The sequence below is a fragment of the Blastococcus saxobsidens DD2 genome (assembly GCF_000284015.1).
In the GTDB taxonomy this organism is placed as follows: Bacteria; Actinomycetota; Actinomycetes; order Mycobacteriales; family Geodermatophilaceae; genus Blastococcus; species Blastococcus saxobsidens_A.
Genome location: NC_016943.1, coordinates 1939547 through 2054193, shown reverse-complemented (window position 1 = coordinate 2054193; position 114647 = coordinate 1939547). Strand labels below are relative to the sequence as shown.

Annotated in this window: 107 protein-coding genes, 2 pseudogenes and 1 riboswitch (2 of these 110 running past the window's edge); of the genes and pseudogenes, 52 read left to right on the top strand and 57 right to left on the bottom strand. The window is 73.1% G+C overall.

Annotated elements, in window-relative coordinates; all coding sequences use genetic code 11:
• Positions 1 to 456 carry the 3' end of a phytoene/squalene synthase family protein gene (locus BLASA_RS09680; protein WP_014375943.1) on the top strand. The gene continues 498 nt to the left of window position 1, outside the view, so the window shows 456 of its 954 coding nt (coding positions 499–954); its start codon lies off the left edge, out of view; the stop codon is at positions 454 to 456.
• Here the strand turns inward: BLASA_RS09680 and BLASA_RS25925 are convergent.
• The 3 genes and pseudogenes from BLASA_RS25925 to BLASA_RS09670 all read right to left on the bottom strand — a co-directional run.
• Positions 453 to 632, bottom strand: a pseudogene (locus BLASA_RS25925) (lycopene cyclase domain-containing protein); the annotation flags it as partial. The gene BLASA_RS09680 and the pseudogene BLASA_RS25925 sit on opposite strands and share 4 nt — an antisense overlap.
• Positions 633 to 658: 26 nt before the next feature.
• Positions 659 to 1006: a lycopene cyclase domain-containing protein gene (locus BLASA_RS09675; RefSeq protein WP_014375942.1), complete on the bottom strand. Its 348-nt coding sequence runs from the start codon at positions 1004 to 1006 to the stop codon at positions 659 to 661.
• 43 nt (positions 1007 to 1049) lie between these two features.
• Positions 1050 to 1373: an Rv2175c family DNA-binding protein gene (locus tag BLASA_RS09670; RefSeq protein ID WP_014375941.1), complete on the bottom strand. Its 324-nt coding sequence runs from the start codon at positions 1371 to 1373 to the stop codon at positions 1050 to 1052.
• 13 nt (positions 1374 to 1386) lie between these two features.
• Here BLASA_RS09670 and BLASA_RS09665 point away from each other — a divergent pair, with 13 nt between their 5' ends.
• The 4 genes from BLASA_RS09665 to BLASA_RS09650 all read left to right on the top strand — a co-directional run bounded on the left by BLASA_RS09665 (position 1387) and on the right by BLASA_RS09650 (position 6283).
• Entirely contained in the window at positions 1387 to 2523 is a 1137-nt protein-coding gene (locus BLASA_RS09665; RefSeq protein ID WP_166486527.1) for an alpha-hydroxy acid oxidase, read from the top strand.
• A gap of 245 nt (positions 2524 to 2768) precedes the next feature.
• Positions 2769 to 3215 carry a hypothetical protein gene (locus tag BLASA_RS09660; protein ID WP_014375939.1) on the top strand — a complete coding sequence of 149 codons (447 nt, stop codon included), beginning with the start codon at positions 2769 to 2771 and terminating at the stop codon, positions 3213 to 3215.
• A gap of 145 nt (positions 3216 to 3360) precedes the next feature.
• Positions 3361 to 5352: a Stk1 family PASTA domain-containing Ser/Thr kinase gene (gene pknB, locus BLASA_RS09655; protein ID WP_014375938.1), complete on the top strand. Its 1992-nt coding sequence runs from the start codon at positions 3361 to 3363 to the stop codon at positions 5350 to 5352.
• A 13-nt stretch (positions 5353 to 5365) separates the two neighbouring features.
• On the top strand, positions 5366 to 6283 hold the full coding sequence (locus tag BLASA_RS09650; protein WP_231839597.1) for a deoxyribonuclease IV: 918 nt from the start codon (positions 5366 to 5368) through the stop codon (positions 6281 to 6283).
• Positions 6284 to 6335: 52 nt separating this feature from the next.
• Here BLASA_RS09650 and BLASA_RS09645 read toward each other — a convergent pair whose 3' ends face one another.
• The 4 genes from BLASA_RS09645 to BLASA_RS09630 form a co-directional block, all read right to left on the bottom strand.
• Positions 6336 to 7256, bottom strand: coding sequence for a DUF559 domain-containing protein (locus BLASA_RS09645; RefSeq protein WP_014375936.1), 921 nt, complete (start codon positions 7254 to 7256; stop codon positions 6336 to 6338).
• Between the two features lie 121 nt (positions 7257 to 7377).
• Complete coding sequence (locus BLASA_RS09640; RefSeq protein WP_014375935.1) at positions 7378 to 8433, bottom strand: threonine aldolase family protein; 1056 nt, start codon at positions 8431 to 8433, stop codon at positions 7378 to 7380.
• The gene (locus BLASA_RS09635; RefSeq protein WP_014375934.1) at positions 8426 to 9763 is read right to left on the bottom strand and encodes a class II 3-deoxy-7-phosphoheptulonate synthase; all 1338 of its coding nucleotides are present in this window, start codon (positions 9761 to 9763) and stop codon (positions 8426 to 8428) included. Before BLASA_RS09635 ends, BLASA_RS09640 begins: the two co-directional genes overlap by 8 nt.
• A 137-nt stretch (positions 9764 to 9900) precedes the next feature.
• Positions 9901 to 10926 carry a 6-phosphofructokinase gene (locus BLASA_RS09630; RefSeq protein ID WP_014375933.1) on the bottom strand — a complete coding sequence of 342 codons (1026 nt, stop codon included), beginning with the start codon at positions 10924 to 10926 and terminating at the stop codon, positions 9901 to 9903.
• A 191-nt stretch (positions 10927 to 11117) separates the two neighbouring features.
• Between BLASA_RS09630 and BLASA_RS09625 the strand changes: the two genes are divergently transcribed.
• Positions 11118 to 13370, top strand: coding sequence for a methyl-accepting chemotaxis protein (locus BLASA_RS09625; protein ID WP_231839596.1), 2253 nt, complete (start codon positions 11118 to 11120; stop codon positions 13368 to 13370).
• Here BLASA_RS09625 and BLASA_RS09620 read toward each other — a convergent pair.
• On the bottom strand, positions 13325 to 13810 hold the full coding sequence (locus BLASA_RS09620; protein WP_014375931.1) for a polyadenylate-specific 3'-exoribonuclease AS: 486 nt from the start codon (positions 13808 to 13810) through the stop codon (positions 13325 to 13327). The two genes, BLASA_RS09625 and BLASA_RS09620, sit on opposite strands and share 46 nt — an antisense overlap.
• Positions 13811 to 13916: 106 nt before the next feature.
• Complete coding sequence (locus tag BLASA_RS09615) at positions 13917 to 14831, bottom strand: SDR family oxidoreductase (RefSeq protein WP_014375930.1); 915 nt, start codon at positions 14829 to 14831, stop codon at positions 13917 to 13919.
• A gap of 106 nt (positions 14832 to 14937) precedes the next feature.
• Between BLASA_RS09615 and BLASA_RS09610 the strand changes: the two genes are divergently transcribed.
• Genes BLASA_RS09610 through BLASA_RS09600 form a run of 3 tightly spaced genes read left to right on the top strand, consistent with a single transcriptional unit; the run spans position 14938 to position 18042 of the window.
• The gene (locus tag BLASA_RS09610; RefSeq protein WP_014375929.1) at positions 14938 to 16476 is read left to right on the top strand and encodes a flavin-containing monooxygenase; all 1539 of its coding nucleotides are present in this window, start codon (positions 14938 to 14940) and stop codon (positions 16474 to 16476) included.
• Positions 16473 to 17438, top strand: a complete 966-nt coding sequence (locus BLASA_RS09605) for an alpha/beta fold hydrolase (protein ID WP_014375928.1) — start codon at positions 16473 to 16475, stop codon at positions 17436 to 17438. The genes BLASA_RS09610 and BLASA_RS09605 overlap by 4 nt, the downstream gene beginning before the upstream one ends.
• A 16-nt stretch (positions 17439 to 17454) precedes the next feature.
• Positions 17455 to 18042, top strand: a complete 588-nt coding sequence (locus BLASA_RS09600; protein ID WP_014375927.1) for a TetR/AcrR family transcriptional regulator — start codon at positions 17455 to 17457, stop codon at positions 18040 to 18042.
• Between the two features lie 967 nt (positions 18043 to 19009).
• Here BLASA_RS09600 and BLASA_RS09595 read toward each other — a convergent pair.
• From BLASA_RS09595 to BLASA_RS09585, 3 genes are all read right to left on the bottom strand, one after another.
• The gene (locus BLASA_RS09595) at positions 19010 to 19654 is read right to left on the bottom strand and encodes a response regulator transcription factor (protein WP_014375925.1); all 645 of its coding nucleotides are present in this window, start codon (positions 19652 to 19654) and stop codon (positions 19010 to 19012) included.
• A complete protein-coding gene (locus BLASA_RS09590; RefSeq protein WP_014375924.1) occupies positions 19651 to 21702 on the bottom strand; it encodes a sensor histidine kinase in 2052 nt (683 codons plus the stop codon). Before BLASA_RS09590 ends, BLASA_RS09595 begins: the two co-directional genes overlap by 4 nt.
• 116 nt (positions 21703 to 21818) lie before the next feature.
• The gene (locus tag BLASA_RS09585) at positions 21819 to 22580 is read right to left on the bottom strand and encodes a lysophospholipid acyltransferase family protein (protein WP_231839595.1); all 762 of its coding nucleotides are present in this window, start codon (positions 22578 to 22580) and stop codon (positions 21819 to 21821) included.
• A gap of 110 nt (positions 22581 to 22690) precedes the next feature.
• Here BLASA_RS09585 and BLASA_RS09580 point away from each other — a divergent pair, with 110 nt between their 5' ends.
• From BLASA_RS09580 to BLASA_RS09570, 3 genes are all read left to right on the top strand, one after another.
• Positions 22691 to 23509 (top strand): alpha/beta hydrolase, encoded by an 819-nt coding sequence (locus tag BLASA_RS09580; protein WP_014375922.1) that lies wholly within the window; start codon positions 22691 to 22693, stop codon positions 23507 to 23509.
• Positions 23506 to 24186, top strand: a complete 681-nt coding sequence (locus BLASA_RS09575; protein WP_014375921.1) for a hypothetical protein — start codon at positions 23506 to 23508, stop codon at positions 24184 to 24186. Before BLASA_RS09580 ends, BLASA_RS09575 begins: the two co-directional genes overlap by 4 nt.
• A gap of 80 nt (positions 24187 to 24266) precedes the next feature.
• Positions 24267 to 25520 carry a TIGR00300 family protein gene (locus BLASA_RS09570; RefSeq protein ID WP_014375920.1) on the top strand — a complete coding sequence of 418 codons (1254 nt, stop codon included), beginning with the start codon at positions 24267 to 24269 and terminating at the stop codon, positions 25518 to 25520.
• 140 nt (positions 25521 to 25660) lie between these two features.
• On the opposite strand, the gene BLASA_RS09565 is transcribed toward BLASA_RS09570, so the two are convergent.
• Genes BLASA_RS09565 through BLASA_RS09550 form a run of 4 tightly spaced genes read right to left on the bottom strand, consistent with a single transcriptional unit; the run spans position 25661 to position 28549 of the window.
• A complete protein-coding gene (locus BLASA_RS09565) occupies positions 25661 to 26650 on the bottom strand; it encodes an ROK family glucokinase (protein WP_014375919.1) in 990 nt (329 codons plus the stop codon).
• Positions 26647 to 26967 carry a hypothetical protein gene (locus tag BLASA_RS09560; RefSeq protein ID WP_014375918.1) on the bottom strand — a complete coding sequence of 107 codons (321 nt, stop codon included), beginning with the start codon at positions 26965 to 26967 and terminating at the stop codon, positions 26647 to 26649. Before BLASA_RS09560 ends, BLASA_RS09565 begins: the two co-directional genes overlap by 4 nt.
• Complete coding sequence (locus BLASA_RS09555) at positions 26964 to 28112, bottom strand: ion transporter (protein WP_014375917.1); 1149 nt, start codon at positions 28110 to 28112, stop codon at positions 26964 to 26966. Before BLASA_RS09555 ends, BLASA_RS09560 begins: the two co-directional genes overlap by 4 nt.
• 5 nt (positions 28113 to 28117) lie before the next feature.
• Positions 28118 to 28549 carry an SRPBCC family protein gene (locus BLASA_RS09550; RefSeq protein ID WP_014375916.1) on the bottom strand — a complete coding sequence of 144 codons (432 nt, stop codon included), beginning with the start codon at positions 28547 to 28549 and terminating at the stop codon, positions 28118 to 28120.
• 156 nt (positions 28550 to 28705) lie between these two features.
• Here BLASA_RS09550 and BLASA_RS09545 point away from each other — a divergent pair, with 156 nt between their 5' ends.
• Positions 28706 to 30499, top strand: coding sequence for an AMP-dependent synthetase/ligase (locus tag BLASA_RS09545; protein ID WP_014375915.1), 1794 nt, complete (start codon positions 28706 to 28708; stop codon positions 30497 to 30499).
• Between the two features lie 73 nt (positions 30500 to 30572).
• On the opposite strand, the gene BLASA_RS09540 is transcribed toward BLASA_RS09545, so the two are convergent.
• The 6 genes and pseudogenes from BLASA_RS09540 to BLASA_RS26575 form a co-directional block, all read right to left on the bottom strand.
• The gene (locus BLASA_RS09540; RefSeq protein WP_014375914.1) at positions 30573 to 31709 is read right to left on the bottom strand and encodes a glycosyltransferase family 4 protein; all 1137 of its coding nucleotides are present in this window, start codon (positions 31707 to 31709) and stop codon (positions 30573 to 30575) included.
• Complete coding sequence (locus BLASA_RS09535; RefSeq protein WP_014375913.1) at positions 31706 to 32971, bottom strand: M48 family metallopeptidase; 1266 nt, start codon at positions 32969 to 32971, stop codon at positions 31706 to 31708. The genes BLASA_RS09540 and BLASA_RS09535 overlap by 4 nt, the downstream gene beginning before the upstream one ends.
• 99 nt (positions 32972 to 33070) lie before the next feature.
• Positions 33071 to 34027 carry a C40 family peptidase gene (locus tag BLASA_RS09530; protein WP_231839594.1) on the bottom strand — a complete coding sequence of 319 codons (957 nt, stop codon included), beginning with the start codon at positions 34025 to 34027 and terminating at the stop codon, positions 33071 to 33073.
• A gap of 145 nt (positions 34028 to 34172) precedes the next feature.
• Positions 34173 to 34352, bottom strand: a riboswitch (cyclic di-AMP (ydaO/yuaA leader).
• A gap of 185 nt (positions 34353 to 34537) precedes the next feature.
• Positions 34538 to 34855, bottom strand: coding sequence for a hypothetical protein (locus BLASA_RS09525; RefSeq protein WP_014375911.1), 318 nt, complete (start codon positions 34853 to 34855; stop codon positions 34538 to 34540).
• Between the two features lie 32 nt (positions 34856 to 34887).
• Entirely contained in the window at positions 34888 to 35298 is a 411-nt protein-coding gene (locus tag BLASA_RS25920) for a M15 family metallopeptidase (RefSeq protein ID WP_231839593.1), read from the bottom strand.
• A 240-nt stretch (positions 35299 to 35538) separates the two neighbouring features.
• Positions 35539 to 35670 (bottom strand): annotated as a pseudogene (locus BLASA_RS26575) (hypothetical protein); the annotation flags it as partial.
• A 1207-nt stretch (positions 35671 to 36877) separates the two neighbouring features.
• Between BLASA_RS26575 and BLASA_RS09510 the strand changes: the two are divergent.
• Both BLASA_RS09510 and BLASA_RS09505 read left to right on the top strand, forming a co-directional pair.
• Positions 36878 to 38659 carry a DEDD exonuclease domain-containing protein gene (locus BLASA_RS09510; RefSeq protein ID WP_014375908.1) on the top strand — a complete coding sequence of 594 codons (1782 nt, stop codon included), beginning with the start codon at positions 36878 to 36880 and terminating at the stop codon, positions 38657 to 38659.
• Entirely contained in the window at positions 38656 to 38943 is a 288-nt protein-coding gene (locus BLASA_RS09505; protein WP_014375907.1) for an Lrp/AsnC family transcriptional regulator, read from the top strand. Before BLASA_RS09510 ends, BLASA_RS09505 begins: the two co-directional genes overlap by 4 nt.
• 19 nt (positions 38944 to 38962) lie before the next feature.
• Here BLASA_RS09505 and trpD read toward each other — a convergent pair whose 3' ends face one another.
• The gene (gene trpD / locus BLASA_RS09500; RefSeq protein ID WP_014375906.1) at positions 38963 to 40021 is read right to left on the bottom strand and encodes an anthranilate phosphoribosyltransferase; all 1059 of its coding nucleotides are present in this window, start codon (positions 40019 to 40021) and stop codon (positions 38963 to 38965) included.
• Complete coding sequence (locus BLASA_RS09495) at positions 40018 to 40446, bottom strand: hypothetical protein (RefSeq protein ID WP_014375905.1); 429 nt, start codon at positions 40444 to 40446, stop codon at positions 40018 to 40020. Before BLASA_RS09495 ends, trpD begins: the two co-directional genes overlap by 4 nt.
• Positions 40447 to 40570: 124 nt before the next feature.
• On the opposite strand from BLASA_RS09495, the gene BLASA_RS09490 reads away from it, so the two are divergent.
• The 4 genes from BLASA_RS09490 (at position 40571) to BLASA_RS09475 (ending at position 44918) form a co-directional block, all read left to right on the top strand.
• A complete protein-coding gene (locus tag BLASA_RS09490) occupies positions 40571 to 41197 on the top strand; it encodes a cytochrome c oxidase subunit 3 (RefSeq protein WP_197536281.1) in 627 nt (208 codons plus the stop codon).
• Positions 41198 to 41204: 7 nt separating this feature from the next.
• Positions 41205 to 42047, top strand: a complete 843-nt coding sequence (locus BLASA_RS26260) for a cytochrome c (protein WP_014375903.1) — start codon at positions 41205 to 41207, stop codon at positions 42045 to 42047.
• Positions 42048 to 42120: 73 nt separating this feature from the next.
• Positions 42121 to 43233: a ubiquinol-cytochrome c reductase iron-sulfur subunit gene (locus tag BLASA_RS09480; RefSeq protein WP_014375902.1), complete on the top strand. Its 1113-nt coding sequence runs from the start codon at positions 42121 to 42123 to the stop codon at positions 43231 to 43233.
• Positions 43233 to 44918 (top strand): cytochrome b, encoded by a 1686-nt coding sequence (locus tag BLASA_RS09475; protein WP_014375901.1) that lies wholly within the window; start codon positions 43233 to 43235, stop codon positions 44916 to 44918. The genes BLASA_RS09480 and BLASA_RS09475 overlap by 1 nt, the downstream gene beginning before the upstream one ends.
• 746 nt (positions 44919 to 45664) lie before the next feature.
• Here BLASA_RS09475 and BLASA_RS09470 read toward each other — a convergent pair.
• Both BLASA_RS09470 and coxB read right to left on the bottom strand, forming a co-directional pair.
• Positions 45665 to 46069, bottom strand: coding sequence for a cytochrome c oxidase subunit 4 (locus BLASA_RS09470; protein ID WP_014375900.1), 405 nt, complete (start codon positions 46067 to 46069; stop codon positions 45665 to 45667).
• A gap of 51 nt (positions 46070 to 46120) precedes the next feature.
• Positions 46121 to 47023, bottom strand: coding sequence for a cytochrome c oxidase subunit II (gene coxB / locus BLASA_RS09465; protein ID WP_014375899.1), 903 nt, complete (start codon positions 47021 to 47023; stop codon positions 46121 to 46123).
• 255 nt (positions 47024 to 47278) lie between these two features.
• On the opposite strand from coxB, the gene BLASA_RS09460 reads away from it, so the two are divergent.
• The 3 genes from BLASA_RS09460 to asnB are packed head-to-tail and all read left to right on the top strand — an operon-like array spanning position 47279 to position 49969.
• Positions 47279 to 47647 carry a metalloprotease gene (locus BLASA_RS09460; protein ID WP_014375898.1) on the top strand — a complete coding sequence of 123 codons (369 nt, stop codon included), beginning with the start codon at positions 47279 to 47281 and terminating at the stop codon, positions 47645 to 47647.
• On the top strand, positions 47637 to 47987 hold the full coding sequence (locus BLASA_RS09455; protein ID WP_014375897.1) for a DUF3817 domain-containing protein: 351 nt from the start codon (positions 47637 to 47639) through the stop codon (positions 47985 to 47987). Before BLASA_RS09460 ends, BLASA_RS09455 begins: the two co-directional genes overlap by 11 nt.
• Positions 47988 to 48037: 50 nt before the next feature.
• A complete protein-coding gene (gene asnB / locus BLASA_RS09450; protein WP_014375896.1) occupies positions 48038 to 49969 on the top strand; it encodes an asparagine synthase (glutamine-hydrolyzing) in 1932 nt (643 codons plus the stop codon).
• A 170-nt stretch (positions 49970 to 50139) separates the two neighbouring features.
• Here asnB and BLASA_RS09445 read toward each other — a convergent pair whose 3' ends face one another.
• Positions 50140 to 50487: a HesB/IscA family protein gene (locus tag BLASA_RS09445; protein WP_041775699.1), complete on the bottom strand. Its 348-nt coding sequence runs from the start codon at positions 50485 to 50487 to the stop codon at positions 50140 to 50142.
• Between the two features lie 152 nt (positions 50488 to 50639).
• Here BLASA_RS09445 and BLASA_RS09440 point away from each other — a divergent pair, with 152 nt between their 5' ends.
• From BLASA_RS09440 to BLASA_RS09430, 3 genes are read left to right on the top strand one after another with little or no spacing between them, the layout of a single operon-like run.
• The gene (locus tag BLASA_RS09440; RefSeq protein WP_014375894.1) at positions 50640 to 51251 is read left to right on the top strand and encodes a DUF3043 domain-containing protein; all 612 of its coding nucleotides are present in this window, start codon (positions 50640 to 50642) and stop codon (positions 51249 to 51251) included.
• Between the two features lie 43 nt (positions 51252 to 51294).
• Complete coding sequence (locus BLASA_RS09435; protein ID WP_014375893.1) at positions 51295 to 52104, top strand: MBL fold metallo-hydrolase; 810 nt, start codon at positions 51295 to 51297, stop codon at positions 52102 to 52104.
• A gap of 11 nt (positions 52105 to 52115) precedes the next feature.
• Entirely contained in the window at positions 52116 to 53099 is a 984-nt protein-coding gene (locus BLASA_RS09430) for an aldo/keto reductase family protein (RefSeq protein ID WP_014375892.1), read from the top strand.
• Between the two features lie 35 nt (positions 53100 to 53134).
• Here the strand turns inward: BLASA_RS09430 and BLASA_RS09425 are convergent, their stop codons facing one another.
• Entirely contained in the window at positions 53135 to 53347 is a 213-nt protein-coding gene (locus BLASA_RS09425; protein WP_014375891.1) for a hypothetical protein, read from the bottom strand.
• A 128-nt stretch (positions 53348 to 53475) separates the two neighbouring features.
• On the opposite strand from BLASA_RS09425, the gene BLASA_RS09420 reads away from it, so the two are divergent.
• From BLASA_RS09420 to BLASA_RS09405, 4 genes are all read left to right on the top strand, one after another.
• Entirely contained in the window at positions 53476 to 53925 is a 450-nt protein-coding gene (locus BLASA_RS09420; protein WP_014375890.1) for a phage holin family protein, read from the top strand.
• Positions 53922 to 54419, top strand: coding sequence for a DUF3618 domain-containing protein (locus tag BLASA_RS23425; protein WP_014375889.1), 498 nt, complete (start codon positions 53922 to 53924; stop codon positions 54417 to 54419). Before BLASA_RS09420 ends, BLASA_RS23425 begins: the two co-directional genes overlap by 4 nt.
• Positions 54416 to 54688 carry a DUF4235 domain-containing protein gene (locus BLASA_RS09410; RefSeq protein ID WP_014375888.1) on the top strand — a complete coding sequence of 91 codons (273 nt, stop codon included), beginning with the start codon at positions 54416 to 54418 and terminating at the stop codon, positions 54686 to 54688. Before BLASA_RS23425 ends, BLASA_RS09410 begins: the two co-directional genes overlap by 4 nt.
• Before the next feature lie 91 nt (positions 54689 to 54779).
• Positions 54780 to 55925, top strand: coding sequence for a YihY/virulence factor BrkB family protein (locus tag BLASA_RS09405; RefSeq protein WP_014375887.1), 1146 nt, complete (start codon positions 54780 to 54782; stop codon positions 55923 to 55925).
• A gap of 15 nt (positions 55926 to 55940) precedes the next feature.
• Here BLASA_RS09405 and gcvT read toward each other — a convergent pair whose 3' ends face one another.
• A complete protein-coding gene (gene gcvT / locus BLASA_RS09400; protein WP_014375886.1) occupies positions 55941 to 57059 on the bottom strand; it encodes a glycine cleavage system aminomethyltransferase GcvT in 1119 nt (372 codons plus the stop codon).
• Between the two features lie 35 nt (positions 57060 to 57094).
• Here gcvT and BLASA_RS09395 point away from each other — a divergent pair, with 35 nt between their 5' ends.
• Positions 57095 to 58606, top strand: a complete 1512-nt coding sequence (locus tag BLASA_RS09395) for a leucyl aminopeptidase (RefSeq protein ID WP_014375885.1) — start codon at positions 57095 to 57097, stop codon at positions 58604 to 58606.
• 87 nt (positions 58607 to 58693) lie between these two features.
• Here BLASA_RS09395 and BLASA_RS09390 read toward each other — a convergent pair whose 3' ends face one another.
• A complete protein-coding gene (locus BLASA_RS09390) occupies positions 58694 to 59032 on the bottom strand; it encodes a hypothetical protein (RefSeq protein ID WP_014375884.1) in 339 nt (112 codons plus the stop codon).
• A 155-nt stretch (positions 59033 to 59187) separates the two neighbouring features.
• Between BLASA_RS09390 and lpdA the strand changes: the two genes are divergently transcribed.
• From lpdA to BLASA_RS09375, 3 genes are all read left to right on the top strand, one after another.
• Positions 59188 to 60567 (top strand): dihydrolipoyl dehydrogenase, encoded by a 1380-nt coding sequence (gene lpdA, locus BLASA_RS09385; RefSeq protein ID WP_014375883.1) that lies wholly within the window; start codon positions 59188 to 59190, stop codon positions 60565 to 60567.
• A 48-nt stretch (positions 60568 to 60615) separates the two neighbouring features.
• Positions 60616 to 62484, top strand: coding sequence for a 2-oxoglutarate dehydrogenase, E2 component, dihydrolipoamide succinyltransferase (gene sucB / locus BLASA_RS09380; RefSeq protein ID WP_014375882.1), 1869 nt, complete (start codon positions 60616 to 60618; stop codon positions 62482 to 62484).
• Positions 62485 to 62554: 70 nt separating this feature from the next.
• Positions 62555 to 63463, top strand: a complete 909-nt coding sequence (locus tag BLASA_RS09375; protein WP_014375881.1) for a TIGR01777 family oxidoreductase — start codon at positions 62555 to 62557, stop codon at positions 63461 to 63463.
• Positions 63464 to 63470: 7 nt separating this feature from the next.
• Here the strand turns inward: BLASA_RS09375 and BLASA_RS26255 are convergent, their stop codons facing one another.
• The gene (locus BLASA_RS26255) at positions 63471 to 65084 is read right to left on the bottom strand and encodes a serine/threonine-protein kinase (RefSeq protein WP_014375880.1); all 1614 of its coding nucleotides are present in this window, start codon (positions 65082 to 65084) and stop codon (positions 63471 to 63473) included.
• 124 nt (positions 65085 to 65208) lie between these two features.
• Here BLASA_RS26255 and BLASA_RS09365 point away from each other — a divergent pair, with 124 nt between their 5' ends.
• Together BLASA_RS09365 and lipB are read left to right on the top strand one after the other, a co-directional pair.
• Positions 65209 to 66459 (top strand): protoporphyrinogen/coproporphyrinogen oxidase, encoded by a 1251-nt coding sequence (locus tag BLASA_RS09365; protein ID WP_014375879.1) that lies wholly within the window; start codon positions 65209 to 65211, stop codon positions 66457 to 66459.
• 159 nt (positions 66460 to 66618) lie between these two features.
• Complete coding sequence (lipB, locus tag BLASA_RS09360) at positions 66619 to 67272, top strand: lipoyl(octanoyl) transferase LipB (RefSeq protein WP_014375878.1); 654 nt, start codon at positions 66619 to 66621, stop codon at positions 67270 to 67272.
• A 75-nt stretch (positions 67273 to 67347) separates the two neighbouring features.
• Here the strand turns inward: lipB and leuS are convergent, their stop codons facing one another.
• Positions 67348 to 70254 carry a leucine--tRNA ligase gene (leuS, locus tag BLASA_RS09355; protein ID WP_014375877.1) on the bottom strand — a complete coding sequence of 969 codons (2907 nt, stop codon included), beginning with the start codon at positions 70252 to 70254 and terminating at the stop codon, positions 67348 to 67350.
• Positions 70255 to 70514: 260 nt separating this feature from the next.
• Between leuS and BLASA_RS24985 the strand changes: the two genes are divergently transcribed.
• Positions 70515 to 70658 (top strand): hypothetical protein, encoded by a 144-nt coding sequence (locus BLASA_RS24985; protein WP_014375876.1) that lies wholly within the window; start codon positions 70515 to 70517, stop codon positions 70656 to 70658.
• Between the two features lie 10 nt (positions 70659 to 70668).
• On the opposite strand, the gene BLASA_RS09345 is transcribed toward BLASA_RS24985, so the two are convergent.
• A complete protein-coding gene (locus BLASA_RS09345) occupies positions 70669 to 71598 on the bottom strand; it encodes an LLM class F420-dependent oxidoreductase (RefSeq protein ID WP_014375875.1) in 930 nt (309 codons plus the stop codon).
• A gap of 56 nt (positions 71599 to 71654) precedes the next feature.
• Here BLASA_RS09345 and BLASA_RS09340 point away from each other — a divergent pair, with 56 nt between their 5' ends.
• The 3 genes from BLASA_RS09340 to BLASA_RS09330 all read left to right on the top strand — a co-directional run bounded on the left by BLASA_RS09340 (position 71655) and on the right by BLASA_RS09330 (position 74740).
• Positions 71655 to 72737, top strand: coding sequence for a hypothetical protein (locus tag BLASA_RS09340; protein ID WP_014375874.1), 1083 nt, complete (start codon positions 71655 to 71657; stop codon positions 72735 to 72737).
• Positions 72738 to 72816: 79 nt separating this feature from the next.
• Complete coding sequence (gene lipA, locus BLASA_RS09335; RefSeq protein ID WP_014375873.1) at positions 72817 to 73803, top strand: lipoyl synthase; 987 nt, start codon at positions 72817 to 72819, stop codon at positions 73801 to 73803.
• A gap of 61 nt (positions 73804 to 73864) precedes the next feature.
• Positions 73865 to 74740, top strand: coding sequence for a DUF4191 domain-containing protein (locus BLASA_RS09330; protein ID WP_014375872.1), 876 nt, complete (start codon positions 73865 to 73867; stop codon positions 74738 to 74740).
• A gap of 378 nt (positions 74741 to 75118) precedes the next feature.
• Here BLASA_RS09330 and BLASA_RS09325 read toward each other — a convergent pair whose 3' ends face one another.
• On the bottom strand, positions 75119 to 75538 hold the full coding sequence (locus tag BLASA_RS09325; protein WP_014375870.1) for an RDD family protein: 420 nt from the start codon (positions 75536 to 75538) through the stop codon (positions 75119 to 75121).
• A 168-nt stretch (positions 75539 to 75706) separates the two neighbouring features.
• Between BLASA_RS09325 and glnA the strand changes: the two genes are divergently transcribed.
• Positions 75707 to 77143, top strand: coding sequence for a type I glutamate--ammonia ligase (gene glnA / locus BLASA_RS09320; RefSeq protein WP_014375869.1), 1437 nt, complete (start codon positions 75707 to 75709; stop codon positions 77141 to 77143).
• A 26-nt stretch (positions 77144 to 77169) separates the two neighbouring features.
• Here the strand turns inward: glnA and BLASA_RS09315 are convergent, their stop codons facing one another.
• The 5 genes from BLASA_RS09315 to mobF form a co-directional block, all read right to left on the bottom strand.
• Positions 77170 to 78315, bottom strand: a complete 1146-nt coding sequence (locus BLASA_RS09315; RefSeq protein WP_014375868.1) for a site-specific integrase — start codon at positions 78313 to 78315, stop codon at positions 77170 to 77172.
• A 46-nt stretch (positions 78316 to 78361) separates the two neighbouring features.
• Complete coding sequence (locus BLASA_RS09310; protein ID WP_014375867.1) at positions 78362 to 78685, bottom strand: hypothetical protein; 324 nt, start codon at positions 78683 to 78685, stop codon at positions 78362 to 78364.
• Positions 78682 to 78936 (bottom strand): hypothetical protein, encoded by a 255-nt coding sequence (locus tag BLASA_RS09305; protein ID WP_041775697.1) that lies wholly within the window; start codon positions 78934 to 78936, stop codon positions 78682 to 78684. Before BLASA_RS09305 ends, BLASA_RS09310 begins: the two co-directional genes overlap by 4 nt.
• Positions 78937 to 78968: 32 nt before the next feature.
• Entirely contained in the window at positions 78969 to 79202 is a 234-nt protein-coding gene (locus BLASA_RS09300; RefSeq protein ID WP_041776323.1) for a helix-turn-helix transcriptional regulator, read from the bottom strand.
• Between the two features lie 306 nt (positions 79203 to 79508).
• Positions 79509 to 83132, bottom strand: a complete 3624-nt coding sequence (mobF, locus tag BLASA_RS09295) for a MobF family relaxase (protein WP_014375864.1) — start codon at positions 83130 to 83132, stop codon at positions 79509 to 79511.
• Positions 83133 to 84093: 961 nt separating this feature from the next.
• On the opposite strand from mobF, the gene BLASA_RS09285 reads away from it, so the two are divergent.
• The 5 genes from BLASA_RS09285 to BLASA_RS24980 all read left to right on the top strand — a co-directional run bounded on the left by BLASA_RS09285 (position 84094) and on the right by BLASA_RS24980 (position 88874).
• Positions 84094 to 84939, top strand: coding sequence for a hypothetical protein (locus BLASA_RS09285; RefSeq protein WP_014375862.1), 846 nt, complete (start codon positions 84094 to 84096; stop codon positions 84937 to 84939).
• A gap of 748 nt (positions 84940 to 85687) precedes the next feature.
• Positions 85688 to 86137: a hypothetical protein gene (locus tag BLASA_RS09275; protein WP_014375860.1), complete on the top strand. Its 450-nt coding sequence runs from the start codon at positions 85688 to 85690 to the stop codon at positions 86135 to 86137.
• Positions 86138 to 86317: 180 nt separating this feature from the next.
• Positions 86318 to 87241: a hypothetical protein gene (locus BLASA_RS09270; RefSeq protein ID WP_014375858.1), complete on the top strand. Its 924-nt coding sequence runs from the start codon at positions 86318 to 86320 to the stop codon at positions 87239 to 87241.
• Positions 87238 to 87996 carry an HIRAN domain-containing protein gene (locus BLASA_RS24195; protein ID WP_014375857.1) on the top strand — a complete coding sequence of 253 codons (759 nt, stop codon included), beginning with the start codon at positions 87238 to 87240 and terminating at the stop codon, positions 87994 to 87996. Before BLASA_RS09270 ends, BLASA_RS24195 begins: the two co-directional genes overlap by 4 nt.
• Positions 87997 to 88418: 422 nt before the next feature.
• The gene (locus BLASA_RS24980; RefSeq protein WP_014375855.1) at positions 88419 to 88874 is read left to right on the top strand and encodes a hypothetical protein; all 456 of its coding nucleotides are present in this window, start codon (positions 88419 to 88421) and stop codon (positions 88872 to 88874) included.
• Positions 88875 to 89277: 403 nt separating this feature from the next.
• On the opposite strand, the gene BLASA_RS25560 is transcribed toward BLASA_RS24980, so the two are convergent.
• The 6 genes from BLASA_RS25560 to BLASA_RS09230 all read right to left on the bottom strand — a co-directional run bounded on the left by BLASA_RS25560 (position 89278) and on the right by BLASA_RS09230 (position 95397).
• On the bottom strand, positions 89278 to 89685 hold the full coding sequence (locus BLASA_RS25560) for a GntR family transcriptional regulator (RefSeq protein ID WP_014375854.1): 408 nt from the start codon (positions 89683 to 89685) through the stop codon (positions 89278 to 89280).
• Positions 89682 to 90644, bottom strand: coding sequence for a hypothetical protein (locus BLASA_RS24190; RefSeq protein ID WP_014375853.1), 963 nt, complete (start codon positions 90642 to 90644; stop codon positions 89682 to 89684). The genes BLASA_RS25560 and BLASA_RS24190 overlap by 4 nt, the downstream gene beginning before the upstream one ends.
• A 970-nt stretch (positions 90645 to 91614) precedes the next feature.
• Positions 91615 to 93174, bottom strand: coding sequence for an alpha/beta hydrolase fold domain-containing protein (locus BLASA_RS09245; protein ID WP_014375851.1), 1560 nt, complete (start codon positions 93172 to 93174; stop codon positions 91615 to 91617).
• An 89-nt stretch (positions 93175 to 93263) separates the two neighbouring features.
• Entirely contained in the window at positions 93264 to 93803 is a 540-nt protein-coding gene (locus BLASA_RS09240) for a DUF1353 domain-containing protein (protein ID WP_014375850.1), read from the bottom strand.
• Positions 93804 to 93863: 60 nt separating this feature from the next.
• Positions 93864 to 94448: a hypothetical protein gene (locus BLASA_RS09235; protein ID WP_014375849.1), complete on the bottom strand. Its 585-nt coding sequence runs from the start codon at positions 94446 to 94448 to the stop codon at positions 93864 to 93866.
• Positions 94449 to 94551: 103 nt separating this feature from the next.
• Complete coding sequence (locus BLASA_RS09230) at positions 94552 to 95397, bottom strand: SDR family NAD(P)-dependent oxidoreductase (protein WP_014375848.1); 846 nt, start codon at positions 95395 to 95397, stop codon at positions 94552 to 94554.
• Between the two features lie 75 nt (positions 95398 to 95472).
• On the opposite strand from BLASA_RS09230, the gene BLASA_RS09225 reads away from it, so the two are divergent.
• The gene (locus tag BLASA_RS09225; RefSeq protein WP_041776320.1) at positions 95473 to 96486 is read left to right on the top strand and encodes an iron-containing redox enzyme family protein; all 1014 of its coding nucleotides are present in this window, start codon (positions 95473 to 95475) and stop codon (positions 96484 to 96486) included.
• Between the two features lie 95 nt (positions 96487 to 96581).
• Here the strand turns inward: BLASA_RS09225 and BLASA_RS09220 are convergent, their stop codons facing one another.
• From BLASA_RS09220 to BLASA_RS09190, 7 genes are all read right to left on the bottom strand, one after another.
• Positions 96582 to 97475: a bile acid:sodium symporter family protein gene (locus BLASA_RS09220; RefSeq protein ID WP_014375846.1), complete on the bottom strand. Its 894-nt coding sequence runs from the start codon at positions 97473 to 97475 to the stop codon at positions 96582 to 96584.
• 123 nt (positions 97476 to 97598) lie between these two features.
• Positions 97599 to 97925, bottom strand: a complete 327-nt coding sequence (locus tag BLASA_RS09215; RefSeq protein ID WP_014375845.1) for a CDGSH iron-sulfur domain-containing protein — start codon at positions 97923 to 97925, stop codon at positions 97599 to 97601.
• Between the two features lie 50 nt (positions 97926 to 97975).
• Positions 97976 to 99094 (bottom strand): AMIN-like domain-containing (lipo)protein, encoded by a 1119-nt coding sequence (locus tag BLASA_RS09210; protein WP_014375844.1) that lies wholly within the window; start codon positions 99092 to 99094, stop codon positions 97976 to 97978.
• Between the two features lie 114 nt (positions 99095 to 99208).
• Positions 99209 to 102349, bottom strand: a complete 3141-nt coding sequence (locus tag BLASA_RS09205; protein WP_014375843.1) for a bifunctional [glutamine synthetase] adenylyltransferase/[glutamine synthetase]-adenylyl-L-tyrosine phosphorylase — start codon at positions 102347 to 102349, stop codon at positions 99209 to 99211.
• A complete protein-coding gene (locus BLASA_RS09200) occupies positions 102346 to 103074 on the bottom strand; it encodes a type 1 glutamine amidotransferase (protein WP_014375842.1) in 729 nt (242 codons plus the stop codon). Before BLASA_RS09200 ends, BLASA_RS09205 begins: the two co-directional genes overlap by 4 nt.
• A 116-nt stretch (positions 103075 to 103190) precedes the next feature.
• Positions 103191 to 104531 carry a glutamine synthetase family protein gene (locus BLASA_RS09195; protein WP_041776318.1) on the bottom strand — a complete coding sequence of 447 codons (1341 nt, stop codon included), beginning with the start codon at positions 104529 to 104531 and terminating at the stop codon, positions 103191 to 103193.
• A gap of 120 nt (positions 104532 to 104651) precedes the next feature.
• On the bottom strand, positions 104652 to 105080 hold the full coding sequence (locus BLASA_RS09190) for a MarR family winged helix-turn-helix transcriptional regulator (RefSeq protein ID WP_014375840.1): 429 nt from the start codon (positions 105078 to 105080) through the stop codon (positions 104652 to 104654).
• Between the two features lie 102 nt (positions 105081 to 105182).
• Between BLASA_RS09190 and BLASA_RS09185 the strand changes: the two genes are divergently transcribed.
• From BLASA_RS09185 to BLASA_RS23420, 4 genes are all read left to right on the top strand, one after another.
• On the top strand, positions 105183 to 106223 hold the full coding sequence (locus tag BLASA_RS09185) for a universal stress protein (protein WP_014375839.1): 1041 nt from the start codon (positions 105183 to 105185) through the stop codon (positions 106221 to 106223).
• A 108-nt stretch (positions 106224 to 106331) separates the two neighbouring features.
• A complete protein-coding gene (locus tag BLASA_RS09180; protein WP_014375838.1) occupies positions 106332 to 108164 on the top strand; it encodes an NAD+ synthase in 1833 nt (610 codons plus the stop codon).
• Positions 108161 to 108991, top strand: coding sequence for a 3-methyl-2-oxobutanoate hydroxymethyltransferase (panB, locus tag BLASA_RS09175; RefSeq protein WP_014375837.1), 831 nt, complete (start codon positions 108161 to 108163; stop codon positions 108989 to 108991). Before BLASA_RS09180 ends, panB begins: the two co-directional genes overlap by 4 nt.
• A gap of 57 nt (positions 108992 to 109048) precedes the next feature.
• Entirely contained in the window at positions 109049 to 109486 is a 438-nt protein-coding gene (locus BLASA_RS23420) for an ester cyclase (protein WP_014375836.1), read from the top strand.
• On the opposite strand, the gene BLASA_RS09165 is transcribed toward BLASA_RS23420, so the two are convergent.
• The 4 genes from BLASA_RS09165 to BLASA_RS09150 all read right to left on the bottom strand — a co-directional run bounded on the left by BLASA_RS09165 (position 109467) and on the right by BLASA_RS09150 (position 111583).
• Positions 109467 to 109847, bottom strand: coding sequence for a DUF2784 domain-containing protein (locus BLASA_RS09165; protein ID WP_014375835.1), 381 nt, complete (start codon positions 109845 to 109847; stop codon positions 109467 to 109469). The two genes, BLASA_RS23420 and BLASA_RS09165, sit on opposite strands and share 20 nt — an antisense overlap.
• Before the next feature lie 37 nt (positions 109848 to 109884).
• Positions 109885 to 110631: a helical backbone metal receptor gene (locus BLASA_RS09160; protein WP_051004932.1), complete on the bottom strand. Its 747-nt coding sequence runs from the start codon at positions 110629 to 110631 to the stop codon at positions 109885 to 109887.
• A 3-nt stretch (positions 110632 to 110634) separates the two neighbouring features.
• Positions 110635 to 111330, bottom strand: a complete 696-nt coding sequence (npdG, locus tag BLASA_RS09155) for an NADPH-dependent F420 reductase (protein WP_014375833.1) — start codon at positions 111328 to 111330, stop codon at positions 110635 to 110637.
• A gap of 70 nt (positions 111331 to 111400) precedes the next feature.
• Positions 111401 to 111583: a hypothetical protein gene (locus tag BLASA_RS09150; protein ID WP_014375832.1), complete on the bottom strand. Its 183-nt coding sequence runs from the start codon at positions 111581 to 111583 to the stop codon at positions 111401 to 111403.
• 178 nt (positions 111584 to 111761) lie between these two features.
• Here BLASA_RS09150 and BLASA_RS09145 point away from each other — a divergent pair, with 178 nt between their 5' ends.
• A complete protein-coding gene (locus BLASA_RS09145; RefSeq protein WP_014375831.1) occupies positions 111762 to 112874 on the top strand; it encodes a sensor domain-containing diguanylate cyclase in 1113 nt (370 codons plus the stop codon).
• 88 nt (positions 112875 to 112962) lie between these two features.
• Positions 112963 to 114267 (top strand): M24 family metallopeptidase, encoded by a 1305-nt coding sequence (locus BLASA_RS09140; RefSeq protein ID WP_014375829.1) that lies wholly within the window; start codon positions 112963 to 112965, stop codon positions 114265 to 114267.
• 39 nt (positions 114268 to 114306) lie between these two features.
• Here the strand turns inward: BLASA_RS09140 and BLASA_RS09135 are convergent, their stop codons facing one another.
• Positions 114307 to 114647 carry the 3' portion of a ChaB family protein gene (locus BLASA_RS09135; protein ID WP_014375828.1) on the bottom strand. Its footprint extends 88 nt past the window's final position, so the window shows 341 of its 429 coding nt (coding positions 89–429); the start codon falls outside the window, past its right edge — the gene reads right to left on this strand; the stop codon is at positions 114307 to 114309.

The window sequence follows — 114647 nt, the reverse complement described above, 5'->3', positions numbered from 1 at the left end:
CCGCACGCCATCGCCCTCGGCGAGGCCTTCCAGCTGACCAACTTCCTGCGCGACGTCGCCGAGGACGCCGACCGCGGCCGGGTGTACCTGCCGGCCGACCTGATGGCCGCCCACGGCGTCACCCGCGAGCAGCTGACGGAGAAGCGGCACGACGCCAACGTCCGCGAGCTGATGCGCGAGATGGTGGCGGTCGTGCGCCGCCGGTACGACGACGCCGCGCCCGGGACGCCGATGCTGGCGCCCGAGTCCCGCGACTGCGTGCGGGCCGCCACCGCGCTGTACGGCGGCATCCTCACCGAGATCGAGCGCGCCGACTACCGGGTGCTCGACGGCCGGGTGTCGGTGTCCAGGCCCCGCCGCCTGGCGGTGTTCGCCCGGCGGTTGGCCGCAGCCCAGCTGGCCAGGGTCAGGGTGACCATGGCGAACCCGAAGAGCAGGTCCTCCACCGGCGCGTAGGCGATGCGGGGGCCCCAGATCGTGGCCTCGTCGTAGGTGACCACGTCCAGCCCGGTGAGCACGCCGTTCATCAGCAGCTGGAAGAAGATGACGATCGCGTAGGCGGTCCAGAACACCTTCCGGGTCACCATGCGGGTCCGGTAGACGGCCAGGTCGATCGCCAGGACCGCGATCACCGCGGTCACCGCGAGGGCGCTGTAGCTCACCGGCGCTCGGCCTCCTCCGCCGGGTAGCCGGCGTCCCAGCCGGTCACCTTCCGCACCGCCTCCAGCGCCAGCACCGAGCACAGCGGGACGACGAGGAAGAACAGCACCTCCTCGACGGGGATGCCGCCGGGCAGCCGGACGCCGAGGGTGCGGGTGGCCGAGTAGTCCCAGTGCCCCTGGGCGATCGCGTACAGCACCCAGACGACGAAGACGACGAACTCCGGCACGACGGCCAGCAGCAGCCGACGCCAGCGCGCGTAGACCCGGACCCCGAGGAACAGCTCCAGCGGCGCGGTGACCAGCAGGCAGCCGGCCAGCAGGCCCAGGTAGGTCAGCTGCTCCACGTTCCCGGCTTCCGTCCCCGGCCCGCTCGCGGATGCACCCGGCTCAGAGAGCCAGGGCCTGGGCCCGCCGGGTGACCTCGGTGTGCCGGTTGTCCCGCAACGCCTGCACCGGGGTGCCGGGAAGTGACTCGTCCTCGCGGAACAGCCAGTCGAAGGCCTCCTCGTCGCTGAAGCCGCCGTCGCTGAGCACGGTGAGCAGACCGGGCAGGTGCTTGAGCACCACGCCGTCCTGGACGAACTCCGCCGGGATCCTGGCGTTCCCGCTGCCGGGGACGGCCATCAGCTTCCGGTCGCGCAGCAACTGCCGGACCCGGTTCGGCGAGGTGCCCAGCAGCTGGGCGACCTCCACGGGGGTGAGCGTGTCCATAGAGTACGAGCCTATGGCGACCATCGGACCAGCCGACAGCCCGGTGCCGGGACAGCCTGTGCAGGACGGCGGCGCGGAGGTCGCCGAGGATCCGCGCCCGGAGATGCCCTACCTCGACCTGGCGCTCCTGGAGGCCCGGTCGCGGGAGCTGCTGCCCGAGCCGGTCTACGACTACTACGCCGGCGGCGCCGAGACCGAGACGACGATGCGCGAGGCGACCGAGGCCTGGCGCGCGTGGCGGCTGCGGCCGCGGGTGCTGCGCGGGATCACCACGGCGCAGCTGGGCACCGAGCTGCTCGGCGCACCGGTGCGCGCGCCGATCGGCATCGCCCCGTGGGCCTACCAGGCGATGGCGCACCCCGACGGGGAGCTGGCCACCGCCCGCGCCGCCGCCGCCACGGGCGCGCTGATGACCGTGTCGACCAGCGCCAACAACAGCCTCGAGGAGGTGGCCGCGGCCGCCCCGGGCAGCCCGCAGTGGTTCCAGCTGTACCGGCTGCACTCCGAACGGCACACCGACGACCTCGCCCGGCGCGCCGGCGACGCCGGCTACCGCGCCCTCGTCCTCACCGTCGACGTCCCCGTGCTGGGCCGCCGCCGGCGGGACATGGAACACGACTTCGTCCACCGCGCCGGCGTCCGGATGGCCAACCGGCCGCCGGAGGGCGAGGAGCCGACGCTGGACGGCCTGGCGACCGCGACCTGGACCTTCGACGAGATCGCCCGCTTCGGCGAGCTGTCCGGGCTGCCTGTGGTGGTCAAGGGCGTCCTGCGCGGTGACGACGCCGTCAGCTGCGTGCAGGCCGGCGCCGCCGCGGTCTGGGTCACCACCCACGGCGGCCGCCAGGCCGACCCGGCCGTCTCCAGCGCGTACGCCCTGCCGGAGGTCGTCGACGCCGTCGGGGACGACGTCAAGGTCTACGTCGACGGCGGGATCCGCTCCGGCTCGGACGCGCTCACCGCGCTCGCCCTGGGCGCCGACGCGGTGTTCCTCGGGCGGCCGATCGCCTGGGGGCTCACCACCGGGGGCGAGCGCGGGGTCGCCGGCGTGCTCGACGGGCTGACCGAGGAACTGGCGCACGCGATGGTGATGTGCGGCCTGCCCGACGTGCGGTCGGTCCCGCGGGACACCGTGACCCCGGCGCGGTGATCCGCCCGGCGGGTGCTGGGTGGCGCGTCGAGGTGGCCACCGGTCGGCGGACCCAGTACCACCGGCCGAGCGGGTCGTCGTCGAGCGCCTCGGGAGCGGCCCGCGACCGCATGTCGATCCCGTTACCGTGCTGGCCGTCGTCGTTTTCCGGCGGGGCCTCGGGGCACCCGGCCCGGGCGCTCACCTGGGCGCACCGCGTCCGCTGAACCCCGGCGACCGGTACCGAGGCCGACTCCGGAGGCACGATGGACGTCCTGCAGACCCTGCTCTACGGCCTGGTGGCCGGCGCCATCGGGACCGTGCTGTTCACCGCCGTGGAGTACATCGAGAAGGCGGTGACCCGGCGCCCGGCCAGTCTGGTGCCCGGCAAGGTGCTCGTCGCCATGACCGGCGGGGATCCGCAGACCGACGTGGAGCGCGCCCGGAAGTGGAACCTGCCGACGCACTTCCTGCACGGCACCATGCTGGGTGTGGTGCTGGCGGCCCTGTCCCTGTTCGGCTGGTCCGCCGTGGTGACGACCGTGGTGTTCTACGTCGTCCTGCTCGGCGGCGACTGGATGATGTACAGCGCGCTCGGCGTCACCAAGCCCTCGGAGTGGAGCGCCGCCGATTGGGCCCGCGAACTGGTCCTCAAGGCGTTCTTCGCCTTCTTCGTCGCCTTCGCGTTCTACACGCTCGTGAACCTTTTCTAACCACCGGTGTCCCGGTCCCTCGGGAAGGAGGGAGCGTCGGTGTGCGTGATCCGGCGCACCTGACCACGCGCACCAGCCGTACCAGGCGCCACCGGGACCGCGTGGTGGGACCCGGCCGACCGGTACCCCTCCTACACTCGGCCGGGTGGACACCGCCGTGACCGACCCCGTGGTCGGCCTCGTTCTCGAGGGGCGCTACCGCCTCGAGGAGCGGTTGGCGCGCGGCGGCATGTCCACCGTCTACGCCGCCACCGACCTGCGCCTGCACCGGACCGTCGCGGTCAAGGTCATGGCCGAGCACCTGGCCCACGACCCGACGTTCGTCGACCGGTTCACCCGCGAGGCGCGCGCCGCGGCGATGCTCAGCCACGTCAACGTGGTGTCGGTCAGCGACCAGGGCAGCGACCAGGGGCTGGTCTTCCTGGTCATGGAGCTGGTCCGCGGCCGCACGCTGCGCGACCTGCTCAGCGCCCGCGGCCGGCTGACCGTCGCCGAGGCGTTGGCCGTCCTCGAACCGGTGCTGGCCGGGCTCACCGCCGCGCACCGCGCCGGCATCGTGCACCGCGACATCAAGCCCGAGAACGTGCTGATCGGCGTCGACGGCGTGGTGAAGGTGGCCGACTTCGGGCTCGCCCGCGCCGTCGTCGGCACCGGGCAGACCAGCCAGACCGGCGGCGTGCTGATCGGCACCGTCGCCTACCTCTCCCCCGAGCAGCTCGAACGCGGCCGTGCCGACGCCCGCAGCGACATCTACGCCGCCGGCATCGTGCTGTACGAGATGCTCACCGGGCACCCGCCCTTCGGTGGGGACACCCCGCTGGCCGTGGCCTACCAGCACGTCCACCACGACGTGCCCGCGCCGTCCGCCGAGGTCCCGGGCCTGCCCTGGCAGGTCGACGAGCTGGTCGCCCGCACCACGCGGCGCGACCCCGCCGGCCGCCCGATCGACGCCGGCGCGTTCCTGGCCGAGCTCGCCGACGTCCGCAAGGACCTCGGCATCGAGCCGGTCCCGGTGCCCACCGGCCAGGGCAGCGCCCGCCCGGACACGCTGCGGCCCACCAACCGGCCCACCCGGCCCCGCCCGCACGACCGGCACCCGAGCGCCCCGGGCACCGAGGTGCTCGCCGGCCGGGCGTCCCGCGGCGGGCGCACCAGCATGCTGCCGGGCATGGGCGCCGGCCCCACCACCGACGTGCACGGCCGCCGGCCCGGTCCCGCCCGGCCCCGCCCGGGGGTCCCCGACCACGTCCGCCGCCGCCGCACGCGGCTCGCGGTGGCGATCGTGCTGCTGTTGGCGATCACCATCGGCGCCGTCGGCTGGTGGCTGGGCGAGGGCCGCTGGGCCGCGGTGCCGTCCCTCGCCGGCAAGGAGGAGACCAGCGCCATCGACCTCCTCCAGAGCGCCGGTCTCGACCCCGACCCGGTGGTCGCCGAGTGGAGCGAGACGGTGCCCGAGGGCGTGGTCATCGCCACGGAGCCGGCGTCGGGCGAGTTCATCCGCGGCACCGACGTCCGCGTCGTCGTCTCCAAGGGCGCCGAGCGGTACACCATCGCGCCGGAGCTGGTGGGCCGGCCGATCGACGAGGTCGAAGCCGCCATCCAGCAGGACGTCCCGGTGCAGCTGGCCCGCGGTGAGGACTACGACGACGACCTCGCCCCCGGCCTGGTGGTCCGTTTCGACCCGCCGGCGGGCACCGAGCTCAAGCGCGACCAGGTCGTCACCGCCGTCGTGAGCCAGGGCCGGGCCCCGGTCGCGGTGCCCGACGTCACCGGGCAGACGCCGGATCAGGCGACGAGCAACCTCCAGGGCCTGGGCTTCACCGTGGAGCGGATCGAGGACGGCCGCAGCGACCAGGTCGACGTCGGCGAGGTCATGGCCGTCGATCCCGCTCCCGCCGCCGGACCGGTGCCCTACGGCAGCACCGTGCGGATCCAGGTCTCGGCCGGCGTCCCGCTGGTCACGGTGCCCGACGTCGTCGGGAAGACCGGCGACGAGGCCGCGACCATCCTGCAGGCCGCCGGTCTGCAGGTGGAGGCCACCCGCTTCTTCGGCAACAACGTCCTGCGGCAGAGCCCGGCGGCCGGTGAGACGGTCGAGCGCGGCACCCCCGTCACCATCCTCCTGAGCTTCGGATAGGCGCCTCCCTCCCTTGTCGAACACCTCTCCCGGTGTGCCGCCCGTCGGCGCACACATCCAGATCAAGGGCGGTCTGGCCAAGGGCGGCCTCACCTACACCGACGCCGTCGCCGCCCGCGCCGTGCAGGTCTTCGTGGGCAACCCGAGGGGCTGGCGGCTCACCGACGGCGACCCGGAGCAGGACGCGCTGTTCACCGCCGGCTGCGCCGAGCGGGGCGTGCCCTCGTTCATCCACACGCCGTTCCTGGTCAACGTCGGCTCGCCGACCGAGGCCACCGTCGAGCAGTCGATCGCCGCCATCGAGCACAACCTGCGCCGCGGCGCCCGGCTGGGCTGCCAGGGCGTCGTCGTGCACGCCGGGTCGGCCGTCGGCGAGGACCGCTACGAGGCCGCGCTCCGCCAGCTGCACGAGCGGCTGCTGCCGGTGCTGGAGGCCGCACCCGCCGACGGACCACGGCTGCTGATCGAGCCGACCGCGGGCGGCGGCAAGGCGCTGGCGGCCACCGTCGAGGACCTGGGCCCGTACTTCGCGGCGCTGGAGGACCACCCCCTGCTCGGCGTCTGCTTCGACACCTGCCACGTCTGGGCCGCCGGGCACGACCTGTCGGTGCCGGGCGGCATGAGCGCCACCCTGGACGCCGTGGAGGCCACCGTCGGCCCCGGCCGGCTGGGCCTGGTGCACGTCAACGACTCGCTCGACGAGTGCGGCTCCAAGCGCGACCGGCACACCACCATCGGTGCCGGGACCATCTCCGGCGGCGCCTACGGCACCGGCCCGTTCGCCGAGCTGATGCGGCACCGGACGACCGCCGGCGTCCCGATGGTCGTGGAGACGCCCAGCCTGCGCGACGGCGACCCGTGCGGTGGCCACGCCGCGGACATCGCCTTGCTGAACTCGCTGCGCGACGCGGTGGACGACGCCGCCGCCTGACCGCCCCGCGACGCTGTGCGCCGATGCGTAGTTCCGGGCCGGATGGTGCGCATCAGCGCACAACGCGCGCCCGCAGTAGTCGGAGCCGGGCGGCGTGGACGCCCAGGATGTCCCGGCGGCAGGCTTCGGGTGACCGCGTCATCCGGGCGTAGCTGAGGCGGAGGGTCTGCCAGCCGGCCGTCGCCACCAGGGCGTCCCGCTCGATGTCGGCCTCCCGCTGAGCACGCGACCCGTGCCAGGCGGAGCCGTCCATCTCCACTGCCAGCATCGACTCCTCGCAGGCGGCGTCGAGCACGAAGCTCCGTCCCCCGGCCGTGACCCGGCGCTGCTGCACGAAGGTCGGCATGCCAGGGGCGCGGAGGACGTGGAGGCAGCCCCAGATCTCCAGCTCGCTCTGGCAGCCGTCCGCAAGCAGTTCGACGAGCCGGGTGAGCTCTGGTCGACCGCGCAGCTGCGGCCGCCCGGCCAGCTCGAGTCGCAGGTCCCGGGGCGAGCACGACCGGCGACGAACGGCGGTGATGGCCGCTGCCCTGACCTGCGACCGGGGCAGCACGGACGGTACGGCCCAGGTGTCGACTACCGCCCGCTCGACGGAGCTCACCGCAAGCCCGTCGATCCGGCGCCGATCCGCCCAGGCACCGGCCGCCCGATGCACGACCACACCCGGCGAACCACGACCGCTCCGCCCCGGTTCGACGCTGACGTGCACGGCCCCGGGCGGGTGGGTGACCAGGTCCCACAAAGCCAGCGCCGTCACGTGGCTGGCGACCGCCTCACGCCCGTCGAGCGTCGCAGCCACCCTGACCCGCCACTCGCGGGCGACGGCGGGGAGTGCGAAGAGGCCCGGGGCGAGGCGCACGAGCCTGCCCGCAGCGATCCAGTTCCGCACGGTGCTGCGGCTGACGCAGGACAGCAGCTCGGGACCGGCGATCCAGCCGGTCTCACCGAGCAGCGGTTGGGGGTCGTGCGCCACGTTTCCAGCCTGACGGTCGCCCCACCGCCGTGGCTGCATCGTCAGAGATCTGTGGACAGCGGCCGACGATGGGCGCCGATGCGCAGTTCCGGGCGGCGGAACTGCGCATCAGCGCCCGATGTCAGCGGTCGAGCAGCTCGGCGAGCACGTCGGCGGCGCGCTCGATGCCGGCCCGGTCGACGTCCAGGTGCGTGACCAGCCGGATGCGACGGGCGCTCACCTGGCTGACCAGCACGCCCTGCGCCTTGGCCGCCTCGGCGACCAGCGGTGCGGCGACGTCGTCGAGCACGACCATGTTGGTGTGGACGGTGGCGCGGTCGACACCGAGCCGCTCGGCCAGCAGCTGCGCGTGCTGGTGGTCCTCGCCGAGCCGCGGCAGGTGGTGGTCCAGGGCGTACCGGCAGGCGGCGGCCAGCACGCCGACCTGGCGCATCCCGCCGCCGAGGCGCTTCCGCCACAGCCGCGCGGTGGCGATCCGCTCCGCCGAGGACACCAGCACCGAGCCGACCGGCGTCCCCAGGCCCTTGGAGAAGCAGACCGAGGCGGTGTCGGCCAGCCCGCCGTAGGTGGAGAGCGCGACGCCGGAGGCGACGTGCGCGTTCCAGATGCGGGCTCCGTCGAGGTGGACAGCCACCCCCGCACCGCGGGACCAGTCCCAGAGCTCCTGCAGCTCGTCGAGGGGCTGGACGAGCCCGCCGCCGCGGTTGTGGGTGTTCTCCACCGCGATCGCCGCGGTGGCGGTCAGGTGCCAGTTGTCCTGCGGCCGCACCTGCTCGATCAGCTGCGCGGCGTCGAGCCGGCCGCCACCCGACACCACGGTCCGCGTCGAGATGCCGAAGATCGCCGCCGCCGCCCCCATCTCGTAGGTCACCACGTGGGCGTCGGCGTCGCAGAGGATCTCCTGGCCGGGCTCGCAGACCAGGCGCATGCCGATCTGGTTGCCCATGGTCCCCGAGGGCACGAACAGCGCGGCCTCGTGGCCGAACATGGCGGCCACCCGCTCCTCGAGCGCGGTGACCGTGGGGTCCTCGGCGTAGACGTCGTCGCCCACCTCGGCCTCGGCCATGGCCCGGCGCATGCCGGGCGTGGGCTTCGTGACCGTGTCGGATCGCAGGTCGACGAGGTCAGTCCGCCGGAGGCGGTCGGGTTCCCCAGCGGAGCTGTGTGGACTACCCACGCAGCATCTCCGCGACGAGGAAGGCCAGCTCCAGCGACTGCCCGGTGTTCAGCCGCGGGTCGCAGGCGGTCTCGTAGCGGCTGTTGAGGTCCTCGTCGCTGATCTCCATCGCGCCGCCGAGGCACTCGGTGACGTCCTCGCCGGTGAGCTCGACGTGGATGCCCCCCGGCCAGGTGCCCAGGGCGCGGTGGACGTCGAAGAAGCCGAGCACCTCGTCGACGACGCGGTCGAAGTGCCGGGTCTTGTAGCCGGTGGAGGACTCGTGGGTGTTGCCGTGCATCGGGTCGCACTGCCACACCACGTGATGCCCGCTCGCGGTCACCTTCTCCACGATGCCGGGCAGGACGTCGCGGATCTTGCCGTTGCCCATCCGGCTGATCAGGGTGAGCTTGCCGGGGACGCCGTCGGGATCCAGTCGCTCGACGAGCTCGGCGGCCTGCTCCGGCGTCGTCGTGGGGCCGATCTTCACCCCGACCGGGTTGGCCAGCTGGGAGACGAACTCGATGTGCGCGCCGTCCATCTGGCGGGTGCGCTCCCCCACCCACACGAAGTGGGCGGAGAGCGCGTACGGCCGCCCCTCGTGCATGCGCAGCAGCGCCCGCTCGTAGTCGAGGATCAGCGCCTCGTGCGAGTTGTACAGCTCCACCCCGCGCAGCGCGTCGGAGTCGATGCCGCACGCCTTCATGAAGGCCAGCGCGCGGTCGATCTCCCGGGCGATGACCTCGTAGCGCACGCCGGCCGGGGAGCTGGCCACGAAGTCCCGGTTCCAGTCGTGCACGGCGTGCAGGTCGGCCAGACCCCCGCGCGCGTACGCCCGGATCATGTTCATGGCGGCGGCGGAGTTCGCGTAGGCGCGCACCAGCCGGTACGGATCGGGGATCCGCTTCTCCAGCACCGGCTCCAGGTCGTTGACCATGTCACCGCGGTAGGAGGGCAGCCCGAGGGCGTCGGTGTCCGAGGACCGGGGCTTGGCGTACTGGCCGGCCACCCGGCCGACCTTCACCACCGGCACGCTGGCGCCGTAGGTGAGGACCACGGCCATCTGCAGCAGCGTGCGGGTGGTGGCCTGCAGATGCGGCTCGGTGTTGAGGTCGAAGGTCTCCGCGCAGTCCCCGCCCTGGAGCAGGAAGGCCTTGCCGAGGGCGACGTCGGCCAGCTGGGAGCGGAGCGTGTCCACCTCGGCGGGGGCGACGATGGGCGGCACCGTGGAGAGCGTCTCCAGCACGGCGTCGAGCGCCGCCCGGTCGGGCCAGCGCGGCTGCTGGGCGGCGGGCAGTTCCCGCCACCTGTCCAGGCCGGGCACCGTCTGCGCGGATTCGGGGAGACTCACACCGACTCCTCGCCGGCGCCCGTCAGCGGTGCTCGCCAGACCGCTCTGCCCATTGGTTCGCTCGCACGCTCGCTCACACCCCAGAGGGTACGGCGGTCGCGATCCTCCCCCGAGGCCGTGTCGTGCGAAGCGCACCCTCAGCCGAAGAACACCTCCGCTTCGGCGTACCGCTCGGGCGGCACCAGCTTGAGCTGCGCCGTAGCCGTCGACAGGGGTACGCGGACGATGTCGGTGCCGCGCAGGGCGACCATCACCCCGCTCTCCCCGGCGTGCACCGCGTCCACGGCAGCCAGGCCGAACCGGGTGGCCAGCACCCGGTCGAAGGGCGACGGCGTGCCGCCGCGCTGCACGTGCCCGAGGACGACGGCCCGCGATTCCCGGCCGGTGCGCTCCTCGATCAGCGCCGCCAGGGCCGGGCCGATGCCACCCAGCCGGACGTGGCCGAACGCGTCCTCGTCCCCCGTCGAGAGCATCAGGTCGCCGTCCCTCGGCGTGGCCCCCTCCGAGACGACCACGATCGGCGAGTACCCCGACTCGAAGCGGTGCAGGCAGTGCGCGACGACGCCGTCGACGTCGAACGGGTGCTCCGGGATGAGGACGACGCTGGCCCCGCCGGCCATGCCCGCGTGCAGCGCGATCCAGCCCGCGTGCCGCCCCATGACCTCGACGACGAGCGTGCGGTGGTGGCTGTCCCCGGTGGTGTGCAGCCGGTCGATGGCCTCCATGGCCACGCCGACGGCGGTGTCGAAGCCGAACGTGTAGTCGGTGGCGTCCAGGTCGTTGTCGATGGTCTTCGGCACGCCCACCATCCGCACCCCGGTCTCGGCCAGCCGGGTGGCCACCCCCAGGGTGTCCTCCCCGCCGATCGGCACGAGCGCGTCGATCCCGAGCCGCCCGAGGGTCTCCCGCACCCGCTCCGGCCCGCCTTCGACGGAGTACGGGTTGGTGCGGGAGGTGCCGAGCACGGTGCCGCCACGGGGCAGCAGGCCGCGCACCGCGGCGAGGTCCACCGGGACGGTGTCGCCGTCGAGCACCCCGCGCCAGCCGTCGCGGAAGCCGACGATCTCGTCCCCGTACTCGGTCACCCCCTTGCGCACCACGGCGCGGATGACGGCGTTCAGCCCCGGGCAGTCGCCTCCGCCGGTGAGGATGCCGATGCGCATGGACACCTCCGGGGAGCTCCGTCGCCTGGGGCCGCCATGATGCCGCAGGTCCGGCCGTCGGAGGGGGATTCCGGCGCCCCGCTCCAGGGACGGCACACCCAGGTACCGAATCCGCTGTGACCTGCCGAGAGAGACGTCGGCGGGTGGCACCGGGCCGCCGTCGACGACCTGGAAGGCCGAACATGCGTTGGATGACCCCGCCCCCCTGGGCCCGCCCCTCCTCGTGGGGCATCCGCGCGAAGGTGACAGCTCTCGCGGTGAGCAGCGTGGTCGTCACCGGGGTCGCGATGGGCGGGGTGAGCGCCTGGCAGAGCAGCAACTTCGCCGACGCGGCCGCCCAGGACATGGACACCCTGGTGGCCGAGGACATCAACCGCGCCGCTCGGGGCGCCTACGACCTCGTGGCCACCCAGGGCGCCTCGACGGCGATGAAGGTCGACTACGACCTGAACGCGGCCCGGTACGTCCTGCAGCAGGCCGGGGGCTTCGCGATCGACGACTCCCGGGCGAACCCGGTCGCCTGGGACGCCAAGAACCAGATGAACGGCGAGGTCACCCCGGTGGTGCTGCCCCGCGTGCTGGTCGGCGGCGAGTGGCTGGGCCAGAACAGCGACGTCGCCGTGCCCACCGCCGTCGTCGACGACATCATGTCGATGGTCGGGGCCACCGTGACCATCTTCCAGAAGACGCCCGAGGGCAACTTCCTGCGCGTGGCGACGAACGTGCAGGCCGCCTCGGGGTCGCGTGCCATCGGCACCTACATCCCGGCCACCAATCCCGACGGGCAGCCGAACCCGGTCGCCGCCGCGGTGAGCAGCGGCCAGACCTTCCGGGGCAACGCGTTCGTCGTCGACTCGTGGCTGGTGTCGGCCTACGAGCCGATCCTGGGCCCCGCCGGTGACGTGATCGGCGTCCTCTACGTCGGCGTGAAGCAGGAGAACCTGCCCGCTCTCCGCCAGGGCCTCGAGGCCACCACCATCGGCGAGAACGGCCACATCGAGGTCTACGGCGGCACGGGCGACCGCGCCGGCACCGTCCTGGTCAGCCCCGAGGGGGTGCGGGACGGCGAGCAGCTGATCGAGGCCACCGATGCCGACGGCGCCCCGTACGTGCAGCAGATCGTCGACGCCGCGGTCCAGCTGCAGGACGGCGAGCAGGCCACCGTGCGCTACGTCGACCCGGAGCTGGGCCCGACGACGGCCCGCGTCTCCTACTACGCGCCGTGGGACTGGGTGATCACCGCCGTCACCCGCGACGCGGACTTCGCCGGCGCCAAGGACGCGCTGGACGAGGGCCGCACCTCGATGGTCTGGGCGATGGTGCTCGCCGCGGCGGTCATCGCCATCGTGGGCGGGGTGATCTCGCTGTGGATCGGACGCCGGCTCACCCAGCCGCTGATGCGCCTGCGCGACCGCATGGCCGAGATCGCCGACGGCGAGGGCGACCTCACCCAGCGGATGGACGACTCGAGCAGCGACGAGGTCGGACAGCTGTCGGGGGCGTTCAACCGCTTCGTCGAGAAGGTGGCGGGCACGGTCCGGGACATCCACCGGTGCGCCCAGCAGGTGGCCGTCTCCGCGGCCGGTGTCTCCACGGTGGCCGACGGGCTCGCCCAGCGGGCCGCCCGCAGCCGGGACCAGGCACAGGGCGCCCACGGGGTCGCCGCCGAGATCAGCAGCAGCGTGTCGTCGGCCGCGGCCGGCGCCGAGGAGATGGGTGTCTCCATCACCGAGATCGCCCGCAGTGCCGCCGAGGCGGCCGAGGTCGGCCGTCAGGCCGCCTCGCTGGCGGAGCAGACCGAGTCGACCATCGCCGCCCTGGGTGCCAGCTCGGCCGAGATCGGCGACGTCGTCAAGGTGATCTCCGGGGTGGCGGAGCAGACCAACCTGCTGGCCCTCAACGCCACCATCGAGGCGGCGCGCGCCGGTGACGCGGGCAAGGGCTTCGCCGTCGTCGCCAACGAGGTCAAAGGAGCTGGCGCAGGAGGCGGCGAAGGCGAGCGAGGAGATCGCCCAGCGGGTGACGGGCATCCAGGCCGAGACCACGGCGGCGGTGCGCTCCATTTCCCAGATCGCCGAGGTGGTCCGCTCGATCAACGACCACCAGACCACGATCGCCAGCGCGGTGGAGGAGCAGACGGCCACGACCCGCGAGCTCACCCGCAGCGTGGCCACGGCCGCGCAGGGTGCCGGCACGGTGACCACCACGCTGACGACGGTCAGCCAGGACGCCGACGACAGCGCCACCGACGTCGAGCGCGCCCGCTCGGCGGCCCAGGAGCTGGACGGGCTGTCCCGCGAGCTCAACCGGCTGCTGGGGGCCTTCACGGTCTAGCGACCGCCGTCTGGGCACGTCAGCCCCTCTCCCATCCCGGGAGGGGGGCTTTCGTGCACACCGGTCAGCTGCCGGCGGCCTCGATCGCCTGCCAGCGCGCGAGGTTGTAGCGGGCGTCGACCAGGGCGTCGTGCGTGCCGGCCGGCTTGGGCGGCAGCGGCGGCTGCCCGCGGTCGTCCCACCGTTGGCGCAGCTCGCGGGTGAACCGCGGGATCGGCCGGGGCAGCGCCGGCATGGCACCCCAGAGCTGGCACAGCGCCACGTGGTCGTAGGCGGCCAACCAGGCCCACAGCTCGATCTCCTCCCCGGGGCCGGTCAGGAAGGCCAGCAGGTCCTCGCGGATCCGCTCGCGGCTGCGCCACGCCTTGTCCGCCGGCGGGGGCAGCTGGTCCAGGACGTTGCGGCGCACCCACGGAATCGCCTTGTCCGGGTCGAACTGGGTGCTGACGGCGTAGAACTCCCGCCCCGTCTCGTCGACGACACCGATCGACACCAGGTCGATGGTGCTGCCGTCCTCGATGAACTCGGTGTCGTAGAAGAAGCGCCGCACCGGCCAACCGTAGGCGAGGGCTCGGCGCTGCTCCGCCGACGATGTGCGCCGGCGCCCGGTTCCCGGTCGCAGAACGGGGCGTCAGCGCCCACGCTCACACCACCGATCAGGCGGCGGTGCCCGTCGAGCGGTCACCCACCGAGTTCGCGCCGAACTCCCGCCCGTTCAGGGCCTGGATGTCCCGCTCGAGCTGCGGCACCCGCGTGGCCGAGACCGCCATCGCGACCTTCTCGGCCACGACACCGGTGACCAGCTGGCGGAGCGCCGCCACGGTGCCGACCGACCGCGGCACGAACACCCGGCGTCCCCGGGTCTCGAGGTTCTCGACGAGGGCGTCGGCGCAGTCCTCGACCGAGGTGAAGGCGCCGAGCGGCCCGGGGAGCTGCTGACGGGTGGCCTTGAAGGTGGGCAGCGCCTCCTCCGTGTCCCGGACCATGTCGGTGTCGATCCAGGTCGGGTGCGCGCTGGCCACGGTGACCCCGCGGTAGGCGACCTCGAGGCGGAGAGCGTCCCCGAACCGCTCGACGCCGGCCTTGGACGCGCAGTACGCGCTCATCCCGGGCAGCACGGTGAAGGCCGCCGCGGAGGAGATCAGCAGCACGTGCCCCCGGCGCTTCGCGATCTCGGGCAGGGCCGCGTGGGTGGTCAGCATCGCCCCGATCAGGTTGACCTCGATGGTCCTCGCCAGCGCGTGCGCCGAACTGGTCATGACCGTGGTCAGCGGGGCGATGCCGGCATTGGCGACGACGATGTCCAGCCCGCCGAAGGTGTCGACCGTCCGCTGGACGGCCGCCTCGAGCGCGTCGGCGTCGGTGACGTCGGCCTCCACCCACAGGTGCTCGGGGCCGAGGTCCGCGGCGACCTCCGCCAGCTGCTCGGGCTCCAGCCCGACCAGCGCGATCCGCGCCCCGCGGGCGGCGGCGCGGCGGGCCAGCTCGGCGCCGATGCCCCGGGCGGCACCGGTGATGAGCACCGACTTCCCGGCGAGGGACGTGCGGGTGCGCTTGCCGAGACCGGCCATGGCTGCTCCTCCAGAGATCGTCGCGCTCGATTTGAGCAGTGCTCAACAGTCGTTGTAGCGTGTTGAGCACTGCTCAGCAAGCCGGGACCGCGAAGGAGCCGAATCGGTGACCAGCACGCTCGAGGACCAGCCCGTCCCCGTGCGCGGGATGGCCGGAGCACTCCGTGAGGTAGGCATCGCGATCATCGGATCGGGGTTCGCCGGCCTCGGCATGGCGATCACCCTCCGGCGGCGCGGGGAGACCGACTTCGTCCTCCTCGAGCGCGCCGACGACGTCGGTGGCACCTGGCGGGACAACACCTATCCGGGCGCGGCCTGCGACGTGCAGTCCAACCTGTACTCGTTCTCCTTCGCGCAGAACCCCGACTGGGGACGCTCCTACTCCGAGCAGCCGGAGATCCACGCGTACCTGCAGGCGACGGCCGACCGGTTCGACGTCCGCCGGCACTGCGTCTTCGGCGCCGACGTCACCGCCGCCCGCTGGGACGACGCCGCGCAGCGGTGGCTGGTCTCCACCACGGCGGGCGAGTTCCGCGCCCGCGTGCTCGTCTCCGCGGCCGGGGCCCTCGCCGACCCGATCTATCCCGACATCCCGAGCCTGGACACCTTCGCCGGCACCGTCATGCACTCCGCGCGGTGGGACCACTCCCACGACCTCACCGGCGAGCAGGTCGCCGTCATCGGCACCGGCGCCTCGGCCATCCAGGTGGTACCGGCCATCCAGCCGATCGTGGCGAGCATCGCCGTCTACCAGCGCACGCCCGCCTGGGTCGTGCCCCGCACCGACCACCCGGTGCAGCCGTGGACGCGCCGGCTCTACCGCCTCGTCCCGGGTCTGCAGAACGCGATCCGCGGGTTCCTGTACCTGTTCCGCGAGTTCCTCGTCATCGGCATGGCCAAGAACCGGCGCTTCCTCAGGCCGGTGGGAAAGCTCGCGAAGGCCCATCTGCACCGGCAGGTGCGCGACCCGAAGCTCCGCCGGGCCCTGACACCGGACTACACGATCGGCTGCAAGCGGATCCTGATCAGCAACGACTACTTCCCGGCGGTCGCGGCCCCGAACGCCGAGCTGGTCACCGCCGGGATCGCCGAGGTCCGCCCGCATTCCATCGTGACCACGGACGGCGTCGAGCGACCGACCGACACCGTCGTGCTGGCCACCGGCTTCCACGTGACCGACCTGCCGATCGCGGAGAAGATCCGCGGCCGAAACGGGCGCTCGCTGGCCCAGGTGTGGGAAGACGGCATGGTGAGCAACCGCAGCGCCACGGTGGCCGGCTTCCCGAACATGTTCCTGCTGGTCGGCCCGAACGTGGGCGTCGGCCACACCTCGATGGTCTACATGATCGAGTCGCAGGTCGCCTACGTCGACGACGCGCTGAAGACCATGGACGCCGAGGGGCTGGCGGTCCTGGAGACCACCCCGGAGGCGCAGGAGTCCTGGCGGTCGCTGATCGCCGAGAAGTCGAAGGGCACCGTGTGGCTCGCCGGCGGGTGCGCCAGCTGGTACCTGGACCAGCACGGCCACAACACGACCCTGTGGCCGGACTTCACGTTCCGGTTCCGCACGCTCACCCGCACCCTCGACCGGGAGAACTACGTGGGCATCCCCGCCGGCACCGAGCGGCCCGAGGTGGCGGCATGAGCGCCGGCACCCTCCTCCGCCGGGTGGCGGCGGTCCGCACGACCGACGGCGCCGTCCTGCACGCCGTCGTCGAGGGCTCCGACGACGCGCCGGTCACCCTGGTGCTCGCGCACGGCTGGACGCTGGCCCAGGCTGCCTGGGACGACGTCGCCGAGCTGCTCACCCCGCGGGTCGCCGCCGGCGAGCTGCGGCTGATCCGCTACGACCAGCGCGGCCACGGCCGGTCCACCTGGCGTTCTCCCACCCACCCCAGGTACGCAGCTGAGGTCGCGGAGCTCTCCATCGACCAGCTCGGCGCCGACCTCGGCGAGCTGCTCGACCAGCTGGCCCCCACCGGGCCGCTCGTGCTGGCGGGGCACTCCATGGGCGGCATGACGATCATGTGCCTGGCCGCCGCGCGCCCCGAGCTGTTCGGCGACCGGGTCCGCGGGGTGGCACTCGTGTCGACGTCGGCCGGCGACCTCGCCCCGGCCGGCACGACCCCGGCCGAGCGGCTGCAGCTGAAGCTCGCCCCCGGGATGGTCACCGTCGCGATCGGCGGCGCACGGGCTCTGGAGCGCATGCGCCGGCTGCTGCCCCCGACGCATCCGCGGCACCAGAAGCTCGTGCGCGAGCTGCTCTACGGGGCCGACGCCACCGACGAGATGGTCGTCGCCGGAGCGGAGATCATGCACGCCTCGACGGTGCGGGCCTTCGCCGCCTTCTACCCGGCGCTCGGCGAGCACGACAAGCGGCAGGAGCTGCAGGCGCTGACGAGCGTGCCGGTGGAGATCCTGGTCGGGGAGAGCGACGAGCTCACGCCGAAGCGGCACAGCCACCAGCTGGCCCAGGCGCTGCCCGACGCGACGCTGCAGATCATCCCCCGGACCGGGCACATGCTGCCCCAGGAACGCGCGGCGCTGGTCGCCGAGGCGATCGAGCGGCTGCTCGTCACGGCCACGGCCGACCAGGCCGCCGCATGAGGCCCGGGTCCCCGTCATGACGGCGTCGTCCCGTCCCGACCATGCCCGGTCGCGTCGCTCGGCCGGCGACCGGCGGGCGCAGCTGGTGCAGATCGGGCTCGAGCTGCTGCCCACCACGCCGGTGCAGGAGCTCACCATCGACGAGGTGGCCCGCCGGGCGGGCATCAGCCGCAGCCTGCTGTTCCACTACTTCGCGACCAAGCGCGAGTACTACACCGCGGTCACCCGCGCCGCGGCCGACCTGCTGATGACCCACATCCTCCCCGGGCACGAGACGCCGTCGGAGGAGCAGGTCACCGGGATGCTCGACCGTTACGTCGGCTGGGTGGAGACGTTCCGGGAGAGCCACCTGGCCTTCGTGCGCGGCGCCGGCGGCGGCGACCCGTGGGTGTCGGAGGTCTACGAGGAGACCCGCGGCCGGCTGGTGGACGTCGCGCTGACCGCACTCCAGCTGCCCGACGACGCGCTCCGGCGTCAGCTGGTGCTCGCCTGGTTCGCCTTCACCGAGGACCTGGTCGCCCAGTGGGTTCTCGAACCGACGATGACCCGCGAGGAGCTGCTCGAGCTGCTGCGGGACGTCCTCGACCGGCTCGTTCCGCGCTGAAGGACCCCCTCCCGCGCGGAGCCTCCGGGAGGGGGCCGGGATGCGCCGACAGCGGAGCAGGGCACGTGCCGGGTGCCGGTCGGACCCGGGGGACGCCGGTCCGGGGTCACGGGCGAGCCGCTGGGCCTCCCACTCCCCCAGGCCGACGAATGCCACGGCGGCGACGAGACCGGCCAGGATCCAGCCGGTGGGCGGCGACGCGGGCGCGGCCGGGTCCGCGGCGGCGCCGGATCCGACGAGGAGGAACAGCATGCCCCCGGTCACCCACAGCGGCAGCCGCCAGCCGGGGGCGCGGAGCCCGGCCACCAGGCCGACCAGCGGTACGGCGAGGGCGGTCGCCGCGATCGCGGTGTAGAACGTCCCGCCCGACCCGGCCTGCGCCTGGAGGTTCGTCATCTCGATCGCGTACAGGGTGCACGGCGCCGCGAGCAGCAGCGCGAACGGCACCAGCACCGGGGAGATGCCATCGGCACCCGGCCGCCAGACCGCGCGCCCCGCCGGGTGCAGCACGCCGAGCAGCAGCACGACCACGCCGAACCCGACGTAGAAGACCGGGTCGCTCAGCCTGGCCAGCAGGCCGCCGATGTAGAGCCCTCCGAGCATGGCCACCGCCTGCTGGTAGGGCGCCACCCGCTGCCGTGCCTGCCAGAGCAGTGCGACGAACGCCGCACACCAGCCGAGCGCGAGCCACGGCACGTGCACGAGCGCGACGAGCCGGCCGTCCGCGGTCATCGGGGAGCCGTCGGGAGTCACACCACCCACGAGCTGGCCGAGCGAGCCGACGGTGAGCACACCGGTGAGCAGGGCCGCGATGGCGGCGACGACGGTGAAGGAAACGCGCCGCGCCCGGCCGGCGGGGGCGGCGTCCTGAGCAAGGTTCTCGGTCATGCCGGGAGCCTCGGCCGTGCGGCGTCCGCCCCTGTAGTGATCGGCGTCCCGATTCCGCCGGGACGGTCCCGGGACACCCTCATCCGCCGTCGCCGTACCCGGCCCCGCGGGCCCGCAGCACCACCTGGACCCGGTCGGACGTGTGCAGTTTGCCGAAGATCGCCGACACGACGTTCCGCACCGTCTTGGGGCTGAGGAACAGCCGCCGGGCGATCTCCCCGTTGTCGAGCCCCTGCGCCATCAGCTCGAGCACCTCGCGCTCGCGCGTCGACAGGTCGGCGAGGTGCTCGTGCTCCAGGCCGGCCGGCCCGCCCACCAGCGCCGCCACCCGGTGCGCGACAGCGGCGCCGACGACCATCCCGCCGTCCGCCACCGTCTGCAGCGCCCGCCCGACCTCGGCCCGCGACGCGCCCTTGACGAGGTACCCGCGGGCACCGGCCCGCAGGGCGGCGGTCACCGATGCGTCCTCGGCCGACATGGTGAGCACGAGGACGGCGACGTGCGGTGCCTCTCGGACCAGCCGCTCGGTGGCCGCGAGTCCACCGCCGCCCGGCATGGCCAGGTCCATCAGGACGACGTCGGCGCCGCTGGCCACTGCGCGGACCACCGCCTCGTCGCCGCTGGCGGCCTCGCCGACGACCTCGATGCCGGGCAGCGAGCGCAGCAGGGTGGTGATCCCCGCACGGAAACCGGCGTGGTCGTCCGCGACCAGCACCCGGGTCACGCGCCGACCCCGGGCGTGCGCGGCAGGGGGAGGACGGCGGACACCCGCGTCCCGCCTCCCGGGCGGGCGGCGACGGTGCACGTGCCGCCGATCTCCTCGGCGCGCTCGCGCATCGACGTCAGCCCGACCCCCGGGACGACGTCCGCGGGCACGCCCGTGCCGTCGTCGTCCACACGGACGGCGACGTCCCGCTCCCCCACCTCCAGCGCGACGGCGCAGGTCGCGGCCGAGGCGTGCCGGACGACATTCGTGGCGGCCTCCAGCGCGATCCGCAGCGCTGCCACCTCCACGGCGGCCGGAAGTGCCGGGACCCGCTCCGGGGCTGCGAGTGCGCAGCGGACACCGGTGGCCTGCTGCAGCCTGCGCAGTTCCTCGGCCAGTGCCCCCGCCAGCCCCAGCTCGTCCAGCGCCGGCGGACGGAGCCCGTCGACCAGCCGGCGGACGTCGACGACCGCGGCGCGGGCCTGCGCCCGCAGTCCGGGCAGCGCGGCCGCGGCGACACCGGGATCGCTGCGCGCCACCTCCTCCAGTCCCTCCAGCGCGGCGGTGATGCCGGCCAGTGAGGGGCCCAGGCCGTCGTGCAGATCGCGGCGGATCCGGCGCCGCTCGTCCTCGCGGGCGCTGACCAGTCGTTCCCGGGCGTCGGCCAGCCGCCGGGCGAGCAGGTAGGCCTCGGCGGTGACCCCGAGCTGCCGCGCCGCCGCCTCCAGGGCCTGCTCATCCGTGGCGGTGAACCGCTCGCCGTCCCAGCGTGCTCCCACGCACAGGCGGCCGAGCAACTCCGCACCCAGCCGGATGTCCACCTCCCGTCCCTCGGTTCGCGGGTCCCCGGCCGCGCCCCGGTCGCTGCCCACCTCGACGCGGACCCACGGCACGCGTAGCGCGTCGCGCAGCGCCTCGGCGGCGGCGGTCAGCACGTCGGCGGGCTGATCACCGGCCGCGTCGCGGGTCGTCGCCACCGCCAGCCGGCCGGCCACGGCGTCCGGCCGCCCACGGTCGCCGTACATCAATCGGTCGACGCCCGTGCGCAGCCGGGAGAGCAGTGGTCCGGTCAGCGTGGCGACGACGAGCGCGGCGACCACGCCGGCCGGCCAGGAGACGTCGCCGCCGACCACTTCGGAGACCAGCGCCACCACGGTGACGTACGCGCCGAACAGGGACACGACGAGCAGGCCGTGCACCATCGTGCGGTTGACCACCACGTCCAGGTCGAACATCCGGTGCCGCACCATCGCCACGGTGACCGCGATGGCCAGCCAGGTGGCCACGACCATCTCGGCGAGCCCGCCGACCTCGGTCAGGGCGGCGGCGAGCAACGCGAAGGGCAGGAGCACCGCGGGGACGACGACCAGCCGGAACCGTCGCCGCTCGTCACCGACCGCGCGGTGCCGGCGGACGACCACGGCCGCCGAACCGACGGCCACGCCCAGCGCCCACAGCGGATGCGCGACCGCCTCGAGGACGAGCGAGACCTGCTGCGGGACCACGGCCAGCGGGTTCGCCACCGGCACGGCCCGCCAGAGGGACTCCGTGAACGGCATGGTGGCGAAGTGGACGGTGAGCAGGACCGGTCCCCCGGCGGCCAGCGCGGCCGCCGGCCGCCAGCGAGGTGAGGGCAGCCGGCCGTCGGGGAAGAGCAGCAGCAGGCCCAGGACGGACACGGCGGACGACGGCACCCACAGCCAACGGCTCAGCCAGAGGGCGAGCGTGGCCCCGGGCTCGGGCAGCGGCCCGAACAACGCCGCGTTGGCGTATCCACCCGTCAGGACCACGGCCGCGGCGAGCAGCCCGGCGAGCTGCAGCACGCGGGCGAGCGGGTGCCGGGGGTGCCGGCGTCCGATCAGGTGACCGAGCACGGAGTCCATCAGCGCCGCCGTGACGAGGACCGGCAGGAAGGGGTTGACGATCCGGTCGGCACCGGCGCTGAACTCCAGCGCCAGGCCCGCCGCCACGGCCCCGAGAGCGGTCAGCAGCGAGGTCGGCCGCGTCCGGGAGGCCGTGGGCGGTGACGGCAGGCCCTGCTCCGGGCGGGACGCGGTGATCGCCACCGCCTCATGCTGCCGCAGCCGGGACGCCGGGGACAGCCCCGCCGCGGCGCCCTCCGATCGCCGTCACCCGGCCGACGGTGGGGCGTCCGGCGGAAGCGCCCCGCCCGGGAGGCGCGTCAGCCGGCGAGGGTGGTGGGGGCGCGGTCGGCGGCCTCACCGGCCGGCGGCTGCAGGGTGGCGACGACCTCGTTCGCGCTGGCGCCGGTGGCGTCCATCGACTTCTTCACGGCCGCGCCGTAGACGTCGACGTACTCCTGACCCGACAGCGTCATGATCTCGTACATGATCTCGTCGGTGACCGACCGCTCGACGAACCGGTCGCCGGCCAGGCCCTCGTAGCGGCTGAAGTCCAGCGGCTCGCCGAACCGGACCCGCACCCGGGTGATCTTCTTGCCGAACGGCAGCGGCCGGGAGCTGTAGACCACCGCCACGGGGACGACCGGCACACCGATCTCCAGTGCCATGCGCGCGACGCCGATCTTGCCGCGGTACAGCCGGCCGTCGGGCGAGCGGGTGCCCTCGGGGTAGATCCCGAGGAGCTTGCCCTCCCGGAGGATCCGCAGGCCGGTCTGGATGGCGCCCTCGGCGGCCGAGGCGCTGGACCGGTCGATCGGGACCTGGCCGGCACCGGTGAAGAACGCCCGCTGCAGGAAGCCCTTCACGCCCGTGCCGGTGAAGTACTCCGCCTTCGCGAGGAACGTGACCCGCCGCCTGAGCTGCAGCGGCAGGAAGATCCAGTCGGTGGCGGACAGGTGGTTGCTCGCCAGGATCGCGGCGCCCGTCGCGGGCACGTTCTCGGCGCCCTCCGCCTTCGGGCGGAACACGACCCGCGCCAGGGGGCCGATCGCGACGAACTTGAGGAACCAGTAGAACAACACGCCTCCCTCGGGGACTGCCAGACTAGGGATCCTGGGGCCCGAATCACAATCCGGGCACCACCGTGAGCTAGCCGACACCGGCACCACCCGCCGGACGCCGAGGAGGACCAGTGCCCGGACCGACCCCTGCCGCCGAGGTCATGGCCGGTGCGGAGCCGTTCTCCTTCCCGGGCGGTCCCGGGCCCGAGGGCCGCACCGGGGTCCTGCTGGTGCACGGGTTCACGGGGACGCCGATGAGCATGCGGCCCTGGGGCGAGGCCCTGGCCGCCGAGGGTTTCGCGGTGCGGTGCCCGTTGCTGCCCGGCCACGGCACCCGCTGGCAGGACTGCAACACCTGCACCCACGACCAGTGGACGGCGACCGTCGAGGGCGCCTTCGACGAGCTCGCCGCCGGCTGCGACCGCGTGTTCGTGGCCGGCCTCTCGATGGGTGGCACGCTCGCCACCCGGCTGGCCGAGGTCCGGCCCGACGACGTCGCCGGCCTGCTGCTGGTGAACCCCGCTCTGCTGACCCAGCGGCTGGATGCCAAGCTGCTGCCCCTGCTGGCGCGCGTCACGCCCAGCTGGGCGCCGATCGCCAGCGACATCAGGAAGTCCGGCGTCACCGAGCTGGCCTACCGCAAGCTGCCGACCCGCGCGATGATGCAGCTCCGCGGCCTCTGGGCCGCGACCCGGGCGGACCTGGGCCGGGTCACCGCACCCGTGGTCGTCTTCCGCAGCGTGGAGGACCACGTCGTGGAGCCGGTCAACAGCACCATCCTGCTCGCCGGCGTGGGCAGCGCGGACACCACCGAGGTGCTGCTCGAGAACAGCTTCCACGTGGCCACCCTCGACAACGACGCCCCGCTGATCTTCGCCCGGTCCGCGGAGTGGATCCGCGAGCGCGTCCCGGCCGACCAGCCCGACGTGTCCGCGGCGGACCGCCGATGACCGACCGCCGGGGCCGTGGCCGCCGCGACAACGGGCTCGACGCGACGCTGTGGAGCCCGTTGCGCGACGTGGACCCGCGGGTGGGTGAGCACCTGCTCGACGTCCTCGAGGCCGCCGGGATCGCCGCCTACCTGGAGCCGTCCGCCGACGTCGCCCCCTACACCCGGTCGGTGTTCCTGCCCAGTCCGCCCTCGGACCGGCTGTTCGTCGACCGGGCCCGCCGGGCCGAGGCGCGCGGACTGGTCGACCAGTACGCCGACGAGCACCCCGTCGAGCCGCGCGTCGTGCGGCAGACCGGCCGTCCCGCGGTCGACGAGGACGCCGAGTGGCGGCGGATCGTCGCCGCGTTCGAGGCCGAGCACGGGCCCGGGCCCGTCGGAGGCACACCGGTCGAGGCCCCTCCGCCGCCGCCGCACGAGGTGCCGGTCCTGGATCGACCCGACGAGCACTACGAGCCCCCGCCGCCGCCACCGCTCCCGGTGCCCGCACCGGCCGCTCTCTACGCCGTGCTGCTCGTCGTCGCGGGAATCCTGCTGATCGGCGTCCCCAGCGTGCTGGGGTTGTCGGCCGACGTGGGCCTGGTGCTCGGCGTGGGCGTCATCGCCGGTGGCGTCGCCCTGCTCGTGTCGCGCATGGGCGACCGCTCGGACGACGGCGACGACGGCGCCGTCGTCTAGCGCGTCGCCGACGGTGGCGGGCCGGGTCCCCATCGCGCAGGAGGCCGAGAGGACGGCGTCCTTCCGCTAGCGTGCGGCGGGTGAGCTCGCACACCGCCACGGTCGCGCTGACCGGCCACCTCATGGACACCGGGGTCCTCGCCCGCGTCCTGGACGACGTGCTGGAGTACGGCGGCGACTACCGGATCACCAGCCTGGACCTCGGCCGGGAGCACGAGGACGAGTCGACGGCGCGGATCGAGGTCCGTGCCGACGGGGTGGAGCGGCTGGACCGCATCCTGATGCGCGTCCAGGTGCACGGCGCGAATCCCGTCGATCCGGGCACCGCGACCACCCGGCCGGCCCCGGCCGCCGGGGTCTTCCCCGACGACTTCTACTCCACGACGAATCTCGACACCCTCGTCCGGCTGGACCGGGAGTGGCTGCGGGTGGCCAACCCCGAGATGGACTGCGGCCTGGTGGTCACCGAGGAGGCCGGCGACGGGGCGGGTGGGAGGGTCACGGTGCGCACGGTCCCGGTGAGCGACGTGCGCGCCGGCGACGTCGTGGTCTGCGGCGCGTCGGGGGTCCGCGTCGAACTGCCACCGGCGCCGCCGCGGGGCGACGAGGACGACTTCGGCTTCATGTCCTCGGCGGTGTCCAGCGAGAAGCCCCAGGCGCTGCTGGTCCGGCAGATCGCCGAGCGGATGCGCGAGGTGAAGGCCGCCGGCAAGCGGGTGTTGTGGGTCGGCGGGCCGGCGGTGGTCCACACCGGCGCCTCCCCCGCCATGGTGCGCCTGGTCCGGGCCGGCTACGTCGACGTCCTGTTCGCCGGCAACGCACTGGCCACCCACGACATCGAGGCGGCGCTGTTCGGCACCTCGCTGGGCGTGGACCTGGCGAAGGGGTCCGGGGTGCCGCACGGGCACGAGCACCACATCCGGGCGATCAACACGATCCGGGCCGCGGGCTCGATCCGGGCGGCCGTCGACTCCGGCGTGCTCACCGGCGGCGTCATGCACGCCATGGTGGAAGCCGACAAGCCGTTCGTGCTGGTGGGCTCGGTGCGCGACGACGGCCCGCTGCCCGACGTGCACACCGACGTCATCGATGGTCAGCGTGCGATGCGCGCCCAGCTGCACGACGTCGGGTTCGCGATCATGGTCGCCACCATGCTGCACTCCATCGCGACCGGGAACCTGCTGCCGGCGTCCATCCCGCTGGTGTGCGTGGACATCAACCCGGCCACGGTGACCAAGCTGGCCGACCGCGGCAGCGCCCAGGCGATGGGCATCGTCACCGACATCGGCCTGTTCCTCGAGCAACTCGCCCGCGAGCTGGCTCCGGAGGAGTAGTGCCGGTCCAGAGACGTTCGCCCTGAAGGCGGCTTAAGAGGCGCCGCGCCGACGGAACGATGTGCGCAAACGGGCAGTTCTCAGTCCAGAAACTGCCCGTCCGCGCACACCGTTCGGCTGCCGGGTGGCCGCGGTACTGGCTAGGCCTCGCCCTCGGCGACGGCGCGCCTGACCAGGTCGGCGGCGCCCACGATGCCGGCCTGGGCTCCGAGTGCGGCGGCGACGATGCGCGGCCCGGGGCGGAATCCGCGGCCGGGCAGTGCGCGGTCCAGCCGCTCGCGGGCCGGGCCCAGCACCATCTCGCCCAGCACGCTCACCCCGCCGCCGATCACGACCACCTCGGGGTCGAGCACGGCGGCGAGGTCGGCGATGCCCTGCCCGAGCCAGCAGCCCACCTCGGTCACCAGTTCCAGCGCCAGCGGGTCGCCGTCGTAGGCGGCGCGGGCCACGTGCTCACCGGTGAGCCGGTCCGGCTCGCAGTCCACCCGCTCCAGGAGCACCGCGGCCGCGGCCGGTGAGGTGCGGGCGACCTCGCGGGCGGTCTGGCCCAGCGCCGTGCCGCTGGCGTACTGCTCCCAGCAGCCGCGGTTGCCGCACGCGCACAGCCGGCCGTCGGGGACCACGCGCATGTGCCCCCACTCCCCTGCGACGCCGTGCGACCCGCGGCGCAGCCGGCCGTCGAGGACGATGCCCCCGCCGATCCCGGTTCCGAGGGTGATCATCAGCGCCAGGTCGGCGCCCCGCGCCGCTCCGTAGCGGTACTCCGCCCAGGCGGCGGCGTCGGCGTCGTTGCCGACCCAGAGCGGTCGCTGCAGCCGGGCGCCGAGGTCCCTGCGCAGCGTCGAGTTCCGCCACGCCAGGTGCGGGCTGAACAGGACCGTGTCGCCCGTCCGGTCGAACCAGCCGGCGGCGCCGACGCCGACCCCGACGAGCTCGCCCGGGTGCCCGTCCGCCAGCTCTTCGACGACGGCGACGATGGCGTCCTCGGTCTCGCGCACCGACGCCCCGGGCGTACCGCGCCGGGCGGTGGCCAGGATCGTGCCGTCCGGTGCGACCAGCCCGCCCGCGACCTTGGTGCCACCGATGTCGATGCCGAGCGCCGGCCGCGCCGTTCCGTCTGGCTCGGTCACGCGATGTCGATCCGCTGCACGTCCGGCTGCCCCTCGGGACGCTCCTCCTCCGCCGGCGCCGGCTCGGCGGGGGACGCCGCGTCGGAGCCCTCCGCGAAGGTGCGGAGCGCGGCCGCCGTCGTCGCGAGGACGTCGGCCAGGGCCGCGGTCACCTCCGGACGCTCGCCCCGCAGCACCGCCGCTGCCTGGCAGACCGGGCACCAGCGGCAGTCGTCGCCGTGGGCGCCCTCGGCCGCCTCCGGGCGGGACTCCGCGCTGGCGCGGACGGCGTCGAACAGGCGGCGGGCCTGGTCGAGCCAGTCGGCACCCGTGGTCATGTGTTCCTCCCCTCGGCCGCCAGGAGGTCGGCCGGCCACTGCTGCGGATCCGGGCGGAAGCTGATCTCCAGCCGCGCGTCGGCGGTTCCGGGCGAGACCATCCGGCCCCCCGTCACCTCGCACCGGCGCAGCAACGAGTCCAGGCGCAGCGAACGCCGATCCTCTCGCACGCCGATCACGAGGTCATCGCCCCACCGGGTCAGGCCCACCTCCGCGCGGTCGGCGAAGGGCAGTGCCACGGTCAGCTGCCACCCACCCGGCCGCCGCTGCGGGGTGGCGGCCGGCGGCCCGCCGCGTTCGGGGAGGTCCAGCCCGCCGAGCAACGCCACCGCGTCGGTCACGTCGGCCGGCGTGCCCGGCAGCTCGGGGACGGCGTGCAGCGGGGCCACCTCCGCGAGCCGGCCCAGCGCCGCGTCCTGCTCGGCGGCCCGGCGCACCCACCACTCCCCCGTCCCCCCGGCGGGGAACATCCGGGCGACCAGTGCGGCCGGCCGGAGCCCGTGCAGAGCCAGCACGGACGCCGCCCTCCGGTGCGCGGGAACCGCGGCCTCGCGGGCAACGGCGGTGAGCCAGACCGCCGTGGTGGCCGGGTCGGCCAGCCGGTCGGCCGCCAGCAGCCGCTCGACCGCGGGGACGACGTGCAGCACGGCGTCGAGCGGACCGCGCCGGGCGGCGCCGGCGGCCACGGTCGCCGTCCGGACCGCCGCCAGCGCCCGCGCGGTCGGGGGCAGGGCCTGGTCGAGCCACCAGCGGAGGCTTCCGGGGAGCGCCGCGAAGGCGAGTCCGTCGCGCAGCGGCCCGGCGTCCACCACCACCACCTCGGCATCGGCCGTGCCGAGCGCGGCGAGCAGGGCGAGGGCGTCGGCACCCGGCAGCGGCACCACCGAGGTGGCGGGCGGGAGGGTCAGGTGTGGCAGCAGGGCGCCCAGGGCGTCGGCGTGCGCGTCCCACAGGTCCTGGACGGCGCGGCTGCCACCCACCCGTTGGGTACGCAGCCCGGGCACCCCGTCGAGGCCGGGCACCGGGAGATCCTGCCGCGTGAGCAGCAGCGTGCGTCGCCCGCCGAGCGCGGACCTGGCCGCGGCGGCCGCCGCCACGGTCGACGTCCCGGCACCTCCGGGGCCGGTGACCAGCAGCGTGCGCACGCGGGTCAGGCCTCGACGCGCTTCTTGAGCTCCTTGAGCGCGGTGTCCAGGATGACCTTCTCCGCCTTGCGCTTGATCATCCCCAGCATCGGGATGGAGAGGTCGATGGTGATCGAGTAGGTCACCTCGGTCCGGCCCCCGGTCTCGACCAGGGTGTACGAGCCCTCCTGGCGCTTCTGCATCTGTCCCCGGACCAGGGTCCAGGCCACCCGGCGGTCGTCGTCCCAGGTGTACTCGAGGACGTAGTCGTCCTTGACGGCTCCGGCGTCCAGCACGAAGTGCACCTGGCGGGCCCGGCCGTCCGCACCCGTCTCGAGCACCTCGACCTTCTTGGCGGCGGCGACCCACTGCGGGTACGACGGGAAATCGGCGATCACCGCCATGACCTCCGCCGCAGGCGCCTCGATGACGATCGACTGGGTGGACTGGTCCGCCATGGGCAGCAGGCTATCCGCTCCGGGCCCGGTGGGCCCTCCTCGGTACAGCGCTGAGCTACTGCCCGGTAGCACGAGCCGCTAGATTGACGCCCGACGTTCCCGCTCCGGGGCCGCGGGCGACGGTGCCCGCGGCCGGCGGGAAGGAGAGGACCGGGCGTGCGCGAGTTCAGCGTTCCAGCGACCTACCGGGTCGGAGCCGACGAGGCCCTGACCGACATGCTCACCACCAACGTCGCCGAGCACGGCGACGAGGTCGGCCTCCGCCGTCAGGTGGACGGCCGGTGGACCGACGTCACCTGGCAGCAGTTCGGCGAGGAGGTCCGCGGGGTCGCCAAGGGGCTGATCTCCTCCGGCGTGGCCGCCGGTGACCGGGTCGCGCTGCAGGCCAAGACCCGGTACGAGTGGACGGTCCTCGACTTCGCCATCTGGACCGCCGGCGCCGTCGTCGTCCCCATCTACGAGACCTCCAGTGCCGACCAGGTCGCCTGGATCCTGGCCGACTCGGGCGCCACCGCCGCCGTCGTGGAACGCGACGAGCACGCCGAGGCGATCGCCTCCGTGCGTGACCAGGCGCCGGACCTCAAGACCGTGCACGTCATCGACGACGGCGCGATCGAGCAGCTGACCGCGGCCGGCGCGGACGTTCCGGACAGCGAGCTCGCGGCTCGTCGCGCCACGCTGAACGCCGAGAGCCTCGCGACGCTGATCTACACCAGCGGCACCACCGGCCGGCCCAAGGGCTGCGAGCTGACGCATGCGAACTTCCTGTTCGAGATCGGCAACGGCATCACGCTGCTCGAGCGCTTCATGGGCGTGCAGGGTTCGCTGCTGCTGTTCATCCCGCTGGCGCACGTGCTGGCCCGGGTCCTGCAGGTCGGCGCGGTCAAGAACCGCACCGTCATCGGGCACACGCCGGACGTGAAGAACCTGGTCGAGGACCTCGGCGAGTTCAAGCCGACCTTCGTCCTCGCCGTCCCGCGGGTGTTCGAGAAGGTCTACAACCAGGCCAAGGCGAAGGCCGAGGGCGACGGCAAGGGCAAGATCTTCGACAAGGCCGCCCAGGTGGCCATCGACTGGTCGCGCGCCCAGGACACCGGCGGCCCGGGGCTGGGCCTGCGCGCCCAGCACGCGCTGTTCGACAAGCTCGTCTACGGCAAGCTGCGCGCCGCCCTCGGCGGGCGCTGCCTCGGCGCCATCTCCGGCGGCGCACCTCTGGGCGAGCGGCTCGGCCACTTCTACCGCGGTATCGGCGTGACCGTCTTCGAGGGCTACGGCCTGACCGAGACCACCGCCGCCGCGTCGGTCAACCACGACGAGGCACTGCGCATCGGCACCGTCGGGCGCCCGCTGCCCGGCGTCGAGTTCCGCATCGGCGAGGACGGCGAGGTGCTCATCAAGGGCGGCATCGTCATGCGCGGCTACTGGCGCAACGAGGAGGCCACGAAGGAGGCCATCGACGCCGAGGGCTTCTTCCGCACCGGCGACATCGGCGAGCTGGACGACGACGGCTTCCTGACGATCACCGGCCGCAAGAAGGAGATCCTGGTGACCGCGGGCGGCAAGAACGTCGCCCCGGCTGTCCTCGAGGACCGGATCCGGGCCCACCGTCTCGTCAGCCAGTGCATCGTCGTCGGCGACCAGCGCCCGTACATCGCGGCGCTGATCACCCTCGACGAGGAGGCGCTCCCGCAGTGGCTGGCGTCCAAGGGCAAGGACGCCGGCCTGACGCCTGCGCAGCTGCGCGAGGACAACGAGGTGCTCGCCGAGCTCGACGCCGCGGTGAAGGACGCCAACAAGGCCGTCTCGCAGGCCGAGGCGATCAAGAGGTTCACCGTGCTGGGCACCGACTTCACCGAGGACAACGGGATGCTGACGCCGAGCCTGAAGCTCAAGCGGAACGTGGTCATGAAGGAGTTCGGCTCCGAGGTCGACTCCCTGTACGCGCGCTGAGCGCCGACTCCGTACCAGTAGGCAGAGGAACCACTACCTGCGTCCCCGGGCCCACCGACGTAGGTAGTGGTTCCTATGCCTGGTCGCAGCCGGGCTCCAGCAGGCGCGCGAAGTCGGCCGCGATGGTGGTCCAGGACCAGCGCGCCTCCACCCAGGCGCGCCCGGCCTCGCCCATCGCACGGGCCCGCTCGCGGTCGTCCAGCAGCCCGCTCAGCGCGTCCGCCACGGCGCCCGGTGACCGCGGGTCGACGACGTGCCCGGTGACGCCGTCCTGGACCGCTTCGGGTGCTCCACCGGAGGTGCCGGCGACGACCGGACGCCCGCATGCCGCGGCCTCCAGGAACACCATCCCGAGCCCCTCGACGTCGAGTCCCCCGCGGCGGGTGCGGCACGGCATGGCGAAGACGTCGCCCGCCGCGTAGTGCTGCGGCAGCTCGTCGTGGCCCACCGGCCCGGTGAGGACCACGGAGTCCTGCAGGCCACGGGCGGTCACCGCGCGACGCAGGGACGCCTCCGCGGGACCGCCACCGACCAGGAGCAGCCGGGCCCCGGGGTGGCTGGCCAGCACCCGCGACCAGCCGGCGACGAGGACGTCCTGCCCCTTCCGCGCCACCAGGCGGGACACGCAGACGACGACGGGCGCCTCCCCGAGGCCCCACCGGCGCCGCACGGCGGCCCCGTCGACGTCCGGGGTGAACCGGTCGACGTCGACGCCGGGCGAGAGCTGGGCCAGCCGCGTGCGCTCCCCCAGCGCCGGCGCCAGCCGGTCGCGGGTGTACTCGCTGATGTAGGTGAGGACGTCGAGACCCGAGGCGATCCGCTGCATCAGCTGCCGGCTGCCCGGCAGCGCCACCCACCCGGTCTCGTGGCCGTGGGTCGCGCCGACGAGGTGCCGGACGCCCGCGGCCCGCAGCCGCGGGGCCAGCAGACCCAGCGGCGCGGCCGCGCCGAACAACGCGGTGTCGCAGCCGAACCGGTCCGCCAGCTGCACGGCCGCTCGGGCGGTGGCGCGCGTGGGCAGCAGCATCCCGGTGGGCCGGCGCACGACGGGGTACGGCAGGGCCGCGTCGTGCTCAGCGGATCCCGGTGAGTCCGACGCCAGCACCACCAGGGAGTCCGGCGGACGGCGCTCCAGGAGCGCCGCGACGAACGTCTGGATCCCGCCCTGCCGCGGCGGGAAGTCGTTCGTGACGACGAGGGTGCGGGTCACCCGCCCTCCAGCCGCTGCCAGTCCTCGGCCATGGCGATCCGGTGCGCGGCGGTGGGATGACTGCCGAAGTACCAGTGCCACGCCGCCGGCGGATCGGGGTCGGCCAGGTTGGTCGCCGCCAGCCGTCGCTGCATGCCGATGAACGCCTCCGCGTCGCCGGTCAGCTCCAGGGCGCGCAGGTCGGCCCGCGCCTCGATCTGCCGGGACACCAGGTTCTGCACCGGAGTGGCCAGGAGCGTGCCCACGGTGACGAGGAGCAGGAGCAGCGGTGCCACGCGGGGATCGCCGGGCGACTCGGCCCCGGCCCGCCGCAGCAGCGGCATCCAGCTGAGCAGCCAGCCGAGCAGCGCCACGGCCGCCCCGGCGCCCAGCGCGCCCATCAGCGTGCCGGTCAGGATGTCGTCGGTGGCGACGTGCCCCAGCTCGTGCGCCACGATCGCCTCGATCTCCTCGTCCGGCAACTCACCGAGGAGCGTGTCGTAGACGACGATCCGCCGGGTGGCGCCGAAACCGGAGACGTAGGCGTTCAGCGCCGTGGTCCGCCGGGAGGCGTCGGAGACCAGGACGTCCTGGACCGGCGTGCCGTTCTCCTCCGCAAGCGCCAGCAGGTCGCTCCGGAGCTCGCCGACCGGCAGCGACTCGAACTCGTTGAAGGCCGGCTCGATCACGACCGGATAGAGGAAGGAGCCGACCACCACCAGGGCCGCGGTCGCACCGGCGGCCCACGCCCACCAGGAGCGCGGGGCCCGGCGGACCAGCCACAGGAACATCAGGACCACGAGCGTCGTCAGCACCGCGCTGATGGCCACCGAGACGGCGACGTCACGCAGCCAGAGCCCCCAGCCGCGGGTGGAGAGGCCGTACCGGTGCCGGACCGTCTCCGCGTAGACCGACACCGGCAACGTGACGAGCCGCCCGATGGCGACCAGTACGGGGACCCCCACCAGCACCTGGGTGGACCATCGGCCGCCCAGCGGAGCCGCCACGGCCCGCACCAGCCGCCCACCCAGCGGGGTCAGCCCGAGGACCGCCGAGACCGCCAGCCCGAGCACGATCGCGACGAGGGACGCCGGCCGCAGCGCGGCGGCGAAGGCCTCCGCGCGCTCGATCCGGTCGGCGCCCAGCCCGGCGGTGGGGTCCGGTTCGGTGTACCCGCCCGGCGGCTCCGGGAGGACGTCCCACGGGGTGCGGACGACGATCACCACGACGACGGCGATCCCGAGGACGGCCGCGGCCACCAGGGCGGCCCGGCGAGCGTTCACCCGGCCGATCCTAGGCGGCGTCGGACCGGGCGCCGGGACGACGAGGGCCGGTGACCTCCGGAGAGGGCGCCGGCGCTCGCTGCGATGCTCCCGCGACTGTCAGCCGACGATGCGGCGGGCGCTGTTGAAGCTGCCCATCGCTGTCACGCTCGCCACCTTGACCGGCTGGCCGGAGGTCGAGGCGTGCACCATCTGCCCGTTGCCGATGTACATGGCGACGTGGCTGACCGGGCTGTAGAAGAAGAGCAGGTCGCCCGGCTGCAGTTCACTACGGGAGACCGGAACACCCATCTGCGACTGCATCCGGCTGGAGTGCGGCAGCATCACCCCGGCCGCGGCGTAGGCGTAGGACGTCAGCCCGGAGCAGTCGAAGGCGTTCGGACCACCGGCGCCCCACACGTACGGGTCGCCGGCCTGCGCGAGAGCGGTGTCGACGGCCACCTGCGCCGCGGAGCTGGGGGCGGTCACGCCGCTGGGCGCCGGGAGGCTCTCACCTCCGTGCGCGCGGGCCACCTCCTCCTGCTGCTGGGCGGTGAGTGCGTCGTACTGCCGCTGGTAGTCGGCGATCCTGCGCTCGAGTTCCTGCCGCGTGACGGTGATCTCGTCCACGACGCCCTGCGCCGCGGCGGTGGCGGCGGCCGCCGCCTCCCGCGACTCGTCGGCCACCTCGGCCGCCTGCTCCACCTCGGTGAGCACCTCGTCGGTGTGCTCCGCGATCGCATCGAGGGTGCCCAGGGAGAAGATCAGCTCGTCGGTCGAGTCACTGGTCAGGAGGAGGTCGAGCGGGGACATGCCGCTGCCGGTGTAGGCACTGCGGGCCAGCTGGCGGATCTGCCCGTCGAGGGCCGCGAGCTGACCCTCCGCGGCGACGACGGCCGCGCCGGCGGTCGTCGCCGCGGCCTGGTGCCCGGCGAGGACGACCCGTGCATCGTTGAGCTGCTCGGAGACGACCTCGAGCTCGTGGCTGGCCTCGGCCACCCGGGCGGCCGCCTGGTCGGCGGTCCTGACCTCATCGGGGACGGCGGACGCCGTGGCCGGCAGCAGGGTCACGGTCACGGCAGCGACGGCGCTGACCAGGAGACCGGAGCGCAACGCCCCCGAGCGGGGACTCCGCGTGAAAGCCACCTCGCGTTCGGTGTGGCGCTGTTCGCGGACATGCCTCAGGGGTGCGTCTGGGGTCGCCACGTGCGGCGGCTCTCCGTTTCTTCCTCAGCTACCGCCGACCGAGTTAGCTGACGGGTTCGGGCTGGGAAGACTGGCCCTATCCCCCACGCACCGGCGAGCCGGCCGCGGGAGAACTCACCCCAGAACTGCGGTGGGTCCCCGGTACACCCCGGGCGCCGGGACTGCACGCCGCGCGGTGATTAGGCGGTGTTCGGTCGAGGCCACCCCTCGACGGGTGACGACCACCCGGCCGAACGGCGACGACCCTAACGACCTTGATGTGCCTGTGACAAACGGGAACGGTGAGAACGGGTGGGACGGCATCCCGCCCCGTACGGCGCGCCTACCTCGGGATACACCCGGACGGGTGTATCTGCGGCCGCTCCGACGGGCACGGGACGATCAGCCCGTGCGCCGTCCGGATCCCTCGCCGCCGTGGCCGTCGGCGCCGTCGCGGTGACGCAGCGGGGGCACCAGGCCCCCCTCGGCCAGCGCGCGGACAGCCCGGCGCTCCACGTCGTCGAACTCCACCACCACGCCGGGCGGCGGGAGCACGACGTCCTCGGCGGTGACCGGTGCAGGACCACCGGTGCGCCCGGTCATCGGCACCACGACCGGATCGACCCCCTGCCATCCCGGCGGGGCCCCGAGCAGGACGGTGACCACGCAGTCGGCGCAGCCGGTCCCCCGGGCGGTGCAGGTGTCGCAGTCGATGAGCATCGCTTCTTCTCCTCCGTGAGTCGTTCCGCACGCTAGGAGGAGGCACCGACAATTCCGCCGCGGCCGCCGGCACCCGGGCCGCTCTCAGCTGCCCGCGTACTCCCAGTGCCAGGGCTCCTCGCGGCCGGTGCCGGGATCAGCCCACGTGGGGTGCAGGAATCTGAACCGGCGTTCGCCACCATCCAGGCGTACTGGGGGGTGCCGAACGCCTGGATGCCGCCGCAGAGATCCACCGCCAGCCCCCAGCCGTGGTTGCTCGTTCCGGGCACCGCCGCGAGCGCCGGCTTCTGCCCGTACAACCGCACCTGGCCGGCGTAGGTCCGGTAGGAGTCGGTGATGCAGATCGGAGCGCCGAGAGCCGCGGCGTAGGCCGCCGACATCGCCCGGTAGGCGGCCGCCGCGTCGCAGCGCAGCACGTGCCCGGCGGAGCCGAGGGAGCACATCGCGCTCGGGGGAATCAGCCCGTTGGGATAGCCACCCCAGGACCGGGCGCCGTCGTAGCTCGGCGGGTAGACGGTGGTGCCGCACTCGGTGCGCAGCGCGCCGGCGGCCGGGGCCGGCACGGGTACCGGAGCACGCAGGCCGAGGGGTGGGCGCCCGACGGCCAGCACCTGGTCCCCGGGGAGCGACCGCACCACCACGGCACCGGCCCGGGCGTCCGCGGCGAGCATGGTGCGCGGGTCGAGGGCCAGCCCGACGTGCCCGAGCCGCGCTTCCTGCGAGCCCAGGAAGACCAGGTCACCGGGGAGCACGTCCGCAGGGGCGACCGGCGCCACCCGGGCGAACAGCTCGCCCTGGCTGGCCGGGAGCGCCACGCCGGCCCGCTGGTAGGCCGCCTGCACCAGAGCTCCGCAGTCCCACGATCGGGGCCGGCCGTCCCGGGGGCGTAGGGCCGCCCCAGCGCCTCCATCGCTGCGCTGACCGCCGTGAGGGTCTCCGCGGGCAGCACCAGCAGAGAGCTGGGTCGGCCGGGCAACTGGGCCACGCCCCGCTGCGCGCCACCGCCGGCCGCCGCGACCGGCACGAGCCGATCGGGCAGGGTGCGCACGGGGTCGCGCAGTACCGCGGCCGGTAGCGCGGCGACCCCCGCCCCCGTCAGCTGCTCGACGTAGGCCCGCCAGTTGACCGCGGTCCGCTCGTTGACCGCCACCTGTTCCCGCTGCAGGCTCTCCAGCTGGCCATCCACCACCTCCAGCGCCTGGCCCAGCTCGGCGGTCACCGCCTCGGCGGCCGCCTCGAGCTCGGCCACCCGGGTGGCCACCTCGTCGGCCCGCGCCCGCGCCTGGTCCAGGGCGGCCTGCGCCCGTCGTCGCTCCTCGAGGGCCGCCCGCCGGTGTCCCTCGGCCACCGCGATGACCTCTGCGGCGTGCGCATCGACGGCGTCGAGGAACCCCATGGCGGAGACGACCTCGCCGGGATCGCCCCCGCCGAGCAGGATCGTCAGCGGAGTGAGCGCGCCACCGTCGCGGTAGATCGCACGCGCGTACCCGGCGATCTCCCGCTGGTGCACCGCCAGCGCGCCCTGCGCGTCGGCGAGGACGTGCCGCGACGCCTCCACCGCCGACTGGGCCGCTGCCAGCGCCTCCCGTGCGGCCACCACGTCGGCCTGCTGGGCGCGCAGCCCCTCCTGCACCTCCGCCGCCCGCCGTTGCAGGCGATCGAGGTCGCGGCTGTCGAGCACCCCGGAGGTACCGCCCGGCTGGCCGCTGGGGGCGGCCGACGCCGTTGCACCGGGCAGCAGCGCGACCACGCACGCCACCAGCACGGCCGTCGCGACGCGGTACCGCGCCCGCGCACGGCGGCGCCGCCAGGGGCCGGCGAGTATGGCACCACCTTCACGTGTCCGACCGGCGGACGCAGCGACGGCGCCAGCACCGGCACGCATGGTGTCGTCCCGAGGCGGGAAACGCCAGGTGAAAGGCCCGCGCGGTGCCCGGAACCGCCCGGTCGGGGGGTCGTCGGCGCCGGCCCCGACGGCGCGCGTCCCCCCGACTGTCAGCACCCCGACCTAGCGTCCGCCCCGTGCCACCCTCCCCCGCATCACCGCGCTACCAGCAGGTCACCATCGACGAGGTCGGCACGCCGCTCGCGCAGGTCACCTTCGTCGTCGTCGACCTGGAGACCACCGGTGGCTCCCCCAAGGACAGCGCGATCACCGAGATCGGGGCGGTGAAGGTCCGCGGCGGCCAGGTGCTCGGCGAGTTCCAGACCCTGGTCGACCCCGGCCACGCGATCCCCCCGTACATCAGCGTGCTCACCGGGATCACGTCCTCCATGGTCGCGGCGGCGCCGCGCATCGGTTCGGTCCTGCCGTCCTTCCTCGAGTTCGCCCGCGGCGCGGTGCTGGTGGCGCACAACGCACCGTTCGACCTCGGGTTCCTCAAGGCCGCCTGCGCGGAGAACGGGCTGGCCTGGCCGGCTGCGGCCTCGGTGGACACCGCCGTCCTGGCCCGCCGGCTGCTCAGCCGCGACGAGGTCCCGAACTGCAAACTCGCCACCCTCGCCCCGTACTTCTCCGCCACCACCTCGCCGACCCACCGGGCGCTCGACGACGCCCGTGCCACCGTCGACGTCCTGCACGGCCTCTTCGAGCGGCTCGGCCCGCTCGGGGTCACCACGCTCGAGGAGCTCACCGGGCTGACCCGTCAGGTCGACCCCGAGCGCCGGCGCAAGCGGGACCTGGCCGACGGCGTCCCCCACGGCCCCGGTGTCTACCTCTTCCGCGGGCCCCGCGACGAGCCGCTCTACGTCGGCACCTCCACCGACCTGCGCAGCCGGGTCCGCAGCTACTTCACCTCCGGGGAGCAGCGGAGCCGGATCACCGAGATGGTGGCCCTGGCCCAGCGGGTGGACGCCGTTCCCTGCGCGCACGCCCTTGAGGCGGCCGTCCGCGAGCTCCGGCTGATCGCCCAGCACAAGCCCCGGTACAACCGCCGCTCCCGCTTCCCGGAGCGGGCACTGTGGGTCCGGCTCACCGAGGAGCCCTTCCCGCGGTTGTCGGTCGTGCGGCGGGTACGACCCGACGCCGGGGTGTTCCTGGGGCCGTTCCCCGACCGCCGGGCGGCCGATGCGGCCGTGGCCGCCGTGCACGAGGCCCTGCCGTTGCGGCAGTGCACCGCGCGGCTGTCCCCCCGGACCCCGATCAGCGCCTGCGCGCTGGCCGGCATGGGCCGCTGCGGTGCGCCGTGCACCGGCGCGCAGTCGGTCCTGGAGTACGCCGATGCCGCCGGCGTCTTCGCCGCCGCGGTCACCTCCGATCCGCAGCCGCTGCTCGCCCCGCTGATCGCGCGGGTGGACCGGCTCGCCGGGGAGGAACGGTACGAGGACGCCGCCGTGCTGCGCGACCGGATCGCGGTCCTCGTCCGCGCCGTGCGGCGGCGGCAGCGGCTGGCGTCCCTGGCCGCCGTCCCGGAGCTGGTGCTGGCCCGTCCCGACGGTGACGGCGGCTGGGAGCTGTCGGTCGTCCGGCTGGGACGGTTGGCGGCCGCCGGCAACGCCCCCCGGGGGACCACGGTCCGGAGCGTCCTCCCGGTGCTGCTGGCGACGGCGGAGACGGTGGCCGGGGCGGACGGCGAACGGACCACGTCGGTGGACGAGACCGAACTGGTGCTCCGCTGGCTGGAGAAGCCCGGCACCCGCCTGGTGCAGCTCACCGGGACGCTGGCCAGCCCCGCACCCGGCACCGGCGCCTACAGCGGCTTCCTCGCGCGCGTGGAGACCGGCCGCGACGCCCGCGACCCGTTCGCCGACGGTCGGTCGCTGGGCACCCGCGCGCGGCCGGAACGGATAGCATCCTCGGCGTGATCACCGCCATCGTGATGATCGACGCCAGCACCGACTCGATCGCGGAGGTCGCGCAGGCCGTCGCCGAGCTCGACGGAGTCAGCGAGGTCTACTCCGTCGCCGGTGATGCCGATCTGATCGCCATCGTCCGCGTCCGCGAGTTCGAGCAGGTCGCCGAGGTCATCGCCGGCCGCATCAACAAGGTGCCGGGCGTGGTGGACACCGACACGCACATCGCCTTCCGCGCCTTCTCGCGGCACGATCTGGAGGCCGCGTTCTCCATCGGCGTCGACAGCGCCGACTGAAGCGGCGTCCGGTCCTCCGTCAGCCCCGAGCGGCCCGGCTGACGTCGATCCAGCGGTCCAGCAGGGCCGACGCCCGACCGTCGTCGACTGCGGCGGCGGCCTTCTGCAACCCTGCCGCGAGGGCCTCGTGCAGCCGTGCCGGCCGCTCGTCGAAGGCCACCAGGGCGGCCGCCGCATTGAGCAGCACCGCGTCCCGCACCGGCCCGCGCTCACCGTCCACCACGCGACGGAACACGTCCGCGTTGGCCCGCGCGTCACCGCCCCGCAGAGCATCGCGCCCGGGCACCTCGATGCCCAGGGCCGACGGGTCCAGGCGCTCGGCCTCGACCGCGCCGTCCCGCACCGTCCACACCGCCGAGGTCGTGGCCGTCGTCAGCTCGTCCAGGCCGTCGTCGCCACGGAAGACCAGCGCCCGGGTTCCCCGCGCCGCCAGGACCTCGGCCAGCACCGGCGCCATCCGCAGGTTGGCGCAGCCGATGGCCGCCGCGACCGGCCGGGCAGGGTTGGTGAGCGGGCCCAGGAAGTTGAAGACGGTGGCGATCCCCATCTCCCTCCGGGCGGGCCCGGCGTAGCGCATGCCCGGGTGGAACACCGGCGCGAAGAAGAAACCGATGCCCGCCTCGCGGACGCAGTGCGCCACACCTGCCGCGGGCAGATCGATGACCACACCCAGCGCCTCGAGCACGTCCGCCGCGCCCGACGACGAGGACGCGGCGCGGTTGCCGTGCTTGGCCACCGGCGCGCCGGCAGCAGCCGTGACCACCGCGGCCATCGTGGAGATGTTCACGGTGTGAGCTCCGTCGCCGCCGGTGCCCACGATGTCGACGCAGTCCAGCGGCAGCTCGACCGGCGTCGCCTGGGCCAGCATCTCGGTGGCCAGCCCTGCGACCTCCTCAGGAGCCTCGCCCTTGGCGCGCAGGGCCACGGTGAACCCCGCCACCTGGGCCGGCGTCGCCTCGCCGGTCATCACTTCACGCATCGCCCAGCGCGTGTCCTCGGCGGACAGGTCCTGACCGGCCAGGAGGCGGTTGAGCAGCCCCGGCCACGACGGTGCGGGGGACGGCACCGACCGCGTCACGGGCCGACCGCGGCGCGCCGCGCGTGGCTGCGGAGGAGATCGGCCACCACCTCGGGGGCGACCAGCGGGTCGACGGGGAACGCGAGGGTCGCCTCGGCCCGGGACCAGTGCGCCAGCCAGCGGTCGGGCTGCCGGGCGATGAGCACGCAGATCGCCGGCCGGTCGGCGACCTCGACCTCCAGCTGCCGGGTCAGCGCGAGGCCTCCGGTGGGTTGCGCCTCGCCGTCGAGCACGCAGAGGTCGATGCCGCCGGCATCCACGGCGGCGACGACCTCGTCACCGGACGAGCACTCCAGCCAGGTGATCGGCCCCACGTCGGCGGCCGGACGCCGGCCCACCGCCGTCCGGACGGCGTCGCGCACCTCGGGACGGTGGCTGTAGAGGAGCACGGTCGCCGGCGCGGCGGAGTTCTCGGCAGCACTCACGTGGCCGAGCCTAGTGCCCCGGGCCGTTGTCGCAGGCCAACTCCGGCAAGTCGGTATCGAGCCGGTCACGGTGACGCCACGCCCACCGCACCCGCGGTCGTGACGGGGGCATGCCGGTGCCATGATGAGCCCCGTGACAACGGCCCCCGTCGCGAGCAGCACCTTCGACACATCGCGGGTGCACTCCCTGACCCGACCGAACATGGTCAGCGTCGGCACGATCATCTGGCTCGCCAGCGAGCTGATGTTCTTCGCCGGCCTGTTCGCCATGTACTTCACCGCCCGAGCCCGGGCCGGCGCCGAGAGCGGCTGGCCGCCGGAACCCACCGAGCTGAACCTGCCGTACGCCACGTTCTTCACCGTGATCCTCGTGCTCTCCTCGGTCACCTGCCAGTTCGGTGTCTTCGCGGCGGAGAACGGGAACGTCTACGGCCTGCGCCGCTGGTTCACCATCACGTTCGTGATGGGCCTGGTCTTCGTGCTCGCACAGGCGAACGAGTACCGCGAGCTGGTCGCGCACGGCACCACCATCTCGTCGTCCACGTACGGCTCGGTCTTCTACATCACGACGGGCTTCCACGCCCTGCACGTCATCGGTGGGCTCGTCGCCTTCGTCTACGTGCTCATCCGGTCCACCATGGGCCGTTTCACGCCGGCACAGGCGACCTCGGCGATCGTGGTCTCCTACTACTGGCACTTCGTCGATGTCGTGTGGGTCGGGCTCTTCGCCACGATCTACCTGATCCGCTAGGGAACCGGTGTCCACCACGAACCCGCACTCCGAAGCCCCGCTCGACGACGCCGGCTCCCCGGTCGGCCGGGCCCGGGCACGGCGCCGTTCCAAGCAGCGCCGCCGCCTGGCCAACGTCGCCGGGCTGATGGCCTCGCTGGTCCTGACCGGCGCGCTGTACTCCGTCTTCGCCCCGGCCCAGGCCGCGGACGAGACCACGAGCGAGTCCGCCGCCGAGGCGGCCGGGCGCGAGCTGTACGAGCGCAGCTGCATCAGCTGCCACGGCGAGAACCTCGAGGGCGTTCCGAACCGGGGCCCGTCGCTGATCGGCGTCGGCGAGGCCTCGGTCTACTTCCAGGTGCACACCGGGCGGATGCCGCTCGTGCGCCAGGAGGCCGACGCGCCGGACAAGCCGAGGGTCTTCTCCGACGAGGAGATCGACCAGCTGATGGCCTACGTCCAGGCCAACGGCGGCGGCCCCACCCTCCCCTCGGGCGACCTCCGCAACGGCGACCTGGCCGAGGGCGGTGAGCTCTTCCGGCTCAACTGCTCGTCCTGCCACAACTTCGTCGGTCAGGGCGGCGCCCTGTCCTCCGGAAAGGCGGCGCCCAGCCTGGAGGGCTCGAACGATCTGGAGATCTACACCGCGATGCTCTCCGGGCCCTCGAACATGCCCGTGTTCGGGGACAACCAGCTCACCCCCGAGGAGAAGCGGGCGATCATCACCTACGTCCAGACGATCGACAACATGGCCGACCCGGGCGGTGCCGGCATCGGCCGCATGGGCCCGGTCGCCGAGGGCCTGGTCATCTGGGTCGTCGGGATCAGCGCCATGATGTTCGGGATCTTCTGGATGGGGAGCAAGGCGTGAGCACGCTGGCGGGCTCATCGATCGACACGGCAGCTGCGCGGTCGCTGTTCACGACCGCCGGCGAGGAGGAAGCGTGAGCACGCGCGACACCCGCCCCGGCTCGACCGGCGGCGCGGACATCGAGGGGCCGTTGCACGGCGGCCCGGACGAGGACTACACCCCCGAGCAGCTCTCCGCCATGAGCCGCGAGGACCTCGACCTGCTCGGTGCCCGGTACGACGGCGTGGAGGTCCTCCACGTCGACCCGGGCCCCGAACCCGGTTCGCGCCTCGAGAAGCGGGCGGTCCGCCAGGTCGGCTGGAGCTTCGCCCTCGCGGGCGTCTCCGCCCTGCTGTTCCTGGTGGTCTACATCGGCTCCGGATGGTTCCTCCCCGAGTGGTCGTGGGCGGAGGACGGCACTGTCTGGAGCGCGCTGTTCACCCCGCTCCTGGGGCTGTTCATGGGTCTGTCGCTCACCCTGGTGGGCGTCGGCCTGGTGCTCTACACCAAGAAGCTGCTGCCGCACGAGACCGCGGTGCAGGACAAGCACGACGGCTCGCATTTCGACCGCGTCACCACGGGTGCCACGCTGGTGGGTGGCTACCACAACAGCGGGCTGCCCCGGCGCAAGCTGATCACCCGATCGTTGGGTTTCATGGGCGCGGCCGTCGGCGTCATGCTGCTGGCCCCGCTCGGTGGCCTGATCAAGAACCCGAACACCGGCAACCCGCTCGGCCGCACCTCGTGGGCCGAGGGCGTCCGGCTGCTGCGCATCGACGGCTCCCCGGTCCGCCCCGGCGACCAGCAGCCCGGCTCCCTGGAGACGGTCTTCCCGGCCGTGCCCGGTGGCAACTTCGAGTCCGACGCCGCCACCATGCTCATCCGGCTCCGGCCCGAGCAGACCGAGGAGAACCGGCCTCGTGCGGGTCAGTCGGGCTTCGGGTACGGCGACTACGTCGCCTACTCCAAGATCTGCACGCACGCCGGTTGCCCGGTGTCGCTGTACGAGCAGGAGACCGGCCGGCTGCTCTGCCCCTGCCACCAGTCGCAGTTCCTGGTGACCGAGGGCGCCAAGCCGGTCTTCGGGCCGGCCACCCGCTCGCTGCCGCAGCTCCCGATCACTGTCGACGACGAAGGATTCTTCGTCGCCCGCAGCGACTACATTGAGCCTGTCGGCCCGACCTACTGGAACCGGGAGCGCATCTGATGGCAGCTCGCACCGCCTCGGCGCCGGGCGCCCCGACCACGAAGCTCGGCAAGGCCGCGTACGAGATCGACGACCGCCTGATCGTCGCCGGGCCCGTCCGGCGCACGCTCAACAAGGTCTTCCCCGACCACTGGTCGTTCCTGCTCGGGGAGATCGCCCTCTACTGCTTCATCATCCTGCTGCTGTCGGGCACCTACCTCACGTTCTTCTTCCAGGCGTCGATGGTCGAGGTCGTCTACGACGGGTCCTACGACCCGTTGCGCGGCCTGGACATGTCGATCGCCTACGCCTCGACGCTGGACATCTCCTTCGACGTCCGCGGCGGGCTCTTCATGCGCCAGCTGCACCACTGGGCCGCACTGCTGTTCGTGGCCTCGATCGTCGTCCACCTGCTGCGCATCTTCTTCACCGGCGCGTTCCGGCGCCCCCGCGAGACGAACTGGATCATCGGCGTGCTGCTGATGATCCTGGCGCTCCTCGAGGGCGCGACCGGGTACACCCTCCCCGACGACCTGCTGTCGGGGACCGGGCTGCGCATCATCAGCGCCATCATCCTGGCCATCCCCGTCATCGGGACGTGGGCGCACTGGGCGGTGTTCGGTGGCGACTTCGTCGGTGAGGTGATCATCGGCCGCTTCTACATCATCCACGTGCTGCTCATCCCGGCGATCCTGCTGGCGCTCATCGCGGCGCACCTGCTCATCCTCGTGAAGCAGAAGCACACCCAGTTCCCCGGCCCGGGCCGCACCGAGCACAACGTCGTCGGCAACCGCCTCTTCCCCACCTTCGCCGGCAAGGCCACCGGCCTGCTCTTCGTCGTCTTCGGTGTCTGCGCCGCACTCGGCGGTCTGGTGCAGATCAACCCCGTCTGGCTGTGGGGCCCGTACAACCCGGCCATGGTCTCGGCCGCGTCCCAGCCCGACTGGTACGTCATGTTCCTCGACGGGTCGACGCGGCTCTTCCCCGCCTGGGACATCAACCTCCCCGGTGACTACACGATCCCGGCGCTGTTCTGGCCGACGCTCGTCCTGCCGGGGATCCTGTTCACCTTGCTGCTGCTGTATCCGATGATCGAGCGCAAGTTGACCGGCGACACGGCGTCGCACCACCTGCTCCAGCGACCGCGGGACGTCCCGGTGCGGACGTCACTGGGCATGATGGCGATCACCTTCTACGTCGTGCTGCTGGTCTCCGGTGGCAACGACGTCGTCGCGGACAAGTTCGACATCAGCCTGAACGCGATGACCTGGGCCGGGCGGATCGGGCTGATCGTGCTCCCGCCGATCGCCTACGTGCTCACCTACCGGATCTGCCTGGGCCTCCAGCAGCACGACCGCGAGGTCCTCGAGCACGGGATCGAGACCGGTGTCATCCGCCGGCTCCCGCATGGCGAGTTCATCGAGGTCCACCAGCCGCTCGGACCGGTGGACGAGCACGGTCACGGCCAGCTCGCGTACGGCGGCGCTCCGGTCCCCAAGCGGATGAACCAGGCCGGTGGCGCCCGTCGGGCGATCCGGGGTTTCTTCTCCCCCACGGAGGAGCCGACCGCGGTCGAGCTCGAGCAGCAGCGAGAAGGCCGAGGTCTGTCGTCCGGCGAGCCTGGCCGCGAGCTGACCACATCGGGGCGTCCTTCCGAGGGTGGCCGCCCGTCCGACGGCGGCCGTCCACAGGATCCGCGCGACTGATCGAGCACGGCACGCAAGGGCCCCGGTGGACATCACCGGGGCCCTTCGCGGTTGTCGGGCCGTCGGGATGGGTGTTCGCCGGTCGCCACTGGTCGGCAGCGAAGGGCCTGGCGAGCGACAGTTGACCGCTGGGTGCGGCGCCGGGTCGCGACCAGCGCCAGGCGTCGACGTCACGCCGGCGTCGAGCCCTTGCTGTCTGCGGCACTCCCCCGCCGCGGCGTCACGTCATGGCGGGCGCCTACCCGTCGCTCCTGCACACCCGCGTCGCGCGGTGAGCGCCCGGCTTCGTTCGTCCGTGCAGAGCGACCCTGACGTCCGCAGACCTACGTCTCCAGGGACCCGTCCCAGACCTGCGACGGTCCGCCACCTTTTCCAGCCGGTCTACCGCGGCGCGACGGTCAAGGCCGGGCCGCAGGCCTCAGCGACGCCCTCGCGGAACGGTAAGAGCCGGCGCGATCCCGTCCGGAGCCCGCATCGCGCCGTCCGGAGCGCGCACGGCGACGTCACCCCCCGGGCGCGGCTCGGCCCGCGTACGGGCGCGCCCACACAACGGATGTGGGCCGCGCCCGCGTCCTCCTGGGACACGGGGCGGCGCCGGGAACCGCTGCCCTGGCCAGCCGACGCCGGCGCCCGCGGACCGATCCTCCCGGGAAGCCCGCGCGCGCCGGCAACCACTGCCGCGAACGGGCGAGGGCTCCTTCCACCTACCCGCGGAAGGAGCCCTCGTACGTTCGGTGCCGAGCAGATCAGCTCTGCTGGGCGTTCTGCCCCACGTAGTACTCGAAGAGCAGACCGCCCACGGTGATCACCACGGCTACGGCACCCATGAGGAGCAGCCAGTAGTACCAGAAGGCGACGCCCAGGCCGGTCAGCGCCACGGACAGCGCCAGGCCGAACGGCCAGTAGCTGGCCGGGCTGAAGAAGCCCAGCTCGCCGGCGCCGTCGGCGATCTCTGCGTCCTTGCGGTCCTCCGGACGAGCGTCGATGCGGCGCGAGACGAACCAGAAGAACCCGCCGATGAGCAGGGTCAGCCCGCCGGACAGCGCCAGGGCCGTCGTGCCGATGGGCTCCATCGACCAGAATCCGTAGACGACCGCGGAGACGAAGCAGAACACCGCGATCAGGTTGAAGATCAGTGCCTCGACCTTCACGGCCGTGCCTCCTCGTGCGTCTGTGCGGTCCGGGAAACGGGGGTGAGGGCCTCAGTCACCGGCGGGCTGCAACTGCTCGACGACCTTCGTCTGGATCAGGTCCAGGGGCGTCGTGGTGCTCGCCACGCCCTCCTCGCCGATCTCCTCCAGGGCCTCGTAGGTGCTCAGACCCTCTTCCCGGGCCTCCAGGTAGGCGTCGTAGACGTCGCCCGGCACCGCACGGACCTCGAAGTTCATGTAGGCGTGGTAGGTGCCGCAGAGCTCGGCGCACCGGCCGACATAGGCGCCCTCCTCGCGGACGGTCACCTGGAAGACGTTGTCCCGGCCGTTCTCGTTGCCGGGGATGACGTCCAGCTTGAACAGGAAGTCCGGCACCCAGAAGGAGTGGATGACGTCGGCCGAGGCCAGTTCGAACTGCACCGTCTGATCGGTGGGCACCACGAGGATCGGGATCTCCGTGCTGGTGCCCACGGTGTCGACAGGCTCGCCGTCGGGCCCGGCAGTCTCCGGGTAGACGAACTGCCAGTTCCACTTGAACGCGTTGACCGCGATCGTGGTGTCGGGCTCCTCGTCGCGGTCCAGCACCTCGTTCTGCGTCACCACGGTGAAGAAGAAGAGGCCGGCGATGATGGCGAACGGGATGATCGTGTACACGATCTCCAGCGGCAGGTTGTACGCCGTCTGGCGCGGCAGCTCGTCGCTCTTCTTGCGGTGGGCGATGACCGTGTAGGCGATGAGCGCCCACACCACACCGCCGATGAGCAGGGCCGCGTAGGACGACCAGATCCACAGCGTGCGCATGGACTCGGCCTCGTCGGTGATGCCCTCCGGCCAGCCGAACCGGACGAAGTTCTCGACCCAGAACTCACGGTCGGTGATGTCGCATCCGGTGAGGGTCAGGACCCCCAGGAGACCGAGCGCGGCCAGCCGCGCGAGCCTGCTGCCTCGAGCCACTGCTCGCTGCCTCCTCGTCCTCCGCCCGACACCCGGGCGGTCCTTCCAGCGGGTCCTCCACCAGTGCTCGGCAGAGTGAATCCCCGCCGATCACAGTGTGGGGCGAGACTAGCCGACCCGCCCCAGGGGCCGACCACCGGAGACGGCCGGGCGGGTCGGGCACCGGGGTTCGGCGAGCGGCGGGCACCGGTCGCCGCGGAGCTCCGGCCGGTCGCAGACGCCGGAGCCTCGGGGACGGCGGTTAGAGTCGAGGGCGTGTTCACCCGGCTCCTGACCCCGAGATGGGTGCTCCTGCACCTGCTCGTGGTCGCCCTGTTCGTCGCCACGTTCTTCCTCGGCTACTGGCAGCTGTCCAAGGCCGAGGCAGGGGGCGGCGCGGTCAACTGGAGCTACGCCCTGCAGTGGCCGCTCTACGGCTTCATGGGCCTCTGGTTCTACGTGCGCATGGTGCGGGTCGAGCTGCACCGCGACCCGGACGAGGACCGGCCGGGACACGCCGTGGTGCTGTACCAGCGACCGCGGATCGACACGACCGGCGACCCGGAGCTGGCCGCCTACAACGCCTACCTGGCCGAGCTCAACGAGAAGGCCCTGGGACAGCGGAGCGCCGGTAGTGGCCGCTGACCGCACCGCGCCGGCCCGCGACTCCGAGCAGGCCATCGGGGCCGCTCTCCAGCGGTACCGGGTCATGGCCAACGTCGTGGGCGTCCTGCTGATCCTGCTGATCTGCGTCGCGGTGCCGCTGAACCACCTCGCCGGCATCTCGGAGCCCTCGACCGTGCTCGGCACCGCGCACGGCTGGCTCTACGCACTGTTCTTCCTGTCCGCCGTGGATCTCGCGCTGCGGGCGAAGTGGAGCCTCAAGGGCACGATCGTGAGCCTCGTCCTGGGGACGATCCCGTTCCTGTCGTTCGTCGCCGAGCGCAACGTCACCCGCAAGATGCGCGCCGGCGAGCGCGTCTGACCCCCGCGGCCCCCGGCCGCCGCCCCCTCGACCACGGAGTCCCGCGCCTCATGTGTGGCCTGCTCGCCTACTTCTCCACCGACGCCGAGCGCGTCACCGACACCACCGTCGCCGCCGTCCGCGGAGCGCAGCACTGCCTGCGCCACCGCGGCCCCGACGAGAACGAGGCCTGGTGGGACGAGCGCGCGGTGTTCGGCTTCAACCGGCTGTCGTTCATCGACATCGAGCACAGCCACCAGCCGATGCCCTACGCCGACGGCCGTTACCGGATCGTCTTCAACGGTGAGATCTACAACTACCTGGAGCTCCGCGAGGAGCTGACGGCCGCCGGGGCCACCTTCGCCACCGAGGGGGACACCGAGGCGATCGTCGCCGGGTACCACCAGTGGGGCGAGGACGTCGTCCACCGGCTGCGCGGCATGTTCGCCTTCCTGATCTGGGACACCCAGGAGAACAAGGTCTTCGGGGCCCGCGACCCGTTCGGCATCAAGCCGCTGTTCACCGCACGACTGGCCGACGGCGCGCTCGTGTTCAGCTCCGAGAAGAAGGCCCTGCTGGAGATGCTCGGCGGCAGCACCGCCGCCGGCGGCGTGGACGGCGCCTCGCTGCAGCACTACCTGACGCTCCAGTACGTACCGGAGCCCGCGACGCTGCACCGCGGCATCCGCCGGATCGAGAGCGGTACCAGCTTCACCGTCGTCGACGGCGAACTACGGACCGAGCGCTACTTCCACCCGACCTTCCCGGTCCGTCCGGTCGCCACGGACGAGCAGCAGGCCCTCTACGACCGGATCGCCGACGTCCTGGACGACTCGGTCCGGATGCACATGCGCGCCGACGTCACCGTCGGGTCCTTCCTCTCCGGCGGCATCGACTCCACGGCGATCGCGGCCCTGGCCAAGCGGTACAACCCCGACCTCATGACCTTCACGGTCGGCTTCGGGCGGGAGGGCTTCTCCGAGATCGACGTCGCCGCCGAGTCCGCGGCGGCCATCGGCGTCGAGCACATCACCAAGGTGGTGACGCCGGAGGAGTTCGCCGACTCCATCCCGCTCGTGGTCTGGTACCTGGACGATCCGGTGGCCGACCCGGCGCTCGTGCCGCTGTACTTCGTGGCCCGCGAGGCCCGCAAGCACGTCAAGGTGGTGCTCTCCGGTGAGGGCGCCGACGAGCTCTTCGGCGGCTACAACATCTACCGCGAGCCCCTGTCGCTGGCCGCCTTCGACAAGCTCCCCGGGGGCCTCCGCCGCGCGCTGGGCACCTTGTCGACGAAGCTGCCCGACGGCATGCGCGGCAAGGACCTGCTCCGCCGCGGCGCCATCCCGCTCGAACAGCGCTACTACGGCAACGCGCGGATCTTCCGGGACGAGGAGCTGACGTTCCTCGAGAGGCGGGACCCCGACCTCTCGCACGTCGCCGTCACCCGCGCGCTGTACGAGCGGACCCGTGCGGCCGGCTACGACGACGTCACCGCCATGCAGTACGTGGACCTGTTCACCTGGCTGCGCGGTGACATCCTCGTCAAGGCCGACAAGATGACCATGGCCAACTCGCTGGAGCTGCGGGTGCCGTTCCTCGACCCGGAGGTCTTCCGGGTGGCCTCGACCATCCCGGTCGACCAGCGGGTGACCAAGGAGACGACGAAGTACGCGCTGCGTCGGGCACTGGAGCAGATCGTGCCGCCGCACGTCCTGAACCGCCGCAAGCTCGGGTTCCCCGTACCCACCCGGCACTGGCTGGCCGAGGACCTGCACGACTGGGCGCGGCAGGTCGTCGAGGAGAGCCAGACCGACGAGTGGCTGGACAAGCGGCAGGTCCTGGCCATGCTGGCGGCGCACCGGCAGAACCAGCGCGCCGGCTCACCTGTCGACTACTCCCGCAAGCTGTGGACTCTCCTGGTCTTCATGGTGTGGCACGGGGTCTTCGTCGAGGAGCGGATCAAGCCGGTCATCCCGGAGACCGTCTACCCCGTCCGGTTGTAGGGCGAGGGTCTCCGAGCAACCACAACGGCCCGGCTCCCTCGTACGGGAGCCGGGCCGTCGTGTCGTCCCTAGTGGGGACCCGGAGGGTCTCCTGCGAAGGGACGACGAAGCGGCTCAACGCGTCCGGGGACGGCAATTGGCCGCGGTGCGATCCGGAGGATCGCGGTGTCCTAGTTGAACGAGTCGCCGCACGCGCAGGAGCCCTGCGCGTTCGGGTTGTCGATCGTGAAGCCCTGCTTCTCGATGCTGTCGACGAAGTCGATGACCGCACCGCCCAGGTACGGGCTGCTCATCCGGTCGACGATGACCTCGACGCCGCCGAAGTCGTAGGTCTGGTCACCGTCGAGGAACCGCTCGTCGAAGAAGAGCTGGTACCGCAGGCCGGAGCATCCACCGGGCTGGACGGCGATGCGCAGCCGCAGGTCGTCGCGGCCCTCCTGGTCCAGCAACGCCTTGACCTTGGCGGCCGCGGGGTCGCTGAGCACGACGCCGGTGGCCGTGGTGTCCTGCACCGTCATATTCCTGTCCTCTCCCTCCGGGGTGTCCGCGTAGGCGCGTCCTGTCGCGAACGAACGCCGCCGGAACGGCTCCGCTTCCCGTGCGCACCCACTGTACGTCTCGGGGCTCGTCCGCCGGGGCTGCATTGCTCACACACGTAGACTTCCGGGCCGTGAAGCTCCGCCTGCCCGGCCGCCGGGACCACACCGAGACGTCCGATGCCGGGAACACCGGCGAGCTGACCGACCAGCTGGTCAAGGCCGGCGGCAAGGGGCGTCCGACGCCGAAGCGCCACGTGGCCCAGGGCAAGCGGCCCGGCCCGCCCCCGCCGCCGCCCACCACGCGCAAGGAGGCCTACAAGCGGATGCGCGCGCAGCAGGCCACCCGCCGCACGGAGACACGGCAGGGCATGGCCCGCGGTGACGACGGCTACCTGCCCGCCCGCGACCGTGGGCCGGTCCGCAAGCTCGTCCGCGACATCGTCGACAGCCGCCGCAACGTGGGCAGCTTCTTCCTCGCGCTCGCGGCGGTGATGCTCGTCGGCACCCTGGTGCCGAGCATGGCGGTGAAGAGCTACACGAGCTTCGTCGCCGTCGCCTTCTTCATGGTGCTGATCATCGACTCGTTCGTGCTCGGCCGGAAGATCAAGCGCACGGTCGCCGACCGGTTCCCCGACCAGGACCACAAGATGAAGGGCCTGGTCTGGTACGGCATCAGCCGGTCCACCATGATCCGCCGGTGGCGCTTCCCCAAGCCCGAGGTCCCGCTCGGCGCAGAGGTCTGAGCAGGCTCGGGCGGCCTCGCTGGGCGACGGCGTCGCACGACTGATGCGCGTCACCGTCCTGGGCACCGGCGCTGCCGACGGCTGGCCCAACCCCTGGTGCACCTGCGCGTCGTGCACCGACGCCCGCCGGCGCGGCGAGCTCCGCCGGCCGACGTCGGCCCTGCTGGACGAGGCCGTACTGCTCGACCTGGCACCGGCGCCACCACCGGTCGACGTCTGCCTGGCCGGCGTGCACACCGTGCTGGTCACCCACGACCACCCCGACCACTGCGCGCCCCTGCTGCTGCTGGCACGCCAGTGGGTGCGCCGCAGCGAGCCACTCACCGTGGTCGGCCCCGCCCCCGTGCTCGAGGCGGTCCGGCCCTGGCTCGGCCCGGAGGACCCGGTGGAGCTGGTGCCCGTGACCGCCGGCGCGGTGGTGCACCGGGCCGGCTACGACGTCCGCGCCCTCGCCGGCGACCACGAGGTCCCCACCGTGCTCTACGACGTCACGGGGCCCGACGGCGCCCGGTTGCTGTACGCCACCGACACCGGGCCGTTGCCCGCCGCGACCGTGGAGGCGGCACGGGGGGCCGCGTACGACGTGGTGCTGTTGGAGCAGACGTTCGGCGACCACGTCGGCCACGACACCGGGCACCTGGACCTGAGCACCTTCCCCGCGCAGCTCGACCGGCTCCGTGCCGTCGGTGCGGTCACCGCCGGCACCGACGTCGTGGCGGTGCACCTGAGCCACCACAACCCGCCGGCCCCGTTGCTGGCCGAGCGCCTGAGCAGCCACGGTGCCCGGCTGGTCGAGGACGGGTCGGTGCTGGTCGCCGGGTCCGACCGGGCGGTCGTCCCGCGCGGCGCCTAACGTCGCGATCCGTGGAATTCAGACGCCTCGGCCGTTCCGGCCTGACCATCTCCGAGATCGCGTACGGCAACTGGCTCACCCACGGCGGGCAGGTGGAGGAGGACGCGGCGCACGCCTGCGTCCGGGCCGCCCTGGACGCCGGGATCACCACCTTCGACACCGCCGACGTCTATGCCGGCACCCGCGCCGAGACGGTGCTGGGGGCCGCGCTGGCCGGGCAGCGGCGGGAGTCGATCGAGCTGTTCACGAAGGTCTACTGGCCCACCGGGCCGGGCCGGAACGACCGCGGCCTCGGCCGCAAGCACGTCATCGAGAGCTGCCACGCCTCGCTGCGCCGGCTGCAGACCGATTACGTCGACCTGTACCAGGCACACCGCTACGACCCGTCGGTGCCGCTGGAGGAGACGATGACGGCCTTCGCCGACCTGGTGCGGTCGGGCAAGGCCCTCTACATCGGGGTCTCCGAGTGGAATGCCGAGCAGATCGCCGCCGGGGCGGCGCTCGCCCGCGAGCTCGGCATCCCCTTCATCAGCAACCAGCCGCAGTACTCGATGCTCTGGCGGGTGATCGAGGCGGAGGTCGTCCCGACGTCGGAGCAGGAGGGGCTGTCCCAGATCGTCTGGTCGCCGCTGGCCCAGGGGATCCTCACGGGAAAGTACCGCCCGGGCGAGCAGCCGCCCGCCGACAGCCGGGGCGGGCACCCCGAGGCCGGGCAGTCGATGCAGCGGTTCATGAGCGACGACCTCCTCGGTCGCGTCCAGCAGCTGCGCCCGATCGCCGAGGACCTCGGCCTGTCGATGGCCCAGCTCGCGCTGGCGTGGGTGCTGCAGAACCGCAACGTGGCCGCCGCGATCATCGGCGCGACCCGGCCGGAGCAGGTGCAGGACAACGTCGCGGCGGCCGGGGTCACCCTCGACGCCGACGTCCTGACCCGGATCGACGACGTCCTCGGGGACGTCGTGCAGCGCGATCCGAGCAAGACCGCGCGCGGCTGACGCGAGGCCCACGAAGCTCGACCTCGAGCTGAGGGTTACGTCGCCGACAGGCCCATCGGGCCGTAGGCCTTGCGCTCGTCCTCGAGCAACGTGACCTGGGCGACCCCGCGGTCCAGCAGCTCGCGCCAGTTCTCGCCCAGCCACGACTCGGCGTCGCCCTGGTTGTCCGCCTCCGGGACCTCGACCCCGACCGCGGCCGGGTCCAGGGCCGCTCCGGCCGGGTCTTCCAAGCGCCAATGCCAGCTCATGCGGTCGAGGCTAGCGATGTGCCCGCCGTCGGCATCCCGGACCGTCCGGACGCCGGTGTGACGGACCGGCGGATTACCCGGGGCCCCGGAGGGGCATGGACCTGCATCGACCGCCGACCGGAGGACCGATGACCGCACCCACGCCCCAGCCCACCACGGGCGCCACCCGGGCCACCGACCACCCACCCGCATCCGAGAACGCGTCGACCGGGCAGTTGATCGGCCAGCTCACCGAGCAGATCAGCCGCCTGGTCCGTGACGAGGCCCGCCTCGCCCAGGCCGAGATGACCCAGAAGGCCAAGAAGCTCGGCATCGGTGCCGGCCTGTTCGGCGGCGCGGGACTGTTCGCCTTCTTCGGCCTCGCCGTGCTGATCACCACGGCGATCCTCGCCCTGGCCCTGGTGCTGCCTGCCTGGCTGGCCGCCCTGATCGTCGCGGTCGTCCTGTTCGCCGTCGCCGGGGTGCTCGCGCTGGTCGGCAAAAAGGACGTCCAGAAGGGCTCCCCGCCGATCCCCACCGAGGCCATCTCCAGCGTGAAGACCGACATCTCGACCGTGAAGGAGAGTGCACGCCGGTGAGCACGCCGAGCAGTTCCCGCCCCGAGGGCGGGCCCGACGGGAAAGCGGGCGGGCCGTCCGACCCGGACGCGATCCGGGCCGACATCGAAGCGACCCGGGAACAGCTGGGACGGACGGTGGACGAGCTCAGCGACCGGCTGGACGTCCCGGCGCGCGCGAAGGAGAGCGCCTTCCGCGCCCGCGACACCGCCGTGGAGACCTACCGGGAGAGCCCGCCGGCGGTGGCCGGCGGGGCCGCCGGTCTGGTCGCCGCCGTGCTCGGTCTGCTGACCTGGCGCGCGCGGCGCCGGCGCAGAGCCAGGAGGGCGGCGACCGCCGCGATGGCGGCCGAGGTCCGCGCCGCCGCCCGGCGGGCGGCGGCCGAGGAACGGGCGCAGGAGCGGCGCGCCGCGGCACAGCGGTTGGCGAAGCAGCGACGCCGTGACGCCCGGCAGATCAAGAAGGCGGCCAAGCGCGCTCGCCGTCGGACCATCCTCAGAAGGAGCAAGCGGTGAGCAAGAAAGCCAAGCTCGTCTACCGGCCGATCGGCCTGCTGGGCGGCATCGCGGCCGGTCTGGTCTCCGGCGCGGTGTTCAAGCAGGTGTGGCGGATCCTCGCGAAGGAGGACGACGCCCCCGGCGCGCTCCAGAGCGAGTACCCGATGCGTGAGGTGGTCATCGCCGCCGCCATCCAGGGCGCGCTGTTCGCCGCCACCAAGGCCGCCATCGACCGCGCCGGCGCACGCGGCTTCACCAAGCTCACCGGGACGTGGCCGGGCGACTGACCGCCCGCGGTGCCCGGGCACGTCCCGGGCACCGCACCCCTATCCGATCCCGCGGCCGGACGACGGCCCAGCACCCAGGGGGTACACGTCCATGACCGGCACCCGGCCGCGTGAGAGCTCAGCCGACCGGATCCGCCGGCGGGTCGAGGAGAAGGCCGCGCGGCGCGCCGCCGCGGCGCAGGCCGCGGCCGGCGGTGAGGACCCTGCCGGGGATCCCCACCGGCTCCCCGCCGACGCTCCCGCCCCGCACGAGCTGCCCGGCATCCACGCGCAGAAGCCCACGGACATCCCGTGGCGCGGCTGGAAGCAGGCGCTCAAGCGTGCGTGGGCGGAGAACAACGCCGACAACATGCCGATCATCGCCGGCGGCGTCGCCTTCTTCGGTTTCCTCGCCATCTTCCCGTCGCTGCTCGCGCTGATCTCGATCTACGGGCTCGTCGCCTCGGCCGAGCAGGCCGCCGCCCAGGTGGAGTCCTTCACCGCCGGCCTGCCCGAGAGCGCACAGACCCTGATCGAGGACCAGGTCACCGCGATCACCGAGAACGCCGGCGGCGCGCTCACCCTGAGCCTGATCGTCTCGATCCTGGCCGCTCTGTGGAGCTCCTCGGGCGGGGTGAGCAACCTGGTCAAGGCGGTCAACATCGCCTACGACGAGGTGGAGACCCGCAACTTCGTCAAGCTCCGGGCGCTCTCGCTCGCACTCACCCTCGGGGCCATCGTCTTCGTCATCCTCACCATCGGTCTCGTCGCCGTCCTGCCCGTGGTGATCGACGCACTGCCGCTGGGCGCGGTCGGCACCGTGCTCGCCCAGATCGCCCGGTGGGTGGCGCTGCTGCTCGTCGTCGCCGGCTCACTGGCCGTCCTGTACCGGGCCGCCCCCGACCGGGACGCCCCCCGGCTCAGCTGGGTCAGCCTCGGCTCGATCGTCGTCACCGTCGTCTGGGCGCTGGTCAGCCTGGGCTTCACCTTCTACGTCAACAACTTCGGCTCCTACGACGCCACCTACGGCGCGATCGCCGGCGTCATCGTCTTGATGCTGTGGCTGTACCTCACCTGCTACCTCGTCCTCCTGGGAGCGGAGATCAACTCCGAGGTCGAGCACCAGACCGCCCACGACACGACCGAGGGCGAGCCGCAGCCCATGGGACGCCGGAACGCGGTGAAGGCCGACACGCTCCCCGCCAAGGCCGAACCCGAGAAGGGCGACGGCGACCCGACCCGCAAGAACGCCCCCTGATCGGAGGCTGCCGGCTCAACGCACGTGCGACGGCACGAACGGCGGCGTCACGACCTCCACGGTCTGCGGACGCCCGCGCACGTCGACGACGAGCTCGGTGCCCTCTCCCACCGCGGCCGCCGCGTCGAGCAGGGCCAGCCCGATGCCGGTCCTCAGCGTCGGGGAGAACGTCCCGCTGGTGGTCTCGCCGATCCGGCGGCCGGCCTCGTCCAGGACGGCCATGCCCGGGCGGGGGATGCCGCGGCCGGTCGCGCGCAGGCCCCACAACAGGCGGGCCGGGCCGGCTTCCCGCTCCGCCCGCAGCGCCTCGCTCCCCCAGAACGCCGGCTTCCGCCAGCCGACCGCCCAGCCGGCCCGCGCCTGCACGGGGCTGATGTCGCGGGACAGCTCGTGGCCGTGCAGCGGGTACCCCATCTCGGTGCGCAGGGTGTCCCGCGCCCCGAGCCCGCACAGCCGGATGCCGAGGTCCTGCCCCGCCTCGAGCAGGGCGTCCCACAGCTGCTCGGCGCGGTCCGCGGCCACCAGCAACTCGTAGCCGTGCTCGCCGGTGTAGCCGGTGCGGCAGACGGTCACCTCCGCTCCGCCACGCCCGGAGCCCCGGACGAAGGACATGTAGCCGATCTCTCCGGGCAGGCCCAGCAGTTCCAGCACCTGGAGCGACCGAGGCCCCTGCACGGCGAGGACGGCGACCTCCGCGTGCCGGTCCTCCACCACCACCCCCGTGGGGGCGGCGTCGGCCAGCCGGCCCAGCACCTCGGCCGAGTTGGCGGCGTTGGGCACCAGCAGGACGTCGTCGGAACCGTGCAGGTAGGCGATCAGGTCGTCGACCACGCCCCCGGCCTGCTCCTCGCCGTCGGGCACGCAGCAGAACGTGTACTGGGCCCGACCCGGGCCGATGCGCGACAGGTCGTTCGTGAGGCAGGAGTCGACGAACTCGGCGGCCCCCGGCCCGCGCACCGTCCCCGTGCCCAGGTGGGAGACGTCGAACAGGCCCACGCCCTGGCGGACCGCGACGTGCTCCGCCAGCACCCCTCCCCCGGCGTACTCGATCGGCATCGACCAGCCACCGAAATCGGCGAGCTTGGCCCCGGCAGCGAGGTGCCGGTCCTGGAGCGGGGAGGTCAGCGGGCTCACGCAAGGCACGCTAGCGCTCCCCCTAGGATCGAGCGGTGCCGCCGACGATCTCCGCCACCGACCACCCGCTCGAGAAGCTGACCGGCGACGCCGTCGTCGTCGCCGTGGGCAAGGGCCCCGACGGGCCGCTGCCCACCCCCGGGGCAGAAGCCGTCGACCGGCTGCTCGGCGGCCGGCTGTTCCCGGCGCTTGCCGACCTGGGCGCCAGGGGCGCGCAGGACGAGGTCACGCGGCTGCCCTCGTTCGGGCAGGGTCCCTTCCCGGTCGTCGCGGTCGTCGGGCTCGGCGCCCCCGAGCCGTCCGGCGGCTACCTGCCCGAATCGCTGCGCCGCGCCGCCGGCGCCGCCAGCCGTGCGCTGCGCGGGCGCCGGTCGGTGGTGAGCCTCCTGGCCGCCGTGGGGGGCACGCCGGACGCCGAGCGGCTGCACGCCGTCGGCGAAGGCGCCCTGCTCGGGGCCTACGAGTTCACCGCCTACAAGTCGCAGCTGCCCGCCGACCGGCTCACGCCGCCGAGCGAGTTCACCATCGTCGTCCCGGGCGCCGGTGCTGCCGAGGCCGCCCTGCGCCGGGTGCGCGCCGTCGCCGACGCGGTGGCGCTGGTGCGCGACCTCGTCAACACCCCGCCGAACGACCTCTTCCCCGCCGAGCTGGCTGCTCGCGGCGCCGCCGCCGGGGAGAAGCTGGGCCTGACCGCCGAGATCCTCGACGAGGACGCGCTGGCGGCCGGTGGGTACGGCGGGATCCTCGCCGTCGGGGGCGGCTCCACCCGCAAGCCGCGCCTGCTGCGCCTGTCCTACACCGGCCCCGGAGCACGCAAGAAGATCGCCCTGGTCGGCAAGGGCATCACCTTCGACAGCGGCGGCATCTCGATCAAGCCCTCCGCGAAGATGGAGGACATGAAGAGCGACATGGCCGGCGCCGCCGCCGTGATCGCCACCGTGTGCCTCGTCGCCCAGCTCGGTCTGGCGGTCGAGGTCACCGCAACCGTGCCCATGGCCGAGAACCTGCCCAGCGGCTCCGCCTACCGCCCCGCCGACGTGGTCACGTTCCGCAACGGCAAGAAGGCGGAGATCACCAACACCGACGCCGAAGGCCGCATCGTGCTCGCCGACGCGATCGCGCGCGCGGCCGAGGACGCCCCCGACGTCCTGCTGGAGACCTCCACGCTCACCGGCGCCCAGACGGTCGCCCTGGGCGGTCGCACCGCCGGCGTCATGGGCAGCGACGAGCTGCGCGACGCCGTCATCGTGGCCGCACGGCGCAGCGGTGAGGCCATGTGGCCCATGCCCCTCCCGCCGGAGCTGCGCAAGGGCATGGACTCGACGGTCGCCGACTTCGTCAACGCCACCGCCGACCGGCTGGGCGGCATGCTCGTCGGCGGCCACTTCCTGGCGGAGTTCGTGCCGTCCGGACTGCCGTGGGCGCACATCGACATCGCCGGGCCGAGCTACAACACCGGTGCGCCCTGGGGCTACACGCCGAAGGGCGGCACCGGCGTCCCCGTACGCACCCTCCTCGCCACCATCGAGGACCTCATCGCGGACTGACCGGGCGCGGCATGCGAAGCATCCCGCGCTCCGGTCAGCCGGAACGGGTGGGTGCTCGGCGCAGCCGAGGCGTAGCAATTTGCCCGGTCAGTCCGGCTTCTGCCGGAGGTTCCAGTCACGCATGCGCTGGGGATAGCCGGTGACCTGGGCGTCGTAGACGGGGATCGTGAGCTCGCGGGAGAGCCGGCGGGCCACCTCCGGGCCGCCGATCCGCCGACGGGTCCACTCGCCGTCGCCCGCGACCAGCACGATCGTCGCCTCGGTGACGGCGGTTCGAGGCTCGACGTAGCCCTCGACGCCGCGGCGCGAGGCCACGAACTCCTCCAGGTGCCGGAGATCCTCCCGCCGCGACCCGCGGTCCAGCGTGGCCCGCCCGCCGACGACGCCCCCGGCCCGGCGCGCACGCCATCGGTCGAACAGACCCATGCCCGTCTCCGTCCTCCTCGGCCGGCGCCGGTGTTCACCCCGACTCCCGCGAGAGCAACGGTGGTTCCCGCCAGGTCGTTCCCGGAGTGGCAGGATGGGGCACAGCCCCCGCCCGCTCGAGCGGGGCCGCCGCCCGACGCACCTGAGGAGCACCCGTGACCGCACCCGCCTCTCCCGCTGACCTGGTCATCCTCGGGGGTGGTTCGGGCGGCTACGCCGCAGCCTTCCGCGCCTCGGAGCTGGGCCTGAACGTCGTCCTCATCGAGAAGGACAAGGTCGGCGGCACCTGCCTGCACCGCGGCTGCATCCCCACCAAGGCCCTGCTGCACGCCGGCGAGGTCGCCGACCTGGCTCGCGAGGGCGAGCAGTTCGGGGTGAAGACGTCGCTGGCCGGCATCGACATGGACGGCGTCAACAACTACAAGAACGGCGTCGTCTCCAAGCTCTACAAGGGTCTGCAGGGCCTGGTGAAGGCACGCAAGATCACCTACGTGGAGGGTGAGGGGCGGCTCACCTCCCCGACCACCGTCGAGGTGAACGGACAGAGCTACGAGGGCAAGCACGTCCTGCTGGCCACCGGCTCGTACCCCCGCACGCTGCCGGGCATCGAACTGGACGGCACCAAGGTCATCACAAGCGAGGATGCCCTCGAGCTCGACCGCGTCCCCAGCTCCGCGATCGTCCTGGGTGGCGGCGTCATCGGCTGCGAGTTCGCCAGTGCCTGGAAGTCCTTCGGCGTCGACGTCACGATCGTCGAGGCCCTGCCGCACCTCGTGCCGCTGGAGGACGAGTCCTCCTCGAAGCTCCTGGAGCGTGCGTTCCGCCGCCGCAAGATCGGCTTCGAGCTCGGCAGCCGCGTCTCCGGCGTGCAGACCACCGAGAACGGCGTGAAGGTGACTCTGGAGAACGGCAAGGAGCTGGAGGCCGAGCTCGTGCTCGTCGCCGTCGGCCGCGGGCCGGTCAGCTCGGGCATCGGCTACGAGGAGGTCGGCGTCGCGATGGAGCGCGGGTACGTCCTCGTCGACGAGTACATGCGCACGAACATCCCGACGATTTCCGCCGTCGGCGACCTCGTCCCGACCCTGCAGCTGGCCCACGTCGGCTTCGGCGAGGGCATCCTCGTCGCCGAGCGGGTGGCCGGGCTCGAGCCGGCCCCCATCGACTACGCGGGCGTTCCGCGCATCACCTACTCCGACCCCGAGGTCGCCTCCGTCGGGCTCACCGAGGCCCAGGCCAAGGAGAAGTACGGCGAGGTGAAGACCCTCACCTACGACCTCGCCGGCAACGGCCGCAGCCAGATCCTCAAGACCACCGGCGCCGTGAAGCTCATCCAGGCCCCGGACGGTCCGGTCGTCGGCATCCACATGGTCGGTGGCCACGTCGGCGAGCTCATCGCCGAGGCCCAGCTGATCTACAACTGGGAGGCCGAGGCCGACGACGTCGCCAGCCTCATCCACCCGCACCCGACCCAGAGCGAAGCTCTCGGCGAGGCGCACCTGGCCCTGGCCGGCAAGCCCCTGCACGTGCACGGCTGATCGATCCACTCCCCCATCCCGCACCGCGCCCGAAGGAGTCCTCCCCCGATGCCGACCTCCGTCACCATGCCCGCCCTGGGCGAGAGCGTCACCGAGGGCACGGTCACCCGCTGGCTCAAGCAGGAGGGTGAGCAGGTCGAGGTCGACGAGCCCCTCCTCGAGGTCTCGACCGACAAGGTCGACACCGAGATCCCGTCGCCGGCCGCCGGCGTGCTGACCAAGATCCTGGTGGCCGAGGACGAGACCGTGGAGGTCGGCGCGGAGCTGGCCGTCATAGGTGGGGACGGCGACGACGGTGGCGACGCCGCCCCGCCCGCCTCCGCCGAGGACGCCGACACCACACCGCAGACGCCTGACCAGCAGGTGGAGGACGCCGACCTCGGTTCCGCGGAGCCGGAGCAGCCCGCGGAGCAGCAGGAGGAGCCCGCCCCGGCAGCGGCCGACAGCGGCTCCGAGGGGGGCGGCGGCGGCTCCGAAGGTGGCGGCGGCGGTGGCGGTGAGGGCACCCCGGTCACCATGCCGGCGCTCGGCGAGAGCGTCACCGAGGGCACCGTCACCCGCTGGCTCAAGGCCGTGGGCGAGGAGGTGACCGCCGACGAGCCGCTGCTCGAGGTCTCCACCGACAAGGTGGACACCGAGATCCCCGCTCCGGTCAGCGGCACCCTCCTCGAGATCACGGTCAACGAGGACGAGACCGTCGACGTCGGCGCCCAGCTCGCCGTCATCGGCAGCGGTGCCGCCGGCGGCGGCTCCGCCCCCGCCCCGGCACCGCAGCAGGAGGCCCCGGAGGAGGCTCCTGCCGCTCCGGAGCCCCAGGCCGCCCCGGAGGCCAAGCAGGCCACGACCGAGACGGCGCAGCCCGGTGGGGACTACGGCGCCAGCGGCGCCCAGCCGGCCGCCTCGCCGACGTCCGCACCGGCGCCCCGGGTGGCTCCCCAGGCACCGTCCGCCCCCGCCCCGTCGGGCGACGGCGGCGGCAGCCAGTACGTCACGCCGCTGGTGCGCCGTCTGGCCGCCGAGCACGGTGTCGACCTGAACTCCGTCTCGGGTACCGGCGTCGGTGGCCGGATCCGCAAGCAGGACGTGCTCGCGGCGGCGGAGAAGTCCGCCGCCCCGGCCGAGTCCGCCCCGGCACCGTCGAGCTCGGGCGGCACCCGGACCCCGTCCCCGGCGGCCACGCCGGACACGTCGGTCCGCGGCCGCACGGAGAAGCTGTCCCGTCTCCGCACGGTCATCGCCAAGCGGATGGTCGAGTCGCTGCAGGTGAGCGCGCAGCTGACCACCGTCGTGGAGGCCGATGTCACCCGCATCGCGCAGCTGCGGCAGCAGGCGAAGGGCGGCTTCGAGGCTCGCGAGGGCGTGAAGCTGTCGTTCCTGCCGTTCTTCGCGAAGGCCGCCGTCGAGGCGCTCAAGCAGCACCCGTCGGTGAATGCGTCGATCGACCTCGAGGGCGGCACGGTCACCTACCACGACGCGGAGAACCTCGGGGTGGCCGTCGACACCGAGCGGGGCCTGCTGGTCCCGGTGATCCACGGCGCCGGCGACCTGAGCATCGGTGGGCTCGCCCGCAAGATCAATGACCTGGCCGAGCGCACCCGCACGAACAAGGTGACGCCCGACGAGCTGGGCGGGGGCACGTTCACGCTGACCAACACCGGCAGCCGCGGCGCGCTCTTCGACACGCCGATCATCAACCAGCCGCAGGTGGCCATCCTGGGCACCGGCTCGGTGGTGAAGCGCCCGGTCGTCGTCCAGGACGCCGAGCTGGGCGAGGTGATCGCGGTCCGGTCGATGATCTACCTGGCCCTCACCTACGACCACCGGATCGTCGACGGTGCCGACGCCGCCCGCTTCCTCACCACGGTGCGGGAACGGCTCGAGGCCGGCCAGTTCCACGGGGAGCTCGGCCTCTCCTGATCGACAGCCGCTCGGGGCCCCGGCATCTGCCGGGGCCCCGAGCGACGTTCCGAGACGGGAGAAGTAGCGCATGAAGATCGCGATCACCGGCGCCTCTGGCCAGATCGGCAGCCGACTGGTCCCTGTGCTGCGGGCGGACGGCCACGAGGTCATCCGGCTCGTGAGGCGCACCCCGCGGACGGGCGACGAGCACCGCTGGGACCCGCAGCACCGCCGCATGGACCCGTCCGTGCTGGTCGACGTCGACGCCGTCGTGAACCTCGCCGGGGCGTCGATCACGCCCCGCCCGTGGACCCGCACCTACGAGGAGCGGCTGCTCACCAGTCGGGTCGACAGCACGGCCACGATCAGCGAAGCCCTGGCGGCGGCGGCCGCGGCCGACCCCGGACGCCCGCGGATCCTTCTCTCCGGGTCGGGGATCAGCTACTACGGCGACACGGCCGACCGGGTGGTCACCGAGGACGACCCGCAGGGGGCCGGGTTCATGGCCCGCATGTGCGCGGCGTGGGAGGACGCGGCCGCACCGGCCGGCGCGGCCGGCGTCCGAGTGGCCTTCCTCCGGACCGGTCTCGTCATCGCCGGCGGCGCCCCACTCATGAAGGTGCTCGGGCTGGTGTTCCGCCTGGGCCTCGGTGGCCGCATCGGGTCCGGCCAGCAGTACTGGCCCTGGATCGCACTGGCCGACGAGATCGGCGCCATCCGTCACCTGCTCGCCACTGACGTAGCCGGTCCGGTCAACCTCACCGCTCCCGACCCGGTGACGAACACCGAATTCACCCGCACCCTCGGCCGGGTCCTGCGCCGACCCACGCCTCTCCCCGTGCCTGAGTTCCCGCTCGTCCTGGCGCTGCGCGACTTCGGGCGCTGCAACGTCGTCGGCGGTCAGCGCGCACTGCCCACGCAACTGCAGCAGTCGGGCTACACGTTCACGGAGACCTCTCTGGAGGGCGCCCTCCGCACCGCCGTTCGACGAGGATGACCTGCCCTCAGGCCAGCCGGCGCGCGGACTCGATCCGCCATCCGGATGGCGTGCGCACCAGCGTCATCCGGACCTCGGCGTCCGGCCGGCCGGCCACCGTGCGCAGCGGGGCACCGTCCGGGCGGCCGGCCGGCACCACGCGGTAGTCCGGCCAGCGGTCGGTGAGCCGCAGCTCGGCCCGCTCCGCCGTGGTGGAGACGACGGCGAGCTCGACGACTGCCGGGGCGAACCCGTCCAGCTGCTCCCCCGCGGCGGCGAGCGTGCGGGCGTGCTCGGCGTCGGCTGCCTTCAGTGAGCTGCCCTGGGCGTAGACCTCGCCGAGCGCCGCCGGATCGCCGCTCAGCGCCTCGGCCCGCCGGGCGTACAGCTGCGTGACCAGGACGCGCCAGTCATCGGCGCTGATGGGATCCGGGACGCCGGCGACCACGGAGGGCGGGGAAGGCGGGACGACGCCCGGCGTGGTCGCCGGCAGCGACGGCGCGGGAGCGGCGGACGTGGCCGCGACCACGGAGGTGCCCGGGGCACCGCTGTACCCGGCCCAGCGGGTGCCCGCCCATGCGGTCACGGCCAGCGCCGCGAGGACGAGTGACGCGACGAGCAGGACCCGGGCCAGCGGACCGGTCGTCCGGGCTGCCGAGACACCTCTCGCCCGGCGGTGGGACCGCGCCGGAGGGGCGACGATGGCCGGGGCCGGCCGAGGGCGGCGGCCGGGCACCACGTGGGTGAGCTCGGCCCGTGGGTCGGGACGACCGGAGCCGACCGCGCCGGCGGCTCCGGACAGGGCCACGGGTTCCGGCCGGCACGCGCGCCGCAGGTCCAGCGCGAAGGCTGCGGCGCTGCCCCGGTCGAGGGGATCTGCCGCGAGCCCGCGGGAGATGACCCCGACCAGCTCCGGTGGCGCCTCGGGGGCCAGTTCGGCCAGGTCGGGGACGGTGCCCGCGGCGGCCACCGCGAGGGTGTCGGCCGGGGTGGCGGCGTTCCACGGTGCGATCCCGGTGAGCGCGTGGAAGGCCGCCGCGGCGACGCCGAACACGTCGGAGGCAGGGCCGGGTGCGCCGCCCCGGGCGACCGCCGGGTCGACGTAGGCGGGAGTGACCTCGGCGGCCGCGGTCTCCCCCAGCACCCGGGCGACGCCCAGGTCCGTGAGCACCGGGCGTCCTTCGGCGGTGAAGACGATGTTGCCCGGCGAGAGGTCGCCGTGGACCACGCCGTGCGCGTGCGCGTGCGCGAGGGCCGCCGCCACCGGGGCCATGGCCGTCACGACCTCGCCCGGACGCAACCGGCCGCGCCGGCCGAGCAGGTCGGCGAGGCTGCCCCCGGCGAGCAGCTCCAGCACCAGTGCGACCCGTGGCGCACCGCCGCGGCGGGGCTGGTGGACGACCTCGTGCAACCGGACCAGGTGCGGGTGGTCCAGCTCGCCGAGCAGTGCTGCCTCGCGTGCCTGCCGCTCCGGGTCGCCGGCGACCAGGACCTTCACCGCGACCGGCGTCCCGCCTTCCCGCGGAACGGCCCGCCACACCTCTCCGGAGCCGCCCCGGCCGAGCAACGCCTCGAGGGTGTAGCCGGGAACGGTGGGCGGCTGGCAGGCACCCGGCTCTCCGGGCGGGACGGCGGCGGACATGACGGGGAGGGTAGGGCGGTCGGCACACCTGCCGCTGCGGCTGTCCACAGGCCCGCCCGCCGTCCCCGGTGCTCCGTCCCGGCGGTTGGCCACACCGGCGGCCGGATACCTTCGGGCGGTGTCGATGCCGCTGCGGGCCGAGGTCCTGGTTGTGGGGGCGGGACTGGCAGGGCTGTCGGCGGCGACACGGCTGGCCGACGCCGGCCTGGACGTGCAGGTGCTCGAGGCCTACGGGCACGTCGGCGGGCGCGTCGCGAGCGAGCGCATCGACGGCTTCGTCGTCGACCGCGGGTTCCAGGTCTTCAACACCGGCTACCCCCGGGCGGCCGACCTCGACCTGCCCGCCCTGGAACTGGGCTGCTTCGAGCGGGGGGCGGTGCTCCGGGTCGATGGCCGGGCACACCGGGTGATCGATCCCCGGCAGCGCCCCACCGCGGCGCTGGGCACGGCGGCGGCACCGCTGGGATCACTCCGGGAGAAGGCCGCCCTGGTCGCCTTCTCCCTCCGGGCCGGCTACTCCCCCGTCGGCTTTCTGCTCCGGGCACCGGAGGAGACGGCCGAGCGGGCGCTGCGCTCGGCCGGGGTCGGGGCGGCTGCGGTGGAGCGCTTCCTCCGGCCCTTCCTCGCCGGGGTCCTGCTCGAGGACCAGCTGGCCTCCTCCAGCCGGTACGTGGACCTGCTCTGGCGCAGCTTCGTCCGGGGCGCCACCGGGCTCCCCGCCGACGGCATGCAGGCCATCGGTGAACAGCTGGCCGCCCGCCTCGGCACCGGCCGGGTGCACCTGCACACCGCCGTGCGCTCGGTGCACCCCGGATCGGTGGTCACCGACGACGGCACGTGGCGGGCCGACGCCGTCGTCGTCGCCACCGACCCCGTCACGGCGGCCGGGCTGCTCCCTGCCGTCGACGCCACCGCACCCCGGCAGGTCACCACGCACCTGCACGTGCTGCCCGAGTCGCCCTGGCCGACGCCGCTGATCGTGCTGGGCCAGCCGGGCGGCCGGCTGGTCAACAGCGCGGTCGTGTCCGATGCCCAGCCTCGGTACAGCCCTGACGGGCGGGCCCTGGTCGCCAGCTCCACCCTCGACCCGACGCCGGAGGCCGAGGTGCGCGGCGAGGTGGCGGCGGCCCACGGCGTGTCGCCGTCGGACCTCGAGCACCTGACCACGGTCACGGTGCGCGGCGCCCAGCCGGCCGCCCTGCCGCCGCTGCAGCTACGCCGCCCGGTCGACCTCGGGAACGGCCTGTTCGTCTGCGGTGATCACCGGGACACCCCGTCCATCCAGGGCGCGATGGCCAGCGGCGCCCGGGCGGCACGCGCCGCCCTGGGCGCGCTTCGCCGCCCCGGCCCACCCGACCACCGGAGCGCCGGCTGATTCCCGGAGCACACCGACGATCCTGGCCCCCAGCACGGGTTTCGCCGCACGGCGCCCCGGCACGCCTGCTCACCGGGTGAAGCAGGGCCCCGACGGCACCGCCGTGGAGATCCGCATCGAGCCGCGCCGCCTGGCGTGACGCGAGCATACGCTGAGCCCGTGAGCGAACTGCGGGTGGTGCGCGCCGGAACCGTCCCCTACGAGGAGGCCTGGGACCGGCAGCGGGAGCTGCACGCCCAGCGGGTGGCCGGCGAGATCCCCGACACCCTGCTGCTGCTCGAGCACCCGTCGGTCTACACCGCCGGCCGGCGCACCGAGCCGCACGAGCGGCCGTTCGACGGCACACCGGTCATCGACGTCGACCGCGGCGGCAAGATCACCTGGCACGGGCCCGGGCAACTGGTCGGCTACCCGATCGTCGCGCTGCCCGACCCGGTGGACGTCGTCGCCTACGTCCGGCGGCTCGAAGGTGCGCTGATCGAGGTCTGCGCCGGCTTCGGGGTGGACGCCGGCCGCGTCGAGGGGCGCAGCGGCGTCTGGCTGCCCGCCGACTCCCCCGGCGCGGGCTTCCGGCCGGAACGGAAGGTCGCCGCGATCGGTATCCGGGTGGCCCGGGGCGTCACCATGCACGGCTTCGCGCTGAACTGCGACCCCGACCTGGGGGCCTTCGGCGCGATCGTGCCCTGCGGGATCCCGGACGCCGGCGTCACCTCGCTGTCGGCCGAGCTCGGCCGGGATGTTGCGGTCGCCGACGCGCTCGACCCGGTCGAGGAAGCCATGCGCGGAGTCCTCTCCGGCGCGCCGGCCACCTGACGTGGCCGCGTTCCCGCAGCGCACCCACGTCAGCTCCACCACGTCGTGCGATGGCCGGGGAGGACGGGTCCTCGGTCAGCCGAGGACGAAGTTGACCAGCCGGCCGGGGACGGCGACGACGCGGCGGATCGTCGCGCCGTCCAGGTAGCCGGCGACCTTCTCGTCCGCCCGGGCGGCGGTCTCGAGCGCCGCGGCGTCGGCGTCGGTCGGCACCGTCACCTGCGACCGCACCTTGCCGTTCACCTGGACGGCGACCTGCACGGTGTCCTCCACCAGCCAGCGCTGGTCGGCCTCGGGGAAGGGCGTCCAGGCCGTCGACCCGTGGTGCCCGAGACGCGACCACAGCTCCTCCGCAAGGTGCGGGGCCAGCGGCGCCACCAGCAGCACCAGCGGCTCGGCCACCGCCCGGGGCACGGGGGTGTCCGCGCCGAACACCTGGGTCAGGTGGTTGGTCAGCTCGGTGATCCGGGCGATCGCGATGTTGAACCGCAGCGTCGAGTAGCCGTCACGGACGCCGTCGATCGCCTTGTGCAGCGTCCGCAGCGTCTCCTCCGCCGGCTCGGCGTCGGACGCGCGGACCGCACCGGTCTCCTCGTCGACGACCACCCGCCAGATCCGCTGCAGCAGGCGTTGCGACCCGACGACGGCCTTGGTCTCCCACGGCCGCGATTGCTCCAGCGGCCCGGTGGACATCTCGTACACCCGGAACGTGTCCGCCCCGTAGGCGCCGATCATCTCGTCGGGCGTGACCATGTTCTTCAGGCTCTTGCCGATCTTCCCGTACTCACGGGTGACCGGCTCGCCCTCGAAGAAGAAGCCCCCGTCCTTCTCGACCACCTCGGCGGCGGGCACGTAGAAGCCCCGCTCGTCGGTGTAGGCGTAGGCCGAGATGTAGCCCTGGTTGACCAGCCGGCGGAACGGCTCCTCGCTGGACACGTACCCCAGGTCGTGCAGCACTTTGTGCCAGAACCGCGCGTACAGCAGGTGCAGGACCGCATGCTCGACGCCGCCGACGTAGAGGTCGACACCGCCGACGTCGCCCTCGCCGCGCGGTCCCATCCAGTACCGCTCCAGCTCCGGGTCGACCATCTGCGTGTCGTCGCCGGGGTCGAGGTAGCGCAGGTAGTACCAGCACGAGCCCGCCCAGTTGGGCATCGTGTTGGTCTCGCGGCGGTACTCCTGCACGCCGTCGCCCAGGTCCAGCTCGACGGTCGTCCACTCGGTGGCCCGGGACAGCGGCGGTTCCGGGGCGGAGTCGGCGTCGTCGTCGGAGAACGTCTTGGGCGAATAGTCGTCCACCTCGGGCAGCAGCACCGGGAGCATCGACTCCGGCACCGCGACGGGCCGGTCGTTCGCGTCGTAGACGATCGGGAACGGCTCACCCCAGTAGCGCTGCCGGCTGAACAGCCAGTCCCGCAGCTTGTAGGTGGTGGTGGCCTCCCCCGCGCCCCGCCGTACCAGCCAGTCGGTGACGGTGGCGATCGCGGTGGCCTTGTCCAGACCGTCCAGCGAGATCTCGTCGTTCGACGAGTTGATCATGCGGCCGGGGCCGGTGTAGGCGCCGCTGCTGTCGTCGAAGCCGGCCGGCCGCTCGACCGTGGGCACCACGTCGAGCCCGAAGGCCCGGGCGAAGTCCCAGTCCCGCTGGTCCTCGCCGGGCACGGCCATGATCGCGCCGGTGCCGTAGCCGGTCAGCACGTAGTCGGCGATGAAGACGGGCAGCTCGCGACCGTTCACGGGGTTGACGGCGGTGACGCCCAGCCAGACGCCGGTCTTCTCCCGGCCGGCGTCCTGGCGGTCCAGCTCCGAGCGGCGGGAAGCCTGCCGCTGGTAGGCGCGGACGGCGTCGGCCGGGGTGGCCGCTCCCCCGGTCCAGCGCGGGTCGGCGCCCTCGGGCCAGGCGGACGCCGTCAGCGCGTCGACCAGCGGGTGCTCCGGCGCCAGCACCATGTAGGTGGCTCCGAACAGGGTGTCCGGCCGGGTGGTGAAGACCTCGATCGTCTCGTCACCGGTGACGAACCGGATCCTCGCGCCGGTCGAGCGGCCGATCCAGTTGCGCTGCATCAACTTCAGCGAGTCCGACCAGTCGAGCCGGTCCAGGTCGTCGAGCAGCCGGTCGGCGTAGGCGGTGATCCGCATCATCCACTGCTTGAGCGGGCGCCGGAACACCGGGAAGTTGCCGCGCTCGGACCGGCCGTCGGGCGTGACCTCCTCGTTGGACAGCACCGTCCCCAGCCCGGGGCACCAGTTGACCGGGGCCTCGTGCAGGTAGGCCAGCCGGTGTGCGTCGACGACGGCGCCGCGCTCCGCCTCGCTCAGCTCCGCCCACGGGCGGCCGTACGGGTTCGTGCCGGCCGCCGGCTCCCGGGTGCCGGCGTCCAGCTCGGCCACCAGCTCGGCGATCCGGCGGGCCTTGCCCGTGCCGCCGTCGGCCGTCTCGTCGAACCAGGACCCGAAGATCTGCAGGAAGATCCACTGGGTCCACTTGTAGTACGCCGGGTCGATGGTGGCGAAGCTGCGGCGGTCGTCGTGGTCGACGCCCAGCCGCCGCAGCTGCGCCCTGATCGCGGCGATGTTGGCCTCGGTGGTGATCCGCGGGTGCTGACCGGTCTGGACGGCGTACTGCTCGGCGGGCAGGCCGAATGCGTCGTAGCCCATGGGGTGCAGCACGTTGTCGCCGTCCATCCGGCGGAACCGGCTCGTGACGTCGGTGCCGAGGTAGCCCAGCGGGTGCCCGACGTGCAGGCCCGCGCCCGACGGGTACGGGAACATGTCCATCACGAAGTACTTGGGGCGGTCGGCGATCTTCTCGAAGCCCTCGCTGAGCCGGCCGACGGGGTTGGGCGTGTGGAAGGTGCCCTCGGCGGCCCACCGGTCCTGCCAGTCCAGCTCCATGCGCTGGGCGAGCGCCGGCGTGTACCGGTGCGGCGGGACGCCACCCGGCGCCTGCTCGACGTTCGGCTGGTCGGCGGTCTGGCTCATCGCTGGTGCTCCCGGGTCCCGTGCAGTGGTGCCGTACCGACGGCGGACATGAAGAAACCCCTCACGCAGGAGGGGTCGCCGTGCTGTCTGACCGTCTCAGGTCAGCACGGCCGGTGAAGCAGGAGCCGCCCGGTCACGGGGAGAGCCTACTCCGGGCCCCGCAGCGGGGACGTGGGTACGTTCCGGCGCCGCCTCCCTCGATCGAGCGGTTCCCGCTGCCCGCCGTGCAGTCGTGGGCTCCGGGATCCGATCTGCAGGAGGTGGGTGCCACCCTGGGCCGGGTGGGCTGTGACATCGCCCAGGGCTACGCGATCGCCCGGCCGATGTCGGTCGGGAACTTCCTGCTCTGGCTCGAGCGGCCGCGGCACCCGCTGCTCGACCCGGGACGTTCGGCCCGGTACTGAGCCGGAGCCGTCAGCGCAGCTGCGGCGCCACGTCGCCTGCCACCAGGTCGAGGTGGTCGAGGTCGGTGAGGTCGAGCACCTGCAGGTAGACCCGCTGCGCGCCGGCCTCGGCGTACCGGCCCAGGACGTCCACGGCCTCGGCCGGGGTACCGGCTACGCCGTGCTTCCGGAGCTCGTCGACGTCGCGGCCGATCGCGGCGGCCCGGCGGGCGAGCTCGGCCTCGTTCTTGCCGACGCAGAGCACGAGCGCCGAGCTGTACACGAGGGACGACGGGTCCCGGCCCGTCTCCTCGCAGGCCTCCCGGACCACGGCGAAGAGCTGGGCGTTGTCCTCGGCGGACATGAACGGCACGTTGAACTCCGCCGCGTACCGGGCGGCCAGTCGCGGGGTGCGCTGCTTCCCGCGGCCACCGATCAGCACCGGGATGCCGCCGTCCTGAACCGGCTTCGGCAGCGCCGGTGAGCCGGAGAGCTGGTAGTGGCGGCCGTCGAGGTCGAACGTCTCCCCCACCGGGGTGTTCCACAGGCCGGTGATGACGGCGAGCTGCTCCTCGTAGCGGTCGAACCGCTCACCCAGCGAAGGAAACGGGATGCCGTAGGCGCTGTGCTCCCGCTCGAACCAGCCGGAGCCGATGCCGAGCTCGACCCGGCCGCCGCTCATCTGGTGCACCTGGGCGACGGAGATCGCCAGCGGGCCGGGCAGCCGGAAGGTGCCGGCGGTCATGAGCGTGCCGAGCCGGATCCGGCTGGTCTCGCGGGCCAGGCCGGCGAGCGTGATCCACGCGTCGGTGGGCCCGGGCAGCCCGTCGCCACCCATCGTCAGGTAGTGGTCGGAACGGAAGAAGGCGTCGAAGCCGGTCTCCTCCGCGCGGCGCGCGACGGCGAGCAGGTCGTCGTAGGTGGCGCCCATCTGGGGTTCGGTGAAGATGCGCAGCTGCACCGCCGGACGGTAACCAGGACGACGCCTGCGTACGCATCCCCCTGCCGGTTCAGGGTGTGCGCGGGCGCCAGACCGGGCAGGATGACCGCCAGACGATCAACTCGGAGGTGCAGCACGTGTTCCACAAGAAGACGCGCGGCGAGATCATCAGCGCCGAAGTGCAGGAGGGCCTCGCCCACCTGGGGACGGCGGTGACCGAGGCCGGTCGCGCCGCCGCCGAACAACTGAGTCCGCACGTGGAGGCGGCCCAGCGGGCCGTCGCCCCCAAGGTGGCCGCCGCCGCGGCGGTGGCCGCGCCGGCCGTGGCCACCGCTCGCGAGAGCCTGGCCGACCGCGTGGACGCCGCCCGTGAAGCCGCTGCGCCCCGGGTCACCGCGGCGCAGCTGGCCGCCGCGCGCGCCGCGGCGGACCTCGCCCCTCGGGTGGAGTCGGCCCGCGGGGCAGCGCAGAAGGCGTACCGGGACGACCTCGCCCCTCGCCTCACCGCAGCCCAGGTCGCGGCGCTGTCCTACGCCACGCCCCGCGTGGCCGCGGCCCGCGAGGCCGTGTCGCCGGCGCTGGAGAGCGCCCGCGGGACCCTGCTCGCCGGGGTGGACAGCGCGCGCAGCGAGCTCGACGCCCGCCGGGCGGAACTCGCCGCTGCGGCGGCGGAGTCCTCCCGCAAGGCGCGCAAGGCGGCGAAGAAGGCGCGCAAGAGGGCCGGCAAGAAGCACCGCGAGTTCGAGAAGGCGGCGCTCGCGACCGCCAACACGGTGAAGCGCCGGCAGGAGCCCGAGCCGACGCGCTGGCCGTGGGTGTTCGCGCTCCTCGCCGTGGGTACCGCCGTGTTCGTCCTGCTGCGGCGCAAGAAGGCCGACGCGTGGACGCCCGCACCGGCCGGGGACGGCCCGGTGCCCAGCTACCGAGAGGACCCCGTGCCCAGTTCCGACAGCACCTCCGGCAAGACCGTCTCGACGGCGACGGGGACGCCGAGCGACTCCGCGCCGGCCGAGTCCGACATGGGCGTCCGCGATGCCCAGCTCGCGGAGGGCGACGACGAAGGCAGCACCACCGGCCACACCGGCCCGCCCGAGCCGTTCACCAGCGGCGGTGGCTCGGACGCCGGCCCCACCGCGGGACCGGACGACAAGCAGGTCTGACCTCGCACAGCAGCACCACCACCGCCCCCGTCGCCGTCGCGACGGGGGCGGTGGTGTCTGCGCGAGTACCGTGGGGATCATGAGCGAGGCGCCACCGAGGATCCCTGAGCGGTCCCCTGTCGAGGACTCCGGGATCGAGCCCGCCGGCCGCAAGCTGCTGCGCCTCGAGGTGCGCAACAGCCAGGTGCCCATCGAGCGCAAGCCCGAGTGGATCAAGACCCGGTTGAAGACCGGCCCGGAGTACACCGAGCTGAAGTCGCTGGTCCGCCGCGAGGGCCTGCACACCGTCTGCGAAGAGGCCGGCTGCCCCAACATCTACGAGTGCTGGGAGGACCGGGAGGCCACCTTCCTCATCGGCGGCGACCAGTGCACCCGGCGCTGCGACTTCTGCCAGATCGACACCGGCAAGCCCGCCGACTTCGACGCCGACGAGCCGCGGCGCGTCGCCGAGAGCGTCGCCACCATGGGGCTGAGGTACGCCACCGTCACCGGCGTCGCCCGCGACGACCTGCCCGACGGCGGCGCGTGGCTTTACGCCGAGACGGTGCGCCAGATCCACGCGGCACTGCCCGGCTGCGGCGTCGAGCTGCTCATCCCCGACTTCAACGCCGACCCCGAGCAGCTGGCCGAGGTCTTCTCCTCGCGGCCCGAGGTGCTGGCCCACAACGTCGAGACCGTGCCCCGGATTTTCAAGCGCATCCGCCCGGGCTTCCGGTTCGAGCGCTCGCTGTCGGTCATCACGGCCGCCCGGGAAGCCGGGCTGGTCACCAAGTCCAACCTCATCCTCGGCATGGGCGAGGAGCCGAGCGAGGTGGTCGAGACCATGCAGGCCCTGCACGACGCCGGGTGCGACCTGCTCACCATCACCCAGTACCTGCGCCCCTCGCCGCGGCACCACCCCGTCGTGCGCTGGGTGAAGCCCGACGAGTTCGTCGGCTTCCAGGCCGAGGCGGAGAAGATCGGCTTCCCGGGCGTGCTCGCCGGCCCGCTGGTGCGCAGTTCCTACCGTGCCGGCCGGCTGTACCAGCAGGCGATCGAGGCCCGGGGGCTCACCCGCCAGGGCTGATCACCGCCACTCCGCCCGGCGCGTCCGAGGCAGCGCCGTCGACCGCCCCTATCCTGGGGACATGGCACGCAGCAGGTCCTCTGACTCCACCGCCCCGGGCGGCAGCGCCGGGCGCACCCCGAAGGACGGTGGGCGCGGCCGGACTTCCGGTGCCACCGCGGCCGGGGCCACCGCCGCCGGCAAGGCCGCGCCTCCGGCCGGCAAGGCCGGCAAGACACCCAAGCTGGACAAGAACGGGCAGCCCAAGGTCGGCCGGATCCGCAAGCTCCGCAGCCAGGCTGGCATGATCAAGCAGGCCTACACCCTGACGCGGAAGAACGATCCCAAGCTCCCGTGGATCATGCTGATCTGGTTCGTCGCGGTCGCCGCCGTCATCGAGCTCATCGGCATCCTGCTCAGCTCGCCGTTCGTGTTCATCCCGCTGGCGGTGCTCTTCGGCGCCCTGGCCGCGCTGATCGTCTTCGGCCGCCGGGCCCAGGGCTCGGCCTACCGGCAGGTGGAGGGCCAGCCGGGGGCGGCCGCGTGGGTGCTCGAGGGCATGCGCGGGGACTGGCGGGTCAGCTCGGGCGTGGCCGGCACCCCGCAGATGGACGCGGTGCACCGGGTGCTGGGCCGGCCGGGGATCATCCTCGTCGGCGAAGGAGTGCCCGGCCGGGTCCGTGGCCTGATCGCGCAGGAGAAGAAGAAGATCGCCCGGGTCGTCGGCGAGACCCCCATCTACGACGTCGTCGTCGGCGACGACGAGGGCCAGGTGCCGCTGAAGAAGCTGAGCACCCACGTCATGAAGCTGCCGCGGAACCTCAGCGCCGCCGAGGTGAACGCGCTGGGCCGCCGGATGAGCGCGCTCGGTGGCCCGCGGATGCCCGTCCCCGGCGGCCCGCTCCCGGGCGGGCGCCAGATGTCGGTCAGCCAGCGCCAGGTGCGCCGCCGCGGCTGATCCCTCCCCTGTCGGTGCCGCGCCGACACGGCAGCCCTGACGGTCGGGGCGCACACCGAGGGGTCCGAGCCCGAGCACCGGCGTCCCGAACGGCTCCAGCCAGCCGCGGGTCGCGATTCCGTGGCCGACGACGTCGCCCTCGTCCACGGCGACCAGCGACAGGTGCGGAAGGAACCCGGGGTCGCCCCGTAGCCTGTCCACCAGCCGGACCTCGGGGACGTCGTCCGCTGCGCGAACGGCTCCGGTGACGGGGTCGGTGGCGAAGGCGGCCCGGTGCAGCGCCTGCACGGCCGCGTGGTCCTCGGGGCGCTCGCGACGGACGATCACCGGTGCAGTGTCCTGTCCCCGGCCGCCGACGGTCCACCGGGTTCCGCAGCGTCAGTCCAGGACGACGGCGGTGCCGGTCAGCCGGTCGTGCAGCCCGCGTCCGTCGGCGTCCACGATGAGCGCCGGTACCAGCAGCATCAGCAGCGCGGTGCGCACGACGGCACGCCAGGGAGCCAGCCGCGCGCCGGGCGTCGGATGAGCCAGTCGCATGCTGAAGACTCGGTGCCCCGGGCTCTGGCCGAAGACGATCAGCGTGACCACGGTGAGCAGGCCGAACACCAGCAGGCTCCAGTTGCCCGGGCCCTCAGGGGCGGTGAACGCCCAGGCGATCAGCGCCGAGCCCACCGCGTCGACGAGGTACCCACCGACCCGCCGGGTGAAGGGGGCCAGCGACCCGGGCCCCGTGGCGGGCAACCCCAGGGAGGCGCCGCGGACCGGGGCCTGAGAGGGTTGTTCGACATCTCTGACCATGACCGCCAGCGTAGGACCCCGCCCGACCGGCCCCCGGGCCACGAGTGAGAGCGCCCCCACGGCGACCCGCCGCAGGCGTTGTTACCGCCCCGAAACACTCGGGACACGGCAGGGCAACTCCCCCCTCGTAGCGTGCCGAACGGCAGTCCGCCCACACCCGGAGGATCGATGTTCACCAGTCCCGACGAGGTCGCCGCCTACATCCGCGACAACGACGTCGAGTTCGTCGACGTCCGCTTCTGCGACCTGCCCGGCGTCATGCAGCACTTCACCATCCCAGCGTCGACGTTCGGCGAGGACACCTTCACCGAGGGCCTCGGCTTCGACGGGTCCTCGATCCGCGGCTTCCAGGCGATCAACGAGTCGGACATGCTGCTGCTGCCCGACGCCAACAGCGCGTTCGTCGACCCGTTCCGCAAGCACAAGACGCTGAACGTCAACTTCTTCATCCACGACCCGATCACCTTCGAGCCCTACAGCCGCGACCCGCGGAACGTGGCGAAGAAGGCCGAGGCCTACCTGGCCAGCAGCGGCATCGCCGACACCGCCTACTTCGGCGCCGAGGCGGAGTTCTACATCTTCGACTCGATCCGGCACGGCACCGGGATCAACGAGGGCTACTACCACATTGACGCCGTCGAGGGATCCTGGAACAGCGGCTCCCGGACCGGCGAGAACGGTGTCGGCCCGAACCTGGGCTACAAGACCGCCACCAAGGGCGGGTACTTCCCCGTCGAGCCCGTGGACCACCAGAGCGACCTGCGCGCCGACATGATGGTCAACCTGGCCAACGCCGGCCTGGAACTCGAGCGCGGGCACCACGAGGTCGGCACCGGCGGTCAGGCGGAGATCAACTACAAGTTCGACACGCTGCTGCGGTCGGCCGACAGCCTGATGCTGTTCAAGTACATCATCAAGAACACCGCGTGGGCCCACGGCAAGACCGTCACCTTCATGCCCAAGCCGCTGTTCGGCGACAACGGGTCGGGCATGCACTGCCACCAGAGCCTCTGGCAGGGCGGCGTGCCGCTGTTCCACGCCGAGACCGGTTACGCCGGCCTGTCGGACATGGCCCGGCACTACATCGGTGGCCTGCTCACGCACGCCCCGTCGCTGCTGGCGTTCACCAACCCGACGGTGAACAGCTACCACCGCCTGGTGCCCGGCTACGAGGCGCCGATCAACCTGGTCTACTCCGCCCGCAACCGCTCGGCCTGCACCCGCATCCCGATCTCGGGCGACAACCCCAAGGCCAAGCGCATCGAGTTCCGGGTGCCCGACCCGTCGGCCAACCCCTACCTCGCCTTCTCGGCGATGCTGATGGCCGGCCTCGACGGCATCAAGAACAAGATCGAGCCGCCGGCCCCGGTCGACAAGGACCTCTACGAGCTGCCGCCCGAGGAGGCCTTCGGCATCGAGAAGGTCCCCGCATCGCTGGACGCCGTCCTCGACCGGCTCGAGGTCGACCACGAGTACCTCATCGACGGCGGGGTGTTCACCCCCGACCTGATCGAGACGTGGATCGAGTACAAGCGGGAGAACGAGATCGACCCGATCCGCCTCCGCCCGCACCCGCACGAGTTCGCGATGTACTACGACATCTGAGTTGTACAGCGGGCTGACGTGCGGTTTTACCGCAGGTCAGCCCGCTCAGTCCCCAGCCAGTCCCCACGAGCGGCCAGCACAGCACCGACGGCGGCCCGTGCGGACTCGTCGCTGTCGGGCCACAGGTGGCCGTAGGTGTCCAGCGTCGTCTTGGCGCTGCCGTGTCGAAGTCGGTGCTGGACGACCTTGACGTCGAGCCCGCTGCCGATGAGCAGCGAGGCCAGGTAGTGCCGCAAATCGTGGAAGCGGAAGGCGTCGGGCAGCCCGGGGATCGTCGTCCGGGCCGAGCGGATCGCGCGCTCGATCGCCCAGGTCGAGGTCTGCCGGCCGGCGCCGTCGGTGACGACGTGGTCCCCGCCCCATCGCGCCACCGCCGCCGAGAGCTGCACCGACAGCTCCTGCGGGATGGGCAGCGGCGTGCGGGACGTCTCGCTCTTGAGCGGCTCGCCGTCGCCCTGCTGCACCGGCCGCACGACGCCGCGCATGAAGTCGACGTCCCAGACCCGCAGCCCGACGACCTCGGCGGTCCGCAGCCCGACGAACGCCCCGAGCAGGATCGCCGGGCGCAGGTGGTCGGCGACCGCGTCGTGCAGCGCCCACACCTGCTCGGTCGTCGCGACGTAGGGGCGCTGACCGCCAGCCCCTGGTGAGGTGCGGCGCGAGCACGGGTTGCGCGCCAGCAGCCCGTCGTGCACGGCGTCGCTCATGACCTGCGACAGCCGCGAGTGCAGCGCGTAGACGTAGCTGTCGGCCAGGCCGGCGGCTTTGAGCTCCACCGTCCACGAGCGGACCGAGGACGGCCGCACCGCCGAGAGCGGCATCGGACCGAACGCGGCGGTGATCTGGGCGACGTGCACCCGGGCCTGCCGCACCGTGCGCGGGCGGCGGGTGGTGTAGCCGGCCAGCCAGGTCGCGCACCAGTCGGCGACCGTCGTCCGGGCGGTCTTGGGGTCGACGTAGGTGCCGGTCACCTGGCTGGTCGTGACCTCGTCGAGCCACCGCTGCGCCTTGGACTTTTCCTTGTCGGGGAACGCCCGGGTGACCTCCTTGCCCGCGGCGTCCTTGTATCGCGCCCGGTAGCGCATCCCCTGCCCGTGCCGGGCGCTCGGGACACGCTTCCCCGTGGCCGGGTCGATGACGTACCACCGGTCCTGGATGCTGCGAAAAGCCACGAGCCTCTCCGATCTGCAACTCAGGCGGAGCGATACCGACCCAGCTTCATGAGGTCGATCGCTCTGCGGCGACCCGCGCCTCGAGCGCCTCGCGGGCCAGTTGGGAGATGGTCTTGCCTTCTCGGTCGGCGATCTGGGCGGCGCTGTCCCGGACGCGGGGGTCGACGCGGAAGGCGATGCGCGGTGAGACGGCGGCCCGGCCGGTGAGGGAGGGCCGGCCGCCGCGGCGCCGGACCTCGTCGACGATGTCCGCGGCCTTCTGCTCGGTCAGCCGGGTTCCGTCGGTCAGTCGGACGTCGTCCCGGTCGAGGTCGACGTCGGGTCCGATCGGCGTGCTGGAGGTGATGGGTGGCGGGGTGCGCTCGGTCACGGGCTGTCTCCTCGGAGGTGGGTCGGCATCACGTGGATGACCAGCAGGTAGTGCTGGCCGCCGTCGGCCGGCTGCACCTCGACGGCGATGATCTCCAGTTCCCGGCCCCGTTCGTCGAGGCCGACGTAGAGCCAGGCGTCGGCCCCGCTGGTGGCGGTGACCGGCGTCGGCCGGGTGCCAGCCAGGACGTGGCGGGCGGAGGTCCGGCCGATGCGATGCTTGCGCGCCGACTGGGTGAACCGGATCTCCAAGCCGCCAGTATTGTCGGACACAACAGGATCCGTCAAGATCGACCGGCGCGGTCCTGGCCGTGCTGGGCGTCGATCCAGGCGCGCAGGTCGTCGGAACGGTAAAGGACGCGGCGGCCGAGGCGGAAGCTGGCCGGACCGGTGCCGAGGTGGCGCCAGTACCGGAGGGTGGCGACCGGGGCGCGCAGCAGCTGAGCGGCTTCGGCGATGGTGAGCAGCTCGGACGGTGGCTCGGCGGTGTGATCGCGGCCGGGGGTCTGGTCGGGCATGGCGGTCTCCGGGGGCTCGGCGGACATGGGCGGGGCGCCACCTGCAGAAGGCGCCATTTCGTGACCATTGGTGACAGCCCACAGCCAACTTCTCCGGTCAGGCTCCTGTCTTCCTCCCGTTCCGCTCCTGTCGCCGGTCGTTCAGGAGGTGGGAGCGCCTGCGGTCATGGCCTGGCGCTTGGGGCCCGGTGATGGCGTCCGGCAGGAGACCGGCTCCGGTGGTGGCGCACCGTAGGTCGGCAGGCTGCGGTTCCCCTCCAGTCGCCTCCCGCGCAGTGCAGCGGCCGCACGGGAAGGGGCGCCCGCTCACCGCCCCAGGCCCGGGGCGGCACCAGGCGTGGCCCGCGGCCCGGAACGCTCGGACTCGGGTCGTGGGACCCCCGACCGGTCGCCGGCCGGCCCCGGCGTGACTGCTGGGCGCCGGTGATGCCCGGTGTCGCGGCGTCCGCGCCAGGCCTTCCGGGCTACGGTGAGCCGGTCGGGCGGCTGACCCAGCAGGGCCGGCTCCGTGGCGAGTCGGCCGATGCGGGCCTGTGCGCCAGCCAGCTCGTGCCGTGCGGTGGCGACGTGGCGCTCGAGGTCGGCCAGCCGCCCTGCGGGATCGGGTGCCCAAGCGATCGGCCCGAGCGGGTCGAGCCGTTCCTGGCGCCGGCGGTGGGCGTCGGTCAGTGCGAGACGGGCCTGCTCACCGACCCGCCCAGCCGCTTCGGCCGCGGCGTGCAGTGAGTGGCGTTCGTGGTGGTCCCGTTCGGCGGCCCGGTGGGCGGTGGTGTCGAACGCCCTCCACAGCGCCGGCCGGTCGTCGAACCGGTCGGCCACCCGGGCGAGCCGCTCGGCGTCGGTGGGCAGGTCGGGCAGGTGCGGGCGCCACCGATCGGCCCAGCCGGCCAGTTGCTCACTGGCGCGGGCGACGGGTGCGCGCTTGAGTCCCCACCGGCCGGGCCCGTCGAGCACCACCCGGGCCGCGGCGCGGGCGGCGCCGCGCTCGCCGTCCCAGGCGGCGAGCAGTCCATCGCGGATCCGGTCGGCTGCCTGGGCGAGGACAGCAGCGGCGACCTCGACCCGCTGTGTCGCTCGCTGGGCGGTGCGAGTCGCCTGTTCGTGGTCGGCTTCCAGCCGCGTGAGTTCGCCGCCGTGGGCTGCCTCGAGCGCCACGGCCTGGCGCAGGGCGTCGCACCACGGCTCCAGGACCGCCAGCCGATCGGAGCAGCGCTGCTCGACCGTCCACGCCGCGCGCAGATCGGCCAGCACCTGCTCCAGGGGGCGGGGTGCGGCGTAGCCGGCCGCTTCGGCGGCGGCCTGAGCGGCGGCATGGCCCGGGCCGAGATCGGCTCGGTCGCGACCGAACACGGCGATCCACTGCCCGCGCGCCTCGGCCAGATCGGCGGCGATCAGGTGGGCGGTGTTGGCGGTGCGGCCGCGGGTCATGCCGACGTAGGCCGACGCCGCACCGGTGTGCTCGCCGACCACCAGGTGTGCCGCGGTGACGGTGTCACCCTGCGCGCCGTGCGCGGTGCTGGCGTAGGCCAGCTCCACATAGGAGGTGACGTAGCCGGCGGGCAGCACCCGCTCCCCCGTCCTCACCCGGGTGACACCGGCAGGGACGGCGTCGGCCGGGGTGACATCGCCCGGGATGACGGTTAGCTCCCCGCCGGGGCCAACGGCGATGACGGTCCAGACGTCGCGGTTGGCCACCCCCAAGTCGCGGACGTTGCGGCGGGTGGCGACCCGGTCCCCGACTCCGATCCGCTGCCCGGCGCCGGTGACCGCGACCCGGACGTCGTCGACGCGGCGGTCGGCGACCAGCCGCTCGCGGATGGCCGCGTTGAGGTCGCTGGCCTGCTCGCGGGTGTCGACCACCACGGCCACCCGCTCGCCATCGCGGTGATGCTCGGCGACAACCTCGGCCAGCGCCTCCTGTAGCGCCGCAGGATCGACGTGCAAGCGGATCTGCTCGCGGGCGGCCAGGGTGTCGAAGACCGCGCCCGGTTCGGCGCCGGTGCGCATGGCCAGGGTCAGGTCGGCGTACTCGACGTCCGGTGTCGTCCGGCCGGCTTGGTCGGTGCGGGTGAAGCGGTGCACCGTCTGCAGGGTCAGGTGCGCGGCCGGATCGACCTGACCGGCGGCGAGGTCCAGCACGCCGCCGCGGCCGACCGCGGCCAACTGGTGCCGGTCGCCGAGCAGCGCCAGGCGCATCCCGTACTCGTCGGCGAGGGTCAGCACCGCGCGGGCAGTGTCCTGGTCGAGCATCCCGGCCTCGTCCACCACCAGCAGGTCCCCGGGCATGAGGCTCGCCCCTGGCTCCGGCCCGGCGTAGACGCCTCCGGTGCGCGGCTCGGCGTCACCGGCGGCCAGCCGGCTCCAGGTCCCCTCGTCGGTCCAGCGCCAGCCGTGCTGGAAGGCCAGCCAGGCAGCCGAGCCGGCGGCGGTGCCCACCTCGGCAGCGGCGACCTTGGCCGCCTTGAGCGTCGGGGTGACCACCGTCAGCCGGCGGCCCTGGGCCTCAAGCAGGTCGCGGGTGGCGGCCAGCAGGGTGGTCTTGCCTGCACCGGCCGCACCCTCGATGACGACCAGCGGCCGGTCGCCGGCCAGGGAGGCGGCCGCAGCCGCTTGGCCGGCGTCCAGCCGCGCGAGCGCGGCCAGCGGCAGCTCAGGCTCCCGTTGGTGATCGGTCATGGAGCGAGCGCTGCGGGCGGCGAACCGGTCGGTGAGGTCGGCCTCGACGTCGAGCACCGGCTGCGAGGTCCAGGCCCGGATGTGCTCAGGAACGCCGTCACGGTCAAGCAGCGGCACACAGCGCGCCATGGTGCGGGCGGTGAGGTCCTCGGCCAGCTCAAGGCGGACCGCGGCGCCGACGACGACGCCCGCGGCGGCGATCAGCTGCTCGACCTCGCCGCGGACGTCGGCGGCGTTCCACGCCGAGCGCTCGGCGGCCAGCAGGCTCAGCACCCGGTCAACCGCACCGTCGCGGTCTACCCCGCCGACCGGCACCGGGATCAGGTCGACGGGACGTCCGGTGTCGCGATACCCGAGGGCGGCCAGCTCGGCCAGCCATCGGGCCGTGACGTCCGCACCCGGCTGCGGGGTGACCTTGTCCGGGCGGCCCTCGGCCCACGCCCGCGCATCCCACGCCCGCCGCAGCCCCGGCCCCGGAACCTCGCCGGGGTGCGCGGCGATCCACTCTTGTTCGTAGCGGCCCCGGTGGCGTTCGATCTGCGCCGCCCGAGCGCTGAAGGCACCCACGTACTGGGCCAGCTCCCGTATTTCTCCGGTGCCGTCCAGGGTGTACCCGTGCGCGGCCAGCGCGGCCTGGAACTGTGGATCGCAGGCCACCGCGGCGTGCCCGATGCCGTTGATCGCGGCCAGCGAGTCGCGCACGCCCACGGTATGCAGACCGCGCCATCCCCCGGCGGCGAACACCCGGGCGTTGACCTGCAGGTGCAGATGCCGGTGCGGATCTCCGGCCCGGGAGGTGTAGTGCTGCACCGTCACCGCCTCCAGCACCTCCACCGGCACCTGTACCTGCCCGCCGCGCGGCCCCACCCGCGTCGTAGCGTGCTCGGTCAGCCAGCCGATGACCTGAGTCGCGGCCCGGTCCTGCGCGGCGTCGTAGGCGTCGGCGACGTCTGGGTGCAGGGCGGCGGCCAGCGACCAGGACTTCGGGCCGTTGACCACCACCTCGACGAACCGCACCGCGCGGCCGTCGGTCCGCAACCAACCGCGGGCCGTTCCGGTGTCCGGGTCCAGGCCCGCGACCCATGCCTCGTAGGCGTCGCCGGTCAGAGGCGCCAGCTCCTGCGTCCGACCGTCGCCGGCGGTGTAGCGGCGCGCGATGCCGGTTCCCTCGGATAGGTAGTAGTCATCAGCCCGGCCTCGGTCGGCTTCCACGTAGTGGCGGGCCGCCGAAGCAGCGCCGGCGTAGATCTTCATTCCGCCATGCATATTCAGCGCCACCCAATAATGGTCAACACGTCACCCCCAGAAACGGCGATGGGCCCCGCGAAGCGAGGCCCGATCTACCGCTATTGGTAGCATGCGTGCCGCTCCTTGGTGAAGCCTTGGGCATGCGCGGGAGATCTTAGAAGTTCCGGGCGGTCAGTCGTTGCAGGCCTCATTCCGCTTGTCGTTTATGGAAATTGTTGGCTGCAATGCATATCTCGTCCGCCCGGCTATTGGTGGCTGATGAGGCGCTTAGGGACACTCTGCAGCCCTGCCCGTAGGCCGTTCTTCTGCTCGGCGCCTGGACCTGGACCCCGCAATGAACATTTGCTCTCTCCCCGTGATCGCCGGGGCGCCCCAGGGGGACGGGGGGACTGTCGAGGATGCCGGGGCGTCTACGTTCACGCTGTGGACGGGGGGTGGCCGGGGCGGGGTGGCTGGCCTTTCGTGGTGGCCGGCGCCGCTGCTGCGGCGCTAACGGCCGCGCTGATCGGGTCCCAGCGCACCGTCATGCGGTGGCGGGCGGAAGCGATGGCGTGGAAACAGGCCGCAGGGAAGTGGCAGCAGGCCGCCGAGATTTCCCGGGGGACCGCAAGCAGGCTGCTGCACACGGCGGAGCGGTGGCGGCAGGTGGCTGAGGCCGCGGGTGCCGTCTACTGCGGTGCGACGGTGCAGGAGTCCCCGTGCGAAGTGAGGCCATGGCGGGGACACCTGTGCGTGGCCGCGCCGGACCACGAGGCGGAAGCCGCCGAGCAACACCATGTGTGCGACTGCGGGCACGGCTGGCGGGAGGCCGGGACAGGCTGACCGACCCGGGCGCGCGATGCCTGGCGTCGGGCCGCGGCTGGCCGGCCGGTCCCCAGGGCCGGCAGGCCGACTGTCACAGGACCTGAGCGGTCGCGCGGGGTGCGGTGGGGCGGCGAGTCCGTACGGTGTCCACGAGAGTGGCGGCATGAGCGTGTTCGATCGGTTCCGTAAGCCCGCACCGGGCGTTGGCCGCGAGCAGGCGGGGGCGGTGGACGACCTCGCCGCCGAGGCGCCCACTGCGCCCCCTGCGGTCCCGACGAGCTGGCTGGCCGTGCCCACGCTGGCGGAGGCAGGCGCACAGCGCCCGGTGGCCGGCACGTCCTTCCATCAGGGGCTGCTAGCCGACACCGACCGCCAGCTCCGGTCGCAGTCACCTGTTGCGGACCTGGTGACGGTGCAGCTGGCGGTGGTGGAGAGCGGCGACTACGCCGGGGCGGTGGGGGTGTACCTGGCCGGGCGTCGGGCCGGGTCGGTGCCCGCGGGCAGGGTGGAGGCCTACCGGCCGGTGGTGGCTGCTCTCACGGAGCAGGGCCTCCCGGCCACCTGCCGGGCCGCGATCGTCGGCGGGGGCGGGGTGCTGAGCTTCGACCTGTTCGGCGGGGACGAGACGAGGGACGGCGACGGTGCCCGCAACTTCGGGCTGGCCCTGCTGCAGCCGGCCCAACCTGCGGCCGCCGGGCCGGATGCGCCGTTCCTGCCACCGCACACCGGGTCGCGGGTGAGCGTCCTCGGGCCGGCACGGTGGGACGCGGCCATGCCGAGCCGCGCGAAGCGGTTCGTGCATCGCCGAGTGGGCGTGCTGTCCACGGACGGGGTGCTCTCACTCGACGGTGATGCTGTCGGCCGGGTGGAGAGCGCCGCGGAGGTTCTGCCGCCGCTGCTCGCGGCTCACGCCGCCGGGTTCCCGCTCACCTGCGCAGTGCGCATCATCCGAGAGCCCGATCGGCCGCTGCGGGTGGCGGTCGACGTGCCGCTGAGTTTTCAGAGCTGAGGCCCTCTCGCCGCTAGTGCCGCGAGCGGCAAACTTTGGCCCTGAAGGCGGCTTCAGAGACACTTGTGGGTGCTTTGGCGCAGGCCAAGGCCACGTCCACCGCACGGCGCACCATGATCTGCACCGTGGCCTCCTCAGACGTCTTTCCTGAGCTTCGTTCACCGCCTCTGACTCGAGCCTTCTACGGCGTCGTCGTGGTCGCAGCCGTCCTCCTCATGTTCCTTGTCCCTACCGTCCCGTTTCCGCTGTTGCTCACAATCGCCTTTATGGCCCTCGCTGTTGGCGCACTCGGATCCGTGGTCGCGGCCGCGTTTACTCGCGTCCGGGCGCGCCCTGAGGGCTTGCTCGAAGTGCGGAACCGTCTGACGACCCGACGGCTTCAGCGCTCCGACGTCGACCGGGTGATCCTGCGACGCCAAGGTGGGATCGGGTCCTGGCGGCGACTCGAACTCCTGCTCAAGGACGGAACCCAACTGCCCCTGGTCGCCACCGATACGTTGCCTGTGCCTGGCCAACGGCGACAGTTGGAGCAGCGAGCGACGGAATTGCGCCACTGGCTAGGAGGCCGCTCGTAGGAAGCGCGGCGATCCCGATCTTCACGCTTCGCGCTTGTCCCATAGTGGGCCGCTAAGGGGCGCCCGAGTTGGGAGGAAACCCTGTTCGGGTGATCCGGCCGGCGAACGGGACGCCCCTCGGGCAGAGGCTCGTACATTCGGCCCTCGGTTCCCCTGAGCAGGAAGGTGGCGACATGAGCGCCGCGCAAGGGCCCGCGCCAGTTGGGCTGCCGACGCTGCGCGCGTGGCGTCGGACTGGCCTCATCTTGTGCATGGCAGCGTTGGTGCTCTTGATGGTCTTTGTCGGTGCGGCCATCGCTACCGGGCTCGAAACCATCGTGGCCGTTCTCGGACTCAGCGCCTTCGTGTTCGCCCTGATTGGTCTCGGGTTCCTGCGAAGGGCATGGTCCGACCCTGATGTAAAGGACGAGCCCTCAGTAGGCCGCGCGAGACAGTTGTCCGACGTAGCGATGACCACCTGGGGAGCCGCGATCATTCCGAACGCCATCCTCGCGTGGCGTCCCGACTTGGCGGAAACGCTGAACTGGCTCTCTGCGGTGTCAGTCGTGCTGGGCTGCGTCGCGGTGGTCGCCTTTATCGGCATGCTCGCCGTCGCTGTTCGGTGGAGCCCGTCCGGTCGCTGACCCAGGGCACTCAGGGGACTGTCCCGTAGTGGGCCGTTAAGGGACAGGCAGCCGCGGGTCGCCCGTGCGATGTGACCAGCAGGCGCCGATGCTTACGCGGTCAGACCCCGCGATGATTGCAGGAAGCCGTACAGCGCGCCGCAGGGCAGCTGGTCCGCCGTCTTCACTACGGTCTCAGGCGTGTTCGCCCTGCTCGACGTCCAGGACTGGACACGGGAGGATTTTGAGCCCGGCGGTGACGAAGCCAAGGTCTGGCTTACCGATCCGCGCAGCGAGCACACCAGGTGGCTCTACAAGCCGCCTACGGTGAAGACGCTGAAGCCTCCTCAGGACCAGCCCGACCTAGTCAGGATGTATCGACGAGGTGAGGATTGGGCCGAGAAGCTCAGCGCCGAACTCGCCGCCTTCGTCGGCATCCCCGCGGCACAGGTGGAGTTCGCCGTGCTCGACGGGCAGCGCGGCTCGATGTCGCGCGACTTGCGCCCGTGGGAGTGGGCCATGCACGGCGGCGGCGTGCTTATCGGCGGCGTAGACGAGAACTACCGCCCGCGCGATAGCGCAGACAAGAGGCCCAACCGGATCGGGCACAACCTCGACAACATCCAGCGAGTCCTAGCCGACGCGCACGGTCCTCCGCATACCGAGTACACCGACTGGCCGGCCTTCGACGTGTTCGCCGGCTTACTTCTCTTCGACGCGTGGATCGCCAACACGGACCGACATGAGTACAACTGGGCCGTTCTGCATGGTCCCGCCGGTGAGCTCCGTCTGGCGCCGACGTTCGACCACGGGTCTGCGCTCGGATCGGGGCTCATGGATCAGAACCGGGGGCAGCTCGTCGCTCACGGCCAGCTCCGTCGTTGGTGCGAACGTGGCTTCGCGCACCGCTTCGAGGACATGGGCAGAACTCCCCTGGTGGCGTTCGCCCGGGAGGCGCTGCAGCGGGCCGGTTCACCCGCACGGGCTTACTGGACCAGCCGCATCGCGAGCGTGAGCGCTGATCGGTGTCATGCTCTGGTGGACGCAGTCCCGAACTTGTCACCGGCGACACGTACGTTCGTGTCAAACCTGCTGGCCATCAACCAAGAGAGGATCCGGTCGTGACGTCTGTCCTGCTCCCCGACGCGGAGACCTCTGGTGAGGCCAGGGACACGGGACGCCTGATCGTCACCGTCCGGCGACCGGACGGTGACTACCAAGCCGTGGGAGTCCTGACCGCAACGCCGGAGCGTTACTCCTTCGCCTACCTACGCCGAGCCGTCGAAGCTGACGGGTTCATATCTCTGCTGGGCTTCCCGGAGACCCAGCGGGTGTACGAACGGCCGTATCTGTTCCCGCTGTTTGCCGAACGAGTGATCAGTCCCCGCCGCCCGGATCGCCTGGAGTATCTCCGGACGCTGAATCTCGGCGAGGACGCCACACCTCTTGAGGTGTTGACCCACTCTGGAGGTCACCGGCGCGGAGACAACATCGAACTTGTCCCAATGCCAGTTATTGACGCTAGTGGAGCGACGCGCGCACTGTTCATGGCGCATGGTGTGCGCTACCGAGGGTCTGCAGCGAGTGAGCGAATCGCTCGCCTGTCAACTGGCGAGCCGCTGACCTTGGCCCCAGAGCCGAGCAATCCCGCAGATCCTTTCGCCGTTGGTGTCCACGACACTGGCGGCCTCTTGCTGGGCTACGTACCTCGGCCGCTGACTGGCTATATCCATGCCCTCAAAGAGATGGCGGCCGCCGTGGAGGTCGCTAACGGAGTAGAGACGAATCCACATCTTCGACTCCTTGTCCGCCTGAACGGCACCCTGCCAGCCGGCGTTGATCCCTTCGCGGGGCCAGAGTGGGATACCTTCGGCTCATAGGCCTGAGGCCTGGCTCGACCCCAAGCGGCCCACTTAAGGGACACAGTCAGCGACGTCCTCGCTGATGCCGGTAGAGGACGAGCCCGCCGACCGCGAGCAGAACAACGATGACCCCGACTCCGGCCAGCCCAAGCAGTTGCCCGAGCACAGTGCCGATGACGGCTCCAACGGCGGACCAGAGGACGAGGAGCAGCCAGAAGCGCCTGGTAGTGCCAGCGGGCCGCGACATGCAGCCGACGCTAGCGACCGATCCCCCTGACGACCGCATCCGCACGCGAACTCCACTCGGGCAGGGGACGGCCCTGGCGACGGATGTCCCAAAGGCACCTTGTGTCCCTGGGCGGCCCACTCAGGGACACCTTTCGGCGGCGTGCCAGTCAGTTCGCGCCCACCATCAGCCCACCTGCGGCAGAGTCGCCCGCGTGCCTTCGGAACGGTCCTACGAGGACAAGAGACCTGGCCAGCAGCTCTACGGCGTCATCGAGTTCTGTGCCAGTCCCAAGGTGTTGTACGCCAAGATCGAGAGTGGTCACTACGACTGGCTCGGCGTTCGGCAAGACAAGCGTGGGCGCGTTACCTATGTCGTCGGTAGGCCGAGGCTCGCTCGCCTGGAAGGCCTCGGCGGCGGTATCGCCAAGCACGGTCCGCCTTCGATGACCGGACAACATCACGTCGAAGTCCGCATTCCGCACCGACTGCGCCCACCTCCGTCAGAGTCGTGGTGGCTGACATCCGAGGAGGCGCGGGCGGACTTCGAACGAAAGAAGGTGACGCTGATGCAGGGCGACGGCTCAGGGCTCTACCGGTTACGGCTCTACAGCGACGGGCGACTCGTAGACGAGCACTTCGTGGTTCGCACCTTGCCGAACGTGCTTTGAGGAACCTCCGCCGGTGTCCCAGAACGGCCGGCGCGCTCAGGGACACCACCGAGGTCCCTCGGCCGTCTCTTGCGACGGTGGCCCGTCGAGAGCCGTTCTTGTTCCATTGCGTCCACTCACCGACACTCGGCACGAGCGATTCATGACCGTCTTGCTGTTCTGACGCATGCGTGCGATCGGCCCCGACGAGTTGGAGGACGAGGGCGAGACTGACCACAAGCTGCAGCGCTGGAACCTACCCCCGCACCTGGCAGCTGACCGGACGCAGCCCCCGCCGAGCGCCCCATGCTGCCCAGACATTCCCGCTCCTGCTGCGGTCACCTGAAGGTGCGGCATCCCACGTGCCTTCGGTGGGTGTCATGGGCGGAGCTCAGTGAGCCGACCTGATCAGTAGTCCGGTGTGTCAGCGCAGGAGAGCACCACGCAGCGCGGTGAGCAGGGCGTCGTCATCGAGGCCGGTGGCCCGGCCGATTCGCACGAGGTGATCGGCGGCGCGTTCGACCTGGTCCGAGGCCGTTGCGCCGCTGGGTGCGGGGTCGTTCGTCTGCATCGGTCCGGCGATGACGGTGCCGGTCCTGCGGCGGGAGGTGACCCACCCGCCGGTCTCCAGTTCCCGGTAGGCCCGTGCCACGGTTCCCACGGCGATGCCAAGATCGGCGGCAAGCGCGCGGGCTGCGGGCAGCCGGTCGCCGCGGACAAGGCGCCGCGCACTGACGAGGGCGCTGACCTGGGTGCGCAGCTGTTCGTAGACCGGTACCGCCGAGGTGACATCGATCCGAAGGGTCAGCGGTGCCGGGTCGGTGGCGGTCACACCACCACCGGTGACGGTGTCTGGGCAGCCGGCGGGGCCGGAGGTGCCGGCCGCAGTCGCGGGGCGGGCAGGAGCAGCAGCACCAGTGCGGCGACAGCGGCGAATCCCCCGGCGATCATCGCCGCAACGCCGATCACCTCGAGTCCGGGCCCGCCCTCGATGACGTAGGTGGCCCCCTCGATGCCCACCAAGGTGTCCTGGGCGGCAGTGTGGAGCGCCGCCCCTGCCACGAACCACAGCCCAGCCAGCAGGAGCAGCAGGGCCGAGGTGGAGCCGCGCAGCACGCGGTGGATGGAGGCTCCCCGCAGTGTCCGCTCGCTCGCTTCGTCGGCGGGCACCGCCGACCGATTCAGCGCAGCCTGCACGGTCAGCCAGGTGAGCAGTACGAGCAGGCCGGTCCCGATGAGGGCGGGCAGCGCAAAAACGTCTCCGGGATAGGGGCCGGTGGTGCTGGGGCCAACGACCACGTCCAGTCCAGGAGGCGATGGCGGGGTGGTGGTGAACGAGCGACCATCGGCGCCGGCCGTGGACCAACCGGCGGCGCACGTTGCCACGACCACCAGCACCACCGAGCCATAGATCGTTCGCAGCCACCGGACACTGGACGGGAAGCGCCGCGGAGTGAGACCCGCAGTTCGCACCGCGCCACGGGGACGGGGCCACAGCTTCTCGCCCACACCCAGGACCGCGGTGTGCACGACGCCGAACACCAGCGGTGCCAGCGCAATCGACACGCCCGATCCGAGACGGCCGGCGAGGTCTCCCAGGGCAACGGCAACGCCAGCGACGCCCCCCAATGCCACAGAGAGCCCGTTGGTGGACAGGCCGTACCGCCGGGCATCGGCAACTGCAGGCGCCAGTTGCCTGCGTCTGACTGCAGTGGCTGCTAGCACCACCAGAACCACGACACCCACCAGCACGAAGACGGCCACCGGGCCGACGGCCAGGACTCCGGTCACTGCAACTCCGTTCACTGAATGAACCAATACATCGGTACATTGAGTCTCGTTGTGTCGGTATGTCAAGACGCCACGCCACCCGGGTGATAAGGGGGTGACTGCTCACAGCCTCTGACGGACTCTGTACCTGCGGCTCGACGGGCCATGGTGGGCGCGTGGTCGCCGCGGACCACACCCGCCATCGCAGCTTTCCTGCCTGACCGACGAGCGGCTGAGTGCACCCGAGGAGTGGACGGACAGGAAGGAGGCTCGTCCGGAACTCGACGAGTCCTACTCCGCCTTGTGGAGAGCCGCGACCTCGTCGCCCACCTCAGCCGCCTACGAGTCGCTCACCCCGGCGATCGTCCCGGTGACCGCTCCGAGGCCGGGTGTCCCTGAAGCCGCCTTCAGGGACAGGTGGGAGGCCTCGTTCGCCGTCACCCAATAGGGATCCGTCTGGACGCCGGCCCTTCGAGTGAGCTTCCGGCCCCACACGGGACCACCCACTGACAGACCTTCGCCGTCCACACTCCCCTGCGCTTCCCACAACCCGCCCGATCCGGCTGGCGCTGGTCGAGGGAAGGGTCGGCCGCAGGCCGATCCCGAAGGGACGCGAAGCGCCCTTGCCGCGACCGAGGCAGCCGGCACGCTGATCGGGTGGGACGCGCGTCGCCGATACCGCGGGCGTGCCGACGTGCGAGCCGGATTCCGTTCCGTAGCCATGGGTCAAGGCAGCCAACCGCGCGCCGCGCCGACACCGGGGGCCTGCCGCCAGTCCCCATCCAGTCCCCAAAAGGTTCAACAAGACCCATCTGTCTCCGAACATCACTAACCAGGAAAGTGCAGGTCAGGCGCTATATCAACGAAGAGCCACAGGTGCCCAATCACGCGGGGGGAGTTCGCGATCTACTACGACATCTGAGTTCCACCGCCACTGCGGCCCCCGACCTCGTCAAGGCCGGGGGCCGCAGTGCGTCCGCGCCTGGTTTCCTCAGCCCGCCGTGCCGAAGGCCCGCCGGAAGTGCTGCGCCGCCTCCTGCTGCGCCTGCTCGGCCTTGTCCAGCACCGCGGCCGCGCCGAAGAACTCGTGCGAGACGCCGTCGTACCGGGTGCTCGCCGTGGGGACACCGGCCGCCTCCAGCTTGCGGGCGAACTCCTCGCCCTGGCTGCGCAGCGGATCGCGCTCGTCGGTGATGACCAGCGTTGGCGGCATGGCGGCCAGCTGCTCCGGCGTCCAGTCCAGCAGCGCGATCCGCGGGTCCTTCGCCGCCTCCGGCTTGCCCTCGAAGGCGTGCATCGCCATCCAGGACAGCAGCGCGCGGTTGAGCGGCCGGGCATCGGCGGCGTCCTCCATCGACTCACCGAACTGCTCACCGGTGGTCAGCGGGTAGACGCAGACCTGCGCCAGCGGCAGCGGCTGGGCGTTGACGGCCAGCGTGAGCGCGGTGGCCGGTGCCATGTTGCCGCCGACGGACTCCCCGCCGATCGCCATCCGGGCCGGGTCGCCGCCGATCTGCGCCGCGTTCTCCCGCACCCAGGTCCAGGCGGTCAGGACGTCGTCGTGCGACGCCGGGAAGACGGCCTCCGGCGCCCGCCGGTAGTCGGGGCTGACCACGATGGCGCCGGTCTTGTTGCACAGCCCGCGGCAGGAGGCGTCGTAGTGGTCGTCGATGTCGAACAGCACCCATCCGCCGCCGTGGATCCACATGATGATCGGCAGCGCACCGGGCCAGGTACCGGCCGGCTTGTAGACCCTCAGCCGCTGCTCCCCGCCGGCGCCGTCGGGGATCATCAGGTCGTCCACGGAGCCGACCGGCTCCGGGCCCTCGATGCCCCGCTCCTTCATCACCTTCTCCACCGCCTGCTTCGGGCCGGGCTGCTTGCGCGCCTCGGCCGGCGTCAGCACCTCGTACGGCAGCGGCCCGAGCGAGGAGAAGGCATCGAGCAGCTCCTGGGCCTGCGGGTCGAGGAGACCGCTCGGGTCGGTGGCGAGCTCCTTCTGCTTCCCCGAGGCCACGTCGCGGGCCATGTCCAGCGGCTTGGCCACCGCACCGGCGACCTTCTCGGCGAGCCCCTCCGACGGCGCGTTCGGGTGCGGCCGCGTCGGCGCGCGCCGCTTGGCGGTGAGGAACTCCTTGCCCAGCTGGGCCATCCGCTCGGCCCCGGCCTTGGACCGAAACTCCGGCAGCTCGTCGGACTCCTCGTCCTCCACGTGGTGGCGGACCAGCCCGATCAGCTTCGACAGCGTCTCCTCGAACTCCGTCTCCTCCGGCTCCGTGCGGCCCAGGGTGACGAGCAGCTCCTTGATCTCCTGGTGCTCGTGCTCGGCGTCGTCGTGCTCGTCGGTCATGCCGATCTCGGGCCAGATCGGGTAGAGCACCGTCTCCTCGGCGAAGGCGTGCATCGACAACTCGGCGACCACCTGGTCGACCAGGACCCGGCGGTTGCCGCGGCCGGCCTCCAGGTGCTGGAACTGCCGCTCGACGATCGCGTGATCGTCGGCGATCAGATGGTCGATGTCTCCGGGCTGGGTCGGGTACTTCAGGGGCATGGGGAGCCTCCGGGATCCGGGGTGCGCGGGCAGGTCCCCTTCCGCCTACCCGCCCTCCCCGGTGCGGACACGACGATCGCGGTCCGGGCTCAGGTGCGGAAGGATCCGGCGTCCTCCGGCAACGAGCCGGTGAGCAGCGCGACCACGGCTTCGACGGCCCCGTAGACCAGCAGGGCCGCCGCGATGAGCAGGCCAGGTGGCACGACCACCGGCGCCGCCATTAGCGAGATGGCGAGCACCCCCGGCGCGCTCCGCCACCAGCCCGTCCCGCGCACGGGGTCCGCGAAGGCGCCCCACCGCACCCCGCACCACATCAGCCAGCGACGGACCACCGGCACGCCGCTCTCCCGCAGGACCCGGCGGAAGACCCCGTCGGCCTCCCGCGCGGTCACGACGCCGCTCTCGATGCCGACGGTGCAGAGCCAGTCGTGCAGGATCGCCGCCGCCGTGTACCGGCCGAAGCGCGGCACCAGCCAGACCACGACCCGCGGCACCGTGGCGAAGTCGGTCCGGAACCCGGCGGGCACGACGAAGCGGTCGCGCGTCCCGCGGTAGACCAGCGGCTCGACCACGCCCCAGTGCTCGTCGTCCAGCGTCCGGACGACGACGTCCCCGACCTCGAACGGCACGCGCCCCTCCCCCGTCTCCCCTGTGCTCAGCGCGGCGCCGCCGGTGGCCGGCAGGCTGCGTCAGACGCGGGCGGCCCGGTCGAAGACGAGGGAGGCCATCATCGCGTCGAGCACCTCGACGTTGCGGTCGTGATCGAACCCCGGCAGGCCCACCGTGTCGGCCACGAGGACGCTGCCGCCGGGCAGTTCGGAGCCGAGCTCGACGACGTACGTCGTGATCGGGGTCCCCGCCGGGTAGAACCCCGGACCGGCCACCTGCTCCACGCGCATCGCCGCCCGCCCGCCGACGTCGACCGCCGTGCGCGCCGTCTCGTCGGGCCACGCGGCGACGAACCCGTCGGCCGGCTGGACGGACAGCGTGACGGCGGCGATCCGGACGTCGGTGGCCTCCGGTACGGAGAACGACTCCCCGTCGAACCAGCTGCACAGCGGAAGCACCTCGCCGGAGTTGACCGACCAGTCCGCCGGGTAGCCGACGCTGAACCCGGCCGGGTGGTCGCACCGGGCGGTCTCCGCGGCGGCGACCGCATCGATCGTCTCCGTGCCGGCGGACGGCGGCGCCGACGCGGACGGGACGGCCGCGTCGGTGGTACCGCAGCCGGCCAGGACCAGCAGCGAGGAGGCTGCGGCGAGAAGGAGTCGCATGCTGCGGTACCTGCTTCCGGACGGGGCGGTGGACCACCCCTCTCTATCCAGCGACGCCGCATCCGGAACGTTCCGATCCGAAGACCGTCCGCAGGACCGTCCCTCAGTCCACCCGCTCGGCCACCGTCCGGGCGGCGATCCGGCGGATCCGGTCGGCGTTTCCCGACAGCAGACGGTCCAGCACCCGGTCCACCGGCGGCGCCTCGCCGAGCCGGGCCAGGCCCGCCCAGCGCGGCACCGTCACGGTCCGGGACCGCGGGCTGCGCAACAGGCCGCCGATCCGGTCGGCCACCCGGTCGGGCGAGATGCCGCGGGACAGCCGGCCGCGGGCGTCCTCGCCCGACACCGGGGGGTGGCCGTGGCCCCGGGCCAGCCACTCGGTCTCCACGAAGAACGGATTGACGGTGTGCACGCGGATGCCGCGAGTGGTCACCTCCCGGCGCAGGCCGCGCGCGAAGCCCTGCACCCCGGCCTTGGTGGCGGAGTACACCGTCAGCGGCGGCACCTGCGACCAGGCGGCGACGGAGGAGACCATGACGACGTCGGCCCGCCCCCGGTCGGCGGCCGACCGGAGCAGATGCGGGAGCGCCAGCCGGGTCAGCTCGACGACGCCGGTCAGGTTCAGCGCGACGATGCCCTCGACGGACTCTCCCGGCATGTCCTCGAGCAGCCCGGCCCAGCCGACTCCGGCGTTGTGCACGACGGCGTCCAGCCGGCCGTGCTCGTCCAGCACCCGGTCCAGGAGGGCGGCCCGGTCACCGGCGTCGGCGACGTCGGCCACGGTCGTGCACACCCCGGGCAGGCCGCCGAACGCCTCCTCCAGCCGGTCCCCGTGGCGGGCGCAGGTGACGACGCGGGCGCCGTCGGCGGCCAGCCGGGTGACCGTGGAGCGGCCGATACCCGCGCTGCCCCCGGTGACGAGCACGACGCGGTCGGAGAGAGAAGTCATGGCGGCGTGCTACCCGCGGGCGACGTCACACCCACCCGCGCATCGTTTCCGCGGTCGCTGGGCATGCTGACGATCATGCGCCTGCCCGAGCCACGGGGTCCCCTCACCGACGCCCTCTTCCGCGACCTCGCCACCCGCACCGACCTCTCCGCGGCGACGCTCGAGCGCGCCCGGCGGGTGGCCGCGGACGACTCCGCGGCGCTGACCGACGACGACCTGCAGCTGGCCCTCGCCGGCTGCTACGAGCTGCACTACCGCGGCTTCGACGGCGTCTCCGAGGACTGGGAGTGGAACCCCGCGCTGATCGGGTTGCGGGCCGGCCTGGAGCGGCGTCACGAGGCGGCGCTGCGGGAACTGGTGGGCGGCGTGCCGGTCACCGACGAGCCGATCGACCGGCAGCTGACCGCGCTGATCGACGCCGACGACGGCCCGTCGCTGTCGTCGTACATGGCCAAGCAGGGCACCCTCGAGCAGTGGCGGGAGTACCTGACCCTGCGGTCGGTGTACCACCTCAAGGAGGGCGACCCGCACACGTTCGCCATCCCGCGGCTGTCCGGCCGGGCCAAGGCGGCCATGGTGGAGATCCAGGCCGACGAGTACGGCGGCGGCTCCGTCGAGCGGATGCACAGCGAGCTGTTCGCCGGGCTGATGCGCGATCTCGACCTGGACGCCGGGTACGGCGCGCTGTGGAACGAGGCCCCGGCGGTCGCCTTCGCCTCGGTGAACACCATGTCGCTGTTCGCGCTGCACCGCCGGCTGCGCGCCGCGGCCCTGGGACACCTCACCGCCGTGGAGATGACGTCGTCCGAGCCCAGCCGGCGGTACTCCGCCGGGCTCCGCCGGCTGGGTCTCGACGAGCGGACGACCGTCTTCTACGACGAGCACGTGGAGGCCGACGCCGTCCACGAGCAGATCGCGTCGGTGGACATGTGCGGATCGCTGGTCGCCGAGGAGCCCGGGCTGGCCGCGGACGTGCTGTTCGGTGCGGGCGCCTCGCTGGCCCTCGACGGGCTCGCGGCACACCACCTGCTGGGCGCGTGGGAGGCCGGTCGCTCGGCCCTGCGCACCCAGTCCGCGCTGGCCGCCTGACAGCCCCGGGAGCATCGCAGCGAGGAACGAGCGAGGAGCGGACCGGGGCGCGGAAGGTGGCCGATGCTTCGGCTGCCTGACCCCGCGACCGCCGCTCACCCGGCGGAGACGGGCTCGTCCCGCTCGGAGGCGCGAGTGCCCGCCCGGGTGATCGCCCAGCCGAAGACCGCGGCGACGGGGAACATGAGCACCCCGTACACCGCAGCGGGGACGGCGAGCTCCACGCTGCCGAGCACGCTGATGGCGACCGCGATCGCCAGCGTGCTGTTGTGGATGCCGATCTCGAAGGCACTGGCGATCGCCTGCGCGCGCCGGATGCCGAGCATGCGGGGCACGAGGAACCCGATGGTGAGGCTGCACAGGCAGAACACCAGTGCGGGCAGCCCCACCGCCTGCAGGTAGTCCACGACGTCGTCCCGCTCGGCGAGCATCGTCCCGACGATGACCAGCGCCAGCACCACCGCGGACAGGATGCGCACCGGCTTGTCCATCCGGTCGGCGAACGCCGGGCCCGACCGGCGCACCAGCATGCCGAGAGCCACCGGCACCAGCACGATCGCGAAGACCTGCAGGGTCTTGCCGAACTGCAGGCCGAGCGTGCCGCCGTCGGAGGGGTCGAACCAGCCGATCGCCAGGTTCGTGACCAGTGGCAGGGTGACGACGGCGATCACCGAGTTGATCGCGGTGAGGCTGATGTTGAGCGCGACGTCGCCCCGGTAGAGGTGGCTGAACAGGTTCGCGGTGGTGCCCCCGGGGGAGGCGGCCAGCAGCATCATGCCGACGGCCAGCAGCGGCGAGAGGCCGAAGGCCAGGACCAGCCCGAAGGCGATCGCCGGCAGCACCAGCAGCTGCAGGGCGAGCGCGATCACCACCGCCTTCGGCTGCCGGCCGATGCGGGCGAAGTCGGCCGGGGTGAGCGAGAGCCCCAGCCCGAACATGACCACCGCCAGCGCCAACGGCAGGGCGACGGTGCTGAGGGCAGAGTCCACGACATGCTCCGATCGGGGCCGGGCGGACCTGAGGTCGCCGCGGGAACGGATACAGCGCATCCTGCGCGATGGGGATCACGTCTGGACAGCCCCCGCGCGGAGAAGCGGGGACGGTCGGGAGGGTCAGTCCTCCCGGCGGCCCGCACGGCGCAGTCGTGCGGCCGGACGCGGCCTGCTCGGCGCGCTCGGGGCGGAGAACCCGGCCCGCTTGTGCGAGCCGTCGCAGAAGGGCTTGATCCCCGACTTGCCGCACCGGCACAGCGCGATCGTCTCCCGGCCGGGATCGATCTCCGCGCCGTCCTGGTCGACCAGCCGGAAGTTCCCGCGCACGATCAGCGGCCCGTCCCGGTAGGGCGTGATCGTGGCGCCGTCCGCAGGGTCACCCGCAGGCACCCCTTCGGGATCGACGCCCTCGGGCGGGTCGGGCTCGGCCGACAACGATCGCGACACGCCCCCAGCATGCCCTGACGACGGGCGACCACACGGGCCGGGACCCCGGATCAGGACTCCGGGAACTCGAGGGTCCCGACCATGCGGTCCAGGACCCGGACGTTGCGCGCGTAGTCGAACTGCCGCAGATCGATCGTGTTGACCACCAGCGTGCGGGGTCCGTCCTCCCCCTCGCCGAGATCGACGACGTAGCTGGTCGTCCGCACCCCCTCGGGCCAGAGGCCCTCACCCGAGGAGACCCGCTCGATCCGCACCGCGGCCCGGCCGTCGACCGTGGTCTCGGACCGGCTGCGTACGTCGGCGCTGCCCGAGCCCGCGACGCGGTCGAACGGGATGGACTCCACCGACGCGGTCACCGCCCCCACCCGGGCGTCGGTGCCGGGCGGGACCGTGAACGGCTCCGGGGCGAACCGCGTGCACGCGGGCACGGTCAGACCCGAGTTGACCGACCACCCCTCCGGATAGGAGATCGAGAAGCCGGCCGGGCTCTCGCAGCGCTGCGAGAGGCCGACGGGAGCGGTGAGCTCGTCGGCGAGGACGTCCACCACGATCCGCTGCGGCGATGGCAGCGAGCCCACCGCGAACGGCCGCTGCCGGTCCAGCCCGGCGAAGAAGGTGTACCGCCCCTCGAAGAGGGTGTCCTCGACCAGGGTGTCGAGCACGGCCGCACCGGCGGCCGTCAGCTGGGCGGCCCCCTCCCAGGGCTGCACGTCCTCCGGCGCGTCGCCCGGCAGCGCGATGTTGGTCAGCGTGATGCCGAGGACGGCGTCGCCGGGGACCTCGACGGGGGCTCCCGATCCCTGGGCTCGCGGCTCGTCGGTGTAGCCGATCTCCCAGCCGGCCTCGCCCTCACCGGCCACCTCGAAGACGATCCGGTCGAAGCCCTCGTGGGCAGCGAGTCGCACGTCGGTGAGCGCCACCGGCGGGCCGTTTCCCTGGGCGACGGACTCGGCGGTGTCACCGGCACCCACCGGTTCCAGCGCCTCGGATCCGTCGTCCGACGGCTCGTCCGACGGCTCGCCCGACGGCTCGCCGGCCGGGTCGTCGCGCGGCTCGGTCGCGGTCGGTGACGCGGTCGGATCGGGGTCGGCGTCGGCCGGGGGCCCGCCGTCCGTGGTGCAGGCCGTGAGGAGCAGCGCCGCACAGACTCCGGCGGGAAGGAAACGCATGCCTGTCCTGCCTTGATCTAGGGGTCACGTCCTCCCGGAGGCCTTGCCGTGGCTCCCGGTTTCGAACCTGCCCGGACCCGATGCAACCGGATCGTCACATGCCGGGTCCTGTGGTCACTGCCCCGGCCCGGGCGGCGGCTGGCCGTAGAAGACCTGCTCGACCACGGTCCGGGCGTGCCGGGTGGTGCGGCGGTAGTCGTCGACGAACTGACCCGGGTCGTCGTCCGCGCCGTACCCGCACGCCCGGGCGACCCCCGCCAGCTCCAGTCCCGGCCGGGGCAGCTGGTCGCTGGGGCGACCACGCACCAGGAAGATCGCGTTCCGCGCGCGGGTCGCCAGCTCCCACGCGGACCGCAGCGCGTCGGCCCGGTCGGGATCGAGCAGCGACGCCGCCGTGAGCGCATCCAGCGCCCCGGGCGTGGAGGGCGCCTGGAGCGAGGGGAGCTCGGCGGCGTGCTGGAGCTGCAGGAGCTGGACGGTCCACTCGACGTCGGCGAGGCCGCCGCGGCCCAGCTTGGTGTGGGTGGCCGGATCGGCGCCCCGGGGGAGCCGCTCCCGCTCCACGCGGGCCTTGATCCGGCGGATCTCGGCGACCTGCTCCGCGGACAGCCCGGCGGCCGGGTAGCGGATGGGGTCGACGAGGTCGGTGAACGCGGCACCGAGGTCCTCGTCGCCGGCCACCGGTACCGCACGCAGCAGCGCCTGCACCTCCCACACCGACACCCAGCGCTCGTAGTACTCCTGGAACGCCGAGAGGCTGCGCACCAGCGGACCCTGCCGGCCCTCGGGCCGCAGGTCGGCGTCCACCTCGAACGCCGGATCCGGCCCGGGTTCGGCGAGCAGCCGACGGAGGGTGTGCGCCACCGCGTTCGCCGCGGCCGTCGCCTTCGTCTCGTCGGCAGTGCTCTCCCCCCGCACCGCCCGGGGCCGGTGCACGAACAGCACGTCGGCGTCGGAGCCGAAGCCCATCTCTCCCCCGCCCAGGCGCCCCATCCCGATGACGGCGAGGTCCATGGGCAGATCCGCGACCTCGACGTGGGCCTCGAGCGCGTGCGCCCGCAGCGCGGTGTCCAGCCCGGCCTGCAGGGTGGCGACGGCGACGTCGGTGAGCGCCCGCCCCACCTGGTGCACGTCCAGGCGGCCCAGCAGGTCGGCGGAGGCGATCCGCAGCAGCTCATGCCGGCGCAGGCCGCGGATGACCCGGATGCCGGCCTGCGGATCGGGCGCCCGCCCGGCGGCCTGCCGCCAGGCCTTGGCCAGCGTGGCCGCCGTCCGGGGCGCGAGCTCGGCGTCGTCGACGAGCAACCGCAGCGCCTCGGGGGTGCGGGTGAGCAGGGAGGCCACGTACTGGCTGGAGCCCAGGAGCTGGGCGAGGCGCTCGGCCACCTGGCCCTCGTCGCGCAGCAGCCGCAGGAACCACTGGTTTCCGCCGAGGGCTTCGCTGACCTGCCGGTAGGCCAGCAGCCCGGCGTCGGGGTTGGGGCAGGACGCGAAGGTCTGCAGCAGCACCGGCAGCAGGTACTTCTGCATCGACGCCGAGCGGGAGACCCCACCGGTGAGCGCACCCAGGTGCCGCAGCGCCCCATCGGGATCGGCGAAGCCCAGCGCCCGCAGCCACTCACCGGCCGCCTTCGATCCGAGCTGCAGCTGCTCGCCGGGCACCCGCGCGACCGCGGAGAGCAGCGGCCGGTAGAACAGCTTCTCGTGCAGCCGGCGCACCTCGCGGGTGTGCAGCGCCAGTTCGGCCCGCAGCACGGCGACGGCGTCGCCGCGGTGGTCGGGCTTGTAGCCCAGGGAGCGGGCGAGCCAGCGCAGCTGCTGCTCGTCGGTGGGCAGCAGGTGGGTGCGGCGCAGGCGGAGCAGCTGGAGCCGGTGCTCGACCGTGCGCAGGAACCGGTAGGAGGCGATGAGCGTCGCGGCGTCGTCCCGCCCGACGTAGCCGCCGGCCGACAGCGCCATGAGCGCCGGCAGCGTCCCGCCCACGCGCAGGCCGGGGTCGACCCGCCCGTGCACCATCTGCAGCAGCTGGACGGCGAACTCGACGTCGCGCAGGCCGCCCCGGCCCAGCTTCAGCTCCCGCTCGGCCTGCGCCGGAGGGATGTTGGCCTCCACCCGGCGGCGCATCGCCTGGACCTCGCCGACGAAGCCGGGCCGGTCGCCGGCCTTCCACACCAGCGGCCACAGCGCCTCGACGTAGGAGCGGCCCAGATCCGGGTCACCTGCGACCGGGCGCATCTTGAGCAGCGCCTGGAACTCCCAGGTGTCGGCCCACTGGTCGTAGTAGGCGGCGTGCCCGGCGACGGTGCGGACCAGGGCGCCCGCCTTGCCCTCGGGGCGCAACGCCGCGTCGACCTCCCAGGCCGCCTCCCGGCAGATCCGCATGAGCGCCGCGGCCACCCGCGTCGCGCTCGCCAGCGCGGGGGCTGCGTCGACCTCTGAACCCGCCCACCCCGCGGGATCGACCGGCTCGGCCACGAACACCACGTCGACGTCGCTGACGTAGTTCAGCTCCCGCCCACCGGTCTTGCCGAGGGCGATGACCGCCAGCCGGCAGGCCGCGGCGTCGGCCGGCTGCTCCGCGACGGCGACCGCCAGCCCGGCGCTGAGCACGGCGGCGGCGATGTCGGCGAGCTCCGCGGCGGCCTCTTCGGCCGGCACGCCGTCGGCCAGGTCTCGCCCCGCGAGGGAGAGGATCGCCCGCCGGTAGGCCAGCCGGAGCCCGGTCACGCGCTCCCGAGCGGCGTCGGGCGCCCCCTTGCCCAGCCGGACGCCCCAGGGCGGGTCGTCCGGGTCGGCACCGACGGCGCGCAGCATCTGCTGCTCCAGGGCGTGCGGGGTCGGCCGGCTCGGCCCGTGCTCCTCGTCGTCGAGGACGTCCCAGTCCAGCGGATGGGCAGCCAGGTGGTCGGCCAGGCCGGAGCTGGCGCCCAGGACGGCGAGCAGGCGACCCCGCAGCTGCCCGGACCCGCGGAGCCGGGCCAGCAGCGTCGCGGCCGCTCCCCCGCTGTCGTCGGCGACGTCGAGCGCCTCCACCAGCCGGTGCAGCGACCGGACGGCGAGGTCGGGATCGCCGGCACGGGCCAGCGCCGCGACCACCGGGCCGGCCTCCGGATCGGCCGGTTCGTTGCGCTCCAGGTCCCACAGGCCCAGGGACGAGTCCGACAGCAGCCGGGCGGCGCGCTCGCCGTCCTCGAAGCCGAAGCGGACCAGCCGGACGGTCGCCCGGCGCGGGATCTCCGCCTGGGGCGCGGTCATGCGCGGGCCCGGACCAGCCCGGCGAACCGGGTGGTGAACGGCTGCCAGGCCTCCGCGACGTCGTCGTGCGCGGCGGCGGCGCGGGCGCACAGGGTGTCGATGTCCAGCGGGCCGGCTGCGACACCCACAGGGTCGCTGGCGGCCCAGGCGCGCACCATCTCCGGCGTCGTCTCGATGTGGAACTGCAGGCCGTAGACGTGCGCACCCACCCGGTAGGCCTGGTGCGGGTAGTGCGGATTGCTCGCCAGCAGGGTGGCGCCGGTCGGCAGCTCGGCGATCTCGTCGTGGTGCCACTGGATGACGTCGGGCGACAGCGGCAGCGGGCCGAACACCGGGTCGGCGTCGGCCACGTCCCGCTTGGCCACCAGGGTGGCGCCCACCTCGGGGCCCTCGGCACCCACGCGGATGCGCCCACCGCCCGCCTGCGCGAGCAGTTGGGCGCCCAGGCAGACCGCCAGGGTGGGCAGGTCGGCGTCGATCGCCTGCCGAAGCAGGGCCCGGACGCCGACGAGCTCGGGGCTGGTCGCCTCGTCGTCCATCGACGACTGCGGGCCGCCGAGCACGAGCAGCCCGTGGAAGCCGTCGAGGGTCTCCGGCAGCGGCTCGCCGAGCCCCAGATGCCGCTCGTCGAGCTCCAGGCCCGCCGCGCGCAGCCACTCCCCCAGCCGCGCGGGCGGGTCGCTCTCGCTCGGGACGACGACGAGCAGGCGGGCGTCGGAGGTCACGCGATCGAGGCTAGTAGCCCGGATCGCGCCGCCTCACCTCGCTATGGGGGCGTTGTTCGCGGTCTGCGGGTCCTGCAGAACTGCCAGAGCGCGGACGACACCCCCAGAGCCGTCGGTCACAGGCCGGGCAGGTAGCGCTGCAGCTCGAACGGGGTGACGTTCTGCCGGTAGGAGTTGAACTCCTCCCACTTGTTGCGGAGGAAGAACTCGAACACGTGCTCGCCGAGCGTCTCGGCCACCAGCTCGCTGCCCTGCATGGCGGTCAGCGCCTCCCCGAGGGAGACCGGGAGGTCCTCGTAGCCGGCGGCGCGGCGCTCGGTGTCGGTGAGCGACCAGACGTCGTCCTCGGCCTCGGGCGGGAGCTCGTAGCCCTTTTCGATCCCCCGCAGCCCGGCGGCCAGGATGACGGCGAAGGTCAGGTAGGGGTTGCAGGCCGAGTCCGGCGAGCGCACCTCCACACGGGCCGACTGCGCCTTGCTCGGCTTGTACGACGGCAGACGGACCAGCGCGGAGCGGTTCGCCCGGCCCCACGTCGCCGCCGTCGGCGCCTCGGTGCCGGCGAGCAGCCTCCGGTAGGAGTTGACCGTCTGGTTGGTGACCGCGGTCATCTCGCGGGCGTGGGTGAGCAGGCCGGCGATGAACTGCTTGCCGGTGGTCGACAACCGCATCGGGTCGGCCGGGTCGTGGAAGGCGTTGCGGTCGCCCTCGAACAGCGACACGTGCGTGTGCATGGCCGAGCCGGCCAGCTCGGTGAACGGCTTGGGCATGAAGGTGGCGTGCACCTGCTGGGCAAGCGCGACCTCACGGACGACGTGCCGCAGCGTCATGATGTTGTCGGCCATCGACAGCGCGTCGGCGTACCGCAGGTCGATCTCCTGCTGGCCGGGCGCGACCTCGTGGTGGCTGAACTCCACCGAGATGCCCATGGCCTCCAGCGCGAACACGGCCTCCCGGCGGAAGTCGTGCGCCACGTTGTGCGTGGACAGGTCGAAGTAGCCGCCGGTGTCGGCCGGCTGCGGGGCGCTGCCGTCGGTGGGCAGGTCCTTCAGCAGGAAGAACTCGATCTCGGGGTGGGTGTAGAAGGTGAACCCCATGTCGGCGGCCTTGGCCAGGGCCCGGCGCAGCACGTGGCGGGGATCGGCCCACGACGGTGAGCCGTCGGGCAGGGTGATGTCGCAGAACATCCGGGCGGTGTCGCTGGCCCGCCCCTCGCGCGCGGGCATCACCTGGAACGTGCCCGGGTCAGGCTTGGCCACCATGTCGGACTCGTAGACGCGGGCGAAGCCCTCGATCGCCGAGCCGTCGAAGCCGATGCCCTCGGCGAACGCTGCCTCGATCTCCGCCGGGGCCACGGCGACGGCCTTGAGATAGCCCGAGACGTCGGTGAACCACAGCCGCACGAAGCGGATGTCGCGCTCTTCCAGGGTCCGCAGGACGAATTCCTGCTGTCGGTCCATGCCCGCCATGATCCAGTCCGCTCGTTTCCGGGATGTGAAATCAGCGCAAGCGTGCCCCGTCCGGGCGTTTCGCACACGGTCCCGGGCTGCCCGATGTCCTCGCGGCCCCCGGGAGCCGGATCAGCCTTCCCAGGTGGGCGGGAACAGCGCGGTGTCCTGCCGCCGCAGCTCGTCCCGGTGCAGGGCGCTGAGCCGACCGAGGATGCGCTCCCCCTCGGCGGTCAGCACGACCCGCACCGCGCGCGCGTCCGTCGGGTGCGGCGCCCGGTCCACGAGACCCTGCGCCTGCGCCCGGTTGACCAGCTCCACGACGCTGTGGTGCCGCAGCTGCAGACGGTCGGCCAGCTCGCTCACCGTCGCCCAGTCCCGTTCGGGGAAACCCTTGAGAGCCAGCATCAGCTGGTAATGCTGCGGGGTCACGCCGTGCCGGCGCACGGTCTCCTCGCTGAAGCGCAGGTACCGGCGGATGCCGAACCGGAAGCGGGCCAGGTCCTCGAAGTCCCGCTTGCTCAGCGGCGGACCGCCGGGCGTGTCGTCGGCAGCGGTCACGCCGACATGAGACCACGGGGACGGCGCGCGGTCCCCTGTCACGCCTTGATGTATCGCGTTACGATGCATCAGCCCCGGTGGGTTCGCCGTGAGGAGGCGCTCGTGCTCAGTGACACGGAACGTCAGGCGGTGCGGCAGATCGAGGGCGACCTGCTCTCCGACCCCGGGTTCGCCCGCATGGTGCTGCCGGTCGCCGACCGCCTCCGCGGGCTCGCCGCCCCGGTGGTCGTCGGGGTGACCTCCGGCAGCGACACCGCGGGGCGCACCGTCGAGTGGGCGGCCGCGGAGGCCGCGGCCCAGCAGTGCCCGCTGCAGATTGTCCACGTGCTGCGCCTCCCCATCGGGGTGGATCCCTTCGGCATGTTCCCGGGCTTCGTCGACCCCCGGACGGCGGAGGTCACGGGCGCGCGCGTGCTGAGAGCGGCCGTCACCCGCGCACGGTCGGCGCACCCTGGCCTGGAGGTGACCGCCCACCTCGTCCAGGGCAGCCCCGGACAGGTACTGCTGCGGCAGAGCGGCGAGGCACGGCTGCTCGTGCTCGGCTGCCGGTCGACCGGGCAGCCGCGGAGCGCGCAGCGGCGGTTGCCGGGCTCCCTCGCCGCCCGGCTCAGCGCCTCGGCGCGCTGCCCGGTCGCGGTGGTCCATCGCGCGGCCGGCGCGGGCCTGCCGGACGCGATCGGCCCACGCGTCGTCGTGGGGGTCGACGGCACCCGCCGGTGCGACGCCGCGGTCGGGTTCGCCTTCCGGGCGGCGCACCAGCGCGGGCTGGACCTGACGGCGGTGCACGCCTGGGCCGCCGACCGCCCCGCCGACCTGGAAGCGGTCACCGCGCCCCTGATCGTCAGCGAGGTGGGCGCGTACGACCTCCTGCACGCCTCGCTGGCCCGGTGGCGCACCGAGTACCCGGACGTCCCCGTGGACGTCGAGGTGGTCCACCGGGATCCGACGTCCGCGCTGATCGAGGGCGCGGCCGGCGCCGCCCTCGTCGTGGTCGGGACCGGTCGGCGTGGGCCGGCCCGCGGCGCGGTGTTCGGCTCCGTGAGCCGCGCGGTCGTCGACGGGGTGGCCGGGCCGGTGGCCGTCGTCCCGCCGGCCGCCACGGTCGGCCGGGCACGCCTCGGGCTCCGGCGCCAGGTGTCGTGACCACGGCCGTTGCCGGCAGTCGCCGAACCGTCGGCGCGGGACCCGGGTGCTCCCCCGGGCGGTCCCCCACCTGGCCCTGCCCGGCGGCGAACGGCGAGACTGTGCGACGTGAACGAGCAGCCGGTGCAGTTGCGGGTGGCCATGGCCCAGGTCGACACCCGGGTCGGTGACCTGGCGGGCAACAGCGACCTCGTCCTCCGCTGGGCGGCGCAGGGGGCCGAGGCCGGCGCCCATCTCGTCGTCTTCCCGGAGATGACGCTGACCGGCTATCCGCCGGAGGACCTGGTCCTGCGGGAGTCCTTCGCCCGCGCCAGTGAACAGGCGCTGGTGGACGTCGCGGCCCGGCTGGCCGCCGAGGGGCTCGGCGACCTCGCCGTCGTCGTGGGGTACCTGGCGCACACCGAGGGCAGCGGACCGGCGCCGGTCGACGAGCCGCCCACCGACGCCGACCGGCCCTCGGACGCGAACCCGCGCCGGGGCGCCCCGCGCAACGCCGCCGCCCTCCTGCACGGGGGCGACGTCGTCGTCCGCTACTACAAGCGGCACCTGCCGAACTACGGCGTCTTCGACGAGGCGCGCTACTTCGTACCGGGCGCCGAGCTGCCCGTCGTCCGGCTGCACGGGGTGGACGTCGCCCTGACCGTGTGCGAGGACCTCTGGGTCGAGGGCGGGCCGTGCGGTGTCGCCGGCCAGGCGGGCGTCGACCTGGTCGTCTCCCCCAACGCCTCCCCCTACGAGCGGGCCAAGGACGACCTCCGGCTGCCGCTGGTCCGCCGCCGCGCGGCCGAGGCACGGGCGGCGATCCTCTACTGCAACCAGGTGGGCGGCCAGGACGAACTGGTCTTCGACGGGGACTCGATGGCGGTGTCCCCCACCGGCGAGCTGCTGGCCCGGGCGCCGCAGTTCGTCGAGCACCTGCTGACCGTCGACCTGGCGCTCGACCCGTCGGCGGTGCCGGAGCGGCGCGACGGCCGGATCGGCCCGATGACCGTCACCCGCCACGTGCTGTCCGACGAGCCGGTCGACGCCTACGAGGCGCGGCCGGCCACGGTCGCCGATCCGCTCAGCGACTGCGAGGAGGTCTGGCGGGCCCTGGTCCTGGGCCTGCGCGACTTCATCGACAAGAACGGCATGCCCTCGGTGGTGCTCGGGCTCTCGGGCGGCATCGACTCCGCCGTGGTCGCCGCCCTCGCCGTCGACGCGCTCGGCGCCGACCGGGTGCACGGCATCGGGCTGCCGTCGAAGTGGTCCAGCGAGCACTCGCTCGCCGACGCCGAGGACCTCGCACGCCGAACCGGGCTGCACTACTCGGTCGTGCCGATCGCGCCGATGGTCGACGCCTACGAGTCCTCGATCGAGCTCACCGGCGTGGCTGCGGAGAACCTGCAGGCGCGGGTCCGCGGCACGCTGCTCATGGGGTTGTCCAACCAGCACGGGCACCTCCTGCTGACGACGGGCAACAAGAGCGAGATCGCCGTCGGCTACTCGACCCTGTACGGCGACTCGGCCGGCGGGTTCGCCCCGATCAAGGACGTGCCGAAGACCCTGGTGTGGGAGCTGGCCCGCTGGCGCAACGCCGACGCCCGACGCCGCGGCGAGACCGAGCCGATCCCGAGCAACTCGATCGACAAGCCCCCGTCGGCCGAGCTCGCGCCCGGGCAGGTCGACTCCGACTCGCTGCCCTCCTACGAGGAGCTCGACGCCGTGGTCGCCGACTACGTCGACCGCGACCTCGGCATGGCCGACCTGCTGGAGCGGGGCCACGACCCCGAGGTGGTGGCGCGGGTGCTGCGACTGGTGGACGGCGCGGAGTTCAAGCGCCGCCAGTCGGCACCCGGTACCAAGATCAGCCTCAAGGCGTTCGGCCGCGACCGGCGCCTGCCCATCGCCAATAGGTGGCGCGAGACCGTGCCCACCGTCCGGGAAGGAACCAGGCAGTGAGCGAATCGGTGCTCTACGGCGGGCAGTCGACGTCGCGGGTGCGCATCCACCACCTGCAGCAGGCCAAGGCCCGCGGCGAGAAGTGGGCGATGCTCACTGCCTACGACACCTACAGCGCGGCCATCTTCGAGGAGGCCGGCATCCCGGTGCTGCTCGTGGGCGACTCCGCGGGCAATGTCGTCCTGGGGCACGCGAGCACGGTGGCCGTCACGGTGGACGACCTCCTCGTGATGACGAAGGCGGTCACGCGTTCCACGAAGCGGGCGCTGATCGTGGCCGACCTCCCGTTCGGCAGCTACGAGAGCGGGCCGCAGCAGGCCTTCGACACCGCCGTCCGCATGATGAAGGACGGCGGAGCGCAGGCGGTGAAGCTCGAGGGCGGAGCGCGGGTGGCCCCGCAGATCCGGCTGCTGCAGGAGTCCGGCATCCCGGTGATGGCGCACATCGGCTTCACGCCGCAGAGCAAGCACGCCCTCGGTGGCTTCCGGGTGCAGGGCCGCGGCGCGGGAGCGGAGCAACTGCTCGCCGACGCGCACGCGGTGCAGGAGGCCGGCGCGTTCGCCGTCGTCCTGGAGATGGTGCCGGCCGAGATCGCCGGTCAGGTGACCAAGGAGCTGTCGATCCCGACGATCGGCATCGGCGCCGGCGTGGACTGCGATGCCCAGGTGCTCGTGTGGCCCGACATGGCCGGGCTCAACGGCGGCCGGGTGCCGAAGTTCGTGAAGAAGTACGCCGACCTGCGCGGCGAGCTGCTGCGGGCGGCGAAGGAGTACGCCGACGACGTCCGCGGTGGGGTGTTCCCCGGCCCCGAGCACTCGTTCGACTGATCGCCCGCAGGGCCGAGGTGCCCTGTCGGGTGCGGACAGGTGGTGTCACGGTGTTCCATGGGCACCGCGGAGAACAAGGAACTCGTCCGGCGGATGGTCGACGAGTGCGTGAACACCCACCGGGCGGACCTGCTCGACCGGTTCGTGACCGCGGACGTGCGGGTGCATGCCGGGACGCCGGGGACGGCTCCGGCCACCGAAGGGCTGCAACAGCTCCGGGAGTCCTTCTTCCGGATCCGGACGAGTCTTCCCGACCTGCACGTCCACCTCGACGACGTCCTGGCCGAGGGCGACCGGGTGGCTGCGCGCTGGACGGGCAGCGGCACCCACTCCGGTGCGCTGGCCGGCATCGCGCCGACCGGGACGCCGGTGCGGTGGGGCGGGACCGACATCTACCGGATCGCCGGCGACCAGGTCGCCGAGTGGTGGCGGAACGACGACATGGTCTGGCTCCTCCACCAGCTGGGCCGTGACCTCACGCCGGTCTCCGGCTGAGCCGGAGCCGGCACCGCTCCCGCACCGCGAGCCGGCCGTAGCCGACGACGTTCGGCGTGAGGGCGACGGCGTAGATGCCGGCCTGCGTGCCGGTCGCGTCGACGTCCAGCCCCAGCGGGTCGAAGAGGTAGTGGCCCAGGAAGCCGCCCGCGTAGCCCGGGGCGCCGGCGCGCTCCCGCAGCCAGAGCTCGAGGTCGGTGAGCGGGCAGTCCGCGCCGGCCAGGTTCACCGCGAGGATCACCAGGGCGACGGGGGCGTGCAGTAGCACCAGCCGGGGCCACCGGAGGGCGAGCAGGGCGCCGACCAGCATGAACAGGACGGCGGCGGCGTGCACGAGCGCCACCGCCTGCGCGAGCAGCACTCCCCCACTGTGCCACCGGGCGGGGGTTGAGCGCCGGTCAGCCGCCGAGCTGGGCCAGCAGCACCCCGGGGGCCTCGACCAGCGACGGCCCGTACCAGGTGAGGTGCCGGCCGCTGACGAAGACGGGCCGGGCCTGCGGCCACGCCTCCGGCCCGTCGTCCGGCGTGAAGGCGTACGGCTCGTCCGGGAACACGACCAGCTCCGCGGCGACCGCGGCCGGGTCGTCGCGGCCCAGCTTCGGGTACCGGTCGGCGTGCCCGGCGAAGACGTTGCGGACGCCGAGCCTCGCCAGCACGTCACCGGCGAAGGTGTCGCGGCCCAGCACCATCCACGGACGCCGCCAGATCGGGACGACGGCGTCCACGGCGGGCACTGCCGGCGGGGCGGCCCAGACGTCGCGGGCGCGCTGCAGCCAGGCGGGGTCGGGGCGGCCGAGCACGCCCAGCAGGCGGCCCAGCGAGTCGAGCGCCTGCGGCACCGTGGCCGGACCCGTGACCCAGACCGGGATGCCGGCCGCCCGCAGCGCGGCGACGTCCTCGTCCCGGTTCTCCTCGGCGTTGGCGACGACCAGGTCGGGGGCCAGCTCGAGCACCCGGGCGAGGTCGGGCCACTTCGTCCCGCCGACCCGCGGTACGTCCAGGCCGGACGGATGGGTGCACCAGTCGGTGGCACCGGCCAGCAGCCCGGCGTCGGTGGCCGCGATCGCCTCGGTCAGCGACGGGACCAGCGACACGACCCGCCGTGGCGGCGGGCCGCCGTAGGCCGTTCCCCGGTCGTCCCGCAACGGCTACACGTCGGTGACGCGGATGCCGGCGTGCACCTTGTAGCGGCGGTTCACCGACACCAGGTTCACGGTGAGCGCCTCGACCTGGCGGGCGTTGCGCAGCCGGCCGGCGTAGATGCCGCGCATGCCGGGGATCCGCCCGGCCAGCGCCTGCACGGTGTCCATCGAGGCGCGGTCGTCCCCGATCACCATCACGTCGCCGTCGATGGTCGGCTGCGAGAGGTCCTCGAGGAGCGTGGCCGACAGGTGGTGGAAGGCCCCCACCACGTGCGAGTCGGGCAGCAGCGCGGCCGCCTGCTGGGCGACGCTGCCCTCCTCGACGTCGAGCACGTAGGCGCCCAGCTCGTCGAAGCCCATGGGGACGACGCAGTCGACGACGATCTTGCCGGCCAGGGGGGTCGCCAGCTCGGCCAGTGTCGCGGCGTGCCCGGCGAAGGGAACGGCGACGATGACCAGGTCGGCGGCGCCGGCGACATCGACGTTGGAGCCGCCCGTGACCGACACGGCGGCGTTCCCCGCGACCGTCGCCGCGCGCTCGGCGACCTCGGCCGCCACCTCCGCCGCGCGGTCGGCGTCCCGCGACCCGAGCAGCATCCGCTGCCCCTGGGCGGCCAGCCGCACGGCCAGCCCGCGGCCCTGCGGCCCGGTGCCGCCCAGCACCCCGACGACCAGTTCCTCGACCGCGCGACCGTCCGTCACGTCCACCCCTTCCGCGGTGCCGGACAGCCCGGCTCCTCCGGCCGATCATGCCCGGCCCCGGGGACGACGATCACTCGCCCTTCCAGCGGCGGTCCTCGGCCTCGAGCTCCTCGTTGCGCTCGGCGACCGCCTGCAGCGCGTGCTCGGCCTCCTGCCGGGTGTCGTACGGGCCCAGCCGGTGGCGCTCGGCACAGCCGTCCCGCGGCTCCACCGCGTCGTGCTTGAGACAGAAGAACCAGGGCCCCTCGGCCATGTGCCGCTCCTTCGCTCGTCGTCGTGCTCCCCAGCGTGGCATCCGCGGGCGGAGACCGCTCGGGTGACGACCACGACGATGGCACCGGACCGCCGGCGACCGACCATGATCGGTCGACACTCACCTCATCGCGTACCAGACGGTGACGGATAACCGGTCGGTCGTGCATCCTGCTGCAGTGATCGACCCGGACCGACGCGCCCCTGACCTCGGCATCGGCGCTCCGGAACCGGCCGTGGCCGACCGGGTGGAGCGCGAGGTCGCCGCCCTCACGCTGGCCGTGCTGCTCGTCGTCGGTGCCCTCATGGGCTCGATCAACCTCTTCGTGGACGGCGTGCTCCGTGCGGGCGCCGGCCGGTGGGCCTACGGCGGGACCATGCTGTTGCTGCTGTCCATCGCCGTCTCCCTGGCGGTGCGCGGCCGGGTGGGGGGCGGGCACACCTTCGCGCTCGTGCTCATCGGCGACCTGATCTACCTCGTCGTCGTGCTCTGCATCGAGGATCCGCTGCGGTACGCCACCCCGCTGATGCTGCTGTTCCCGGCACTCGTGGCGGCCTGGTTCCTCGGTCTGCGGCAGCTCTGCGTGCACATGGTGGCGACGGCGGTGGTCTGCCTCGCGGCGCTGTGGCCGAGCTACGACAGCGCCGTCGGGCTCGGCGTCCAGGTCGGGGTGAACGCCGGCACGCTGAACGCCGCAGCGGTGGGGGTCTTCCTGCTGCGCCGGCGGGTGCAGCGGCTGCTGGTGGCCACCGAGACGCTCAGCCGCCTCGACCCGCTGACCGGGCTGTTCAATCGCCGGTACCTCGTCGAGCAGGCGCCGCGGCTGTGGGGCCAGGCGCGCCGGGACGCCACCCAGGTGAGCGCCATGGTGCTGGACCTCGACCACTTCAAGCGGCTCAACGACGAGTTCGGGCACGCCGTGGGCGACTCGGTGCTGGGCGCCGTCGCACGGTCGCTGTCGGCCACCGTGCGCCCGGCCGACGTCCTGGCCCGTACCGGCGGCGAGGAGCTGGTCGTGCTCGGCGCGGTCACCGACCTGACGGAGGCGATCCACCTCGCCGAGCGACTCCGGGCGGCCGTGGCCGAGAGCCACGGCGCGGAGGAGCACGCGGTGACCGCCTCGGTCGGCCTCGCCGTGGCCCGCCCGGTCGACGGCGAGGACCCCGTCGCGGCGCTGTGGCGGCTCGTCGACCGGGCCGACGTCGCCATGTACGAGGCGAAGCGGACGGGACGGGACCGGGTGTGCACGTCCGCTCGGTCCCCGGAGCCGGAGCAGACGACCGTCTGCTGACGGCGCTGTCGCACGACCGGGGGACGGCGACGGCCGCGCTCACCGTCTCGACCGGTGGGTTCGGCAGTTCTCTGCTTCGCTCTAGGGCATGTCGCTCGTCGCGCCTGATCCGACGCGAACGGTCCCGCTGCCGCTGCGGGAGCAGGCCGACGTGCGCGACCGGTGGCTGACCGAACGGCTCCTCGACGTGCTTCCCGGGCTGATGGACCGGGCCGGCATCGACCTGTGGGTGGTGATCGGCCGGGAGTACCACGAGGACCCGGTCCTGGCCACGCTCCTGCCGGCCACCTGGCTCTCGGCCCGGCGGCGGACCATCCTGCTGCTGCACCGCAGCGACGACGGCGTCACCCCGGCGGCGGTCTCCCGGTATCCGGTGGGGCAGTTCCTGCCCGCGTGGACGGCCACGCGCGCCACCGGGCGCTCCACCGAACGCGCCCAGTGGGCGGAGGTGCGGCGGTTCGTGGAGCAGGCCGATCCGCGCCGCATCGGCGTCGACGTCTCCGAGCGGTTCGCCCTGGCCGACGGGCTGTCGCACACCGACCACCGCCTGCTCACCGAGGCGCTCGGGCCCTACGCCGAGCGGTTGGTGCCGGCCGAGGAACTGGCCGTCGGGTGGCTGGAGACCCGGCTGGCCGAGGAGATCGCGGTGCTGCACGGGCTCAACCGGCTGGTGCACGAGGTCATCGCCGAGGCGTTCTCCCCGGACGTCGTCACGGTCGGGACGACGACGGCGTTCGACGTGGCCTGGTGGATCCGGCAGCGCTTCCACGATCTGGGCGTGGAACCGTGGTTCCAGCCCACGGTCGTGCTGCAGCGGGCAGGGGTGCCCCTGACCGAGGAGCAGGGCACGCTGCTGCCCGCGGTCCCCTACGACGCCGTCGTCCGGCCCGGTGACCTGCTGCAGTGCGACGTGGGGCTGACCAGCCTGGGCCTGCGGACCGACACCCAGCGCAACGCGTACGTGCTCCGCCCGGGTGAGACCGCCGCCCCCGACGGATTGCGCGCCGCGCTGCGGACCGCCAACCGGCTGCAGGAACTCACCACCGCCGCTCTCGTGCCCGGCCGCACGGGCAACGAGGTGCTGACCGCGGCCCGGACGGCCGCGGCCGCCGAGGGGATCGACGGCGACGTCTACTCGCACCCGATCGGGTACCACGGCCACGGCGCCGGACCGGCGATCGGGCAGTGGGACGAGCAGGGCGGCATCCCCGGCGCCGGCGACTACCCCGTGCACCCCGACACGGCGTACGCCCTGGAGCTCGCGGTGCGCCGGCCGGTGCCCGAATGGGGCGGCCAGTGCGTGCGGCTGGGCCTCGAGGAGGGCATCGCGCTCACCGACGACGGCGTGGCGTACCTCGACGGCCGGCAGACCGAGTTCCTGCTCATCGGCTGACGCACCGGCGGTCCCGCGCAGGGACCGCCGGTGGGTGAGCTACTTCTTCCGCGCGGCGGCGGTCTCCTTGTCGTTCGCCTTCTCGATGGCGTCGACCAGGTCCTTCTTCTTCATCTTCGACCGGCCGGAGATGTCGAGCTTCTTGGCCACGTCGTAGAGGTGGGACTTCGACGCCTTGGCGTTCACGCCGCCCTTGGTCTGCTTTCCGGTGCCGCGGCCACCCTCGGCCTGCTCGTCGGAAGGCCCCTTCTTCCCGCCGGGCTTCTTCTCCCAGTGGTCGCCCACCTTCTCGAACGAGTGCTTCACCGCCGCCCAGGCCGTCCGGTTGGCGCGCTCCTCGTCGTCGTACTCGTCGACCGCGGAGTCGTAGGCCTTCGTGA

Bases quoted from the DNA above. Each gene is read 5' to 3' on its own strand.
- BLASA_RS09670 (WP_014375941.1), bottom strand. From the start codon at position 1,373: ATGGACACGCTCACCCCCGTGGAGGTCGCCCAGCTGCTGGGCACCTCG.
- BLASA_RS09665 (WP_166486527.1), top strand. From the start codon at position 1,387: ATGGCGACCATCGGACCAGCCGACAGCCCGGTGCCGGGACAGCCTGTG.
- BLASA_RS09660 (WP_014375939.1), top strand. From the start codon at position 2,769: ATGGACGTCCTGCAGACCCTGCTCTACGGCCTGGTGGCCGGCGCCATC.
- BLASA_RS09630 (WP_014375933.1), bottom strand. From the start codon at position 10,926: ATGCGCATCGGCATCCTCACCGGCGGAGGCGACTGCCCGGGGCTGAAC.
- BLASA_RS09625 (WP_231839596.1), top strand. From the start codon at position 11,118: ATGACCCCGCCCCCCTGGGCCCGCCCCTCCTCGTGGGGCATCCGCGCG.
- BLASA_RS09615 (WP_014375930.1), bottom strand. From the start codon at position 14,831: ATGGCCGGTCTCGGCAAGCGCACCCGCACGTCCCTCGCCGGGAAGTCG.
- BLASA_RS09605 (WP_014375928.1), top strand. From the start codon at position 16,473: ATGAGCGCCGGCACCCTCCTCCGCCGGGTGGCGGCGGTCCGCACGACC.
- BLASA_RS09600 (WP_014375927.1), top strand. From the start codon at position 17,455: ATGACGGCGTCGTCCCGTCCCGACCATGCCCGGTCGCGTCGCTCGGCC.
- BLASA_RS09575 (WP_014375921.1), top strand. From the start codon at position 23,506: ATGACCGACCGCCGGGGCCGTGGCCGCCGCGACAACGGGCTCGACGCG.
- BLASA_RS09560 (WP_014375918.1), bottom strand. From the start codon at position 26,967: ATGACCACGGGTGCCGACTGGCTCGACCAGGCCCGCCGCCTGTTCGAC.
- BLASA_RS09550 (WP_014375916.1), bottom strand. From the start codon at position 28,549: ATGGCGGACCAGTCCACCCAGTCGATCGTCATCGAGGCGCCTGCGGCG.
- BLASA_RS09525 (WP_014375911.1), bottom strand. From the start codon at position 34,855: ATGCTCATCGACTGCGACACCTGCACCGCCCGGGGGACCGGCTGCGCC.
- BLASA_RS25920 (WP_231839593.1), bottom strand. From the start codon at position 35,298: ATGTGCTCCCTCGGCTCCGCCGGGCACGTGCTGCGCTGCGACGCGGCG.
- BLASA_RS09490 (WP_197536281.1), top strand. From the start codon at position 40,571: ATGAGCCCCGTGACAACGGCCCCCGTCGCGAGCAGCACCTTCGACACA.
- BLASA_RS09475 (WP_014375901.1), top strand. From the start codon at position 43,233: ATGGCAGCTCGCACCGCCTCGGCGCCGGGCGCCCCGACCACGAAGCTC.
- asnB (WP_014375896.1), top strand. From the start codon at position 48,038: ATGTGTGGCCTGCTCGCCTACTTCTCCACCGACGCCGAGCGCGTCACC.
- BLASA_RS09445 (WP_041775699.1), bottom strand. From the start codon at position 50,487: ATGACGGTGCAGGACACCACGGCCACCGGCGTCGTGCTCAGCGACCCC.
- BLASA_RS09435 (WP_014375893.1), top strand. From the start codon at position 51,295: ATGCGCGTCACCGTCCTGGGCACCGGCGCTGCCGACGGCTGGCCCAAC.
- BLASA_RS09425 (WP_014375891.1), bottom strand. From the start codon at position 53,347: ATGAGCTGGCATTGGCGCTTGGAAGACCCGGCCGGAGCGGCCCTGGAC.
- BLASA_RS09420 (WP_014375890.1), top strand. From the start codon at position 53,476: ATGACCGCACCCACGCCCCAGCCCACCACGGGCGCCACCCGGGCCACC.
- BLASA_RS09405 (WP_014375887.1), top strand. From the start codon at position 54,780: ATGACCGGCACCCGGCCGCGTGAGAGCTCAGCCGACCGGATCCGCCGG.
- BLASA_RS09390 (WP_014375884.1), bottom strand. From the start codon at position 59,032: ATGGGTCTGTTCGACCGATGGCGTGCGCGCCGGGCCGGGGGCGTCGTC.
- sucB (WP_014375882.1), top strand. From the start codon at position 60,616: ATGCCGACCTCCGTCACCATGCCCGCCCTGGGCGAGAGCGTCACCGAG.
- BLASA_RS09375 (WP_014375881.1), top strand. From the start codon at position 62,555: ATGAAGATCGCGATCACCGGCGCCTCTGGCCAGATCGGCAGCCGACTG.
- BLASA_RS26255 (WP_014375880.1), bottom strand. From the start codon at position 65,084: ATGTCCGCCGCCGTCCCGCCCGGAGAGCCGGGTGCCTGCCAGCCGCCC.
- BLASA_RS09365 (WP_014375879.1), top strand. From the start codon at position 65,209: ATGCCGCTGCGGGCCGAGGTCCTGGTTGTGGGGGCGGGACTGGCAGGG.
- leuS (WP_014375877.1), bottom strand. From the start codon at position 70,254: ATGAGCCAGACCGCCGACCAGCCGAACGTCGAGCAGGCGCCGGGTGGC.
- lipA (WP_014375873.1), top strand. From the start codon at position 72,817: ATGAGCGAGGCGCCACCGAGGATCCCTGAGCGGTCCCCTGTCGAGGAC.
- BLASA_RS09330 (WP_014375872.1), top strand. From the start codon at position 73,865: ATGGCACGCAGCAGGTCCTCTGACTCCACCGCCCCGGGCGGCAGCGCC.
- BLASA_RS09325 (WP_014375870.1), bottom strand. From the start codon at position 75,538: ATGGTCAGAGATGTCGAACAACCCTCTCAGGCCCCGGTCCGCGGCGCC.
- glnA (WP_014375869.1), top strand. From the start codon at position 75,707: ATGTTCACCAGTCCCGACGAGGTCGCCGCCTACATCCGCGACAACGAC.
- BLASA_RS09300 (WP_041776323.1), bottom strand. From the start codon at position 79,202: ATGCCCGACCAGACCCCCGGCCGCGATCACACCGCCGAGCCACCGTCC.
- mobF (WP_014375864.1), bottom strand. From the start codon at position 83,132: ATGAAGATCTACGCCGGCGCTGCTTCGGCGGCCCGCCACTACGTGGAA.
- BLASA_RS09285 (WP_014375862.1), top strand. From the start codon at position 84,094: ATGAGCGTGTTCGATCGGTTCCGTAAGCCCGCACCGGGCGTTGGCCGC.
- BLASA_RS09275 (WP_014375860.1), top strand. From the start codon at position 85,688: ATGAGCGCCGCGCAAGGGCCCGCGCCAGTTGGGCTGCCGACGCTGCGC.
- BLASA_RS09245 (WP_014375851.1), bottom strand. From the start codon at position 93,174: ATGCCCCTGAAGTACCCGACCCAGCCCGGAGACATCGACCATCTGATC.
- BLASA_RS09235 (WP_014375849.1), bottom strand. From the start codon at position 94,448: ATGCGACTCCTTCTCGCCGCAGCCTCCTCGCTGCTGGTCCTGGCCGGC.
- BLASA_RS09230 (WP_014375848.1), bottom strand. From the start codon at position 95,397: ATGACTTCTCTCTCCGACCGCGTCGTGCTCGTCACCGGGGGCAGCGCG.
- BLASA_RS09225 (WP_041776320.1), top strand. From the start codon at position 95,473: ATGCGCCTGCCCGAGCCACGGGGTCCCCTCACCGACGCCCTCTTCCGC.
- BLASA_RS09210 (WP_014375844.1), bottom strand. From the start codon at position 99,094: ATGCGTTTCCTTCCCGCCGGAGTCTGTGCGGCGCTGCTCCTCACGGCC.
- BLASA_RS09205 (WP_014375843.1), bottom strand. From the start codon at position 102,349: ATGACCGCGCCCCAGGCGGAGATCCCGCGCCGGGCGACCGTCCGGCTG.
- BLASA_RS09195 (WP_041776318.1), bottom strand. From the start codon at position 104,531: ATGGACCGACAGCAGGAATTCGTCCTGCGGACCCTGGAAGAGCGCGAC.
- BLASA_RS23420 (WP_014375836.1), top strand. From the start codon at position 109,049: ATGGGCACCGCGGAGAACAAGGAACTCGTCCGGCGGATGGTCGACGAG.
- BLASA_RS09150 (WP_014375832.1), bottom strand. From the start codon at position 111,583: ATGGCCGAGGGGCCCTGGTTCTTCTGTCTCAAGCACGACGCGGTGGAG.
- BLASA_RS09140 (WP_014375829.1), top strand. From the start codon at position 112,963: ATGTCGCTCGTCGCGCCTGATCCGACGCGAACGGTCCCGCTGCCGCTG.